General features: G+C 39.6%; 87 protein-coding genes, 1 tRNA gene and 1 pseudogene. 30 read left to right on the forward strand and 59 right to left on the reverse strand.

All coding sequences use genetic code 11. The features are described from left to right. The first annotated feature begins 1029 nt into the window (after positions 1-1029). On the forward strand, positions 1030-2487 hold the full coding sequence (locus CH362_RS17405; RefSeq protein ID WP_100711595.1) for an APC family permease: 1458 nt from the start codon (positions 1030-1032) through the stop codon (positions 2485-2487). Between the two features lie 9 nt (positions 2488-2496). Then, a complete protein-coding gene (locus tag CH362_RS17410; protein WP_100711596.1) occupies positions 2497-2904 on the forward strand; it encodes a hypothetical protein in 408 nt (135 codons plus the stop codon). A 7-nt stretch (positions 2905-2911) separates the two neighbouring features. On the opposite strand, the gene CH362_RS17415 is transcribed toward CH362_RS17410, so the two are convergent. From CH362_RS17415 to CH362_RS17425, 3 genes are all read right to left on the reverse strand, one after another. Then, the gene (locus tag CH362_RS17415; RefSeq protein ID WP_100711597.1) at positions 2912-4189 is read right to left on the reverse strand and encodes a phthiocerol/phthiodiolone dimycocerosyl transferase family protein; all 1278 of its coding nucleotides are present in this window, start codon (positions 4187-4189) and stop codon (positions 2912-2914) included. Between the two features lie 21 nt (positions 4190-4210). Then, a complete protein-coding gene (locus CH362_RS17420; protein WP_208859610.1) occupies positions 4211-5278 on the reverse strand; it encodes a fatty acid desaturase in 1068 nt (355 codons plus the stop codon). A 114-nt stretch (positions 5279-5392) separates the two neighbouring features. After that, on the reverse strand, positions 5393-6529 hold the full coding sequence (locus CH362_RS17425) for a helix-turn-helix domain-containing protein (protein ID WP_100711599.1): 1137 nt from the start codon (positions 6527-6529) through the stop codon (positions 5393-5395). A 177-nt stretch (positions 6530-6706) separates the two neighbouring features. Between CH362_RS17425 and CH362_RS17430 the strand changes: the two genes are divergently transcribed. Both CH362_RS17430 and CH362_RS17435 read left to right on the forward strand, forming a co-directional pair. Continuing rightward, positions 6707-7501, forward strand: coding sequence for a crotonase/enoyl-CoA hydratase family protein (locus CH362_RS17430; RefSeq protein WP_100711600.1), 795 nt, complete (start codon positions 6707-6709; stop codon positions 7499-7501). A 141-nt stretch (positions 7502-7642) separates the two neighbouring features. After that, positions 7643-8815: an acyl-CoA dehydrogenase family protein gene (locus CH362_RS17435; protein WP_100711665.1), complete on the forward strand. Its 1173-nt coding sequence runs from the start codon at positions 7643-7645 to the stop codon at positions 8813-8815. Here the strand turns inward: CH362_RS17435 and CH362_RS17440 are convergent. Continuing rightward, positions 8812-10002, reverse strand: a complete 1191-nt coding sequence (locus tag CH362_RS17440) for a glycosyl hydrolase family 18 protein (protein ID WP_425269080.1) — start codon at positions 10000-10002, stop codon at positions 8812-8814. The genes CH362_RS17435 and CH362_RS17440 overlap by 4 nt on opposite strands. A gap of 148 nt (positions 10003-10150) precedes the next feature. On the opposite strand from CH362_RS17440, the gene CH362_RS17445 reads away from it, so the two are divergent. Then, a complete protein-coding gene (locus CH362_RS17445; RefSeq protein WP_100711601.1) occupies positions 10151-10915 on the forward strand; it encodes a helix-turn-helix domain-containing protein in 765 nt (254 codons plus the stop codon). 68 nt (positions 10916-10983) lie between these two features. Further along, positions 10984-11367: a VOC family protein gene (locus tag CH362_RS17450; RefSeq protein WP_100711602.1), complete on the forward strand. Its 384-nt coding sequence runs from the start codon at positions 10984-10986 to the stop codon at positions 11365-11367. On the opposite strand, the gene CH362_RS17455 is transcribed toward CH362_RS17450, so the two are convergent. Continuing rightward, complete coding sequence (locus CH362_RS17455; protein ID WP_086448499.1) at positions 11364-11738, reverse strand: hypothetical protein; 375 nt, start codon at positions 11736-11738, stop codon at positions 11364-11366. The genes CH362_RS17450 and CH362_RS17455 overlap by 4 nt on opposite strands. Positions 11739-11860: 122 nt before the next feature. On the opposite strand from CH362_RS17455, the gene bcp reads away from it, so the two are divergent. Together bcp and CH362_RS17465 are read left to right on the forward strand one after the other, a co-directional pair. Continuing rightward, positions 11861-12340 carry a thioredoxin-dependent thiol peroxidase gene (gene bcp / locus CH362_RS17460; RefSeq protein ID WP_100711603.1) on the forward strand — a complete coding sequence of 160 codons (480 nt, stop codon included), beginning with the start codon at positions 11861-11863 and terminating at the stop codon, positions 12338-12340. After that, positions 12337-13830: a leucyl aminopeptidase gene (locus CH362_RS17465; RefSeq protein ID WP_100711604.1), complete on the forward strand. Its 1494-nt coding sequence runs from the start codon at positions 12337-12339 to the stop codon at positions 13828-13830. The genes bcp and CH362_RS17465 overlap by 4 nt, the downstream gene beginning before the upstream one ends. Positions 13831-13891: 61 nt before the next feature. On the opposite strand, the gene CH362_RS17470 is transcribed toward CH362_RS17465, so the two are convergent. After that, complete coding sequence (locus CH362_RS17470; protein ID WP_244280634.1) at positions 13892-14623, reverse strand: matrixin family metalloprotease; 732 nt, start codon at positions 14621-14623, stop codon at positions 13892-13894. 607 nt (positions 14624-15230) lie between these two features. On the opposite strand from CH362_RS17470, the gene CH362_RS17475 reads away from it, so the two are divergent. Further along, positions 15231-15860 carry a lytic transglycosylase domain-containing protein gene (locus CH362_RS17475; RefSeq protein ID WP_100711606.1) on the forward strand — a complete coding sequence of 210 codons (630 nt, stop codon included), beginning with the start codon at positions 15231-15233 and terminating at the stop codon, positions 15858-15860. Here CH362_RS17475 and CH362_RS17480 read toward each other — a convergent pair. Both CH362_RS17480 and CH362_RS17485 read right to left on the reverse strand, forming a co-directional pair. Continuing rightward, a complete protein-coding gene (locus CH362_RS17480; protein WP_100711607.1) occupies positions 15857-16723 on the reverse strand; it encodes an MBL fold metallo-hydrolase in 867 nt (288 codons plus the stop codon). The two genes, CH362_RS17475 and CH362_RS17480, sit on opposite strands and share 4 nt — an antisense overlap. Before the next feature lie 16 nt (positions 16724-16739). Next, positions 16740-17579, reverse strand: a complete 840-nt coding sequence (locus CH362_RS17485; protein ID WP_100711608.1) for a substrate-binding periplasmic protein — start codon at positions 17577-17579, stop codon at positions 16740-16742. 158 nt (positions 17580-17737) lie between these two features. Here CH362_RS17485 and CH362_RS17490 point away from each other — a divergent pair, with 158 nt between their 5' ends. The 4 genes from CH362_RS17490 to CH362_RS17505 are packed head-to-tail and all read left to right on the forward strand — an operon-like array spanning position 17738 to position 19926. Next, positions 17738-18472 carry an LIC10920 family plasminogen-binding lipoprotein gene (locus tag CH362_RS17490; protein WP_100711609.1) on the forward strand — a complete coding sequence of 245 codons (735 nt, stop codon included), beginning with the start codon at positions 17738-17740 and terminating at the stop codon, positions 18470-18472. 23 nt (positions 18473-18495) lie between these two features. Then, positions 18496-19059 carry a Spy/CpxP family protein refolding chaperone gene (locus CH362_RS17495; protein WP_100711610.1) on the forward strand — a complete coding sequence of 188 codons (564 nt, stop codon included), beginning with the start codon at positions 18496-18498 and terminating at the stop codon, positions 19057-19059. A gap of 1 nt (position 19060) precedes the next feature. Next, on the forward strand, positions 19061-19594 hold the full coding sequence (locus tag CH362_RS17500; protein WP_100711611.1) for an RNA polymerase sigma factor: 534 nt from the start codon (positions 19061-19063) through the stop codon (positions 19592-19594). Further along, on the forward strand, positions 19591-19926 hold the full coding sequence (locus CH362_RS17505; protein ID WP_100711612.1) for a hypothetical protein: 336 nt from the start codon (positions 19591-19593) through the stop codon (positions 19924-19926). The genes CH362_RS17500 and CH362_RS17505 overlap by 4 nt, the downstream gene beginning before the upstream one ends. A gap of 33 nt (positions 19927-19959) precedes the next feature. On the opposite strand, the gene CH362_RS17510 is transcribed toward CH362_RS17505, so the two are convergent. Further along, positions 19960-21924, reverse strand: coding sequence for an acetoacetate--CoA ligase (locus CH362_RS17510; protein WP_100711613.1), 1965 nt, complete (start codon positions 21922-21924; stop codon positions 19960-19962). Between the two features lie 112 nt (positions 21925-22036). Here CH362_RS17510 and CH362_RS17515 point away from each other — a divergent pair, with 112 nt between their 5' ends. Continuing rightward, a complete protein-coding gene (locus CH362_RS17515) occupies positions 22037-22447 on the forward strand; it encodes a hypothetical protein (RefSeq protein ID WP_100711614.1) in 411 nt (136 codons plus the stop codon). A gap of 95 nt (positions 22448-22542) precedes the next feature. Here CH362_RS17515 and CH362_RS17520 read toward each other — a convergent pair whose 3' ends face one another. Beyond that, a complete protein-coding gene (locus CH362_RS17520) occupies positions 22543-22953 on the reverse strand; it encodes a 6-carboxytetrahydropterin synthase (protein ID WP_100711615.1) in 411 nt (136 codons plus the stop codon). Between the two features lie 66 nt (positions 22954-23019). Here CH362_RS17520 and CH362_RS17525 point away from each other — a divergent pair, with 66 nt between their 5' ends. Further along, positions 23020-23244: a DUF1858 domain-containing protein gene (locus CH362_RS17525; protein ID WP_008593840.1), complete on the forward strand. Its 225-nt coding sequence runs from the start codon at positions 23020-23022 to the stop codon at positions 23242-23244. A 36-nt stretch (positions 23245-23280) separates the two neighbouring features. On the opposite strand, the gene CH362_RS17530 is transcribed toward CH362_RS17525, so the two are convergent. The 8 genes from CH362_RS17530 to CH362_RS17565 all read right to left on the reverse strand — a co-directional run bounded on the left by CH362_RS17530 (position 23281) and on the right by CH362_RS17565 (position 32074). After that, a complete protein-coding gene (locus CH362_RS17530) occupies positions 23281-24366 on the reverse strand; it encodes a hypothetical protein (RefSeq protein ID WP_100711616.1) in 1086 nt (361 codons plus the stop codon). An 80-nt stretch (positions 24367-24446) separates the two neighbouring features. Then, on the reverse strand, positions 24447-25004 hold the full coding sequence (locus CH362_RS17535) for a hypothetical protein (RefSeq protein WP_100711617.1): 558 nt from the start codon (positions 25002-25004) through the stop codon (positions 24447-24449). 76 nt (positions 25005-25080) lie between these two features. Further along, positions 25081-25872, reverse strand: coding sequence for a hypothetical protein (locus CH362_RS17540; protein WP_100711618.1), 792 nt, complete (start codon positions 25870-25872; stop codon positions 25081-25083). A gap of 63 nt (positions 25873-25935) precedes the next feature. Beyond that, positions 25936-27456: a rod shape-determining protein RodA gene (rodA, locus tag CH362_RS17545; RefSeq protein ID WP_100711619.1), complete on the reverse strand. Its 1521-nt coding sequence runs from the start codon at positions 27454-27456 to the stop codon at positions 25936-25938. Further along, positions 27453-29393: a penicillin-binding protein 2 gene (gene mrdA, locus CH362_RS17550; RefSeq protein WP_100711620.1), complete on the reverse strand. Its 1941-nt coding sequence runs from the start codon at positions 29391-29393 to the stop codon at positions 27453-27455. The genes rodA and mrdA overlap by 4 nt, the downstream gene beginning before the upstream one ends. Before the next feature lies 1 nt (position 29394). Continuing rightward, the gene (gene mreD, locus CH362_RS17555) at positions 29395-29898 is read right to left on the reverse strand and encodes a rod shape-determining protein MreD (protein ID WP_100708168.1); all 504 of its coding nucleotides are present in this window, start codon (positions 29896-29898) and stop codon (positions 29395-29397) included. Further along, positions 29898-31001: a rod shape-determining protein MreC gene (gene mreC / locus CH362_RS17560; RefSeq protein WP_100711621.1), complete on the reverse strand. Its 1104-nt coding sequence runs from the start codon at positions 30999-31001 to the stop codon at positions 29898-29900. The genes mreD and mreC overlap by 1 nt, the downstream gene beginning before the upstream one ends. A 50-nt stretch (positions 31002-31051) precedes the next feature. Continuing rightward, entirely contained in the window at positions 31052-32074 is a 1023-nt protein-coding gene (locus CH362_RS17565) for a rod shape-determining protein (protein WP_008595388.1), read from the reverse strand. 188 nt (positions 32075-32262) lie between these two features. Between CH362_RS17565 and CH362_RS17570 the strand changes: the two genes are divergently transcribed. Both CH362_RS17570 and CH362_RS17575 read left to right on the forward strand, forming a co-directional pair. Then, positions 32263-33819, forward strand: a complete 1557-nt coding sequence (locus tag CH362_RS17570) for a Ppx/GppA phosphatase family protein (RefSeq protein WP_100711667.1) — start codon at positions 32263-32265, stop codon at positions 33817-33819. Next, the gene (locus CH362_RS17575) at positions 33816-34490 is read left to right on the forward strand and encodes a hypothetical protein (RefSeq protein ID WP_100711622.1); all 675 of its coding nucleotides are present in this window, start codon (positions 33816-33818) and stop codon (positions 34488-34490) included. The genes CH362_RS17570 and CH362_RS17575 overlap by 4 nt, the downstream gene beginning before the upstream one ends. A gap of 3 nt (positions 34491-34493) precedes the next feature. On the opposite strand, the gene CH362_RS17580 is transcribed toward CH362_RS17575, so the two are convergent. From CH362_RS17580 to CH362_RS17625, 12 genes and pseudogenes are all read right to left on the reverse strand, one after another. Next, a complete protein-coding gene (locus CH362_RS17580; RefSeq protein ID WP_100711623.1) occupies positions 34494-36716 on the reverse strand; it encodes a SpoIIE family protein phosphatase in 2223 nt (740 codons plus the stop codon). 137 nt (positions 36717-36853) lie between these two features. Then, positions 36854-38947, reverse strand: a complete 2094-nt coding sequence (locus CH362_RS17585; protein ID WP_100711624.1) for an ATP-binding response regulator — start codon at positions 38945-38947, stop codon at positions 36854-36856. A 58-nt stretch (positions 38948-39005) separates the two neighbouring features. Next, positions 39006-39383: a response regulator gene (locus CH362_RS17590; protein WP_100711625.1), complete on the reverse strand. Its 378-nt coding sequence runs from the start codon at positions 39381-39383 to the stop codon at positions 39006-39008. Positions 39384-39385: 2 nt separating this feature from the next. Beyond that, positions 39386-39874 carry a sensor histidine kinase gene (locus CH362_RS19430; protein ID WP_244280635.1) on the reverse strand — a complete coding sequence of 163 codons (489 nt, stop codon included), beginning with the start codon at positions 39872-39874 and terminating at the stop codon, positions 39386-39388. A gap of 63 nt (positions 39875-39937) precedes the next feature. Further along, positions 39938-40072: pseudogene (locus CH362_RS19515) on the reverse strand (histidine kinase dimerization/phospho-acceptor domain-containing protein); the annotation flags it as partial. Further along, positions 40045-40992, reverse strand: coding sequence for a PAS domain-containing protein (locus CH362_RS19440; RefSeq protein WP_244280636.1), 948 nt, complete (start codon positions 40990-40992; stop codon positions 40045-40047). The gene CH362_RS19440 and the pseudogene CH362_RS19515, both read right to left, overlap by 28 nt. 99 nt (positions 40993-41091) lie before the next feature. Next, on the reverse strand, positions 41092-41484 hold the full coding sequence (locus tag CH362_RS17600) for a DUF6941 family protein (protein ID WP_100708161.1): 393 nt from the start codon (positions 41482-41484) through the stop codon (positions 41092-41094). Positions 41485-41503: 19 nt separating this feature from the next. Continuing rightward, complete coding sequence (locus CH362_RS17605; protein ID WP_100711626.1) at positions 41504-44281, reverse strand: 2-oxoglutarate dehydrogenase E1 component; 2778 nt, start codon at positions 44279-44281, stop codon at positions 41504-41506. A gap of 13 nt (positions 44282-44294) precedes the next feature. Continuing rightward, positions 44295-45698: a dihydrolipoyl dehydrogenase gene (gene lpdA / locus CH362_RS17610; protein WP_100711627.1), complete on the reverse strand. Its 1404-nt coding sequence runs from the start codon at positions 45696-45698 to the stop codon at positions 44295-44297. A gap of 15 nt (positions 45699-45713) precedes the next feature. Then, on the reverse strand, positions 45714-46964 hold the full coding sequence (gene odhB, locus CH362_RS17615) for a 2-oxoglutarate dehydrogenase complex dihydrolipoyllysine-residue succinyltransferase (protein ID WP_165780290.1): 1251 nt from the start codon (positions 46962-46964) through the stop codon (positions 45714-45716). 141 nt (positions 46965-47105) lie between these two features. Next, positions 47106-49562 carry a penicillin-binding protein 1A gene (locus CH362_RS17620; RefSeq protein ID WP_100711629.1) on the reverse strand — a complete coding sequence of 819 codons (2457 nt, stop codon included), beginning with the start codon at positions 49560-49562 and terminating at the stop codon, positions 47106-47108. Beyond that, entirely contained in the window at positions 49559-50512 is a 954-nt protein-coding gene (locus CH362_RS17625; RefSeq protein ID WP_100711630.1) for an MBL fold metallo-hydrolase, read from the reverse strand. The genes CH362_RS17620 and CH362_RS17625 overlap by 4 nt, the downstream gene beginning before the upstream one ends. Before the next feature lie 97 nt (positions 50513-50609). On the opposite strand from CH362_RS17625, the gene CH362_RS17630 reads away from it, so the two are divergent. Continuing rightward, positions 50610-51449 carry a rhomboid family intramembrane serine protease gene (locus tag CH362_RS17630; protein WP_100711631.1) on the forward strand — a complete coding sequence of 280 codons (840 nt, stop codon included), beginning with the start codon at positions 50610-50612 and terminating at the stop codon, positions 51447-51449. A 12-nt stretch (positions 51450-51461) separates the two neighbouring features. On the opposite strand, the gene CH362_RS17635 is transcribed toward CH362_RS17630, so the two are convergent. Both CH362_RS17635 and CH362_RS17640 read right to left on the reverse strand, forming a co-directional pair. Continuing rightward, on the reverse strand, positions 51462-52256 hold the full coding sequence (locus tag CH362_RS17635; RefSeq protein WP_100711632.1) for a hypothetical protein: 795 nt from the start codon (positions 52254-52256) through the stop codon (positions 51462-51464). Further along, positions 52253-52936: an SGNH/GDSL hydrolase family protein gene (locus CH362_RS17640; RefSeq protein ID WP_100711633.1), complete on the reverse strand. Its 684-nt coding sequence runs from the start codon at positions 52934-52936 to the stop codon at positions 52253-52255. Before CH362_RS17640 ends, CH362_RS17635 begins: the two co-directional genes overlap by 4 nt. Positions 52937-53232: 296 nt before the next feature. On the opposite strand from CH362_RS17640, the gene CH362_RS17645 reads away from it, so the two are divergent. The 4 genes from CH362_RS17645 (at position 53233) to CH362_RS17660 (ending at position 58773) form a co-directional block, all read left to right on the forward strand. Further along, positions 53233-54066, forward strand: a complete 834-nt coding sequence (locus CH362_RS17645; RefSeq protein WP_100711668.1) for a lipoate--protein ligase family protein — start codon at positions 53233-53235, stop codon at positions 54064-54066. A 26-nt stretch (positions 54067-54092) separates the two neighbouring features. Beyond that, the gene (gene glyA / locus CH362_RS17650; RefSeq protein WP_100711669.1) at positions 54093-55340 is read left to right on the forward strand and encodes a serine hydroxymethyltransferase; all 1248 of its coding nucleotides are present in this window, start codon (positions 54093-54095) and stop codon (positions 55338-55340) included. A 127-nt stretch (positions 55341-55467) separates the two neighbouring features. Beyond that, a complete protein-coding gene (locus CH362_RS17655) occupies positions 55468-57438 on the forward strand; it encodes a hypothetical protein (protein WP_100711634.1) in 1971 nt (656 codons plus the stop codon). Between the two features lie 129 nt (positions 57439-57567). Beyond that, positions 57568-58773, forward strand: coding sequence for an acyltransferase family protein (locus CH362_RS17660; protein WP_100711635.1), 1206 nt, complete (start codon positions 57568-57570; stop codon positions 58771-58773). Between the two features lie 21 nt (positions 58774-58794). Here the strand turns inward: CH362_RS17660 and CH362_RS17665 are convergent, their stop codons facing one another. Further along, positions 58795-59319, reverse strand: coding sequence for a Pycsar system effector family protein (locus tag CH362_RS17665; RefSeq protein WP_100711636.1), 525 nt, complete (start codon positions 59317-59319; stop codon positions 58795-58797). A gap of 252 nt (positions 59320-59571) precedes the next feature. On the opposite strand from CH362_RS17665, the gene CH362_RS17670 reads away from it, so the two are divergent. Beyond that, positions 59572-59760, forward strand: coding sequence for a cupin domain-containing protein (locus tag CH362_RS17670; protein WP_100711637.1), 189 nt, complete (start codon positions 59572-59574; stop codon positions 59758-59760). 93 nt (positions 59761-59853) lie between these two features. Here the strand turns inward: CH362_RS17670 and CH362_RS17675 are convergent, their stop codons facing one another. Then, positions 59854-60432, reverse strand: a complete 579-nt coding sequence (locus CH362_RS17675; RefSeq protein WP_125169736.1) for a hypothetical protein — start codon at positions 60430-60432, stop codon at positions 59854-59856. 106 nt (positions 60433-60538) lie between these two features. Between CH362_RS17675 and CH362_RS17680 the strand changes: the two genes are divergently transcribed. Genes CH362_RS17680 through CH362_RS17690 form a run of 3 tightly spaced genes read left to right on the forward strand, consistent with a single transcriptional unit; the run spans position 60539 to position 63733 of the window. After that, on the forward strand, positions 60539-61186 hold the full coding sequence (locus CH362_RS17680; RefSeq protein WP_100711639.1) for a hypothetical protein: 648 nt from the start codon (positions 60539-60541) through the stop codon (positions 61184-61186). Then, complete coding sequence (locus CH362_RS17685) at positions 61179-61439, forward strand: DUF8156 family protein (protein ID WP_100711640.1); 261 nt, start codon at positions 61179-61181, stop codon at positions 61437-61439. The genes CH362_RS17680 and CH362_RS17685 overlap by 8 nt, the downstream gene beginning before the upstream one ends. Further along, positions 61436-63733 carry a DNA polymerase domain-containing protein gene (locus CH362_RS17690; RefSeq protein WP_100711641.1) on the forward strand — a complete coding sequence of 766 codons (2298 nt, stop codon included), beginning with the start codon at positions 61436-61438 and terminating at the stop codon, positions 63731-63733. The genes CH362_RS17685 and CH362_RS17690 overlap by 4 nt, the downstream gene beginning before the upstream one ends. Before the next feature lies 1 nt (position 63734). On the opposite strand, the gene CH362_RS17695 is transcribed toward CH362_RS17690, so the two are convergent. Continuing rightward, a complete protein-coding gene (locus CH362_RS17695; protein ID WP_100711642.1) occupies positions 63735-64880 on the reverse strand; it encodes a DUF1577 domain-containing protein in 1146 nt (381 codons plus the stop codon). A gap of 263 nt (positions 64881-65143) precedes the next feature. Here CH362_RS17695 and CH362_RS17700 point away from each other — a divergent pair, with 263 nt between their 5' ends. After that, complete coding sequence (locus tag CH362_RS17700; RefSeq protein ID WP_100711643.1) at positions 65144-65443, forward strand: hypothetical protein; 300 nt, start codon at positions 65144-65146, stop codon at positions 65441-65443. A 40-nt stretch (positions 65444-65483) separates the two neighbouring features. Here CH362_RS17700 and CH362_RS17705 read toward each other — a convergent pair whose 3' ends face one another. From CH362_RS17705 to CH362_RS17745, 9 genes are all read right to left on the reverse strand, one after another. After that, complete coding sequence (locus CH362_RS17705; RefSeq protein ID WP_100711644.1) at positions 65484-66296, reverse strand: Lp29 family lipoprotein; 813 nt, start codon at positions 66294-66296, stop codon at positions 65484-65486. Positions 66297-66364: 68 nt separating this feature from the next. Next, complete coding sequence (locus tag CH362_RS17710; protein ID WP_100711645.1) at positions 66365-66778, reverse strand: hypothetical protein; 414 nt, start codon at positions 66776-66778, stop codon at positions 66365-66367. 97 nt (positions 66779-66875) lie between these two features. Continuing rightward, entirely contained in the window at positions 66876-67400 is a 525-nt protein-coding gene (locus CH362_RS17715) for an Lsa16 family lipoprotein adhesin (protein ID WP_100711646.1), read from the reverse strand. A gap of 11 nt (positions 67401-67411) precedes the next feature. Then, entirely contained in the window at positions 67412-68635 is a 1224-nt protein-coding gene (locus CH362_RS17720) for a hypothetical protein (RefSeq protein ID WP_100711647.1), read from the reverse strand. Continuing rightward, a complete protein-coding gene (locus CH362_RS17725; RefSeq protein ID WP_100711648.1) occupies positions 68635-69228 on the reverse strand; it encodes a c-type cytochrome in 594 nt (197 codons plus the stop codon). Before CH362_RS17725 ends, CH362_RS17720 begins: the two co-directional genes overlap by 1 nt. Positions 69229-69238: 10 nt before the next feature. Then, the gene (locus CH362_RS17730; RefSeq protein WP_100711649.1) at positions 69239-69790 is read right to left on the reverse strand and encodes a DUF3341 domain-containing protein; all 552 of its coding nucleotides are present in this window, start codon (positions 69788-69790) and stop codon (positions 69239-69241) included. Then, on the reverse strand, positions 69790-71157 hold the full coding sequence (nrfD, locus tag CH362_RS17735; protein ID WP_100711670.1) for an NrfD/PsrC family molybdoenzyme membrane anchor subunit: 1368 nt from the start codon (positions 71155-71157) through the stop codon (positions 69790-69792). Before nrfD ends, CH362_RS17730 begins: the two co-directional genes overlap by 1 nt. A 26-nt stretch (positions 71158-71183) precedes the next feature. Beyond that, the gene (locus CH362_RS17740; RefSeq protein ID WP_100711650.1) at positions 71184-74246 is read right to left on the reverse strand and encodes a TAT-variant-translocated molybdopterin oxidoreductase; all 3063 of its coding nucleotides are present in this window, start codon (positions 74244-74246) and stop codon (positions 71184-71186) included. 19 nt (positions 74247-74265) lie between these two features. Beyond that, entirely contained in the window at positions 74266-74772 is a 507-nt protein-coding gene (locus tag CH362_RS17745; RefSeq protein WP_086448446.1) for a cytochrome c3 family protein, read from the reverse strand. 312 nt (positions 74773-75084) lie between these two features. Here CH362_RS17745 and CH362_RS17750 point away from each other — a divergent pair, with 312 nt between their 5' ends. Then, the gene (locus CH362_RS17750; protein ID WP_244280637.1) at positions 75085-75933 is read left to right on the forward strand and encodes an endonuclease/exonuclease/phosphatase family protein; all 849 of its coding nucleotides are present in this window, start codon (positions 75085-75087) and stop codon (positions 75931-75933) included. A 28-nt stretch (positions 75934-75961) separates the two neighbouring features. Here CH362_RS17750 and CH362_RS17755 read toward each other — a convergent pair whose 3' ends face one another. The 13 genes from CH362_RS17755 to CH362_RS17815 form a co-directional block, all read right to left on the reverse strand. Next, entirely contained in the window at positions 75962-76669 is a 708-nt protein-coding gene (locus tag CH362_RS17755) for an SCO family protein (protein ID WP_100711671.1), read from the reverse strand. Continuing rightward, on the reverse strand, positions 76647-77198 hold the full coding sequence (locus tag CH362_RS17760; RefSeq protein WP_100711652.1) for a toxin-antitoxin system YwqK family antitoxin: 552 nt from the start codon (positions 77196-77198) through the stop codon (positions 76647-76649). The genes CH362_RS17755 and CH362_RS17760 overlap by 23 nt, the downstream gene beginning before the upstream one ends. Positions 77199-77210: 12 nt before the next feature. Further along, positions 77211-78095, reverse strand: a complete 885-nt coding sequence (locus tag CH362_RS17765) for a YHYH protein (protein ID WP_100711653.1) — start codon at positions 78093-78095, stop codon at positions 77211-77213. Between the two features lie 92 nt (positions 78096-78187). Further along, complete coding sequence (locus CH362_RS17770) at positions 78188-79393, reverse strand: helix-turn-helix domain-containing protein (RefSeq protein ID WP_244280638.1); 1206 nt, start codon at positions 79391-79393, stop codon at positions 78188-78190. Continuing rightward, entirely contained in the window at positions 79354-80256 is a 903-nt protein-coding gene (locus CH362_RS17775; RefSeq protein ID WP_100711672.1) for a lysophospholipid acyltransferase family protein, read from the reverse strand. The genes CH362_RS17770 and CH362_RS17775 overlap by 40 nt, the downstream gene beginning before the upstream one ends. Before the next feature lie 67 nt (positions 80257-80323). After that, on the reverse strand, positions 80324-81760 hold the full coding sequence (locus CH362_RS17780) for a M20/M25/M40 family metallo-hydrolase (protein WP_100711655.1): 1437 nt from the start codon (positions 81758-81760) through the stop codon (positions 80324-80326). Positions 81761-81942: 182 nt separating this feature from the next. Then, positions 81943-83667 (reverse strand): ArnT family glycosyltransferase, encoded by a 1725-nt coding sequence (locus CH362_RS17785; RefSeq protein ID WP_100711656.1) that lies wholly within the window; start codon positions 83665-83667, stop codon positions 81943-81945. Between the two features lie 39 nt (positions 83668-83706). Further along, positions 83707-84003 carry a Cys-rich protein gene (locus tag CH362_RS17790; RefSeq protein ID WP_100711657.1) on the reverse strand — a complete coding sequence of 99 codons (297 nt, stop codon included), beginning with the start codon at positions 84001-84003 and terminating at the stop codon, positions 83707-83709. Positions 84004-84034: 31 nt separating this feature from the next. Beyond that, the gene (gene rlmN / locus CH362_RS17795) at positions 84035-85096 is read right to left on the reverse strand and encodes a dual-specificity RNA methyltransferase RlmN (protein ID WP_208859614.1); all 1062 of its coding nucleotides are present in this window, start codon (positions 85094-85096) and stop codon (positions 84035-84037) included. An 8-nt stretch (positions 85097-85104) separates the two neighbouring features. Beyond that, positions 85105-86007, reverse strand: coding sequence for a tetratricopeptide repeat protein (locus CH362_RS17800; RefSeq protein WP_100711659.1), 903 nt, complete (start codon positions 86005-86007; stop codon positions 85105-85107). A gap of 47 nt (positions 86008-86054) precedes the next feature. Beyond that, the gene (sufB, locus tag CH362_RS17805; RefSeq protein ID WP_100711660.1) at positions 86055-87467 is read right to left on the reverse strand and encodes a Fe-S cluster assembly protein SufB; all 1413 of its coding nucleotides are present in this window, start codon (positions 87465-87467) and stop codon (positions 86055-86057) included. Positions 87468-87646: 179 nt separating this feature from the next. Then, positions 87647-88228, reverse strand: a complete 582-nt coding sequence (locus CH362_RS17810; protein WP_100711661.1) for a peroxiredoxin — start codon at positions 88226-88228, stop codon at positions 87647-87649. Positions 88229-88342: 114 nt separating this feature from the next. Beyond that, entirely contained in the window at positions 88343-90352 is a 2010-nt protein-coding gene (locus CH362_RS17815; RefSeq protein WP_100711662.1) for a hypothetical protein, read from the reverse strand. Between the two features lie 110 nt (positions 90353-90462). On the opposite strand from CH362_RS17815, the gene CH362_RS17820 reads away from it, so the two are divergent. After that, positions 90463-90867, forward strand: a complete 405-nt coding sequence (locus tag CH362_RS17820; RefSeq protein ID WP_008595600.1) for a PaaI family thioesterase — start codon at positions 90463-90465, stop codon at positions 90865-90867. A gap of 23 nt (positions 90868-90890) precedes the next feature. Further along, positions 90891-90974: transfer RNA gene (locus tag CH362_RS17825), tRNA-Leu, on the forward strand. Positions 90975-90977: 3 nt separating this feature from the next. Here the strand turns inward: CH362_RS17825 and CH362_RS17830 are convergent. Further along, positions 90978-91733 (reverse strand): hypothetical protein, encoded by a 756-nt coding sequence (locus CH362_RS17830; RefSeq protein ID WP_100711663.1) that lies wholly within the window; start codon positions 91731-91733, stop codon positions 90978-90980. Between the two features lie 163 nt (positions 91734-91896). Continuing rightward, positions 91897-93081 (reverse strand): multiheme c-type cytochrome, encoded by a 1185-nt coding sequence (locus CH362_RS17835; RefSeq protein ID WP_100711664.1) that lies wholly within the window; start codon positions 93079-93081, stop codon positions 91897-91899. Positions 93082-93095 lie beyond the last annotated feature (14 nt).

Genomic DNA, 93095 nt, shown 5'->3' on the forward strand with positions numbered 1-93095 from the left:
CATCACCATGGAACAATCTCAGCTAATAAAAAATTTTAATTTCTCATTCGCAGTTATATTTGTTGTTAAAGAACTTTGTTTCTTCCCTCAACTTACAGTTTGAAAGGCGAATGCCGTCCTACCCGCAAATTTCGGTTACTGACCTAAAAACAGCCAGAAGACCAAAATACAAAAACGACTCGGCCAGTCAAACTGTTTTTATAAAAATTTTGCAAGTCTATCTTTTCTAAATTTCGAAATCGGTAATTCTAATGTGACATAAGTCAAACTCGAATTCAAAGAGATTTCATTACTTCAAAGCCCTTTGAGACATAGATTTAGCTTATTATGATATTTTAATGTAGCTTAAGAAATGAATACAAACTGAAGTTGATCACAGAAGCGCTGGTAATGAAAATTCCGCGCAAAACACGGATACTAATTGAGAAAACGACGGGATGTGATAAAGGCGATGTCAGGCAATCTCTCCCACGGGCCACTCCCCTCCACCCGAACCCGGGCGGGGGCGATCTCCTGAACCTTGTAGGAACTCCAACAAAATCTACATATAGAAGTTTAGGGCGGCCCCCTCGCTTACGCTCAAGGTCGCGCTGCTTCGATTTCGCTATCGCTCATCCGTAACGCTTCGCGTCTCGGACTAAAGATCTGCGCATCGCTGCCGCAGTTATTTATCATATAATAAAGCCCTTCTTACCTATGGGTCGCTGCGGTAAAATGCAGAGTATTGATTATAACTATGTTTTCGGTTCAAACAAATGGTTTTGATTACAACGCTTCTGTCGTTTGGCCTTTGGCCACCGACTCGCTTCGCGGTCGTTGCGGCAGGGATACGAAGGGCTTTAGTCCGGCTTGCCGGATGAGCGCGAATGCGCGAACCCGTAGTAGCCCGGTCTCGCAAAGCGAGAGCCGCCCAACTCATTATAGGAATTCCAACAAGCAGCGTAGGACCTCCTACAATGAGTGATTTAAAGTGGTTTTGAAAATGTCTTGTGAGTGAAAGTAAAGGGGCTATCTTGACCAAAACTCGAAATGAAACTTCGCCGCTCTCTTAATCTTTACGATTCCATTTCTCTCATGTTCAGCTCTATGGTGGGACCGGGGATTTTTATCACTACGGGTTATATACTGACCCAAACTGCCAATCCGAATTGGGCACTTCTTTGTTGGATCTTGGGTGGGCTGTTGGCGATCGCAGGTGCGATGAGTTATGCGAAATCGGCGAGCATTTTTCCGTATGCTGGAGGAGATTACGTTTATTTAAAAGAGGCCTACTCGCCCATCGTTGCGTTTTCGAGCGGATGGCTTTCTTTGTCGGTGAATTTTTCGGCGTCCATCTCTCTTTCTGCAATTGCGTTCTCTAAATCATTTTTAACTTTATTCAATCCTAGTTGGGACATTTATTTCTTAGAATCCAAGTTTCTAGGAATCACATTCTCCTTGGGTGTGGCTCAGATACTAGGGATCTCTACGATCTTATTTTTCACCATTGTGAATTTTTTCGGTATCGGATTCGCCTCTCGTATCCAAAACTTTTTCACTACTTTCAAAATTATAGGTCTGGTTGCGTTTGTTACCCTTGGCTTCGCTATAGGAAATTATAATATTCAAAATTTTGAATCCTTTTCTTTGGTTCCTTCTGATCTGCAAGGATGGAATCTTTTGTTAGCAGGAGCAATTCCGGTCACTTTTTCTTATTTAGGCTGGAATATGATCACTTACGTTGCGGAAGAAGTAAAAGACCCAGAAAAGAATATTTACAAATCCGTAATTGTTTCCTGCGTTTTAGTTACCTTTCTTTATGTTCTGATCAACTTTCTATATTTGAGTTCCGCTCCTATCCAATTTCTGGCTGGAGACGAAAAGATCGGTGTAACTGCTTCCGGATTTTTATTCGGAAACGGTGTGAATATCCTGATCACCGCATTTATTTGCTGGGTATTCCTGGGAGGAATTTCCGCTTATATCATTGGTGGCTCCAGGATCTATTTTGCGATGGCGAGAGACGGATTCTTTTTCCCGAGCATGGCCAAATTACATTCTAAATATCATAGTCCTTACAAATCTTTGGTCTTTCAGTTTTTGTATGCCTGTCTTTTTTGTTTTGTAAAAGAGATCGAATCGCTTTTATATCTGATCACCTGCTCCACCCTACTACTTGCAACAATCACAGCTTACACTCCTGTCATCTTTGAAAAAAGACATTTAAAGAATGAATTCAAGATCCCAGGTTATCCATACTCCACCTATCTATACATACTTTCTAATATTCTAATTATTGGAACATTGTTCTATAATAAAAGCGCAGAAGCTCTCTGGGGTTTTGGATTTACTTTATTTTCTGTTCCATTATATTATTATTTTAAATTTTCTAAAAAATCCCAGCCTATCCTGGTCGATACAACACCCGAACCTGAATTGGAAGCGAATGGTCTAAGTTTACTTCCTGAAAACGAGCCTGTTCCGGTAGGTAGCGGAGATCCCGCTTAAGTTTCTACCTTGGAACTTTCTCCTAAAAACAAACTAAGGCTGCATCGATATTTAGGGATTGTTTCCTTAAGTTTTCTTTTTTCTCGTCCATTTATCATTCTATTTCAATTTCCAAATATTCAAGATTTTGAATACTTCTCCACGTATATCGGAAGAACAGGTGCCATCTTTGGAGTTCTGGCATTTATTAGCGGAGGTGGTTTAGGTAAATATTTAGATGAGAAGAAGTCAAGAGTAGCAGAGATCCACACGATTGTAATGCTCGCAGGTTTAACTATGCAAGTTCCTGTTCTTGCGGAAGTGGAAATTCTTTTGACTCCAAACCTGATTTCTTATTTAGGCTGCGGAATCTTAATCTGGGGATGGATCCTCGGAAGAAGAGTTTTTATAAACAGAAAAAGAATCCTTCCATTTTAAGACAGGCCTACAAATTCGAAAGTATATTCTTTCGGAAAGAATATGCAAACTGAGAGATATCCTCTTCTTTCCAACGATTCTTATCGTAGTTTATATTGATTGCCATTCTATTTTCGTAAGTTGTAACAGTCGTAAAAACTGTTTGGGTTAAGGCAGGATGCACTGTAAAAGAAAGTTCTTTCACTTTTATTTCTTCAGATGCCAAAACAGGAATAATTCCTACATTGCTCAACAAACTAGCTTGAGGATTTCGATTCATCAGCAATTGGAAAAGTTTTAATCCATCTTCTTTTTCTAAAAATTGTTCGGAAGGAGGAAGTAATTCGTAAAATGCTCTGCCTTCCCTTCTTCCAATACGAGCCCTTACATCATTCATGATCGCCTTTGCCTTTATATCAAAAGAATCTCTGATATTTACAGGAGTAGTGAATAGAGAAATATAAAGTCCTAATGCAGAATCAGGCACAGGATGACTCAAATGAGGTCGTAGATCGGCTGGAGTAGAAAGATATAATACTCCTTCTTGGCTTTTATCAAAAAAATCTGCAAGTGCGGTTACTTGAGAAGCGCCCAAGATCCCATGAAAGGAGATCTTCTTTTGTTTAGAAGTTTTTAATAGAGAATTTACATCTTCTTCTTCTAAATAAAAACTAATGATCTCAGGATCTTGTTCTTCCTTTTTGCGAGTGAATTGAGGAATGATCAGAGGTTTTTCCGGTTTTGGTCCTCCTTTATACAATTCTTCTGCGGGATATAATTCCATTAGAGAAGAATATTCTGAATCTTCTTCGATTTCGTCTGCTTCGCCTGTACTTGCTCTGAGTACATCTAAAAGAAATCTACAACCCGATCTTCCATCTCCAATACTATGATGAAAGATAACACCAATCGCAAATTTAGAATTTCCGGAAGTATAAAATATAGTTCTGATTAAAGGAGAATCTCCCAATTCAAAAAGTCGGATAGTTTCCTTGGCTAATTTAGATTTCCAATCCGGAGAATAGAAATCTTTTTGGATCGGGATTTTTTTGTCTGAGGTTGCAAAGTATAAATGAGAATCTTGTCCGGCTTGTTTTAAGATCTGAACCTTAGCTAACGCATGTTTGTTTTGGATAAGGTCCAGAGCTTTGCGTAAATTTTCTTCTGAAAAAGAACCTTCTCCTTCTGCCATTACACAGAAGTTCATAGAGGAGGCGCGGTCATATAACCAGAAATTTGCCTCCGCTTGGTCTAAGGATCGAATGAATTGACCTTGGGGTCTTTCAGATTCTTTTAAATTTTGCATGCCATTTCCGACTTTAAAGTACTAGGCCGGAATCGCAATACCATCCATTTTTTCTTTTTGGTAACGATTCGCCCTTGTCATACTTTCAAAGTCGTTAAAACGAATTCCATATTTTTTTAAGAATGGTTTTACTTTAGGTGCGACTGCTTGTCTTAGATAGAACGGCTGTGTTACCACGAAATGATGGATCCCATGAGTGGCTCCAAAATTAAAACAGAACATATGTAAAGGTAATATCCACCAAGAATCCAACACTTGGGTCTGTTGGTATAAACTCTTAACATCTCCGTAATAATGCATATTAGAGGAAACAATCTGTATCGCAGATTGCCTTAGCCAACATGGGATCAAATACACTACCGCAGCAGTATTTAAGAAATTATGAATATAGGCAGTAGTTCCTGTTTCTTGTATAGGACTTCCTAATGACCAATTGATCAAAGAAATCATTCCCCAGATCAAGAATGAATACCAAAGAAGAAGATACACTAAACGATAAGGCCCCTTGATCGGTTTAGCTTTTATTTTTGCAAGATAACGGATCGCATCTTTTCTGATCTTAGGTCCTTGTAGAACGACTGCCATGATCGGATCTATCATCACGAGTATACGTTTGATACCCCACGGCATTCCGTTACTAATAAATCTTTCTTCTATATCTTCTATGTTTCCTGAAAGTTTATGATGAAGAAGATGGATCTCTTTTCTAAACCAAGGATTAACCGTATTCGCGCGGAATAACCAGACCATCCAAAATAGAAAGTTCTGCATCTTAGGATTTTCTTTAAAATAAATACTATGGATCAGGTCATGTTCCATCTCATGAAGAAAGGATGCCAAGATCCCATTTCCAATAATACAAGCCCAGAAAGGAATGATATCCATTACATACAAACTTCCGAGTAGGATCATTCCTAAAGCGGAACCCATAGTGATCCCGAATCCGATTGCGTCTTGGTATTTTAAAAAGGAGAAACGTTTTCTAAGTTTAGAATCCGAACGGCGGATCCATTTGATGATACGTTTTGTTTTTTCTTTTTCGGGAAATCGATCTGAAATGTTTTTTCGCTCAAGGGTCAGGGAACTCATATCCACTCCGATGTAACTGATGAATGGAATTATATCCAGAATCTCAGATCCGTCGTTCCAATCTATAAACCGAAACCATAGAATCGGTTTCAATTGATAGGATGGGACCGATCTTTAAGAATTTTTCTCCCTATATTCAGATGGAGGAACTCCAACTTCTTTCTGAAACGCTCTATGGAAGGAGGTTTTACTCCTAAATCCAACTTCATAGGCTATATCCAGAACAGAAGTATCCTTGTTTTTGGAAAGTAACTCGCAAGCCTCTCGGATCCTATATTCGTTTACGAATGCCGAAAAATTTTTGCCCATTTCTTGGTTGATCAATTCTGAAAGTTGGTGAGAAGAAAGTCCAAGCTCATCCGCAAGACTTGCCAGACTTAAGTCCTCGTCTTTGTACAATTTTTCGACTTCCATCGCTTTTAGTAAATTTTCCCTGAGTGTAACGAGGTCCATTCCTTGCAATAAGGAGCGGGAATATTTTTGAAAGGTAACTCTTGCAACCTCTTGTAAGTTTTGGAAATAAGCAGGGTATCTTCTACCAATCAAATAAGAAACACAAAGACTTAAGCCCATCATGCAAGCGCTCACCAGTAGAAATAGTGGATTCTTATCTATCAGAAAGAATGCACCTACTGAATGATTGGCGATCGTGGCGAGAATGATATAGAGAAGAACTCTTGCAGTCCATTCTTCTTTTAAAACATTCGGCTTAAATAATATTCTACTCCCTCTCAATAATCCTGCAATATAGGTAGCGAGTATGAGTAGTGGAACTAGAAAAACCAGATCCAATGCACTTCTTGTCAAAGAGAATGTTTGGATACCTTCTCTGACCGCATCCGAATCCGGCACAAAACTTAAAAAATATAAAACCCAGATGATCCCCGGCATAATAGAATGTTTTGGGCTTAGACCCAATGTAGATTTTTCAAATTCTGAATTTTGAATGATCTTGTGAATGCCGTATAGAATGGGACCTATGGAACCTAAAACAGGAATATGAAGAAGTACGATCCTAGGATATGAAGAAGAAAGTCCAAATACATAAAATAAACAGCTGCCTTGTAATAACCCAAGGCATACGAATAATAAAGAAAGCAAACGATTGAGAGCCGTTTTTCTTTCTAGAATATTCTGCCCTATACATAATAAGGCCCCGAGGTAAGTTCCGAAGATCGCGAAAGAAACTAAAATCCAGAAAGCCGGAGATTGAGAGACTTGTTCCGGAAATAGTATCGGAAGATTAGGCATCCAAGGCTTTATCTACTATCCGTACAGGTTGTCAACCTTCTGTAGGACCTTTATTTTAGTCGGGAAACGAAATCAGTTCTTTCTAAAAATCAAAAAAGTTTGACATCAAATTTAGAAAAACAAAAGACATAGGATCGAAAAGGTAGACTATATGGTCTACTCATCCCGGAGGATTTTATGAAATCGTATACTTATATCCAAATCGAAAAGAAAGGTCCTGTATTCTGTATCGCACTCAACCGCCCAGATGCAAGAAACGCGATGAATACACAAATGATTATGGAGTTAAGCGAAGCTCTTACTGTTTACGAAGATGATCCAAGCTCCAGATGTGCAGTTCTATATGCAAATGGTCTTCATTTTACTTTCGGTTTAGAATTGGAAGATGTTGCAAAATCGATCATTGATCAAGGCAGAAACTTTTTCAAAAAGGGGAATATCAATCCTTGGGACACCGGAGGAACAGGCAGAATTCGGAAAAAACCCTTAATCACCGCAGTCCACGGGTTTTGCCTAACTTTAGGAATTGAATTGATGTTAGCTTCCGACATTGCTCTCGCTGCAGAGAAAACAGTATTCGCTCAAATGGAAGTACAAAGAGGGATTTTACCTTTTGGAGGAGCTACGATCCGATTTGTAAGAGCCTCAGGTTGGGGAAATGCAATGAAATATATCTTAACAGGAGATACTTTCGATGCTTCCGAAGGATATCGGATCGGAATTGTACAAGAAGTTCTACCTAAAAAAGAATTATTGGTAAGAGCAATGGAACTTGCAGAAAAAATTTCAGCACAAGCTCCAAAAGCAATAGATGCAGTTCTCGAAAATGCAAGAAAAGCAATCGAAGTCGGTGATCTGGAAGCGATTGATGATCTAGTGCCTTTAGTGACTGATTGTTTAAAATCTGAAGATGGGCAAGAAGGCATCCGCTCCTTATTGGAAAAAAGAACTGCAGTTTTCAAAGGAAAATAGTATTTTAAATTTTTAGAATATACTGCTTTATTTAAAATTCGTATTTAGTTTGCATTCCTAACAAACGATATTCGGATGCTGGGAATTCTACTTGCCTTCGCATATGTTTCTTCGAGTTTAGCAGGATCCGAGGGAATATTAATGGATTTTAGCCTAAGTTCCGATGAACAAGAGTTCACAGAATCATTTCGCAATTTTTGCAAAAAGGAGATCAGCCCATTTGCGGAAGAAGCAGATAAAACAAAGGAACTTCCCAGATCTCATTATCTCAAACTGGGAGAAGCAGGCTATTTAGGCCTCTTACACGAAGAGGAATTTGGCGGACAGGGAGCGGGAGTTTTTTTAAGCACCTTAGCGATGGAGATTATCTCCGAATCCTGTGGTTCTACTTTTTTTAGCGCAGGTGCTTCTGCAGGTTTATTCGGACTTCCTATTAAACATTTCGGAACTCCTGAGCAAAAGAAAAAATATCTGCCTGATATCATCTCTGGTAAAACAATCGGCTCTTTAGGAGTAACAGAACCTGATGGAGGTTCTGATGTTTCAGGACTTTCTTCCCTTGCTAAAAAATCTGGGAAGGATCGTTATCTTCTCTCAGGTCAAAAAACTTATATAACTAACGCGCCTAATGCTGATTATTGTTTGGTTCTTGCAAGAACCCAAGACGAAACGGGAAAAGAAAAAGGACTCACTCATTTTATTGTAAGTCTGAATTCAAAAGGTATCTCTAGGTCTGCCGCAATGGACAAAATGGGACTCAAAGCGTCCCCTACTGGAGCATTATTCTTTGAAGATGTAGAAGTTCCGGAAGAAAATATTTTAGGTAAATTAGGAAAAGGTTTTAGACAAACAATGCAAACCTTTAACGCAGAAAGACTTTCTTTGGCGGCTTATTCCTTAGGAGTCATGAAAGCTTGTCTAGATGAATCTAAATCTTTCTCTGCTTCCCGCAAAAGTTTCGGCAAATCTATTTACCAACACCAAGGTGTTGCATTCATGCTCGCGGAAATTTATTCAAAGTATGAAGCGGCAAAATGGCTTACCTATAATACCGCCTGGGAAATGGAAAAAATTGAATCGGAAGGAAAACCGAGCATGAGTCTTTCCGGAAAATGTGCCGCTTGTAAATTATTCGCAACTACTGCAGCAAGAGAAGTTACAAATCTTGCAGTCCAGATACATGGAGGAGCAGGTTATATGGATGAATACAAAGTTTCTCGCCTATATAGAGACACTCGTTTAGGAGAGATAGGTGGCGGAACAAGCGAGATCCAAAAACTGATCATCTCCGGAAGTATCATGAAGGAATCTTAATGTACTTCCGAAAGTTCAGGTCCTAATTTTTCTTCCAGATATTTATTGATCTCAGGATCGTTATCCTCTATCAATTGCCAGAAAGAAAATCCCCGGATCTTATACTTATCCAATATTTTCATCTTCTTCTCAAATGCGCTTCTATTCATATAGAATGCTACCCTATCGCAACCACCCATTCTATACCAGAGAGAAGGATCTGAATACACATGGCCTTGGTGTCTGTATAAATAAGGCCGGAGATAAGTCCAATCTGCAGCTTTTGGTTGTGTTTTAAAAATTTCTAATACGTCTGTAGGCTCTTCTTTTCTTGGAGCCATTTTGTCTCGGATCCACTTTGCCCTGGAATAATAGACTGATTTTGTTTCAGCCTGGCAATGTAAGGCCCAATCATATCCATAAGTTGGAATTGCCATATACAGTTTTTCATTAGGAATACGAGCTACTGCATATTCTAAAATTTTATCGATCCACCAATCAGGGGCTTGGGGTCCAGGTCCTGGGAAACCTTGTTTACGAGGATGTAGTTCATAGGCCATAATTTTGACCTTATCTGCAACCTTTCCCAAAAACTCATAGTCATGAGTTAATTGCCCTCTATATGCTTCGTAAAAATCTACCTGGATAGGTGACTTCAATCCTTTACAAGGATATACGGAAGGTTTTTCCGCAACAGTTTTAGGATGAATGGCTACTGATAGAATTTTTCCTTTTTTATGTAGCTCGTCTCGCAGAAGTATTAAAAATTCCTGAAATACTTCTTTTTTCTCGCAGGTCATTCCTTCGTAATCTATATCGATTCCATCATATCCGTAAGTATCTATCTCTTTAAGAATATTTTGGATATGAAGATCTCTGACCTTGGTGTTTCCGTTCAGGCCGATTACATCCGAAACTTTTTCGAAATCATTTTCCCATCGAAATATTGTAGGAATGATCAATGTGCGAGGAGACATGAGCCTGAGCCAACGAATCCTTTCGTCTATTTCATCCTTCTTCCAAACGGAAAGTATACGACCTGTATTGTTACGACCACCTTCCAGATTATACAAAAATGGATGGATCTCATCATAAAGATGAATATACTTCATCATTGCATAAAAATCTTGGGACCAGGTAGAAGCAAATAATCTACCTTCTGGAGCAGTAGGAGGTACAACCTTTTGAGACTCTTTTGGCTGTTCCAAAAAACAAGCACCCAAAGTCGCTGAGAATGCTAAAATAAGAATCGAGAAAAATAACTGATTAATAATACGTTTCAATGTTTCCGAGGTTTTTACAAATAGAAACGATGACAAGTCAGAAAACAAATCCAGAGAAACGATAGTTCTAAAGATGGAATACAAAAAAGATTTCAGTCCATTACAGCTCAATCTAGGAATCCAGTATTCTGAGATCGCTCCTTGTACTGAACTCATCTCTTGTATCGCATATTATTGGGAATTTAGTTCCGAATTATCCACACCAAGCCAGTACCAAGTAGTTCCAGATGCCTGCGTAGATCTAATCATGAATATAAACTCGGAGGGCCCTATTTTAATTTCACTCTCCCCTATTTCCTTGGAAAATTTTCCAATCCAGCCAGGAGATCGTTGGTTTGGAATACGATTTTTGCCTTCTGGAATTCGTAAATTTTTTAAGATGGATTTGGGAGAACTAAAAAGCCAAACTTCTATATTTCATGAAATATTTCCGGCAGAGGCCAAAGAGTTAGAAGACAAATTAAGAATTTCTAATTCATTTTTTAATCGTATCAAAACCTGTGATCTTTATTTTTCGGAACTCTTAAAGAAGAAGTCTTTAGGAACTGATCCAAGGATCGAGACTTCTTTGAAAGAAATATATTCGGATTTTCAAAAGCCTACAGAAAAATTAGGACTTCAAATTTCTTCCAGGCATCTCAGAAGATTATTTTCAGAGAATATCGGACTTTCTCCAAAGGAATTCGCAAAAGTTCTCAGATTCCAAGCGGCTCTTAGAAATTGGAAAGAAAACGGCCAGTTAGATATCGGAGAAGGTTTTTATGATCAGTCCCATTTTATCAAGGACTGGAAGAAGTTCACAGGTCTCACACCTTCTTCTTTGCGTAAATTCCGCTAATACTTTGTCCGATTTTTACAATTCAAATCTTTCATTTCAGGTTAAATTCCAAGTCATAGGAGAAACTTATGAAATTAAATCCAGGAATAGTCACGAGTAAACTAAAAGAGACCAAGGAATTTTATGTAGGCAAATTAGGATTCCAGATCGTTTTTGAGAATGATTGGTATATTCTTCTTTCCACCCCAAACGGAAAACATGAAATTTCATTTTTACTTCCGGAACTTCCGAGCCAAAACTCCGCCTTCCAAAAAGAATATTCTGGATTTGGAATGTATCTCACGATTGAAACTGAAGATGTAGATCTTCTTTATTCTGAACTGAAAAAGAAAAACTTATCTATTCTTTTGGATTTAAAAGAAGAAGAATGGGGAGATAGACATTTTGCAATCTCTGATCCGAATGGGATCGGTATAGATTTCGTGAAATATACAGCACCTGTGAGCGCTTAGATAGACATTCCGTTTTTCTTGAGTATGTCCAATGCGGTTTGCCTTAAAATTGGATGAACAACAAAATCTTCCGGATCCGGAGCCTTTCTTTCGGGTTCGGGATTTTTGAACTTATCCGGTCCAATCCATTGGGAGAGGGCCCATAACATTCTTTGGAAAATTTCGTCTATCCTTCTCTGATAACCCGCCTTCTTATAATAACCGTAGGCGAGGATCGGAAGTTTTTTTTCGAACATGAAATGGTCTCCTAAACGAATGAGCCCATCCTTGTATTCTGTTTTCAGAAAACATTCCCTGGCTTTTCGGATATCACCTTCGTTGAAGGCCTGATTTCCCTGACGGATCAGTTCCATTCTTTCTTTAGGATCCATAGTTTTACTATCGTCAGGTTTTTCGATTTCGCAAGGCTTTTTACCTTCTTCTTCCCTTCTGAAAACGGAAACGAAACAAAAAATCTTGTATAGAACCAGAGTTCCCCATCATTTGTCTTTGTATGAGTACTTTAAAAGCGGGGTCTAAGGCCCCTAGTTTTACGACCCTGAACCAAGACGGGGAAAAGGTCTCTCTCAAGGATCTGGCCGGAAAAAAAGGTTTGGTATTATATTTTTATCCTAAGGACCAAACCCCAGGTTGCACTACCGAGGCCTGCGATTTTAGGGATAATTTTGCTAGGCTAAAAAAAGAAGGCTATAATGTAGTCGGGGTCTCCAAAGATTCAGTTAAGTCCCACCAGAAATTTATAGAAAAACAAGAACTCAATTTTACTCTTCTATCTGATGAAGACGGAAGTATCTGCGAGGCTTATGGAGTGTGGCAGTTGAAAAAGTTTATGGGAAGAGAATTTATGGGAATTCTCAGAACCACATTCTTGATCGGAACAGATCTGAAAATTTTGAAAGTTTATCCGAAGGTAAGCGTGAAAGGTCACGTAGATGAGATACTCGGAGATATCAAGGCGTTGGACAAAAAATGAAGATAGAAAGATCAAAAATCAATTTTAGCATCGGGAAGAATACTTCCAAAAATATTTATAAAGTAATCCCAGTTACAAAAGACAATCTGCCTAAAGAATTAGAGACTAAATTTTCCGACCAGATCCGTTCCGGAATATTCACGGCAGAATCCGGACAAAGTTTTATAGATGAGTCTGAAAGAATTATTTACCTGGGTCTTGGGAACTCCAACAAAGTAAGCATTCGTTCCGTAGCTCAGATTTTCTTAAGTATAGGAGAAAAACTTCGCAAATGGGATTCAGTGGGCTTGGAAATCAAACTCACCAGGTTTTTGACCAAAACTCTTTCTCCTTCTTCTTTAGTTTACCAGATCGCAAATTCAATCGATCTAGGCGCATTTCCCATCAATGTTCTTACCAAAGATTTTAAAGACAAAAAACTAAAATTTGGAAACGTAAGTTTTGTATTAGAAGATCCTAATGCAGAAAAATCTGCGAAATCTGGTCTAGATAAATCCAGAGCGGTTAGTAAATATGTGAATGGCGCCAGATATATCGCTCACCTTCCTGCTAATCATTTCACTCCAGAAGAATTTGTTTCTCGTTCCAAAGAGATCGCAAAAGAAGCGGGACTAAAGATCACCGTAATGGACGAACCCCAACTTAAAAAAGAAAAGATGGGTGGAATTCTCGCAGTCTCCCAAGGTTCCGACAAAAAACCTAAGATGATCGTTTTGGAATATAATCCTCCTAAGGCAAAATCCAAAAAGAAATTAGCTCTGATCGGAAAAGGTCTTACATTCGATTCGGGCGGGATAAGTATCAAACCTGCACAAGACATGCATGAAATGAAATATGATATGTGTGGTGCAGCTGCAGTGATCCATGCAATTGGTGCGATTGCAGAATTAGGTATCTCTGTTCCAGTAATTGCAGCTATAGGAGTTGCGGAGAATATGCCGGATGCTGCCGCTTTAAAACCGGGAGACGTTTACACTGCTCATAATGGTCTCACTGTCGAAGTCCAAAACACAGACGCAGAAGGCCGCCTCGTTTTAGGCGATGTTCTTTCTTATATTGGAAAAAAATACAAACCGGACTATATGGTGGATCTTGCCACTTTAACCGGAGCGATCATCATTTCTTTGGGCCATGAAGCTGCTGGAGTTATGAGTAATTCCGACAAACTACGTGGGCTCTTGGATGAGGCTTCGGCTTCTTCCGACGAAAGGACCTGGAATCTGCCTTTATGGGAAGAATATGGCGAAGATCTAAAGAGCGATATAGCAGATTTACGTAATATTGCGGGACGCCCAGGTGGAAGCCTTTCCGCTGCAAAATACCTGGAACGTTTTGTGGATTCAGGAATTGATTGGGCTCACATTGATATCGCAGGAACCGCTTGGAGAAAAAAAGCATCCGGCACCCAAATTGGGAACGGACCAAGTGGATATGGCGTGAGATTGCTTGTAGACTTGGCCGAAAAATTAGAAAAAAACCGGGGAGTTTAATCCCCGGCAATCTTCGATCCACACCATTGGAAGACTGACCGGTTTTACCGTTCTGGGGTTATCAGTCTTCCTTTTCCATATTTATATTTCCGAATACCGCAAACGAAGGTACGGTATATTGTTTTAAGTAAGTAAAGTCTGATTGTTTCGTATAAAGATTAGAATCATCTATGGAACCAGGCGGCAGAGAGGTATCATACAATGCTTGTGCAGCATGCATTTCCGTTCTGCTTGGTTCGAATACATTTCCAGTCAACATAGGGAACATCAGATCTTTAGGATCTTGAGAATGTTGTAATCCAAGGCAATGCCCCACTTCATGGGCGACAGTTGCGATGATATATTCTTTTGCATCGATGGTGCTTCCTTCCATCCTCATTGCATCTGCAGTTGCTTTGATCCTGTCTTTAAAAATAAAAATGACACTGTTTTCTATACTTGTAGTTGCGCTGATAGAACATGCAGCGAGATAAAATGGATTAGAAGAGAATAGTTGGCAGTCTTTTATATTTTTTTGTGAGATACCCTCTACATGACATTTACCCGATTCGGTAAATGCTATAGTGTTTCTCATTCTATCCACTCTAGTTTTGGCTGGATATACATCTATACCGAGGCCCCATTTTTGAGCCGCTGATTTTGTAAGTTGTAATCCGCCTTTCATTTCTTCTCCATAGGCTACCCAGAGAAGTTGTTTTTCTTCCCAAGTAAGATCGCTAGTTGGATTTCCCATTTGGGCACATTGCGAAAATGCAATAAGGCATAGTACGGACAGAGCTAAAGATACCCTCATTATTTTTCCCCAGAAAATATCCGATTTCAGAGTTTTTGTTTTTAGAAATCGAATCCGACGAATACGGATTTAGCTTTTTGTAATGTATCTTTAAATTTTCTCTGTCGCGGGATCGATCATCGCGAGTGAGTTTTTCTTTTTTATTCAGACTTGTTTATTCAACAAATCCCCGGTTCTAAATATTATGACGAAGCAGTTACAAAAATTTGCATCAAAAATTTTATTTTTCATAAATTATATTAAATAAATCGAATGTTATAATTATTTCAGATTGAGAATCGTTTTGAGAAGCGAACGCAAAAATAAATACTCATTTAAGGTTAGTAAATTTATTTCCAAACTCCCTCTAAATGTTCTGATCTATATTTTGAAATTTTTTATACCGAAAGATTTACTCTTCTTTTGGAAATTTATTTCCAAAATGAAAAATGTTTCCGGTGCTCCTTTACTCTTCCTTTTTTAATTTCTTAAGGGCCAGATTCTCCCCCGAAAACCCGACTTTTTTTTCCAAACTTCTAAAACCGGGCTTTTTTTTACTTGGCCCGTAGTGCGCCGCAAAAAGACTGGTCATATATAGTGCAATGCACTATAAGAGGAGGCAAGGAGAATGCTCCAGCCTAAAGTTAGAAAAAGATACATATTCATCGCCTCGTTACCCCTGCTCTACCAATCATTCGTGGCCCCAATCGCGGGTTCCCTGATCGGAAAGAGCACTCCTGGTAGGATCTCCTTACCGGAAAGCGCCCAAATCAAAGAATACATTCGCTCAGAGAGACCAAGCCTTACTGAAACAGAGCTGGAACTTCTCTCCTTAACCGTAGAAAAGGAATCAGAAAGGATCAATAATAGCGCCTGCGGAGTTTATTGCCAAAAAGGAGAGAAGGCAGGGTTACTTCTCGGGATCATCAAAACGGAGTCAGAATTCTACCGAAAAGCAAGATCCAAGAAGAATGCACTTGGGCTCATGCAGATCATGCCCGGGACCGGATCCTGGATCGCATCTTGGGAAGGAAAACATATCAAAAAACAAGACTTACTGGAGCCCGAGACAAATATCCATCTTGGAGTCTCTTATCTGAACCATCTTTTAGAAACACATGAGGGAAATATCCGCATAGCTCTTCTCGCATATAATGCGGGACCGGGAGCGGTTAAAAAATGGGGAGGAGTTCCTGCCTACGCTGAAAGTGTGTTTTCAGGCCAGGAAGAATATTTAGGAAGCAGGGAATCATTCTAACGTTTTTGCATCCATAGAACGCAGGACCTAAGCATCTCACTCATATGCTTCCGATCCGTATGAGTGGGGTGCCCGTGGCCTGGAAGAAGCCACTCAAAATTATAATTTTCCAAGTCCTGCATGGACTTGGTTTGTTCTTCCCAAGAATACCAGCAAGCACCCCTAAAAGCGATCAGCCTTTCTTTTTTAGGATCAAATGCTAGATGGTCTCCAGAAAATAGAAATTTATGTTTATATAATAGAGTAGAATGTCCCTTTGTATGTCCCGGCCCAGGTATTACCAATAGATCCTGCTCAAGTGCGAATGGTTCTTTTCCTCTAATCACTATTTCCGCATTTGGAACTGCAGATAGATCTCCTTCATGAATGATCCTTTGAGTTCCGAAATCATTATGAAATTTTTCGTGATCTGCAACATCATCTCTATGTGTTAGAAAATGATATTTGATCCCGCCTAGGTTTTTTATCTTTTCAGAAAGTGATGGAATATATCTAGGAGAATCCACAAGTACGTTACCTTCTTCCCTTACAATTAAATAGGAGAAGGCGCCGAACGAATCCTTTGAATGGAAACCACAATGATAGACCTCGTCTTGGATCTGTCTTGGAAAAGATAATTTGGCTTCCGTGAGATCAATCCGATCTTCTGTTCCAATAGAAGCTGTAGGGCAAGCAACTAACGCCTGTAAGGCTTGGAATTTTTCGGATTCTGATTCAGGTTGTTTTTTAACGAAGGAACCTGTTTGGTCTTCTCCGAATATATCGGAGGCTAAGATCCTGCAGGTTTCACAATCTATACAACTGGAATCCACATAGATCTGTCCGGGAGAATTTTGGACCTTTCTTTTTGCCAAAGTCGCCATACGGATTAGACTGTTTTTATTTCACCCAGTCGCTTCTGTTAAAATACTTATCCTCTAAACTTTTCAATTCTCCTGTTCGTTTGAATTCCGACAGAAAAAATTCAAAATTACGGGAGAAGTAAATATCACCTTTAGGAAGTAAAGCACTCACATGATTTTCTTGAACTGGCTCCATAAGTGCCCTAAAATTAGATAAAATACTTTTTTGTTTTAGCAGAAGTCCCTTGATATAAAGAGAATCTCCCACAAAACAATTTGCCTGTCCTTCTTTCACAGAATTCCAAGCGCTTTCCATAGAACCGTAAGTGAATATCCTGGAATTCGGAAAAATACTTAAAAGATATTCGTGGCTGGAAGAAAATGCACGAACTGAAAAGCTAAGCCCGCTTACACTTTCCAAGTCCTTTATACTTCTGAAATATACTGTAGAGATAATATTTCCTTCCGGAGGAGGAGGAAGTGCATTCTTATTTACCAAAGCTCCAGGTGTGGAAACCAAATAAGGAGAACTGAAACTTCCTTTTTTAGATCTTTCTAATGTAGAACTCAAGCCCGAAAATGCGATATCCGCTTCTCCGTTCTTGATTGCTTCCGCGTAATCTTCAAATTCTGGACGGTTTGTAAATGTGTATTTTACTCCCAAGAACTCAGCGTATTTTTTTCCAAGTTCAACATCGAATCCGGGAAAACCATCTTTGGGGTCAGATATATAAAATGGGTCGAAGTTGCGATTTCCAGTAACTCTCAATTCACCTCTTTTTTGGATCTCTTCTAAACGAGAACCAGAGATGTTTTGAGAGAATAAAGGAGAAAGTATAAAAAACGAAAATAGAAGTCCGAATATTCGAAACACCATTCTTTTATATTTTCTTAGCCCTTATGGATCAAGGGAAAAAACAAGGATCTCTCATACTAGAGTCGATCAGATAAATATGTTTTTTTAGTAAGAATCAGGGAACGTTTTCCCCTCTCCGGGTTTACCTATATACAAAGAGAGAATCCTGGAATCCTATTTTGTATCCATTCATCCAAACCAATATCCAAAGCCCACAAACCTACTTAGTGTTCTTCTTATTTTGTTTTTTATCCTGCCAAAATCGAGATGCGGATAAGGTAAGCTTAACTGTTTTCGGGGACGGAGTTGCATTCAATATAGATGGAGAATTGGATATGGATAAGACTGCAAGCTGTGGGACAGCTACTCCTTATAGTTCTTCCAGCACGAGCACCACTACTACGACTACAACAAGTACAAGCACCACAAACTTATATACAGTGATCACAAGATTATACTTTAAAACAGGTGAATATCTATATCTCAAGTTTTTATACGATGCTACGCAAAACCAAGGCTCCATTGATTCTACTCAAGGTTTCTCATATTCGGGAGGAATCGGAACATCAGCAGTGGTTTCTAATTACGGTAAAATTTATTGGGGAGGAAGTGGCGTGCCTGTAGATACAAGTGTTTCCAGTTCCCAGGCTCTTTCTTATCTTAATGTGGATTTGGATCTGGTCGGCACCGCAGTTTCAAGTGGAAGTGTCGCACTTTCTCTTACCCAATGTTATACTGTAGATAATATCAATTGTACTTCCGCTACTTCTACAAGTATGTGTTATACCCAAGATGGAGAGACATGTTATAATACGCAGAATGTTTCAGGTCCTTCCGTCAGTATAAAGGGAGAAGTAAATTGTACAAGTAGTACGATTTCTTCCGGAAGTTCTTCTAGCACTAGTACACAATAAAAATAATTCGTCAGAAATAGTAGGTGATCGTTTTGGATTTTAAAAAACTTAAATTACTCGTTCTTCTTTTACTTGTCTTTGGATCAGTAAGTTTCTTATTTGCAGAGCCCCCTCCTCCACCCCCATTTGGCCCGGAACCATTTGATTTTTTTATACCAGGTGGAGGTCCAGGCCCAAGAGAAAGAGAAGATAGAAATTTTGAAAAGTTTTCCAAAGAACTTTCTTTAACTCCTGAGCAAATCGATAAGGCAAAGGCCGCAACCGAAAAAAGACAAAATATTAGTCGGAGTGTAGGGGAGAAGTTACCTTCTCTTCACGAATCCTTACGAAAGCTATTAGAATCTCCGAAAGTAGATCTGGTAGCAGTAAAATCCAAACTGAAAGAGATCAGCGACATACAATTTGAATTAAGATTTCTGCATATAAAAGGAAGATTGGAATTTGAGTCCATTCTGACTCCTGATCAAAAACAAAAGCTAAACCAACTCCATAAGGAAAGACTAAATAGGCTGAAGGAAAGAAGGGATTTTCCTCATCACCATGGTCCGCCTCCCGGCCCTCCTCCAGGAGATAGAGACTGTAGATAGAATGACGGAACCCGAATTAATCCGGATCATAGAATCCAGTAAGGAGACTGTCCTCAAGTCCATCCGTAGGCATATTTTGCCTGGGATGGCTTCTCTAGTTGAGGACCTGGTCCAAGATACATATTTAAGATATTACCTTAAGTTCAAAAACAGACCAAGTTTGGATCCTCAAGATGCAAATCGTTGGTTATATGTTGCTGCCAGAAACGAATGCAGAAGAGCAATCCGAAAATGGAATAGAGAAGGAAGAGCTTATTCAAAACTACAAGCAGAGATAAAAGTTTCCGAAAAGAAAGAACAAGATATAGCAGCGATCGAACCAGACCCGGACAAACGTAAATGGATAGAATCTCAAATTAATCTCTTGCCTTCTCCATATAAAGAAACTATGATTCTTAGGTTGGGTGGCGAGAAGATGGAATCGATTGCTAAAAAATTAGCGATCTCCGAAGGAACTGTTAAGTCCAGGATCTCCAGAGCAAAAGAATGGTTATCCCGGTTTGCATCGAATCAAAAAGGAAGAGAAGAAAAATGAAAGAACCTAATATCGATGCCGATCTAGACCGAAAAATTGGATCCTTACTCAAAGATCCTGATCTTGCTAAAAGGATCGCGGGCAAAGTAATCGCCAAAGCAGAAATACAAGAAGTTTCTAAAAATATATTCGTATGGCAGGCAGCAATAGCCGCAGTTTTACTTTTAGGATTAGCAGGGCTTGCTACTTTTTATGTGCGTAGTTTGAAAGAATCTGAGGATCCTTATTCCAGTTCACAAAACTCTGCAGAATATCTGGCTTCTCCCATCGAAACTGAATATATTTGGGAAAATACTGATCTGATCATAGAGACTTCTTTTTCAGAAAGGTAAACTTTCGAAAACAAAATACTCGCAAAAGCAGATCTAATCTGTTTGAAGCTCCGGGATATTTTTATAATATTCTAATGATTCAGGATTGATGAGAGCGTCTTGATTCGTAACAGCTTCCCCTTGTACTGTTTTTTTAACAGCGATCTCTACCTTCTTCATATTCCGAGTATAAGGAATATCCGCAACTTGAACGATCTTGGACGGAACATGACGAGGAGAAACCTTATCCTTGATCTCCTTTTTAATCTTGGATTCAAATGAAGGATCCAAAATTGCACCTGGGGCCATTTTTAAGAATAAGATCACTCTTACATCGTCCTTCCATTCTTGACCGATCACTACTGAGTCAGCGATTTCTGAAATAGTTTCTAATAAGCTATATAAGTCCGCGGTTCCAATACGAACTCCTCCTGGATTCAAGGTAGCATCTGATCTTCCATATACTACCATCCCTCCATTAGGAAGAATTTCTGCAAAATCACCATGTCTCCATATATTGGAATACGTATCGAAATAAGCGCCTATGTATTTTTTTCCATCAGGATCATTCCAAAATTCTAATGGCATAGAAGGAAACGGTTTTGTACAAACTAGCTCTCCCTTTTGTCCCTGGACTGGTTTTCCGGAATCATCAAAAATTTGGACTGCCATTCCGAGACCTAATGATTGTAATTCCCCGGAATGTACAGGTAAATTAGGATTTCCTAATGCAAAACATCCATTCAGATCGGTTCCTCCCGAAATAGAGGAAAGTCTTAGGTCCTTCTTCCAAGATTCGTATACATAATCGAATCCATATCCTGGCAATGGTGATCCTGTGGACAATACAGCTTTTACAGAAGATAGGTCTACGCTTGGTTTGTATTTTTCCTTCTCCAAACTAAGAATATACTTAGCTCCTACTCCGAATACTTTTACCTTACGATCAGAAACGTAACGGAATAATACTCCAGGATCCGGATAAAATGGATTTCCATCGAATAAATGCACTGTTGCTCCGATAGAAAGGGAACTCACGAGCCAGTTCCACATCATCCACCCGCAGGTAGTATAATAGAAGATCCCATCCCCCTCTCTCAGGTCCGTATGCAGCGCGAGTTCCTTCCAATGATTTAGAAAAACTCCTGAACCTTGGACCATACATTTAGGAAGTCCTGTTGTTCCAGAAGAGTACATGATATAAACAGGATGATCAAAAGATGTTTGGTAAAATTCTGGTTCTTTTCCCAAAAAAGATTTATAAGATTCTTCTAATGGAATTGCGTTATTAGGGAATCCATCCGTGATATTTTTCTGATCGTCTGATCCTAAGCGAGGATATTCAGAAATTAGGATCTTTTTTAGATCCGGAAGTTGAGAAGATATCTCTTGGACAATCGTCGCAAGTGGAAGAGACTTACCTTTAAATTCATACAGATCTGTTGTGATCAGAATTTTAGGTTTGATCTGGCCGAATCGATCTAATACACCCTTAACTCCAAAGTCTGGAGAACATGATGTCCAAACAGCACCTATACTCGTGGCAGCTAACATCGCAAGAACGGTATCCGGAACATTCGGCATAAGTCCTGCGATCCTATCTCCAGGCTCGACACCTTCTGATCTAAAATAGGCAGCGAGTGCTCCTACATTTTTATAAAGTTCAGAATAAGTCAGGCTCTTCTCCGCTCCACTTTCTCCCCTGTAAAAGATTGCGACTGTATCGTCTTTTTTTCGGAGTAAGTTTTGGGCAAAGTTTAGTTTTGCTCCCGGAAAGAATTGAGCTTCTCTAAAAGTTTTTCCAGGTCGGATAATATCTTCGTATGTTTTAGAATGAATGACTGGAGCGAATTCCCAAATCAGTCCCCAAAATTTTTCAGGGAATTCAGCAGACCAGGAATGTAACTCTGCATAGTTTTTGAATTTTTTACCGATCTTTTGTTCGGCAAAATTTTGAAATTCAGTAAGTCTTGAGTTTTGAATGAGTTCGGGACTGGGAGTCCAAAGGGTTTGATTCATGTCCGGCCTGTTATCTTCTTTTTTTTCAATCGAAGGTCAACAGTAAATTAGTTGTGAAGTGAAAGCCTTTCCGTAAGATTTGTGAGTCGATAAGAACTCCGGAGTTTTCCAGTTGTCAGACCTGAACCATCTTAACCTGCCTACGATCCTATTTTTATGCGTAAGTTTGGTCTACGCATTCCACGGTTTTCTACACCAGCTAGTAGTGGGAGGAGCGATCTCGGTCTTCCAACATCCGGACGAAAGACAGTCCAGAATGATCCTAATGGTTTGGATCGCAACTGGTGGGTTCATGAGTTTTCTGGGGTTATTGCCTACGGTCCTTCTTCTTTTATATGGAGCAGACTCTGAACCAGTGAAAGCCGTTTTATGGACAAACACTTTGGCTCTTTGTTTTTTAGCAGTCCACTTTGTTCTATGTGGAGTGATGAGGCTTCCTAGGCCTTTGCGGATCGGTTTTTATTTCACGATCTCTTATGCAGTGGCAAATTTGGTTTTTCTTTTTACGTACGGTAAAATTTGATTTTTATCAAATGTACGTTCGCTGTGATTTGAGTGCAGTTTGTTTATTTAAAATTTGCTTTCACTTCGTTCAAGCACCCTCCGGGCTTCTCGCTTCTAGGGGCGCTCGAAGGGCTCGAAGTAAGCTAAGTTCTCTGGGCCTTCGTGGATCACGATCCGATCTACTTTGCCTTTCGCCTCAGCCACACTATCCTTTAGGCCATAATAAAACCAACGAGCCATATTTTCAGAAGTTGGATTTGTCTTCTTAAAATCAGCATGATCGTTAATCAGAATATGGTCTAACTCTGCCACTAACTCCTTAAGCTTACGTTTAGAGGTCAAAAAGTCGAAACTGATCCCGTCTTCTCCAATATTCTTTTGGCCGGAGAGATAAACTTCTACCTTAAAGGAATGCCCATGGATTGGCTCATCTGAGCCGTCAGGGAAGTATTTATAAAGATAATGAGAAGATTCGAACCTTTCTTCGATACGAATATAGAATTTGCCGGTTTCTTGAAAAAACATGGAATTGACTTTGGCCTAGGGAGTCTATATACTGGAACTTAAACCAGTACTTAGGAGATTTTCCCCATGTCGGAAGCGGTCAAGCCAAGATTTTTTAAAGAAATGACTGTAGGCGAAGCAATTGGTCTTCATCCTGAAGCAGGATTGGTATTTTCAAGCTATCATTTGGGCGGATGCTCTCATTGCTCCATCAACGAACTCGAAACTATCGAGCAAGTTTGTATGGGTTACGGTGTAGAAGTAGATGTTCTACTAGATAGTTTGAACAATCTACTCGAGGACGGAGAGTAATCTCTCCGCCTTCGGGCCTTCTCCTATATTTCAATTTTATAATAGAAAATATTTCCGAATCGTCCCCAGTTCTTCTCCCTTCTCGCATCCAAACCATTTCAATAATTTTAATAATGCCTTCTCTCCTTTTGGGCTGAGCAGAAGTTTATTTAGCGCACTTCTTATTCCAAAATACTTTCTGAGATCAGGTATTTTCGGGGTCGGAAGATTCAAGCTGATATAAGACATTCCAACTTTAGTATCTCCCAACTCTCCAGGCTTTCTCATTTTTTCCAGATCTTGGCTTACGTTATATAATGTTTTCTTAAATTTCGAGATCTGAGATGGATTTTCACTTTCTAAAGCAGTTTGGTATTCACCGATCCATTCTCTGATCTTTTTATATTTTTCCCTGGTTTCAATCGTAGCAGGAATTATTTCGGAAAGAGAAGAAGAAGATTCTAACACCTCAGTCACGAGCGGAGGAAGGATCAGCTGAAAATTATTCATTCTTCCGACTGGAGTAAGGCTTGTGAATACCTTCACTCTCTCTTCATCTATCCATTCTTTGACTTCTGAATTAATATCCGCGCTTGGTTTGAACAAAGGTACCTGTTCCAAAAGAGAAGCACGGATCGGATGAGCAACATAATGCGCTCCTAAAAATGTACTTCTTCCTAAATTACCCGCGGCTCCCCAAACTACTTGGCTGAAATACTCGTGCGGAGATTGTTTATTCTCTCTATAACCTATCAGATTTTCTTCCTGATGTATTTTCATCAGATCAGTGGCGCATAATAGTTTTAAGGCTTCGTTTCTGGAATCTTTTACTTCTGGTTCATCCGTAGGTATATCGACTGAGATGAGAAGACTTCCGTCCAAGGAATCTAGACTTTCGAAGGAATTCCAGCCAGCTGAGAATTTATGATCATAGAATATTTTTTCTCTTAGTACAAGTTCATTTATCAAATGAAATAGACTTTCTATCTGGACACAGGCTGTGCAAACCTCATCCCAATCATAGGAATTTGTCTCTTTATTTATTTTTAATTCTTTAGAATTCGAAAAATCAGGACCTTTCGAATATAGATCGAAAAGACTTTCGAATGTCCAATTGTCCCAGAAAGAGGTATTGTATTGCATCGTAAAGGCCTCGGATTTTCTCCGATATCCTTAAAAATGCAAACCAAATTACGTTGTTATGGCGTTAGGTGAGTTTTTTATTAATTCGCCGGTTTTTCACTAATTGACTTATATATATTTTCAGCGATGATTTCTCCCAACTGATCATACGTTTTAGGTCTATTAAAGAATGGTACAATAACAATTAGCGTAAACCATCCTTCATTAGTAATTTCTAATTTATAAGTAGGATCCTTATCTCGGTTCATAACAACCGTTACCTTGGAAACTGATGTCTCAAATCTAGGCTTCATAGGTGTTAGTACAATACTATAGGGATTTTTCCCTTGCGGCGGACCTAATTCTACATCTAATTTATATTTACCACGAAGCTCATAATAAACCGCATCTCTTATAATCATGTATGATTCAGGAAGAGGGAGTCTAGTAATTCTTTCAATACTTCCTGATTTACTTTTAATCTCTTCAACCTGGCGGCTATATTCGTCAGATACGCTTAAGTATATCTTATTCGTTTTAAAGTCGGATAAATCAGAATACTTTCTAACTGCTTCCTTATATCCGTCACCAATTGTAAAAATACAATTACTTATACAAATAGATAGTAAGAACAATAAACCAGCTCGAGATAACTTCATGATATTCCCATAATCTAAATACAGACTTTTTTGAAGATAAAAGAATTACTTTTATGAATAATCTTTGGAAGATTTTTCACTCCCCTTTTTGGGGAATATAATAATACCGAACTCCCGCCTTGCGGAAATAATAGCGGATCTCGGAGGATTGTTTGTCAGTCGGTTGTAATCTTCTTTTAAAAGTATCTTCAGGGATACGGAATGTATCGCCTAATGCATCACATCTAAAGAATCTATTCCCTTCAGGATAACGTATCATGAGTAATGAACCCGGTTCTGTTTCCCAAGCCCTACCTTCTCCTTCCCAAGAAAAATAAATAGATCTGCTTGGGAAGATGGGATATTTTTTTCCTTCGTATAGGACCTTATCCTTGTTTCTATGCACATTTCTGAATATTTTTTTAGGTCCAGACTTTACTATAAAATGAACTGTGCCGCATCTGAAAGTAAGAAGTAAAGGTATTCCACCCAAAGAGCCAGCCTCTACTCCGGAACCAGATACGTTAGCAGTAACTCTGTTTGTATTCTCTGCAATCCTTCCTAATGTAGAACGCATAGACTCATCTAAAAATTCTACGGTATCGTCTTTACGGATTTTCTCTAATTGTCTGTAGATACGATCGAATTCTTGTTTTTCGTAAGCTTTGTTTCTAACAAAGCCATCTAACTGTCTTTTAAGATTGGAAAGTCTTGCTTTAAAATAAGGAGTATCGTTTCGGGAAGCTACATCGAACATTTCTTCCCAGACTGTTTCTAATTCTCTGACTTCCGAATCTTGGTCATAGGTATTCTTCTCCACCTCTTCCAAGATATAGCGGAATTTTCTTTTCAGATCGAATAGAAATCTGGAGTCTTTTACTCTTTCCATGCCGGCTTTGTTAGAATATCGGCATGCTTTTTTGCAATACCAGCCATTTTACAGATCCAAATTTCAGTTTGCGTGTTTTCTCATCTTGATAGAGAGAATGATCCCGACTGCTGCCATGGACATAAGTAAGTGGGAACCGCCATAACTCATGAAGGAAAGTGGAATCCCTGTCACCGGCAATAATCCGAGAACGATCCCGATATTGATCGCCATATGATAGAATAACATCGCAACGATCCCTGACGCGAGTAAAGATCCGAATCTATCCTTACTTTCGTAACTGATCTGCAATCCTCTAAGTGGAATAGAGAATAAGAAGAAAAGCAAGAACACAGATCCAATGAAACCTGTTTGTTCTGCCCAAGATGCGAATATAAAGTCAGTGCTGGATTCAGGAACATGAGGGATTTTTCCTTCCGTCATCTCCGCATTTAAAAATCCTTTTCCGACTAATTTTCCGGAACCAACTGCAGGTTTGGAAGCTCTTAATTGATATCCTGCATCCTGTTTGAACTCATCAGGATTTAAGAATGCAGTCAATCGGATGACCTGGTTTTCCCGGAAAGGAACAGTTTTCATTACAACTACCGCAGAGATCAAACTTATCCCTAAGATCCCAAGAGGAATATAATAAGAACGTAATGTTTTACTTCCCCGAGCAACCCGAAGTAAGATCATGATGATACTAAATATGATAAGTGTTGCGCCTACTCCGATCAATAATCCCTGATTAGAGAGTAACTTAAATATAAAGCTGCCTTCTAAATCGATTACCTGATCGAATACTTCTCTCAAAGCAGCGATTGTTTTAGGAGTTAGATTTGCCCCAGCCACTTCTTTTCCATCCAAGACCTGCCAGGTTTTTCCACCTAATCTGTTCACTACGGATAGAAGGTCCGTTTTTCCGGTTCTTTGTAAAAATGCGAGAATATCATTTAGCAATGTAAGTTTGGAATATTCCACATACATTGGAAGAACAAGTGAGATCCCTCCGAATGTAATAAAGGAACCGATATGGAAATAGTCAGCTCCACCCAAGAACAACATTGTAAATAAGATCGGTAAGAAGGATACAGCTGTTCCGAAGTCAGGCTGTAAAAGTATCAAAGCCATAGGAAGAAGTACAATCCCGAACGGAATGACTAACACTATCAACTTCTTCATTTCTTTTTCTTTTAATACTAGATATTGACCAAGTAAGATCACCGTGGCAAGTTTTGCAAACTCTGAGGCCTGCAATAAAAACGGCCCTACTTTGATCCAAGATCTTGCTCCTCGACTGGAAGGAAGATAACCGATCCATTTAACGAGAGTCAGTGCCAATAGTAGAATAGCGAATCCGTATACGAATAATGCGTAAGCTCCGATCAATTGGTAATTGATCCTAGATACGAACCACATGATCACGAGCCCGCCGAGGAAGAATAAAAACTGTTTGAACCATTTATGGCTCATGAGTCCAACATTCGGATCATCAAAATTATATTCTTGTGAATATAAAGTAAGAACGCTGCAGATTACAACTATGATAACCGAGCCTACCAAAAAGTAGTCAATCCTATCTATGGAACGATCCGACATCATTGTAAATTCTCCGGTGCTGCAGGAGCGGTCTCAGGTATCTCCGCAGTTCTTTTGAAACTTCCAGGAGGAAAAGCGGCTCTAAACATTTCTCTTGCAACTGGTGCTGCTCCGGCAGCTCCACCCACTCCGTATTCTACGAATACAGCGACCAATACTTGTTCGCTGACAGGTGCATTTGCAGGTGCATATCCTATGAACCAAGCGTGGTTGGATCCGGAAGATCCCCTTCTTCTTGTTTGGGCTGTTCCCGTTTTTCCTGCGATATCAGGAAGACCAGGTTTGTTTAGTACGAATGCTGCAGTTCCATTCTTCACAACCAATCTGAGTCCAGCTTTAATCGCTTCTACTGTAGAAGATTGGATCGGAATATCACTTAATCTCTGGGGATCTGTTCTATTGATAATTGAATTATCCAATGGATCTCTGATCTCGTTGACTATATAAGGTTGATAGATCTGCCCTCTATTTAATAGTCCCGCATAGAACAATGTCATAGAAAGAGGAGTAACGGACATGAATCCTTGTCCGATAGAAAGATTGATCGTATCTCCATCGAACCATCTGGTTCCATAAATTCTTTTTTTCCAAGCAGGAGAAGGAACCTGACCGGAAATCTCTCCCGGAAGATCCACTTTGGATTTTTGGTCCAACAAGAATAAGCGAGAATAGGTCAAGATAGGATCAGAACCAAGTTTGTATCCTAGGTTATAAAAATAAACGGAACATGATTTTTGAAGAGCATGAGCCAGGTCATTCGTACCATGACCACCCTTCTCCCAACAGTAAAAAACTTGGTCGGGAACTCCAGCGAATGTGGATTTTAAAGTATAACTACCATTACATTGGTAACTGGTGTCTGGAGTATAATCCACCTTATGCCCACTTTCCAAAGCAGCAAGTGCAACTAACGTTTTATAAGTAGAAGCCGGCGGAAATTTAGATTGGATCGCAAGATTTAAAAATCCACCGTTTGCATCCACCCTCTTATAATGTGCAGTTCTTTCAGATCTACTCTTTCCAGAGAGAACATTCGGATCATAACTTGGATTAGAAGCCATTGCCAAAATTTCTCCAGTGGAAGGACGCATTGCAATCGCAGTTCCTCTGGCGCCTTTGAGGGCCTTATATGCAGCAAGTTGAATGTCTTTGTCTATAGTTAGGACTAGGTTATTTCCAGGAGTAGAATGTTCTACTACCCTTTCTTCTTCAATATTCCCTTCGGAACTTCTTTTTTGGATCCGAAATCCATCAGTTCCTCTGAGGCGTGAATCGTATTGGAGCTCCAACCCATCTTTTCCAAGCCATTGGTAAGACTTAATCTCACGGGTAAGAAGGTCAGTTTTACTTGGTTTACCTATATAACCAGTAACATGCGCAAGAGCAGGGCCCATCTTATAGATCCTTCTGGGAGAAGGAACCAAGATAACATATTTAGATATATTATCAAAAACTGATATACGTTCCTGCTGAGCCTTAGAGATAGCTTCTAAAAGTACAAAAGGTTTTTTAGTTTTGATTTTTTTGGAGAATTTAGGCTCGAGTAAATCCTCTTCATAATAGGACATCGGGATAGAGAGAGTTCTTGCAAATTCCTGTAGGAAATTTTTAACCCTAACCGGATCGTATTTGAGTATAGAAGTATTTAATACTGCATCCAAACTAGAATAATTAGAAACAAGCGCCATGGATGTTTCAGGAGTGAGAAAGTTTCTATCAAACATTTCTCCCCTGGCGGCAGGAATGGTTTCACTTTTTCGTACGAACTTCTCCGCCTTTAAGGAGTTATCCGTTCCTTGTACAATCTGAAGATTAAATAACTGGATTACGAATGCAATTAAAGCAAACGCAACAAGCCCGGAGAACATGTACAGCCTTAGCCTGAAACTGCGCTCCAGTCTAAACTCTGTGGCTGAAGAAGATCCTCCTCCCCCCAACATTTTAGCCTTCCGCCTGCTCCAATCTGTACAATTTTCCAAGTACCCAGAAGAATATAGGAGCGATTGCTCCGTTAAAAATAGAGGTACTGATGATGGAGTAGTTTAAATTTTCATGAAAGAATAAAGAGAATAGGAAATAAGATGCAATCCTGGAGATCAAAGTCACAACCAAAGAATACAACATTATGGAAATCTGATTTTCATGATAGGCAGGTCTTGCGAACTTTCCTACAATATATCCCATAATACAAAATGTAAGCGAGTGAAGTCCTATTTTATAGGTAACTACGTTTCCTACGATCTCTCCACCTAAACCTGAATCAGAAAGTAATCCGCCAAAAAATCCGATCCAAATCCCAGCCATTGTTCCCCTACGGAGAGCAAAGAATAGAACGAAGATCACCATAAAGTCTGGTTTAAATCCAGAAATTTCAAACAAGTTTGTTCCGTTCAAGAAGTGAGAGATCAAAATCCCGGCACCAATGACTATATATTCTAAAATCATCAGTTTGTTTCCTCGTCAGAGAATCCGGAACCATTACCTTCCGGTTTCTGAGGTTTAGGAGTTTCCGCAGGTTTATTTCCAACAGGAGTTGGGGCCTTAGGCTCTCTGTCTTCTTTAGGATAATTTAATTCACCAAAATAAGGATTTTCGATATTAATGTTCTGTCCTTCCGGCCATGTCTCTGCCCATTTTTCAGGAAGTTTCATTAAGATAGTAACTGACTCCAGCATATCAAAACGAACAAAAGGTTTCAAGAATGCAGTTTTAAAACTTCCGTTGCGCGGACCTTCTTCAGTAATTATACCCACAGGAATTCCTGGAGGGAACATTCCGGAAGAACCAGAACTATATACTGGTTTTCCTATCTTACTTAAAGATTCAGTGTATTGGATCATCTCACTTGGACCCATTGGATAATCTCCGAAAATCCTTGGATCAATGATGATACCACTATCTATATAATTCATCAATGCTTCCATTCCTCTTCCAGAGTTTCCGGATAAAGTAGCCCAAAGATTACTTTCTGGAATGGAAACACCCATATTATAATTGGAATTGATAATAGGTTGGATCACTGCGGATCCTCCGGTGACCGCGATCACCTTTCCGACTAAAGCTTCTATAATTTCACCTTTTTGATTCACAGCTCTTGCAGTGACAGGCATATAAGGTTTGATCCCCGCTTCGGAACCTTTGTCTATAATGATAGTACGATAAATAGAATTCAAACGAACAGAAAGAACTTCTGCTTTGACTGTAGAATATTTTTGTTTAGTATTAAAACGTAATTCTCTTCTGAGACTTTCGTTTTCTCTGCTAACTCTTTCCAGATCTTGGGGAAGAAGTTTATAATCATCTATAGCAGCAACGCAGGCATCTCTTTCCTGACGAACCGCTTCAAAAGATTCTAATTTAGTATAAGCTCCTTTAAAGAAGGACCCAACTCCGTCGATCGAACCGGAAACGGAGTCCCCCACTCTCTGGAAACTTGCAATCCCTCTCACTAAAACATTACTTTTAAAAGTCAGGGATAGAAGAGAGAATACAATACAGAATAAAAGGGAAACGGTTTCCTTACTTTTATTAAATTGAAGCCAAAGCATAAAAAATTCCGTATCGGACTATGGTGATCAACCAGAGACCGAGATCCGAATTAACGGATCCCTGGTTTCAGATACTTAACTTCGTCCAAGAATTTTCCGGTTCCAAGAACCACACAGGTCAGAGGGTTTTCCGCTCTGAATACAGGCACACCGGTTTCTTTAGAAAGATAGGTTTCTAATCCGCGAAGAAGACATCCTCCTCCAGTAAGAACGATCCCTCTTTCTACGATATCCGAAGCAAGTTCAGGAGGAGTTCTTTCTAAAACTCTTTTAATCCCGTCTAAAATTTCGTCGGTTGGTTCTTTAAGAGCCTTACGGATCTCATTAGATTCTAATTCAAGAGTACGAGGTAATCCGGAAATTGCATCTCTACCTTTTACTTCCATGGTCTCGGTTTTCTTTTCAGGGTAAGCATTACCGATAGTAAGTTTAATATCTTCTGCAGTTCTTTCCCCAACAACCAGGTTGTATTGGTTTCTTAAATATTTGATAATTGCATCATCGAACTCATCACCACCAGTTCTGATGGACTCAGCGATAACCATACCACCAAGAGAGATCACAGCAATCTCTGTAGTTCCACCACCGATATCCACGATCATATTACCAGCAGGTTCGTTGATCGGAATGTTTGCACCGATCGCAGCTGCTAATGCTTCGTCGATCAAGAAGATCTCACGAGCGCCCGCTTGTTCTGCAGATTCACGGACCGCACGTCTTTCCACCTCGGTGATCCCGGAAGGAACTCCAATCACGATTCTAGGTTTTACGAAAGTAGTTCTATTATGGACTTTTGCAATGAAGTAGCGGATCATTTTTTCGACTGTTTCAAAGTCCGCGATCACCCCGTCTTTCATAGGACGGATTGCTACGATCTCGCCGGGAGTACGTCCCAACATTCTCTTAGCTTCCTGGCCTACTGCGAGCACTTTGCCCGTAGCTGCGTGGACCGCTACTACGGAAGGCTCGGAAAGAACGATACCTTGCCCTTTTACATGGACGAGAGTGTTTGCGGTTCCGAGGTCGATTCCCATATCGTTGGAAAATAATCCGTATAGCTTATCGAATATCATTTCTATCCTTTGCTGCCAGAAGGCTGGTTGATCTTATTTATTATCTGCAAGATCGGTGAAAATCTCTAGGATTTTACGGGCGCGATCCAATTCAATATTTCTTGCCCGATCCTTACGGGCAATTCCAAAACAAAAAAAACGAAAAACAAATTGGAACCCATTGCTACCTCCATAATATTGGGGAACTTATGGTCCGGGAAAACACCCTAGCTGCCATCGATCTAGGCACAAACTCCTTTCACATGATTATCGTCCGGGTCCGAGAAAACGGGACCTTTGAAGCAATCGCCAGAGAGAAGGAGAACGTTCGTCTCGGAAGCGGTTTGGAAGAAGGAGGAGAGATCGATCCTCCCGCATTTAAGCGTGCAATCGAGTGTTTAAAGCGTTTTAAGATGCTCGCTGATAATTCAAAGGCAGAGATCAGAGCAGTTGCTACATCTGCAATGAGAGAAGCTTCCAATCGTGCCGAATTTCAGGCTGCCGCCTTAAAAGAAGCAGGTATTAAAATAGATGTGATCAGCGGATATGAAGAAGCCCGACTCATCTATTTCGGGGTCCTACAAGGACTACCTGTATTTGATAAAAAGGTCCTACTAGTGGATATAGGTGGAGGAAGCACCGAAGTTTTAGTCGGCTATAGAGGCGATATTCTATTCTCTAAAAGTTTCAAATTGGGAGCGATCCGACTCACCGAAAAATTCCTAAAATCAGAAACTTTGGATTCTTCTCAGATACGAAAATGCAAACTCTATGTAGAAGAGATCATTCTTCCTTTTAGAAAGATTATCCGAGATCTGAAACCAGAAATGATCATTGGTTCATCCGGAACAATCCAGGCGACTGCGGGTATCATTCGAGCATTCGAGGGAGAAGAGACGGAAGAAAGGCCCTTAAATCATTATACATTCCAGTCCTCAGAATTCAAAAGAGCAAGGAATATGATTTTAGAAGCTGATACTTCTAAAAAGAGAAGTAAGCTCCCAGGATTCGATTCCAAACGTTCTGATATCATTGTAGGTGGAATGCTAATCCTGGATGAGTTATTCCAATTGTTGGATCTTCCGGATATGACAGTATCTGAGTTTGCTCTCAGAGAAGGGATCATCTACGATACTATTCGTAAATGGGAACATTTCCAGGACTTTGAACATTCCAAACACCTGGATGATATCCGCCAAAAGTCTATCTTGAACCTTCTCGTTTCCTATACAAGGGACGAAGAATATGCCCGCCATGTAGCCAAACTTTCTCTAGATATATTCGATCAACTACAGTCAGTTCACAGGTTAGGAAAAGAAGAAAGAGAATATCTGGAAGCTTCTTCTTTACTACACGAAGTTGGGCTATTCATTTCTCATTCTGCCTATCACAAACATAGCTATTATCTGATCCGAAATTCAGAGGCGATGCTCGGTTTTACTTGGGGAGAAATAGAGATCATCGCTCTTACTGCTAGATACCATCGCAAAAGTTCTCCCAAGTCTAAACATAGAGAATTCCAAAGAGTCGGTCCAAGAGAACAAGAAATAGTCGAAAAACTTTCTGCAATTTTAAGGATCGCGAGTGCATGCAATCGGAACAGGCAAGGACTGATAGAAACAGTAAAATGCCAGGTCCGAAAAAATCAGGCAATCTTCACCTTGGTCACAAACCAAAACTACGATAAAAGCCTGGAACTTTGGGCCTGCGAAGAACAAGCAGATGCATTCGAGTCCGCTTACGGAATGGTACCTTTATTTCAGTGAATAAATTTCGATCTTTTGGCTATTTTATAGCCTTAGTTTTGGTCCATTCTGCTTTTCTAAACTGTTTTACGGTTTTTCCATATAAACAGGAAACAATCGACTCTCGTTTGTTGGATAAAAAAGAAGAAGAGATCCTTTCCAATAAAGGAAGAATAGACTATGAATTCCAAAACTTCGAATTAGTATTAAGAATAGAAGGCGCAACCTTCCAAGAAACATTAGAAAAAAGGAAAACCTTAGAAACCAAGATCATTCACTACGATTATAAGAAGACAGACGGATACAGACAACTGGACAACGATGATAAACCTTGGAACAGATATATCCTAGGAATGTTTGCAGACATCGGAGCTTTATTCGAATGGACCACAATTCCATTCCGTACAATTTCGAGAAAAAAAGAAGAAGAGAAAATATCTGAGAATATTATAAAATCCGAAAAGATCAAAGTTTTCGAACCGAAAGAACTCGAGCTTATATTAAGAGCAGAAAATACTGAGTTCTTTAACAAAAACCCAAACTCAGATACAATACGCATCCCACTCACTGAGATCCGAAAATTTTTCCCAAAAGCAAATTCAATCGAAGCATTACTCTATTATGGAAAAGAAAGAATAGAATACCAAAACATTCCTGTCGCAGAAGAGATCCGTAAGATGAAACTAAGATAGATTCTATCTCAATATCCTTCTGTCTTCGCTGGACTCAGAGATCTGCCCTGTTTTCTCTATTAGAAATTCTGAAAGTTTTTTAGCTCTTGGATGTTCCGGAGTAATCGCGGTTGCTTCTGCCAAAAGTTGAAAAGATCTTTCTAATCTACTTTTAGAAGCATACATTTCAGCAAGATGAAGAAGATTATCAGAATCGATCGGATTTCTCATCCTATATCTTTCCCCTAAGTCGATGGACAATACGATCTTACCAGATTTGCGAAGAAGTTTACTCACGGTAAAAAGAAATTCGGTGTCAGTGGGCCTTCTTTGCACGTATTTAAGGCCGAGTTCTCCCGCCTTAGTATATTTTTTACCGGAAGAATATTCCAATGCAAGTCTTCTACATTCCTGAACCGAAATCATTTTCTGGATCTCATTTTTCTTTTCAGAATTTGTATCTTTAAGCAGAATTTCAGAAGATGTTAAACTTTTTTTAGGAGCTTCTATCCGAAGAAGAGAAAGATCATCCGTAATTTCTCCTTCTTGCAAGATCAACTCGTAAGTACGATCAAGATCTCCTCTTGCTTTCCCTACAATTTCCAAAAATCTGGAATCATCAGGATCAATTTCAGAATGGATCAAAAGATCATCTCTTCCATCCGATCCAGAGAATAAAACATCTCCAGGCCTCAACTGAAATACTTCTATATGAACATTACGCCCGATGCCCGAATGACCTATCTTAAAATATTTTTCTTTCGGTTCTAAAAAGATCGTAGTTTCGTCTCGATACAAAACAGGAGAAGGATGTTCGCAATTTATATAATATAGAACTCCTCTTGACTCATCTAATAATCCCAAAAATGCGGAAGCCATTAAGGAACCATCGAATGCTTCAAAAACTTTCTGTAATTCTATAAACCAGTTTTTGAGCCATCTCTCAGGCCAAACATTTCGATACAAAGCAGGAGTTCTTTCTATCATAGATCTGGAGATAGATCCTAAAATGATAGCACCTACGGCACCTTGTAAAGATTTACCCATTGCATCTGCATTCACGAATGCAATATAAGGTTTACCTCTCAGCCGAATAGAATGCGCGAGTGAAATGTCACCGCCGATCTGTCTTTCCTTTTGTTTATAATTGAATTTTTTCTTCTGAATAGTCAAAGAACGAAAAGAATATTCAGAATCTTGCAATTGAATAGAATGAAGAGGTTCAGTCAAAAGCGATGTTAAAAAATAATCTCCATCCTGGCTGAGTTTTAGTTTTTGGATCTCTTCCAGACTTTTCCCAAGTTCGTCTGCAGTTTCCTTTAGCTGTTTAGTTCTTTCTTCCACCTTGGATTCCAAACCTTCGTTCAAAGATTGGATCTCCTCATAAAGACCTCTCAATCTTTCTACGACCTTCCCAATCCTTTGTTCTTGTTTACCGAACTCATCCAAGGAAGAGGGAGAAATTTTCAATCCGAAATTACCTTCTCCTACTTCTTCCAAAAAACCTGTCACTGAAGAAAGTCTGGATCGTATCGCTTCAGTCACTATCCATGCAGTAAAGATGAGTGGCACAGAAAATAAGAATGCCATAATCGCCAAATGTAGAAGTGGATTCTCCAAACGGATCCTACCATCCACAGTTGCATACAACATATATCCCAAAAGACTGAATGGCATTGAGATCATCGCCATAACCACCACAAGTAGTCGCTTGGAATAAGGAAAAAATAATCTGGTCTTAGCTTCCACTTCTCTGAATTTATTTTTACTCAAAGCTGGGCGAATAGAATATTCAGTAATAAACAAATAACTAATAAATGAAATTGGAATAATCCCTAAATACAATGCAGGAATTGTAGCAATCAGATTAGGTCGATAGCCCACGATCAAATAGACGATTAGGTGAGCAAGTAGCACTCCGAAAAACCAACGACCAGCAATCACAAATGATTCATAGATAGGTTGAGTTATATAAATTGATTTTGCATAAGAAAGAAGATTCGGATCTACAGAACTTCTATCCTCTAAATAAGATGCCTTCTTTAATCTTATATATCTAAGATAGAAGGCACCTAAAAGCATAGCTGTGGCGGCTATCATCGCGGCGACTCCCATGGAAAGATATTCTTCTAAAGAATATAAAGAACCTGTTACAGCAGAAAAATATACTGCAAATGGCACAGGAACAGTATGAGTAAATAACTCCAGCCTCCAGGTTAGGACTGGCAAAAGACGTGCATGGCTCATTTTCGTTTCTCTTTTTCACTTAAATTAAAACCAACACTGTAGCGATTGCTACATAGATCAATATTTTATTTCTAATATAAGATAAAATTAAGTGAAATGTTCATTTTGAGAAAACGCCTAACAAACCTATATAAACTTTACTTTTGATCTAAGGCAGATCGAATGCAGGAAAGTATCTCAGTACCCAAATATGGCTTTTGAATAAAGTAACTCACACCAAAATCTTTTAAGGAAAGTTTTAATTCAGGTTCCATAAATCCACTTGCAAGAAGGATTTTTACAGAGTTGTGTATCGCTCTTATTCTCTTGATAACTTCTCCTCCTCCAAACTTTGGAAGACCCAAATCAGTCAGCACCAATTGGATTTCAGAATGTTTAAGGAGAAATTGCTCCACACCATCTTCTCCATCCACAGCCAAATGCACTTTGTATCCTTTAGATCCCAAAAGATCTGCTAACATATTCCGCAGAAGTTCTTCATCCTCAATTACAAGTATACTTTCATTACCTCCTAGAGATTCTGATTGAGAATAATTTGGCTTTATATTTAATTCCGATTTTTCTTTAGTTACCGGTAGATATAAGAAGAATGAAGTGCCTTTTCCTAATTCAGAATCTACTTCTATCCAACCTTTGTGGTTATCGATCACACTATATGCCAATGCCAACCCAAGTACCGTCCCCTTTCCTATATCCTTGGTTGTGAAAAATGGTTCAAAAATTCTTTGTTTTGTTTTTTCACTCATTCCACTTCCAGAATCAGAGATCCGAAGGATTATATATTTTTCCGCTAAACTTTTAGAATATCCCTTCTTTAGATTTTCAGAATCAGTGAGAAACGTCTCTATAGTTAAGAGACCTCCGTCTTGCATAGCATCCCGGGCATTCACGCATAGATTTAGCAAAACCTGATGGATCTGATTCGTATCCACCTGGACCAAAGGAAGATTTTCCTGAAAGTCTGTAAGTAGTCTTATACTTTTAGGAAATGTCTGTGAAACTAATTTACTGACTTCTAATATAATATCGTTTATTTGTGCAGGTTCCAGATTAAATTCTGTTTTTCTTGCAAAAGTGAGAAGTTGTTTAACTAAGGAAGCTCCTCTTTGAGTAGCCATATGTAGCGCAGTTATATGTTGAGAAAATTTTTCAGGATTATTCCTGTTAATTTCTATAACAGAAGTGTGACCCATGATGATAGAAAGTATATTATTAAAATCGTGAGCAATACCACTAGCCAAAGTACCTAAACTTTCCAATTTTTGTGCCTGGATAAGTTGTTCCTCTAATTCCGCTCTTTTTTTTTCAACTTCCTTTAATTGAGCTTCTTTTAATTTATGTTCTGTAATATCTTCTGCGACTCCAGCAACCCGGATCGTATCTCCCTTTTCATTCTTAACAGGAAATGCCTTATCTCTGATCCATCTGATCTCTCCGTCAGGACGGACGATCCTATATTCTTCTCTATATTCTCCAGTTACCTGTCTTGTCCTTGCGTTACTCATCACTCTATCTCTATCATCTGGATGGATACATTCCATCCAAGAGATTGGATTTTCCAAAAGACTTTGTCTGGATCTCCCCCAGATCTGTTCATATCCTTGGCTAATATAGACAATCTCGTTTTTAGAGAGACTGGTCATCCAGAACACTTCATGAATCGCATCTGTAAGCTCTTTAAATAGTTCTTCACCTTCTCGATTTAATCTTTCTGCCCTTATTCTTTCTTCTATCTCATAACCTAATTCTTCACTTCTTCTTTGGAGCTCGAAGTTTTTCTCTTCTAACTTTTCCACAAGCCTATGATTATATTGGCGAAGAGGTGCAGAGTCCAAGACCAATCCTTTTACAGTACGTTTAGATCTGGGATTTTGGAGAAGTTTAGTTACTGTTTCATCCAGCAATTTTAAGCCTGCAGGTTTTTTCAAGAATGCATCCGCCCCCAGATCAAAAGAAAGTTTTTCATCAGAATCGGAAGTATAGGTGGCGGTATATATGATAATTGGAATATGTTTGAACTTATCATTTTGTCTTACCTGGGAACAGAATTGATATCCATCCATTTGAGGCATTAGAATATCCGAGATGATCAAATCTACTTCAGTATTTTCCAGGATTTCCAAAGCTTCCAAACCGTTTGAAGCAGTGTAAATTTTCCTAGACCCATTTTCCAACTGAGCAGAAATTAATTTCCTGTTTTGGTAACTGTCGTCTACGACTAGAATGAGCATAAAATTTTAGTCTTAAAAGAGACTACGTATTGATAAGGGACGAAAAAAATCTCTTGGATCATGGGTTTAATCCTTTTATAAAACCGTTTATTTGTTCTGTAAATTTTCTTGTATCGATTGGTTTTGTGATATATCCATCACAGCCGGCTCCATAAGCTTTTTGTGCGTCTCCTTTCATTGCAAAGGCAGTAACAGCAATGATAGGAATATTTTTGGTATCCCCTCTTTCTTTTAACTGTCTAGTGAGCGTAAGTCCGTCTATTCCAGGTAATTCTATATCCATGAGAATGAGATCTAAAGGGAAATTATCAATGATCTGAAGTGCTTCTTCCGCATTTCCTGCTTTTAAAACTTCGTACTCGTCTAACTCCAATAATTCACAAATCAATTTGAGATTTACGATATTATCATCTACTACCAAAACCTTTTGAGGCATCTCTATTTACCGTTTGAGATCTTTATAGGAAGTATTATAGTAAAAACTGATCCTTTTCCCAACTCACTTTCTACGTTTATTGATCCGTTCATCAACTCCACGATCCTTTTGGTTAAAGCAAGCCCGAGCCCAGTTCCTTGAAATTGTCTATTCGCTCCACTATCTATCTGTTGGAATTCCTCAAAAATCCTTGCAAGGTCCTTTTCATCTATACCTATCCCTTCATCCTCAAATTTCATCCGGATAAAACCTTCGCCTTCCCCCTCCATACTCACTCTGATATTGCCGCCTTCATGACTGAACTTGACAGCATTAGATAATAGATTATACAATATTTGTTTTATCTTTTGCGGATCTAATGTCACTAAATCTACAGATTCATTCACTTTTACTAAAAAATTAATTCCCTTCTTTCTTAATAATGGACGAAGAATAGAAGAAACTTCTTTGATCGCGTTGGATAAGGAGAATGTTTCCAAAAACAATTCCATCTTTCCGGATTCCACTTTTGCAAGATCCAGAACATCATTTATCAATTTTAAAAGATGATTCGCACTATTTAAGATATCCGTTAAGTATTCTTTTTGTTTTCCGTTTAAAGGCCCAGGCCGCTCATCAGAAAGTAATTCTGAAAAACCTATAATACCATTTAGCGGCGTCCTTAACTCATGGACATGTTTGCCAAAAATTCACTTTTTAATCTAGCTGTCTCCTTCATCCTTTCATTCTGTTCTTCTAATGCTGCTCTCCTGAATTCCTCTTGTAACTTCCTTTCTGTGATATCGCGAATAGAACTGGAAACTAACATACCTTCTTCCGTTTCCAATGGACTTAAGCTGATCTCTACTGGAAATTCTAATCCATTCTTCTTAAGTCCGTATAGTTCCAACCCACTTCCCATCCCTCTGACTTTTGGATCGTTGAAAAAGCCTATTCTGTTTTTTGGGTGATTTGCTCTAAATCTTTCAGGCACTAATACTTCTACAGGTTTGTGCAATAATTCTTCTCTGGGATATCCGAATAACTTTTCTGCTTGGGAATTGATTAGAACTATATCTCCTCCTCGATTAACGATTATGACTGCATCCGGTGCAGATTCTAAAAGTCCTCTGAACTTTGCTTCTGCTTTGATCCTTTCTCTAATGTCGCGGATGGCACTTAATACTAATGTTGTTTCTTCTGTTCGATAAGGACTTAAGCTGATCTCCACTGGAAACTCAGTTCCATTGGATTTCCTACCAAATAATTCCGAACCGGCTCCCATGGATCTTGTCCTGGGTTGTGTGAAATAATGATCACGATGAGAAATATGGTTCTTTCTGAATCTATCAGGAAGAAGAATCTCTACAGGATGTCCCAAAAGTTCATCTATTTTGTAATCGAACATTTTAAGGCCCTGTTCGTTAACAAATACGATACTTCCAGAATCGTTTACCATTACAATGGAATCGGGCAAAGACTCAAGAAGTCCCTTAAATTTAGCCTCGATCAACTTTGCATCCTTCAAGGCTTTTTCGAATGTATTATCTTTTTCAGAAGGAGTCGCCATAATATTAGAAATTCGTATATTAGAGACAGGTAGAATACTTGGAAAAATTTTCCAAATCAAGCGGATTTCAAAAGATTAATATTGGAAAAAAATTATTATCCACTCGTACAAGAAAACGAAGGTACTCGTAAACGATTTAGGATATTCTAAAGGATCAGATTAAGCGGGGTTTAATTTATCCACCCAAAGAGGACGGCTTCCTACAATTTCGGCGCCTACTTTAAAAAGTAGAATATATCTTCCTTCTTTTGGAAAAACCGCATGGGGAATTGGGATCCCAATTTCAACAGGTTCGGAGCCGTTATTAACTCGGATATTTCCTCCGACTCCTATTACTTTTTCGCCAGAATCTGCATGTTCTAACTCTAGAGAAAATTCATGGTCTCCTGGGGAAAGATTTGTGACACATACGTATATTCCCCAGGGAGGAAAAACTACGGGAAATTGTCCGGTAAAGAACTTAGTAAAAGTCCCTATAATACCTTTTTTCCCGTTGTCCTCCGAGATTACCCGATCCGCAAACACTAATGCTAATAGGACGGGCTCTCCCACGTTATTCGACACCTAAGATTCAGACCGAGTATGCGTCTGAAACTAGTTGTTCCTGTTCTTTAGTATGGACTTTCATATGTCCTGCAGCAGGGCTTGCAGATTCTTTTCTTCCAGCGTAGATGAGTTTTGTTCCGTTAGGAAGCAGGTCCTCGAATCTATCTCTTACAAATGTCCAAGCACCTTGGTTTTTAGGCTCTTCTTGGCACCAAACAAAAGTTTTAGCGTTTTTGTAAGTTTTAAGTACTTCTTGGATCTCTTTCGCAGGGAAAGGATAAACCTGTTCAACTCGGATCAGCGCAGTGCTTTGCACCTTATTCTCTTCCCTATATTTTAGAAGATCATAATATACTTTTCCGAAACTGAAAACTACCTTCTCCACTTTATCTGCTTTGATCTCAGCTTGGTCAGGAAGAACTTCTCTAAACGCACCTTTTAATAGATCGTCTATAGGAGAAAGTGCTCCTGGGAAACGTAATAAAGATTTTGGAGTGAAGATAATCAGAGGTTTGCGGAAATTACGCAGTATCTGTCTACGAAGTAAATGGAAATACTGAGCGGCATTCGTACAGTTTGCTACTTGCATATTATTGTCCGCACATAGCTGTAAGAATCTTTCGATCCTACCAGAACTATGCTCTGGTCCCTGTCCTTCGTATCCATGAGGAAGAAGTATCACAAGACCGGACATCCTCTGCCATTTCACTTCTGAGCTAGAAAGGAATTGGTCAAAGATCACCTGAGTATTATTTGCAAAATCACCGAACTGAGCTTCCCAAAGAACTAATGCACTTGGATCAGAAAGAGAATAACCGTATTCAAAACCTAAAACAGAAAACTCAGATAAGGAAGAGTTAACAACTTCTGCCCTAGCTTGTTTTTCTGATATATGATTTAGACCTACGTATTTTGCTCCTGAGTTGATATCCACAAGAACTGCATGTCTATGAGAGAATGTTCCGCGTTGGCTGTCCTGACCTGAAAGACGAACTCTAAATCCGTTTTCCAAGATCGAACCGAATGAAAGAGCCTCTGCCATTCCATAATCCAAAGAAGCTTTTCCTTCTGCCATTTCCTTGCGGCTTTGCAGAAGTTTTACTAATTTAGGATTTGGAGTGAAACCATCCGGAACTGTGGTGATCGCTTTTACAATACGATCAATTTGTTCCGCTAGTAGAGAAGTCGCAGTACCACTATCCAGAGGTTCTTTGGAATATTTCGCCCAAACACCTTGCATAGTATCAACTTTCATCTTGATATCTTGTTCTTTTGCCCTTTGGAAAGAATCCTCTAAACCTTGAGCAGAACCATTCTTAATGAAGTCCAACTCTTCTCCGGTAATGTCACCGTCGTTTATCAGTTTTTTCTCATATAGCTGAGCAGTAGGAGGATGATTTTTGATGATGGAATACATCTTAGGCTGAGTGAATGCAGGTTCGTCTGTCTCGTTATGGCCTAATCTACGGTAACAGATCAAATCTATGATAAAGTCTTTTTTGAACTTTTGGCGATATTCCATTCCGAGTTTAGTCACTCGGTATACTGCTTCCGGATCGTCTCCGTTTACGTGAACGATTGGAATTTGATAACCTTTAGCGAGATCAGTTGCGTATAACGTGGATCTGGATTCGTTAGGTAAAGTAGTAAATCCGATCTGGTTATTGATCACTATATGGAAAGTTCCACCAGTTGTATAACCGTCCAGGTTCATTAAGTTGATGGTTTCTGCCACCACACCCTGACCAGCAAACGCAGCATCTCCGTGAATAGTGATCGGCATAAATTTAGAACGATCAGCATCACCATATTGTTCTTGGCGAGCGCGAACAGATCCAGTAACAACTGGGTTCACCGCTTCCAAGTGACTTGGGTTGAACGCAAGAGAAAGTTTAACTTCTTTCCCGCTTGAAGTCATTTTGCTATTCGAATATCCTAAGTGATACTTAACGTCCGCATAACTTCCAGCGCTCTTGTCTGCCTTCTCTTCGAATTCTGCGAATACTAAAGAAGCAGGTTTTTCGATCACGTTTACGAGTACGTTTAAACGTCCTCTATGCGCCATACCGATCACGAGTCCGTCCATTTTGAAACGTCCGGCTTCTTCTACGATCGTATCGAGCATAGGGATCATACTTTCTCCTCCTTCTAAGGAGAAACGTTTTTTACCTACATATTTCTTTGCGAGGAATGTTTCCAAATGATCCGCTTGGAATAATTTTTCGAAAAGTCTCAGACGTATACTTTTAGGAAGAGGTGCATGATATTCAGCAGACTCGATCTGATGTTGGAGCCATTCTCTTTCTTCGTCGTTTACTAGATAATATTGCTCATAACCTACAGTGCTGCAATATGCTTTTTCAAACCAGGCTACAACATCTTTCAGTTTTGCACGACCCAGAGAAGGATTCTGTGTGTCGACTACCGTATCCAGATCCGCAGCAGTTAGATTTCCTAACTTAGATTCGATGAACTTGCGGTTCGGTTGAGAGATCCCAAGAGGATCTACATTCGCAGCTAAGTGTCCCTGTCTACGATACGCATTCAACAGGTTGATAATCCCCATCTCTCGGATGGATCCCGCCTGAGCGTCCGTAAAAGAAGTGGAAACGGCAGATTTTCCGTTACCATTCCCGTTTCCGTTGGATCCGTTCTGAGAATATACTCCGTTAGTCTCTACTTCTTGGAAGAACAGAGACCATTCTTTGTCCAAAGAGTTCGGGTCCTTCTTAAACTTTTCATAAAGTTCTTCGAGTAATGCCCCGTTCTCTCCGTATAATGCCATCAATTGTTCGATTTTCATGATCGGATCTCCCCTAAGCGTGAATTGCCCACTTGTCTACGGCCATTGCGGCCTCTTTTACGACTTCGGACAATGTAGGATGTGCGTGGAAAGAACGTGCTATATCTTCTGAAGAAGCACCGAACTCTACTGCAACCGCAAGTTCAGCGATCATATCCGAAGCTCTAGGTCCGAACACAAACGCTCCTAATACCTTATCCGTTTTTTTATCTGCTAAAATTTTGACTTGGCCTTCCGCTTCGTTCATAGCCTTAGCTCTTGCATTAGGCTTGAATAATGACTTACCAACTTTGTATTCTACACCGGCAGCTTTTAGTTCTTCTTCACCTTTTCCAACCCAAGCCATTTCAGGCCAGGTATAGATAATGCTTGGAACCGCAGCGTAATTAACATGTCCGGATTGACCTGCGAGTAATTCAGCAAGTGCAACACCTTCTTCTTCCGCCTTATGAGCAAGCATAGGTCCGTCGATTACGTCCCCGATTGCGTAGATACCAGCCGCGCTAGTTTGGAAATGAGAATCTACTTTGATCCTTTTTCTTTCTGTTAATTGGACCCCGGCAGCTTCTAATCCGATCCCATCGATAAATGGTTTACGGCCGACTGCCACAAGCACAACGTCCGCATCCAGTTCGGATTCTTTTCCATCAGGTGCAGCAATCTTTACTTTAGCACCTGATTTAGAAGCAGTCGCCCCTAATACTTTATGTTCGAATAAGAAATTAAAACCTTGGGACTCTAAACTTCTTTGCAGCAAGCTACCAAAAGATCTGTCTACTGTAGGAAGAAGCCCTGGTAGTAGTTCCACCACTGTGACTTCTGCCCCGAGTCTTCCCCAAACGGAACCTAACTCCAAGCCGATGACCCCAGCACCGATCACTACCAGTTTTTTAGGAACTGATCTTAAATCGATTGCATGGTCAGAAGTGATGATCGTTTTTCCATCCACAGGTAAACCTGGGATATCTATTGGAACAGATCCTGTTGCCAAAACGATATGTTTTGCACTAAGAACTTCTTTTTTGCCGTCAGCGAGAGCAACTTCTACCTGGCCGCCTCCGAGCAATTTCCCAAAACCCTCATAACGAGTGATCTTGTTCTTTTTCATCAAGTAGTCTACACCGTCTGTGACTTCCTTAACGATAGTGTTCTTACGTTCCATGAGTTTGTTTAAGTCCAGAGTAACTTTGCCAACTCCGATCCCATGGATATCAGTCTTATGTAAAACTTTATGATATTCTTCAGAAGAATCCAAAAGCGCCTTGGAAGGAATACAACCTACGTTCAAGCAGGTTCCCCCCAAGGTTTTTCTTTTTTCGATGATCCCGGTTTTAAGCCCTAGTTGGGCCGCTCGGATCGCCCCCACATAACCTCCGGGTCCCGATCCGATCACTAATACGTCGTATTGTTCCGCCATACTTATTAGACTTCCTTAAACTTCCAAAAGAAGGCGGGTCGGATCTTCGATCGCTTCTTTTACTTTTACGAGGAAGGTAACTGCTTCTTTTCCATCCACAACTCTATGGTCATAAGAAAGAGCAACATACATCATAGGTCGGATCACGATTTGATCGTTCACTACTACTGCACGTTTTACAATATTATGAAGTCCTAAAATTCCACTCTGAGGTGGGTTCAGGATAGGAGTGGACATCATGGAACCGTAAATCCCTCCGTTGGAGATGGTGAATGTTCCACCTTCCATATCGGAAAGATCTATTTTTCCATCTTTCACCTTATTGGCGAGGCGAGCAATTTCGGATTCTACTTGAGCGAAGCTTAAAAGATCTGCATCACGAACAATCGGAACTACGAGTCCTTTTGGACCTCCAACAGCCACACCGATATCGAAATAGTTTTTATAAACTAGATCAGTACCGCGAATTTCTGCGTTGATTGCAGGAACAAATTTTAAAGCTCCAATTACCGCCTTAGTAAAGAAGCTCATAAATCCTAAATTGATATTATGCGCGTCTTTGAACTTGTCCTTATACTTAGCGCGAAGATCCATCACAGCACTCATATCCACTTCGTTAAAAGTAGTGAGAAGAGCTGCATTATGTTGAGCCGCAACTAAACGATTCGCAATTGTTTGGCGAAGTTTAGTCATCGGAACTACGTTTTCTCTCGGAAGATTACTACGAGAAGCAGCAGGAACCGCTTTAGGAATTTCAGGAGAAGGTGCAGACTTAGCCGCTGCAGGAGCCGCGGAAACTGCGGCCGCAGGTGCTGACTGTTTATTTGAAATTGCGTTTAACACATCTTCTTTAGTGATCTGTCCGTTCTTACCGGAGCCAGAGATAGAAGCAGGATTTAATCCGTTATCATCTATTAGTTTACGAACAGCAGGAGGAAGTGTATCGTTCTGCGTTGCGTTAGTCGTGTTAGTTGGTGCTGTATTTGTTGTGGAAGGAGTGCTTGGAGTAGGAGTGCTTTTTGCGGAGGCAGAAGGGTCTATGATTCCTATCACTTCTTTGATCTTGACCGTCTCCCCCGATTTCTTGTTAATCTTTTGGAGAACTCCCGCCGAGGGGGCTGGTATCTCCATGGTCACCTTGTCGGTTTCCAATTCTACCAGGACCTCGTCCTGTTCTACTCGTTCGCCTTCTTTTTTTACCCAGTTTGCTATTGTTGCTTCCGTAATGGATTCACCCATTTCGGGAACCTTGATCTCTATCGACATCTTGATCCTACGGAGGTCGGTGTATACGTCCCATTCCGGGACCGCCTCCATTTCACTTTCGGAAAGCTGAAAAATTCTGTAAAGTCGTTCTTGTCAAATCGGTGTTTTGGATGAATTTTCCCGAAATCACGCTAAGGTTTTTTAGTCCGCTTGCGGTTTAAATTTACGTTCCGTTTTTCCGATCTCTTCGTCGCTGATCTGGTATTCCAATTGCAGGAATTCTCTAAAATCTATTGACTTATGATGGTCCCGATCTCCGTCGCATTGGCGATTCGGTTGGACCGATTTTGTCACACCAGCCACTGTAATCGGCTTTAAAGTCAAGTTCTGGGTAACAGGACATACTCCCGGTTTAGGAGACAATCCATTATACGCACAGGTTCCTCCACCTTGCACTTCTTCAGGCTGCGGATCCAGACCATGCTCATCCTCGAAAGTAGGATAATTTTCACCGTTATAAAAACGACGGTACATTTTTCCCCAAATAGGAACCGCAAGAACTCCTGCAGCCTGACCTCTTCCGAGTGAGATAGAACTCTTATCAAATCCAAGCCAAATGACAGTGGTTAATTTTGGATCGAATCCGCAGTACCATGCATTTGTAAAAGAAGAAGTGGATCCTGTTTTTCCAGCAGCAATTCCTTTGTAATTTCCTTGGTCAGGAGAATGGAGTCCGTTTGCGGCAGTCCCTCCCATAGCAACCATGGTTAACATTTTACGAAGAATATAGGCTGTTCCTTCGCTGATGATTTGGATAGAACCGTCTTCTGCTTCTTTATCTAATTCTTCTCGAACTTTTAGTTCTTCGTTATAAATTACATTTCCTGACTGATCGATCACATATCGAACAGAAAGTGGGATCACATTTCTTCCCTTATTTGCGATAATAGAATATCCCACTGCCATTTCGTAAGGAGAAAGTTCAGCAATTCCTAAAGCAAGTGCAGGGCTTGGCATAAATCTGCTCTTATCAGCTTTTGTTAAGCGAGAAGCAAAATCTATAACAGCATCGGCTCCGGTTCTCAAAAGAACCTGAACGGAAACGATATTTAAGGACATGGAAAGAGCTCTAGAAAGAGGAACCATCCCTTGGAAATCTCCGTCGAAATCCTGAGGAGACCAACCTTCTCCTTCTTCCGTTAAGGTAGTGAGTGGGGCATCCATGATCCCTGTTCCGGACCCGACGACTCTTTCCGCAATCGCAGCACCATACACGAAAGGTTTGAAAGAAGATCCAGTCTGTCTTCTCGCTTGGACTGCGCGGTTAAATTGGTTTTTAGGAGTGAATTCATAACCTCCGACCATAGTTTCTATATAGCCATTGGTATGATCTATTGTGATAGCAGCACCTTCTACGTGAAGGTTTTTACCGAATACCGCCGATCTTTTCTGGAATTCAGTGAATGCAGCAGATTCATTATCTGCAGGAAGAAGTAAACTGAGAACATCTGCTGAATCGATAAGTTCTTTTTCGAGTGCAACTCTGAAGTTGGCCTTATCATCCAAACGGCTTACAAAAGTAGGAGCCACAGGGAATAAGGAACCAATAAAATTATAAAGTCCGACAAGTCCTCGATCCGCACCACCAGCATAATTTACTGTTACACCTGAAACCAGGTCATCGTGTTTTTTGAGAGCCTTACGAAGTTCGTCTTGAGCGATTTCCTGTTTACGGATATCCAGAGTGGTGTAAATTTTAAGACCACCACTATAAATCCGATCTTCTCCCAATTCCTTTAATAATCTCTGTCTTACAAATTCAGTAAAATGGGGAGCCCTGTTCAGCTTGGTACCCCAAGTAGATTGAGAAGGAGATTGAGTAATTACGATCGGCCAGTATTTTTCCCAGAATTCATCATGGATGCTTTGGACCTTATCACTCGGAACAAATCCCTGAGAAGCCATAAGTTTAAGAACTTCTATATGAGCTCTTTTAGAAGCCGCCGGATTTTTATAAGGAGAATAATCTACAGGAGCCTTAGGGAGTCTTGCAAGAAGTGCAGCCTCTGCCACATCTAAGTCAGAAACATCCTTATGAAAATACACATCTGCTGCAGAAGCAAGACCTGTCGTTCCATGTCCTAGGTATATTAAGTTAAAATAAATTTCTAATATTTCTTCTTTAGAATATTCTTGTTCGATCTGAAGAGTAAACAGAGCTTCTACGAATTTACGAATAAAAGATTTTTTCCGGTTATTTAAAACAGTTTTGGCTAACTGTTGAGTAAGAGTGGATCCACCCTGTTTGATCCTTCCTGAGATCACATTGACTGCTGCCGCGCGAAGGATTGCAGAGAAATCTATCCCAAAGTGATTGAAAAAATTATTATCTTCTACCGAAAGGAATGCTTGTATCACATGAGGAGGAATATCTTGGTATTTTAGAAGTTGTTGTTTATGGCGATACAACTCTGCATACACCACACCATTGATATCATATAAACGAGTTGGAGTAGTTGGCTGGTAGGAAGCAAGAATTGCAAGCTCCCCTCCCTCATCCACTTCTGCGATAATGTATCCGAAAAATAGACCGCCTAGTAAGGCTAATACCAAAAGTGTTTTTGTAGCTCTGTGAATTCCTTCGCTAAATAGATTCATACGAGTTTGAATTTCATTCCTTCTCTAGCCAGTACAATGGATAGGTCCTTAGCTCCAAGATTTTCAGCATGGGTTCTGGCGTCATCCAAGATGATGGCTAAAATTTCGTCAGAATAGGCAGGTTCATGGTGGGTCAAAGCCAGTTTTTTGACCTCCCAAGAAGAAGCACAATTAACCGCCATTGTATAAGAAGTATGGCCCCAATCGAATTTTTGAAAGGATTCGTCCAAAGTGTACTGAGCGTCCAAAATCAAAAGATCTGCACCTTTAAAGAATGGTTTTTGCTCTTGGATTAAAGGAAAATCCTCACCATTATACTCAGCGTCAGTGGCAAAAATAAAACTTTTCCCATTTTCGGTGAATTTGTAAGCGATGGAGCCTCCGGGATGTTTAAGAGCGATCCATTCTATCTTAACTCCGCCGATTTCCAGGACTTCTCCCTTTTCTAGCCTATGAAAATTTCTTTCTGAACCAAAATGATCGAAATGGATTGGGAAAAATCTTGGCTCTTGTTGGTATTTTAATCTTTCGGGAAGATCTTCTAAGGGAGAATAGAAGGTAAACTTATTTCCAGGAATGTATAACGGTTTGAAAAACGGGATCCCATGGATATGATCCCAGTGGGTATGAGTGAAAAATACGGAAGCTTCTCCCTTTCCTTGCCCGAATTTTTCTCGGACTAAATCCTCTCCCAGGACTCTTGCACCTGTTCCGAGATCTACAACCAGCTCCACCCCGGAAGAACCAATGATCCGAACGCAGGTAGTATTTCCGCCGACCACATAATTCAAAGGCTCAGGCAACCCGTCGAACCATTCTTCGGGAGAAGAGAAAGCTTTTCCCTCCGACTTGGCGACAAGTCTCAATATGGAAATTACTTTCTCCCTGTATTCCTCGTTTGATAAGGGGGCAGGAATAGAGCCCCGGACTCCGTACAAGAAGATTTCCATCTTAGGAACATTTACTATATTTCGCCCAAACTGTCAAAGGAAACAAAATTCGGATTTAGGTTGTCGTTCGAAAGGAAAAAAGAAAACTAGGAAGGCAATGGCGTCTTTCTCTAGCGGATTCGGTGTCTCAACCTCTCCCCTCGTTCGTAAACTTTTGATCTTAAATATAGCGATTTTCGGGATAGAGTTTCTTCTAAGCCTGATCGCCCCTTCTGTTCTTTTGGCCATCCTAGGGCTATTCGGACTGACTCCAGGACTCGTCCTAGAAAAGTTTTTCGGCTGGCAGTTACTGACTTACAGCTTCTTCCATTCCCCAAATATGTTAATCGGATTCTTATTCGAGATGTTCGCATTTTGGATGTTCGGCTCAGCACTTGAATCTCATTGGGGAGCCAGAAATTTTTTACGTTATTTTATGTTCTGTATCTTCGGAGGTGGGGTCGCAACGATACTCGCCTCTTTATTCGGATTCCAACAAGGGACAGTGCTTGGGATTTCCGCAGTTCTATACGGACTTATCACGGCTTACGCATTGATTTGGCCGAATAGAGAACTTTTGTTTTGGGGAATTTTCCCGATCAAAGCAAAATATCTGGCAGTTTTAATATTACTCGTCCTAGTACTTTTAGGACTACAATCAGGAACTCCAATTGCAAACGGAATAGGCGGCTTCGCTGCTGGAGCAATTTACTTTCTATATTATACTAAAGTAAAGTATAGATTCGGGATCAAATTCCCAAGCTTCTCTTTTTCCAGATGGAGACAAAAAAGAAAGATGGTTCGCTGGCAAGAAGAGATGAAAACCAGAGAAGAAGCAAAGGAAGAAGTTGATCGTCTTTTAGAAAAAATTTCTAAAGAAGGAATGAATTCTCTTAACAAAAAAGAGAAAAAATTCCTGAAAGAAGCTTCGAGTAAATATTACGAAGCGAAAGATTAAATTTGGCACCTTTCACTCGAAAGAAAACAACTGCTGATACCCCATCTTAAATCCTTGGTCGTAAGTATTATCCTTTCTCATTCCGTATAAACCGCTAAAGAAAACTCTTCCTCCATCTCCGATCTTGTATTGAACTCCTGGATGAAGATTGAATGAATCAGAACGAGGAGTTGCAATCGTATCCTCTACTGCCATACGATAGGTAGTCTCCAGAAGGAGGATCCAGTTCGAATTTGTTTCGTAAGACAAAGTTGCTCCCGCTTCCATATACCGATAATATTTATCTTGGACAGGATCTCTAAATCTGGAATCAGTTTCTCTTTCGTATAAACCGAATGCTTGGAACTTAGTTCTACCAAAATCTAAGACAAAACCAAGATGAGGGCGAACCAACATTAGATCAGGATTCCTTTCTCCGATCCAAGGTTCAGATGTAGAAGGTCCGTAAACGTTTACACCTCCTCCTATTGAAAATATCCCGAAAGTGAAAAATGTTTTTAAGCCAGCCTTCCATCTATCCCAGCCACTCCATGGCGTAGCTTGGGTAGCATATTGATCTACATATCCGTAACCCGCAGAAACAGAAAAATGATCCCCTAATTTCAATTCCCCATCCAGAGAAATATTTCTATTCCGGTCATAATCCTTAGAATTCCTGTATTCTTTCGCGTCTGCACTGATTACAAAAATATTATATACCCCAACAGACTGACCCCATACAGGATAAGGGATCACGGTTTTATCGGACCCTAAAATTTCCGCGAGAGGGTTTAGGAATATTAGAAGGAACAAGAATCGATACTTCATAGATATTGTAACCAGAATTCAGGTAAACTAGCTCTTAAATATTCTCTCACTCTTTGGGAAAGAACCCCGTATCCTTCGTCTGTGAGGTGACCACCGTCCAATAACATCTCACTATGGATTAGATCCTCAGGATCGATCCTAGGTAAGAAGGTGACCTTCTTCTTCATTTCCAAGTTGATCATAGACGCAGCCTTCACGGGCCAAGGAACTTGCACGGTCCACACATTCAGAACGATAATATAGTCACAATGGTCGTTTAATATTTCCAATGTCTGAAGTTGACGTTGAACTGTCGCATCGACCTCTTCCCAACTAGGTTCTGGCTGATTGAGGAAATCATTTACTCCGCCGTTCAACATACAGGATCTGTATCTTCCTGTTTCATTTTTAGCGGCCTCTTGGATCTCGTAGGTCCTTCTACCCGGAAACGCTTTCTTATAAGTCTCGAATTCAGGGAACTGTTCTTCGACAGGCCAAAAAGCAGAGATACTATCCCCGAAAAGAGCAAAGCTAGGTTTGTATAATTTGGATCTTTTGGACTGAGTATCTTGATCTATGACACACGCCCCTAATAAAAGAGACATGGCCAAAACAAAAACTGAAAACCGATTAAAAACTCCCCCGGCTTTCGAGAGGAAAGAAAGAAGTCCTAACTTCTTTTGTAAATAAATTATATTCATTTTTCATAATGCTCTATAAATTAGGACAAGGGAAGAAAGAAGAATGTTCCAATTTTCCTAAAAATCGCGTAACGGTGACCGAAGTTCAACTAAACTTAAAGTGCACTTTAATATTATATTTTTATAATATAAATGGAACGCGGTTCATTTGTTTTAATACAAGGTGTTAAAAATTATTCCCTGAGTGAGAAAATAGAAATAGGTTTAAGACTGGTGTTCACATAGATCGATTAAGACCACAGTCCGTAGTAAAACCCATGGACGAAAACTACAGCCCAATAGACTCTGGTCTTGAAGTGTATACTTTTATAATAGATCAAAAATCTATCAGGACACCTTATTATAATCTAGCTTTGGAAGAAGCTTTCGCAGTCCAATTAGTATCTGGAGGATATTCTGGAGGGGTTCGCTTTTGGGAAGGCCCCAGGTCCATCATAATGGGTCTCTCTGAAAAACCGGAACTAAGTGCAGGAAAAGAAAATATAGAAAACTTCCTGACAACATTCCGAAAAAGACAAGCTCCTAAAAAACCCTCTACAACAGATCCAGTGTATTTGGCCAGAAGAGCAAGCGGTGGCGGAACTGTTGTCCATGAGCCTGGATGGAATCTGAACTTCAGTCTTTTTGTTTCTTTGGAAACAAAACCTGAGCTATATCCTGTCTCTAACTCTTATAATATATTCTTAGGTCTGATATCTTCTGCTTTGAATAAACAAGGTCTCAAAACAAAATGTAAGGGTAAGTCGGACCTTGCCTTGGAGCTTTCTCCAGATGTTTGGAAAAAAATTTCGGGAAATGCTCAGTTCAGAAAGAAGAACTGCATCGTACAACATGGGACCTTGATTCTGGACTCCAGACTGATCCCCTTAGTGTCGGACCTCCTACCCCATCCTCCGGAAGAGCCCGAGTATAGAAAAGGTAGAGCTCATGAGGAATTTGTGACCTCCTTACCTGCCTCCTTTTCGCCAGGAAAATTCAAACAAGACCTTTCCCTTTTATTTGCGGATTATCTGGGGGTTGAAATCCTAGGTACCGAAGCAGATCCTTCCTTCTTTCGAAACGTTCGCAAAGTGGCAGATCGGCTGTTCCAGGAAAAATATTCAGATCTAGGCTATATTCTGGGAGAATGATTCTCGCAGAGACTACAGAGGAAAAAATGAAATACCTTCCCCAACAAGACCCCGAAATTTTCAAAGCATTACAAGCAGAAGACCAAAGACAGGAACAAAACCTGGAAATGATCGCTTCCGAAAACTTCGTGTCCAGACCAGTTCTGGAAGCTTATACTTCTACACTTACCAATAAATATGCGGAAGGATATCCTGGAAAAAGATATTATAATGGATGTGTAAACGCTGACGCAGTGGAGTCCCTGGCAATCGAGAGAGCCAAAAAGATCTTCAAAGCAGAATATGCAAACGTTCAGCCTCACTCCGGAGCTCAGGCAAATATGGCAGTCTTCTTAGCTACCATGGAACCTGGAGATTCTTTCTTAGGAATGAATCTGGCTCATGGAGGACATTTAACTCATGGTTCTCCTGTAAACATCAGTGGAAAATATTATAAACCAATCCCTTACGGCGTAGATCCTAAAACAGAAACAATCGATTATGATGCTCTTGCATCTCTTGCAAAAGAACATAAGCCTAAATTGATCGTGGCTGGTGCTTCTGCATATTCCAGAACAATCGATTTTGATAAGTTCGCAGAGATCGCAAAATCAGTAGGCGCAAAACTGATGGCAGATATCGCGCATATCTCCGGATTAGTCGCTACAGGTTATCATCCTTCTCCAATCGATAGCTTTGATTATGTTACTACTACCACTCATAAAACCCTTAGAGGACCAAGAGGAGGATTAATTCTTTCTAAATTAGAAAATGAGAAAGTATTAAACTCCAGAGTATTCCCTGGGATCCAAGGTGGGCCTTTAATGCATGTGATCGCTGCAAAAGCGGTAGCATTCGGAGAAGCTTTAACTCCTGATTATAAAAAATACATTGAAACAGTACTCGCAAACGCAAAAGTTTTGGCAGAAGTTTTTGTAAAGAGAGGGTTCAGAGTAGTTAGTGGCGGAACTGACAACCACTTAGTCCTACTTGATGTTTCCGTAAAAGGCCTAACCGGGGCAAAAGCAGCAGACGGATTGGACGAAGTTGGGGTCACAGTGAACAAAAACGCAATCCCATTTGACAAAAATCCTCCAGCTGTTGCTTCCGGAATTCGTTTAGGAACTCCTGCGCTCACTACTAGAGGCCTTAAACCTGCTGATATTGAAAAAGTAGGAAATCTAATCTGCGATTTCTTGGACAATCCGGACGACGAAAAAACCAAGGAAAAAGTTAGACAAGGTGTGAAAGAGATCACCCAACAATTCCCAATGACCAATTTTAGATTGGATTAAAACTTTCAGAACTTCTCCGGGATTTTTTCCGGAGAAGTCAACGCTCCTTCTTAGAATTCCTCCTCTTCTCCCCTTCTAAACCAAGTAAACATCTTGACTAGTTTATAATTCTATTTAATATTTTTGCATGTTCATATTAGGTCAGGATTCCGGAAACCCTATCCTGATTTGGCCAGAGTTCTCTTGGACTCCAATTATCAGCGGAGCGATCTTTTTAGCGCTTCTATTCACCGTAATCTATCTATTACAACGTTATCTGCGCAGACAAAATAATCTCGCGTTAGAACATAGAGCTAAAATAGTCTCAAAACTACAGCTCCATCATTTTAATTCCAAAGATACAAACCTATTCCACACTTTCTTGGATCAGGTTGATAATTCAGATCTAAAACGATTGGCAGAAGACCCTTCCTGGTATCGAAAATATTTTCTTCCTGAGTTTTTACAGTTTCTTGCAGAACAAAGTAATCTTCCCGCATGGAAAGATATATTGATCGTACATACTTTAGATCATTTGATAGAAGATCATAAGACCACTGCTAAAAACTTTATCACTGCAATTTTAGAAACAGATTCCGAGGAAAGATTTCCCGCTTTATTAGGGATCCAAGAGCTGGATGAGAATTCCTTAAACAGAGCAATACGAGCCAGGATCTATACCAAAAAAGTAGGAGCCACATTCTCTCTCACAAGATACGAAAGAATGCAGATATTAGTTCCAGACGAGAACAAAAAATGGCTCAAGTCCGAAGCAATACTCATCTCACAAGAAGGTACAAATCTTACCTTACAAATCAAAACGGCTCCAGAAATTGATGAGAAAAAAAATGAAGAATGGATCGAAACTCCCAAAACAAGTCCGGTTGGACCGGCTCATCCTGGCGCTGTACCAGATGAATATCTAAACAGTCTTACTCAAATATTAGAATATTCCGGACTGAATCCGGGTGTTTGCGAAGAGATCACTCGACTTGTAACCGCATACAAAGAACATCCTGGGCTAATAAGAAGAAGGCATAGACAAGAAGATTATAAAATATTAATACGATTATACAAAGTTTGTTTTATAAAATTCCGTTCTCAAACCGCAAATATCCCTAAACCAGTATTACTATTGATACACTTCTTCTTTTTGGACGAAGGGTTAGTATCTGCAAAAAGATTGCAAGATCTGGAACTTGCGATCACTACATTAAAATCCTCGGTCAATGATCGCCAATACCAGGAAGTAAAACTTTCCATTCACCTTCTTCCTGATTGGTTAAATTTGATCCTGGCTGGCAAAAAAAATCCTTCTCAAAATCATTTGGGCCAAACTTACGATCAGGTCCAAAAATCAAATCTACGCTGGAACCAAGAAGCAGAAGAAAAGAATATAATGCATAAAGAATATCTTTTGCATATTCTGGACTGGGAATTAGAAAATATCCTTTATATGGGACTTTTAGGAATTTCTTTAAATCCAAATTTCGCATATCCAATCCTATCCGAAGATCAATTCTACGGAGCAACAGAATCTAATCTCACTTTTCCAAGTAAGGTTCTATCAAATGCAGAAAGGGTTTCAAAAATAGATACAAGCATCTTCCATAGAGAAGTAAGTGTAGTCTCCAGCACAGACCCAAGCAAGACAGATCAGTATAGAAAAGAATTTTTTGCGGATTGTATCCTTCTACCTTATAGCGGAAACAGAGGAGTTCTCTGGCAGGAAACAAGTGTAGGTAACCAAGATTATAGCAGATTATTATTTCCGGTAGTCATGACTGAGAATGCTACGTTAGTAGTTACAAAAACTTTGGGTGAATTCCGCTGGGAAACAGAAAGAACCGTAAGAGGCAGAAAGTGGAAAGACCCAATCCCTGCTTCCCTAACATCAGAATATTATTCTTATTTGGAAAATTTCCAAAAGAACCCAAACCTAACTGTGGAAGCCAAAAAGAGAATAGAACAACAATGGGTAAAGGTCGGAAAGAATATCAAAGATATGTTTAGTATTGACTATGCTTATTGGATCCTTCTCGAAGCAGAAGGAAAACCCAGACTCAACCGAGTAGTAAGGGAAATTTTGAACCGATTTGTTCCAATCCAAATCAAGTAGCGATTATTCTTTCACTCTTAAGACCAGACTCCTTAAAAGAATCCTGAAATCTGCTAGGAAAATAGTTTCCACAATACCAAATTACTTTTTCCTATGATTTTAGATTAAATCGATCCAAGGAAATCTCCGTTGAAATTTTTATTCTCCAAAAACGAATCAGAAATACCTGCATTAAACGGTCTTAGATCCATTTCTATATTCTTAGTGATCATTTTTCATTTTTGGCAAGGAGCTGAAAAATTCCATCTACTTAACTATCCAAGCCAGTTCATCTATCAATTTCTTTCCAGCTGCAGAAGTGGAGTGGATCTTTTCTTTATCCTGAGCGGCTTTTTGATCTATGGAGGTCTATTAAATGAGAACAAAAAATCAGGCACAATAGATCTAAAACTTTTTTATATAAAAAGAACCCTAAGAATTATGCCTGGGTATTATATTTTTTTATTGTTCTCATTATTTTACGCAAAAGCTCATCTGAATCTTTATAGCCATGTGCCCAATCCTACGGAAGAACAACTAGCTGTGATGAGCCGGCTTTCGAATGATATTGCTGGCTCCTGGACTGATGCCTTATACATCTCCAATTTTTTTTATCATAGATTATTTCAGCATGGCTGGTCTCTATCTGTCGAAGAACAATTTTATTTAGTAATTCCTAGCTTATGTTTACTTTTACTTTTCAAACTAAAAGATAATATTCGCAGGCTTGCCGTATTAGGAATATTTGCAATTCCATTTTTATTAAGAATTTCTTATGTACTATTCGGAATAGACGATAGATCAATTGGACTTCATACTGAAACTAGATTCGATACGATAGTAAGCGGAATGTTAATCGCAGAATTAGTATCCTGGAAACCTGAATTTTTCAAAATAGAAAATCGAAAAGTTTCTCTTTCCTACCTGATTGGTTTCATTTCCATAATTTTTCTAAGTTTAGGATTTCTTACAGATAGGACCGGAATTGGAGCGATATTAAATTTTACTTATTTCCATATTGGATATTCTGCTTTATTTATATTATGTTTATTTGAAAAAAGTTTAGCTAATCAATTCTTCAGCCTCTCTATTTTCAGGCCTTCCGCAAGGATAAGTTATACTATGTATTTATGGCATGGCCTAGGTATTCAAATCGCAACAGGGATTATGTTTGGAGGAAAAACAACTCCATATAGCTGGATAAATTTCCTTTTAGCGGAAAGTTTCACTATTTTAGTGTGTTTTCTAATTTGCATCCCTATCTTCTACATAACCGAAAGACCTTTCTTAGCTCTTAGAGATTATATAGTCAAAAGAATGAAAAAAAAGAAAAACGAGGCAATGGTCCCTAACTAAGGGACCTACCCTTAAAAAAGTTTATTGGATAATTCCTTTAATTTCCAGGAATATTAATATCATAGAAGAAGTAACACCCACTAAAAGGCAGCGATAACTCCATCTTAAATATCTATATTTTGTAAAGTAGAGAGATTTTCCCAACTGATATAGATCTCGAGTCAGAGCTTCATACAAAGAAGAATCTTCGGAAGCAATCCCTTCCATCTTAGTCATAAATTCTTTTTCGCTTAAAGGAGCGAAATGTCCGAAAAACAAAGGATTATCTTTGCCATTCTTCTTCTGTTTGAATGTAGGCATCACTGCAAGTATAGCCAAGCTTGCCGCAATTACAATAAATACCATCAGGGTCAGTAGACCTGTTCTGTAAGTAGGTCTCTGGACATAACCTAAGGAAAGCGAAAGTATTACAAAGGATGCAGCGATCAGAATATTCGCCTTTTGGTCGGCCATCTGGCTGAGTTGAGAATGATGTTGGTGAACGGTCCTAAAAAGATAATCTACCGCAGAGCGTGCGCGGACCGTTTTGAAATGATCTGATTCCATATACTTCCATGGATTTTGGGAAATTTTTTAAGACAAACATAAATTCTAAATTCGGCTTTTCAATTTTGGATCTTAACGCCGGTAATCTTGTTTGACCCGTTTAAACTGTGTCCAAGCCATCACTCCATATAGCATACATTATACATGTAATAGCAGACAAATTCTTTTCTTCCTAAACTTATACCGGAATACGGAAATCAAATCCCTTTCTTTAAAATATACAAAGAAGAGGAGTTTGAATCTTAGTAGAAGGTGAAAATCTATGTCCAATCAGGTAAATTACATGTGGTAATGGACGATGGAAGTGAAGATGAATTTGGTCCGAATGATATAATGTTACTTCCTCCCGGACATGATGCTTGGTCTGTGGGCGACGAGGCCTGTGTGTTCATAGAATTCTCCGCAGGTGGAGATATTTACGAACACAACCATGCACATTAAATTCTAAAAGTCTGATTCTGGCTGGGCCCACAACTCAGCCTTCGTATTAAATTATATTTTCATAATACAATAGAATACGAAGGAAATATTATTTTACGGAGTAGGATTAAAGGAAAATGAAAAATCATTTGTGGCATGGATTATCAAACAGCGAAAATTCCCTGCAGACGTTGGAAGTGTGGCGACTACATCATCTCCAGAATCTTCATCATATTTCACTGCTGCAATACTATCCCGGTAATTATTCAAATCCAATATTACATTTTGGTTCCCGACATATAATTCCCCTGGATCCCCTGAAAACGAGGGTTGCAAAGTCACTTCCATATTGGCAGAAGCCATCGGACCTGCAGTGAATCTAAAAAAATAGAATGGTTTTACAACAGAAGATCCATAGATCGGAGAACTAATATCAGAAAGCTCCGGGACGCTCGGCTGAGCGCATGAATTTGTAGGACCTACAAGCCATAATAATACTGGATCAACAGAATCAGAACCCCCATTAGAACAACGTAATATGGAAAATAAAGAAAATAGGATAACGCATATAGAAGTGAGATAACGATTCAGAAATGGCCTCTTTTGTTTGGTAAGAATATATAATCCATATCCAAAAGAATACAATTCCGGACAAACAGTAATCTGAAAAATGAAATATAATCGCTCTCTCATTTCTGTCTTATTTCCATGTTGGAATTCCGACATAATTCTATAAAAAAGATTCTTTCAGCATCTCAAATCACTTTACATTTTTTAACATATCATTTATATAGTATATATGTATTTAGGTCCCCTGGAGGGTTTCCAAGACCAGTTGTTTCGACCTGTTCTAGGCTGGAGCAGGGACAATGTCGGACTCTTAACAGGAAGACAGGGAATCTATAAATTGGCGCTTTTATGGCAATATGCATTTGCAGTATCCGGATTCCAAGTTTTCAATTTGGACTGCGCAATTCGTTTTGATGTATTCACGATTACAGAAGAGACCAGAAAAAGAAGAGTATCTCCCGAAGCTCTTTTAGAAAAGATATTAGTCCAAAGAGCATTCACTCCTTATCAAATCTTAGATTCCGTTCGAGAGATCTATTCTTCTGCAAAAGAAAATACGATCTATTTTATTTTGGCTCCCTGCAAACAATTCTTTGATGGAGATGTTCAGGACGACGAGGGCCTTTTCCTTTTAGAAAAATTAGTATTATTATTAGAACGTATGCGTGCGAAACAGATCCCGATCGTGCTTGTAGAATCGACAAAATACACTCATCCAACCTTTCAAAAAATTTTTCCAAAGTTAGTAGAGCTCTCTGAAGATCTTTGGGAATTGAATGTGGTAGAAGGTCATTCTTATCTAAAGATCAGAAAAGCGAAATCTATGCATGAGATCGGAACGGATCCGAATTCCAAACAGGAGTTTATTTATGGGTAGGACAGTTATTCCATATTCCAGACAGATGCAGTATATTGAATCCAGTCTTGGGCAATACAGAAGAGGACTTCGTAAACCAGACCAAGAAATTTTTGATGAATTGATCCGAACTGCAAAACTACAAGTGCAAGCAGGAGTGATGGCCTCTTCTCCTTATCCGATAGATATCATGCTTCTTACGATGATGATCGATCTAAAAAAAGAAATCCTCAGATTAAAAAAAGAAACGGAAACTCTTCGGAACCAAGAATGAACCTCCAAACTGCCAAGGGATATTTGTTCGACGTTTATCATGCGGAGGACATGGTATATCTTTGGCTAAAAAATGAAGAAGGTGAATCCCTTCTCTTCTTGGATAAATTTAATCCGATCATTTACGCAAGAGGAGAATCTGATCTACTTAAAAAATTAGTAAAACGTCTTTTCGAGTTAGATGCAATTGTTGATATTCCTGTTTACGAAAACAGAAATCTATTCTATGAAAATAAAACTGTCCCAGTATTAAAAATCATAATCACCAGACCTTCTATCCTACCTAAGATCAGCCGTAAATTATTCGCTCTATATGGAAAATTCGAGATCTATCATTCTGATCTGGATCTTCCTACTAGTTATATGTTCCAGAAAGGCCTATTTCCATTATGTAAAATGGAGATTGATTATACAGAGGATCCAGGAGCAAAAAGGATCGTAAATGTTAGAACCAAAGATTCTCCAAAGGAAATGGATTATGAGGTTCCCAAATTCAAGATCATGTATTTGGATCTTCAAAAAAGCCATAGGATCAATATAGAAAATAATCCTTTAATAGTTCGAACAGACACTGATTACCATGAACTATCTGGAACAAATCCCAGAAGATTATTAGAAAAACTAGATATACTTTTAAGAGAAGAAGATCCAGACATTCTTCTCACAAGATATGGAGATCAGGTCATTCTACCCTATCTATTTTACCAATCTCAAAGACATGGATTTTTACCTGCGTTAGACAGGGACAGGACTACTCCGATCCGAAGGAATATCAGCACAAAGGGAACCAGCTACTTTACTTATGGAAATATTGTATTTCGTGCACCTTCATATCCTTTATTTGGAAGATGGCATATAGATTCTAAAAACAGTTTCGTATATAAGGAAGCGGATCTAATGGGAGTCTTGGAACTCGCAAGACTCTCCAGACTTCCTATGCAGAAGATGGCAAGAGCATCCACAGGAAAGGCACTCACTTATATAGAAACTGACGTTGCATTAAGAAGAGGTTACTTAGTTCCTTGGCAAAAAAGCGCGGTAGAAGCCCCTAAAACAGCTCTCCAATTACTTGAGGCAGACAAAGGAGGTTTAGTTTTCCAACCAGATGTTAGCCATGGAAAAACAGCGGAGAATGTCGCACAATTGGATTTTGCTCAGATGTATCCCAGCATCATGGCAATGCATAATATTTCTCCTGAATGCGTGAACTGCCTATGCTGTGTAAACGACGATACAGTTCCAAAAGCTCCAGATATAGGATATCGTATATGCGATAAACGTAAAGGAGTCGTTTCAGAAGCTTTAGAACATGTGTTGGAAAGAAGGGCTTACTATAAACAACAATCCAAAATTGTATCCGGAAAACTCTTGGAAGACTACCAAGCAAAACAAGCTAGTTTAAAATGGATGTTAGTTACTTCTTTTGGATATTTGGGTTATAGAAATGCAAAATTCGGAAGATTAGAAAGCCACGAAAGTGTAAACGCATTCGGAAGACAAAAACTTCTAATCGCAAAAGAAACTGCGGAAGAATTCGGTTATGAATTCGTTCATGCAATCACTGACAGTATATTTATCAAACACGATGACTCTTCTCCACTAAGCGAATCCGAATTGGATTCTTTATGTTTAGAAATACAAAAGCGGACCGGCATTAAAATGGAAGTAGATGGAGTTTACACTTGGTTACTTTTTCCTCCTTCCAGCCAAGATTCCGAAATGCCTGTTGCAAATAGATACATGGGAAGATTCCAATCTGGAAAATTAAAGTGCAGAGGGATAGGAGCCAGAAGAAAGGACCTACCCAATTTTATCACAAGTGCTCAACATGAAATGTTGGAATGGATGAAAACCAAGGTCACTATCCAAGATCTAAAAAACTCTGAATCCGAAATTTTATCCATCTATCATAAATACGATTCTATCATCCGACAAAATCATATTCCCCCTGAAGATCTTCTACTTCTCAAATCCAGTTCCAAAGAATTGGAAGAATATGAAGTAATGGGAGCTACAGCACTTTCTATGATGAAACTTAAGGATTTTGGAATGGATGTGCAGGCAGGAGAAAAAATAAAATATCTAGTATTAAATCAAAAGTCAAAATCGAAAGACAGAAGATACATGCCGGAGGAAGAACTACAACTCCATCCGAACAAGATCAAAAGAACAAGTTTCGACAAAGAATATTATAGAAAAATGTTAGTTGGGGTTTTTAGAGAAGTTTGGGCAGAATTTGCATCCTTCAAGGATTTTGATTCTCTTATAGATCCTCAGGGAAGGTTCGATTTTTAGATTAAAGTGCACCCTTTTGCATCAATTCTAAATTTTTAATATATCTGTCTCTTTCTCCAGGATGATCTGATTTACTCTTAAATTCCAAACCTAAAATCAAATTTCCATCCTCGTCCTTTCCCCACCAACGGATCGCAGCAGACACAGTCAATGGAGCCTGCATTTTGAATAAAACATCTAATATAAAGCCCTCTTGTTTAGGCAAAGAATCAATAAGATTTGGATCATGTATCTTCACCTTAATTCCTCTGGGAGAAGCATCTAAGATCGTAAATTTTTCAGTAGTCTTTATAGTGTTCGATTCTTTGATCCGGCCCACAACTTCATCTGAAAGTCTTCCTAATTCAGCCAAATAATCTGGACTGAGTTTTTTATCCCTACTTTGTATCCAGATATAACCAATGGGAATCGGTTGATCAGAATGATTTTTGTAAATAATAGGACGAATAAGCTCAGAAACTATTTTTTGGTCCTTAAATTTTCGGATTATCGCTGCTATATCATCGTCAATATCTTTGGAATAATCCAAACGATCCGGTCCAGATTCAGAATAAGAATTAACGTTTTGTGTATCTTCCAACAACAAAGACTTACGAGAACGTTTTACAATCTCGAACTTTCTATCTAGTCCAGGTTTGAATGTCTCTATTACTATACTGTCTGCACTATTCTTTTTCAGGCGATTTTTATAATCTTCTAAATTTACCTTTATCAAAGTCGGAATATTGAACATATTCGCTTCGATCACTGTTTTTGGTGTAATTAGATTGGTAGCGACTGCTTTGCCGTTTAAAACAGGAACCCTAGCGCCTTCTCGATTCAATTTTGCAATAGCAAGCCTTTCTACTTTCAATAAGTAAAGGTCCTTCTCCGCCTTTTGAAGGAATTGACAGTCAATTTCTATATACTTAGCAAGGATCTTGAATAAGGAGACCTTCTTCTCTCCGGTTTCTCCCCAACCCTCTGGCATACGGATCAGGACTTTTTCATCCTCTTCTAAATACTTTTTGATAACAGCCTTTTGATCAAAAGGATAGATCTTGAGAGATAGTTCCTGGTCTAGAAGATACTTCAGAATGACGTGCTTTTTCTGGTCCTTGGAAACTATATAATCTAAGGCTCTGGAATTCTTTTCAAAATATTGCATAATCCGACTAGACTTCTTTTAATAAGCGAATTGATTCTTTTGAATTAACCGACTCACAATTTATTCTTGGAATGTCTTTCGTTTTCGATTTTTTTCGGGGAAAATCGACATCTTTTGGAAAAAATTTGTTACCGAATCTTATCCATTAGGGAACACGGGTCGACTAACGCATCCCTAGATTTAGGGAGTTCTTAAAATTAATCAGTTGACTAGTTTGAAATTTGGAAATAAATTATTAATTAGATTTTGGTTCTGGGAAATATATGAAAAAATTACTTATCATCCAACTTTTTCTTCTGATTCTCTCTGCACATTCTAAGTTAGGTCTTTCCGCAGACGGATGTTATATCTGTGGCTCAGGGTCTAGTTCGAATTGTCGGGACTATTGTAGTTATTCAGGTTCCGATACTTCTGAAAGCCGCAAAAAATGTGAGAAGTCAGGATGTAAGATCGGAGGAACAGCAAGTTGTCCTTCTGCTGTTAATTATAAAGTTTGTTCTGCTTCTATTTTCGATTCGACTCTCGATAAGAAAAATGCCCTCGCATCCCTTCTCGCTAAATAGCTTCTATTCCCGGGGACCATCCATCCCCGGGTACCTTTTCTTACTTTAAAGTATTTATATAATCACTTAAATCAGCGCTGACCTTAGGAGAATTTACTTCAAATACCATTGGAGGATTTGTTCCCAATGTAGGACTAAACATTCCAAGACAACTTAAACTTCCGATCCCACATTCTTTAGGATTCGGAGAGATCCATAATGCTCTCCAAACTGAATAACTATTGTCGTATTCTAATTCTTTAATCAAATTTAAGTTTTTATCATATACTAAAACTTTTGTATTTGCGGTATACGCCTCATAAGAAGGCAAGATCCCTAAAGTGGCTACACTGAACAAACTGGAGAATATGGTCACAAAGTTCAGGCCTACGTTCCTTGTTTTTTCAAAAACTGGATAATGTAATCCCACAATATAATAATCATAAGGGAGGTTTTTGAACGAATATGTATAATTCTCTCCTGTTTTCGAGATCTCTAAAAACTTTTCTAATTCCCTGATCCCTGTAGGACCTGTTACCTCTAAGAAAGATTTTACGAATTTAGAAACCTTCTCCGTAGCTAAATCTTTCCTAATTCCGTTCGGCTTATTCTCTCCAGGAATAGGAAAACTTCCTCCAATAGGTTCTTTGATCGTGCGAGAATATGGATCTGAAAGAGCTTCAAAATCAACTGTTCCATCTGGGTTTTTTAATTTAGTGGATTTAAAAGTGTTAAATCCTAAATAAGCGATCCTAAATTTTTTGGTAGGTTGTTTTGTAGGAGCTCCGACATCGCCGGTTTGTGTAAGGGAATATCTGGAAGCACAGGCGTTGGATAAAAATAAAAAGCAGATAGAAAGAACCAGTAAACGCATTTGGAAACCCTAAAGGAGTTTTTGGTAAGATTCCAGTAAAAAATTTACTTAGTTTAGGGATTAAATTCTCAAACTTCTTCTTTAAAAGGGATCAATACCAAAACCAAACAGCATAGAGCGATCACTAAAGTAACTGGAGTGAACACTAAAGTTTCATTGGAATTCAGAGAGAGTAGATTTCCTAAAGTATTCAAAGAAAAGACCGCGATCATGATCCAAATTGCGATCCGAACAACCCGCCTAGGAAGTGGAAGTTTGATATAATTGGAATCGAGTGCGATCACAATTAAAAAGAGTGAATTTAGAAGAATGGAAATAGATTCAAATAGGATCATCTGTTCCCAGGTTTCTAATCTTCCTCCCCATACAATGGAAAAAGGAACTGCACCTGATATGATGATCGTATGAAAAATGATGGAGCAGGAAAAAAATAGAAGCAATATAACTGCGGCGAACTTTCTGATCAGTATCTTTTTATTCATAAATTTCCCTTCTCATTTTGCAAAAAAAATCCCCCAACGAATATTTATTCGGAGGGGGCTTTGTGAATTTTGAAACGGATAAAAGAACGTTTTTCTTTTACTTTTTCAGCTCAGGTGCTAGATCCGCCAGAGGAACCTTATCTTTTGGAAGGTTTCTGTAGATATCATATTCGAACCCGTCCGCAGATCTTCCTTTTGAATCAGGTGCTGCATTAGGATCATTTTTATGATTATATCTGTCTCTGTCCTCTCTGTCTAAGAAAGGTTTATAATCGGAACGATATCCCCATTTGAAAACTGAATCGTCAGGATTCTGAGCGACTACCAAACAAGATGGATCCACCCATCCTTCGTTTTTCTCAGTTTTGATACGTACCAATTTTTTCGCGATGTAGTAATGATTTCTATAATCATAAACCTTTACTACAGTTCCAATAGGAAGGAATTCCACAGGAACAGGATTAGACTGGTCGTCAGAAAGAATTCCGACTTTAGGATCCAATTTACCTTTTTCTAATGTAGGGCAATTGATATTCCCTACAACTTGAGCGGTATTGGAGCAAGCTCCCAATGCGAGAGCTGCAATTCCGAGGATCGTAATATTTAATGCTAATTTTTTCATGATCCTTTTCCTTATTGGTGATGGTGTAAAGATTCTTCCAATCTCGGATCTCCCACCGGGATCAAAGGAGCTTTTTCCAATCTTTTAAGAACTACCAGACCGAATATTCCGATCACACCTACTACTGATCCCAAAGATACTATGTATCCACCGAAAGAGAAATCCACGAAATTAGCAGGATAAACCAGCCAGAAAATTTCAGTAGCTTGAGTGAAGATAACCCAAAGAGCAACTTTCACTAAGAAATCGATGTTTCTTTTGTTCGGGCGGTTTAACAAGAGCATGAAAGGAACTGCAAACTTAATTGCAGGCAATGCTAATGTAAGATATTCCCATCCGCCAGTTAGTCTTTGCTCGTAGAAGAAGGTTTCTTCCGGAATGGAAGCATACCAGATCAACATGAACTGAGAGAAACCAACATAAGCCCAGAATACTGTGAAACCGAGCAAGAATTTTCCTAAGTCGTGGATATGGTTTTCGTTTACCAGGTTTCCTAAAAATCCTTTTTTCTTCAAATAATACGCCATGATTATGAAAGAAGAAAGTCCTGCCTGATAAGCTCCTGCGAAGCAATAAACTCCGAACATAGTGGAGAACCAGTGTGGAGTAAGAGACATTACCAACATGATAGAAACTAAGGAGAAGGAAAGTGCGAAGAATATAATATATCCTCCGGCTAACTTCGCGCTAAACTGAGTATGTTTAACATCTTTGTCGCTATCTTGAGTAACGGATCTTTTATAGAAAAGATATCCGAATGTAGACCAAGCTGCTCCTAAAACAATCACCATCACGGAGAAAAATCCGATGTTTAAGAGTGGTTTTTTGTGTTTAAGAAGTTTATCAGCTTCTACCGCTTCTGCGTGAGTCCACTCATATAGATCATGAGCTCCCAAAATCAGAACAAGAAGAAGTACCGCTGCAACTGGAACAAATAGTCCGTATGTTTCGGAAATTCTACGAAGAGTTACCGGCCAATGAGCGCCAGTGATATGTGCCAAAGAGGTAAAGAAGATACCTGCAAGTGTAATTCCCAAAATGAAGAATACACCAACCAAGTATGCAGACCAAGCCGGGTTAGAATGTCCACCTTCATGACGAAGTTCAGGATGTCCAAGACCGAAAGCTGCAAGACCAATGCTTGCTAAACCTACTAGAATCATTCCGACCAGGGCGTTTCTGGTTTTGGAATCCAACTTGAAGTTGATTAAGTTTTGTTCTACTTTAACTTCCATTATTTACCAGCCGTTCTGTCGTATTCTTGTAATTTACGAACATATAATATGATTTTCCAACGATCCTCAGGAAGAACTTGAGAAGCATAACTTTTCATAGCTCCTTTTCCTTCGGTGATGATATGATAGATCTGTCCGTCGGAATAACCTTTAGCGCTTGCAGATGTAAGTGCAGCCATTGGGCTTCCGTCAGCCTGAGCCATATTCAAACGTGGAGCAGGACCTACTACAGTCCCGTTTCCTTGTCCTCTAACACCGTGGCAAGGGCTACAATACGTTTGGTATTTGATCTCCCCTTTTTGAAGAGTAGCAAGATCACCTTTGATAGGATTCGCAAGTCCCTTGTTTGGTAGAGCATCCAGAGATTGTGTCCAACCTGCATACTCGTAAGGGAAATATCCCTGAGGAACTGCTCCTACAGGAGGAAGACGTAAGGAAGTATTGTTCGGAAAATTAGAGTCCGCTTCCTGAGCCTCTCTTGCTGGAGAGTCAGCCATATCCGGCATGTACTCCATAGGAGGAGTCTTAGACTCGCAGTTCCAAAGTAGGATACCTGCGAGAGAAAGAGCAAAAATTCTTTGCAGTGAAATCATCAAAATTCTCCTATTTCACCGTCTCGACATGTTTAGAGCCGAGGCCTTTGATAAAGTCAGTCACTGAACCTTCTGAATAATTTGCAGAGTTGGAAGGGATCCAAAGCGCGAATTTGTCGGTAGTGATGTCCGGATGTAAAACCTTACGACCGGTTCTTGGAAGTTTAGCCAGGAAGAACAAAGCTGCAGCTGTGGAAAGTCCAGCCATGAACACTGTAAACTCGAATGTGATCGGAATATAAGCAAACCAAGCGTTGAAACTTTTTCCGGAGATATTGATCGGCCAATCGTATTTATGAGTTAAATACTGCATGGAGAAACCAACAGTGCATCCAAAAATTCCCATGAAGAAGGTTACCCAAGGAAGTCCGGAACGTGGAAGACCCATTGCGTCATCCAGTCCGTGAACAGGATACGGAGTAAAACAATCGAAGTTGGTATAACCCTTATCTTTTGTTTTTTGAGCCGCGTCTATGATCTGAGCAGGAGTATCGAATAATCCGAAAACTCCATGCTCTGTTTCTTCGAAAGTATGGAATTGTTCTTTCTTAGGAGTATACATTAATGATGACCTCCATCTTTATGAGGCATTACTGTTTTCACTTCCGCGATTGCGATTACTGGAAGTAATCTACAGAAGAGAAGGAACATAGTGAAGAAGATACCGAAGGTTCCGAGTAACATCATGAAGTCGTAAACTGTTGGAATGTATTTATCCCAGCTGGAAGGTAAGAAGTCCGCGTGTAATGTCATTACGATCACGAAACGTTCGAACCACATTCCGATGTTTACGATGATGGAAACGATGAACATCACAGGAATGCTGTTTCTAAGTTTTTTAGACCAGAATACCTGAGGAGCGAACACGTTACAGCTGAACATGATGAAGTATGCCCATCCGTAAGGTCCGAATGCTCTGTTTACGAAGGTAAATCCTTCGTATTCGTTTCCGGAATACCAGGCCATGAAGAACTCAGTGGAGTAAGCAAGACCCACGATCAAACCTGTAACCATGATCACTTTGTTCATGTTTTCCAAGTGTTTCATGGTGATATAATCTTTCAGTTGGAAGACTTCCCTTGCGATTACCATCAGAGTAACCACCATCGCGAATCCGGAGAAAATCGCACCGGCAACGAAGTAAGGAGGGAAGATCGTAGTGTGCCATCCAGGAACGATGGAAACCGCGAAGTCGAAGGATACGATCGTGTGCACCGAAAGAACCAGAGGTGTAGACAATGCAGCGAGGATCATCGCAACAGTCTCTAAGTGAGACCATGCTTTGTTAGATCCAACCCATCCGAAGGAAAGAATATCATAAACTTTTCTACGAAGAGGTGTAGTAGCCCTGTCTCTCACGGCCGCGATATCCGGGATCAAACCGATATACCAGAAAACAAGTGAGATACTCAAGTAAGTGGAAACCGCGAAAGTATCCCAGATCAGAGGAGATCTGAAGTTCACCCAAAGAGGTCCTCTTTCATTCGGATACGGGAATAACCAGAACCCCATCCAAGGACGTCCAATGTGGATGATCAAAGTAGATGCAGCAGTTAATACCGCGAAGATGGTCATCGCTTCTGCAGCACGGTTAATACCAGTTCTCCACTCTTGGCGGAACAGATAAAGAACCGCAGAGATCAGAGTTCCAGCGTGACCGATACCGATCCAGAATACGAAGTTTACGATGAAAAATCCCCAACCTACAGGATTGTTAATCCCGAGGATATAAAGACCTTCGTATACCAAGTATCCGATGATACCTAAATCGATTACGGTAATGGTAAGAGCCAGAAGGAAAGCCTTCCACCACAGAGAAGTGGGGAAAGCTTCGACCGGCTTTAGGATATCCTCGGTAACGTCACGGACGGACTTGCCGCCAGTGACTAAGGGTTGGATATCCAGGGCTTCTTTGATTGCGTTAGGTATAGACATAGCGCTTTAATTACTCCGGATTAAGCTCTTACCCTGGTCAGATATGCGACCTGGGGACCGACATTTAAATACTCGAGAACTCGGAAAGATCTAGGATCCGCACTGAGTTTGGAAACCTTAGAAGTTTTATCGTTGGTATTACCGAAGCTGATCGCATCTGCTGCACAGCTTTGCTCGCAAGCACAACGAACTTCTCCGTCTTTAAGAGTTCTGCCTTCGTTCTTGGCATGGATTTTAGCCTCTGCGATTTTGTGAGCGCAGAAGTTACATTTTTCCATAACCCCTCTACCACGAACCGTAACTTCAGGATTGAGTCCGAGATATCTCGGAGTTCTGGATCCTTTTTCGGCTCCGGTATCGTTATACCAGTGTTGAGCCCAGTTATAACGGCGAACTTTGTAAGGACAGTTGTTAGAGCAGTAACGAGTTCCAACGCAACGGTTATAAACCATGTCGTTGATCCCTTCAGAACTATGAACAGTTGCCATAACTGGACAAACAGTCTCACAAGGAGCGTTATCGCACTGTTGGCACATCATAGGTTGGTGAGCGATCTGTAGATCTTCCGGTTTTTCAGGATCACCGATATAGTAACGGTCAATACGAAGCCAATGCATCTCGCGACCCACTCTAACTTCGTCTCTTCCTACTACCGGAATATTGTTCTCTACTTGGCAAGCGATGACGCAAGAACCGCAACCGGTACAAGCAGTCAAATCGATAGCCATACCCCATTTATAACCAGGGTATTCATGCACCGGATTTGCTCCGGTCGCGTAGACCATCTTACCGTCTTTTTTGATTTTAGGAATTTCGGATTCTTTAACTCCGGAAGCTGGATTCTTTTTCCATTCTTCCAAAGAAGTAGATTGAACCAAAGGACGATCTTCGTATCCGAAACCTGGAGATAAAACGTGGTGATGCTGGGTACAAGCAAGCTTGTAGGTTTTTCCAGTCTTCTCTAGAGATATTACAGAAATTCCGGAGAACACTCCGTCTTCTGCCAGAACGTATGCGTTCTTACCTACTTCGTTACCTACTTTACCAGCTGCAGTTCTACCGTAACCAACCGCAATCCCGATCGTATCCTTATGCACTCCAGGTTGAACCTGAGCAGGAAGTTCGATAGAACCTTTGGTAGTTTTAACGGAAACTACATCGTTGGATTGGATCCCTTTCTCTTTTGCTAACGCAGGAGAAATAACAACGTAGTTGTCCCAAGTAACCTTGGTAACAGGATCCGGAAGTTCTTGTAATAGAGAGTTATTGGCTGCTCTACCATCTCCGATGGAGCTTGTCTCATAAAGAGCTAAACGGATTCCAGCTGGATAACCTGCAGGCTTTTTCAGGGCTGCTTTGTTGAAGCCGCGAGTAGCACTTGCAGTTTTTCTGCGGTCCTTAGCTTTTACAGTAGTTCCAACTCTGAGAAGATCTTCCCATTTTTGTTTGGAACCAAGTTTTTTGGTCCAAGAGTTCTTTACGAATTCGTAAAATGATTTTTCTCCACCAAGAGATCCACCTGCGAAAGCGATCAAACTGTCCTCGAAAGAACGAGTGTTGAATAAAGGACGGATCGCAGGTTGTTGGATAGAGAATATTCCCTTAGTTCCTTCTGAATCTCCCCAAGACTCTAAGAAATGAGTAGTGGAAGCCAGATAGTTAGAAGCAAGTGCAGTCTCATCTGCTCTGTCTGCAAGACTTACAGTCAATGCAGCTCTATGAAGAAGGTCCTTCCAAGAATCACCAGCTTGGTAAACCAAGTTAGTATCGTAGAGGAATAGAACTCCTACTTTAGTTTGTTTTAATGCTTCAGTAAGTTTGTTTAAATTACCTGAATAATCAGCTAAACCTTCTTTTTTAGGAGAAGCGTAATCAACAGTCTTACCGTCGTTGTCTAAGGTAGAGTTTAAGAAGTTCACAATGATCTGAAGATCAACAGCTTCTTTGGTAGAAGCAGAAAGACCACCCGCAACAACGAGAGATCTACCTTTGTTTGCCCAAAGAGCTTTTGCTGTTTTACGGATACCTTCTGCACTAACTCCAAGATCTCCCGCGAGGCTTTCTACAGTAGAAGCTCCGGTAACATCTTTGGTGTTTGCCCCTAATTCGCCAAGACCTGCAGCAATTGCAAGAGCCAGTTTGGTCTGGTCGCCAGGACGAATAGGAAGTCTAAGATCTGCGTTAGATCCAGACATAGTAGGAATGGATTCAGCAGCGATGAAGTAATTAAGATCTTTTGCTCCATCTCTTAGGTTTCTGCGTTTAGCAAAATCCTTTTGGTGTTCTTCAGGAGACAACCATCCACCCATAAAATCGCAATCGATGGACAGAATAGTGTTCGCCAATTCGAAATTATAGTTAGGAACAAGTGCCTTTCCATAAGAAGCAGCCTGAGCTTTGGAGATCGCATCTTCTGGAGAAGTGATAGATATCTCTAAATGTTGTCCCCCACCTACTGCTTTTAAGAAGTCAGCGATGATCGCCTTGGTGGAAGGAGAATCAAGAGGTCTTGTTACAATTACAGTGTTACCTTTGTTCTTAGAAAGAGCTTCCTGAACTTTGGAATCCAAAGCGGCCCATTGGATATTCTCCACTTTTCCGCCGGAAACTGCCGCAGGACCTTGTGCTCTATCTGGATCATATAGATCAAAAATAGCAGCTTGTCCGGAAGCGCCAAGAGCACCTTGAGATACAGGGTGATCTTCGTTTCCTTCTAATTTTAGAGGACGGCCATCTTTAGATCTTACTAAGTAACCGGTTCCGTTGAATGCGGTAGCGTAGTAGTATGCTTGTCCGTGTTTTACGAAATCGAAAGTACCTTCGTCAGTTTTCAGATCCACATAAGGAACGATTTTTTCGACAGGCTTGCGTACACAATTTAAGGAAGTCATTGCGACTCCCGCACCCATCAATTTAAGGAAGGTCTTACGATCAAATTCCCCTGACTTAATCCTTGCGATGACTGGATCCGGAGAAGTGAAAAATTCAGAGCGCGCTAGATCCTTCGTTTCTTTTTCGTTATCTTTCAGTTCGAGGGAGAGCCAGTGAGCTTTCTTTTCTTTCTGGAAATTCTTTTTATCCATCTGTTATGCTATCTCCTGATTATCTGTGACAGGTGGAACAGTCGGTAGGAGCGTTATTCTCCCGGTGGCAGTTGATACAGTATCCCATGTTAAGGGATGCTACCTGCTTGACCTTGACCATTTCAGCTACATTGCCGTGGCATTGCGAACAATCCACGCCTCTTGAGATATGGCGAGAGTGATTGAACTGAACATGATCCGGAAGGTCATGGATTTTCACCCACTCGATCGGTTTCTTGTTCGTGTAACTTTCGCTCAAAAATTTTATATCTGGGCTGTTCTTTGCAACAAGCGAGTGACAGTTCATACAAGTTGAAGTATTAGGAACCGTTGCGTGCGCGCTTGTTTCTACACCAGTGTGACAATAACGACAATCTATCTTATTATCACCTGCGTGAATCTTGTGGTTAAAAGGTATAGGCTGATCCGGAGAGTAGCCTACATATTTGGAGGGAGAAAAAATCAGGTAAGCCACTGCTGCAATAGCAATAAGCGGAACCGAAAGTTTCAAAGCTTTCTTATTCATTCGTGAGAAGTCCCGTGGGTTCCAAAATAAGGTTTGGGAACAAGGATTTTGGCTTCGGTTAAAATTGCAAGTAAACGCGTAAAAACGCGATTGGTTTGGCGATTTCTTGCATTTTTATATGAGACTTAGTATCAATTAAATGGATACTATTTTTACTTAATAAGGTCTATTTTAGAAGATAAAAGATCTCGAATACAAAACTAAGTTTATGATAGATATGATCAGAACGATCGTTCTTAACGATAATAAAATTCCTGGCTTTTACTTTCTCATATCATTAAAATATGAATTCAAAAATCTAATTTGGAAAGAATGATGCACCGCGCACTGATCTTATTTCTGGGAATTCCCTTCGCTTTCCTAATAACAATCTCCACTATCGCGAAAGGCCAGACAAAAAAACTTAAAGTAACAAGCTTCAATTCATACTTTTTATATGATGAGATAGGAGACTCACATAAATTCCCTAAAGATAGAAAACATAGAACAGAAGAAGATTTTAATAAGATCAAAAAGATAATTCTCTCAAATCATCCAGACATAATTGGATTCCAAGAAATAGAAAATGAAACCGCACTTCATCATATTACAATAAATGAATATGAATGCACAGCTACAGTTACTCCAGGTTACTCTCAAGAATTAGGGCTTTGTTGGAAGAAGGAACTGGGCAAACCGGTTATTAGTGAATTGGAACAACTTTCTATTCGTCCAGGCCTCAGAAAAGGGTTACTCGCAGAATTCACGATCGATGGCAAAAAAATTTCGGTTGTAGTAGTTCATTTAAAAGCGGGCCATTCTCCAAAAGATAAGAAGGAAAGAAAGGAGCAGATACTTGCACTTAAGGATATCCTACCCTCTTTAGGTAAATTTGTTCTATTAGGAGATTTTAATGAGGTTTTGGAAAGAAGAGTAGATCTTTTGAAAATCCTGCAGAGAAATCTAAAACTTAAGGTAGCGAATTATAAACAAAGATCAGACTGCTGGCAACATACTGATGGTTTTATAGATTATCTGATCACGAATATGGATTGGCAGCAAGGAAGTTTTGTCCAAACCAAGTTTGAATCTGATGATGGTAATTTCGATGGGAATCCAAGCGCAGAAAAAGGTCTTTCCGATCATTGCCCAGTGAGTGCGGAACTGTTGCTGGATAGATAGGGATCTCAAAACCTTCTCAGTAGCAGAATCAAAGTTCCCTTTTCAAAACTTCTATATCTGAATTCAATTCTTGTATAGAAGACTTCATCTTTCCGTTATAAATTCCACGCAATCTAAGCTGAGGATCTAAAAGATATACATGGTCCGAGTGAAGAAAATCATTTTCTGTTAACTTCTTCTTAGCGTCCTCTTTTGGGATGGCTGTGTCCGCATTAAATGAATCTCTTGCCAAAGCATAAATTTCTTTTTGGTTTCCAGTCAGAAGTTTCCATTTTTCGTAGCGGATCTTTCGTTTAGTTCCGTATTCTTTTAGGACATGAGGAGAATCCAGATCAGGCGTAGCGGAAAAGGACAAAATTTGAATAGTTGAATCTGATTCGAATTCCTTCTGTACCAAACTTAAATTGTTTGTGATTGTGGGACAGATCCCTGCACATTTAGTAAAGAAGAAGGAAACCACAGTAATTTTTCCCTTACAGGAACCTTCGGAGACATTTTGATTCTCCTGATCCTTCATTATAAATTTGGAAATCTCTCTTGGCTTAGAAGTTTCTTTATTTTCCCAGACGGGCTGTAGATCTTTTCCAAAATACAGAGGAAGTTTGTCCTTTTGAGGAATGGAGAAGTCCGTAATCTCTTCTGAATATTCTTCTTTTGGATCTTTAGCACAAGCAGCGAAAAGAGAAATGATAACTAAGCTGCAGAATAAAATTTTAGAATAAGATCGTATTTCCATCTTCATTTCCTCGGATTTGGCTGCATAATTTTCCGCCAGTCATTCCGTAAGCTCTTCCCTGGTAGATCACAAAGTTCATGTAGATCTGTCCGTTCTCTCTCCACATCTTTTTCCCGATCACTTTTCCATGATCGAATTTGGCATATGAATATAATGAACCTGAGTTTCTCCATTCCCATTGAGGACCGTGAAACTGACCTTCTGAGTATTCATTATGAAAACGTTTTTTACCATCAGGGAACCAGCCAAGATGAGTTCCGATCTTTTTCCCTGCAGAAAATTCTCTTTCTGCTAAAACTTGGCCGTTAGAATGTACATCTTTTTCAATCCCATCCGGCAAACCATTCTTATAGGAAGTCACACGGACGATTCTCAATTCTTCTGCTTTTGATTCCAAAAGTCCGTAAAACTTTTCTCCTCTATAAAAAACAATCCTTCCATTTCGAGTGATAGAAGGATCAGTGCTTGCGACCCGGGCAGGATCGCAAGCGATTAGAAGAAAACAAATCGAGAGTAAATAGAACTTCAATCTGACCTCTGATTAGTCTACGGAACCTGGAGTTCCCTTGAAGTAACTTCCAATAATATATCCGTTCAAACCTGTATTGTTCTCTACGTGATAGCAGTATGTTGCATCTACAAATTCGGTAGTAGTACAAGAAGTTGTATGAGTGGTAGAATCCAATGTAGGATAAGAACCAGATTGGTTTTTCTTTCCATAAATTGGGAAACCATCCAGCATGATGCCTACCAAATTATCATCATCATTTGTGATTTTATAGGGTTCCGTATGATAATGATATTTTCCAGTATTCTGTGGGTGGCCTTGAGAAGGATCCATTGTGTAATATTCAGTTGCAAAAGAATCTCCAGGAGCTGCCTGGTTATTGAAGATTACGACTCCCAATGTTGTAATTCCAACAGAATCAGTTCCTGCATTGGACTGAGTACAATCAGTGACAGTTGGGGTAGTCGGGATCGTCATAGTAATATTCTGAGAAATAATGGTATTTGGATTCGTATGGAAGCCGCCCGCACTGTCTATCGCCTCGTTATAGCCAGAAGCCACTGAATAATAAGAACTTTTATGTGGAGGTTTATCGTTGGTTGTGATCACATAATTGGAACCAGAGACCGTCACTGTAACACAATGAAAATTGGTTTTCATCCAGCATGGCGCCTCCGCAGCGATACTAGTAACGCAGGTAGGACCTCCAAAACCCAGATCATCCGTTGCATCATTCACTGCCCCAGGACAGGAAGAATTGTCCGTAAGAGTTGTAGGCATTGTAGTGGTAGATGTAGGCGTACATTGAGAAGCGGATAATAAAACCGCAGCGGAAGAAAGATCAGTTCCTCCGGAGCTATCGCAGTTCCAAACAAAAGCCGTAACAGCAATCAATAGAATAGATCGTAAACGAAGCATAATTACTCCAAACTTATTAGTTTAGAATAATTTACGAAATCTTTTGGATGAATTCGACCGCCCCAATCGGCTCGAACCATATTTTTAAGAATTTAGGCAGAACCTACTTTGGAAATTTCTTCCAGATACTGGGTTGGTGTCTTTCCTGTGACTTTTTTAAAGGAAGTATTAAAAGTTGATTTGGAATTGAACCCATACTCAAGGGCTAATCTCAAAAAATTAGCACGTTCTTCTGAAATATTTTCCAAAGCAGAGATGATATCTTTGATCCTATACTCATTTACAAAATTATAGAAATTTGTTTCCAACGTTTCGCTTAATATTTGTGTTATATAGAACCTAGGAATATCCGTATTTTCGGAAAGTAGATCGATAGAAAACTCTGAATCTTTATATGGTTTTTCAGATTCCATATAATTTCGGATCTTAGAAAGATATTCAGGGATCATATCTTCTCTCAGTCCAGACTTTTCATATTTTTTACGATCTTCTTCTATATCCTCTACTTCTTTTGAAGTTTTTTCCTTAAATGCATGCAACTCTCTATGAGTATAAACTACAGTTTGCCTAACACCAAACCAACAAAAGAACACAGAAAATACCAGAACTGCGGCTCCTCTGATTAACCTAGGTTCGTAAGCCTCAGGAGGAAGATCCGTTAACAGTAAACCTTCTAATAAAAAATGAACTCCTGTGGATATTACAAATAGTATGAGACTCCAATACATCCATCGTAAATCCTTAATACTGTCTATATTAGAAAAATGATTTACCATATTTTTCCTATGTCTGTTTAAAAGTAGAAATACCCAAACAGAATACACAAGCATAGAAGTGACGAGCAGCCCGCCATTAGGATGAAATCCTCTACTTGGTCTATGCCAATCATGAGGATAAAACTCTTCTTCCGGAGGTTGAAAGAAGAATAATCTGGCTAAAAGTATACATTGTAAGATTAAAAAAGGAACAAAATGAAGAAGGTCCGTTTTTATGAAACTTCTGCCTTCTGTTGTTAGATTTTGAATATAAAGTAATAATAATGGACCATAGGTATAAGGAAAGAGGATAGAAAAATCTAAAAATTCAGGGCCCCAGTCAAATCTATGGACAAGCAAATGTCCAAGATGAGGAGCCGAAAGAAAGATTATGAATACAGAATAAATAGAATCAAAAGAATATCTAGGTCTTTTGGTAAAGATCAGAAATGCTGAAAAAACGCAGATCGTAAATGAGATAATCGGGATCGCAGGAACCATGACTAAATTTGACCCGGAAAATCCCCCGGTTTGGTTCTCCATCTTCTATGTACCCAAAAATATTGTTCAGGATACAACTTCACTTCTTCTTCTAATGCTTTAGTCCAAACTTCAGTGTAATGGCGGATTGCAGCTTCTCTATCAGAGAACGCAGACTTATCTACAAAGCCAAGGTCCTTGACTCGGACCATAACCTTTCCACCTTCTCCGCATAAAACTGAATATAATAACATTTTTGCGCCAGTCAGATACGCCATCAACGCAGGACCTTGGTATGTAGAAGCTTTTCGATTGAAGAAGTCCACAAAGATCCCGACCTTACCTGCATTCTGGTCAGAACCAAATCCTACCCAATATCCTTGTTTTAACATTTTAGTAACTTGGCTAGATTCTTCTGTGGAAACTAATTTGATCCCATTCTTACTTCTTAATTTATGAATGAGTCTATTCACATAAGGGTTTCGGACTTTTTTATAGATCCCTCCTCCCTTCATTCTGATTCCCATGAATTGTACAAGAATTTCCCAGGTACCAAAATGCCCCGAGATCAGAACAACTCCTACTCCATCTTGGATCGTTTTTTGTTCGATAGCCAAAGACTCTGCATCATAAACAAGATACTTATCCATCCATTTACGACTTAAACGAGGAGCAAATAAGGTACCTGCGAGAAGATCACCTATATGAAGAAAACTTTTCCATACGAGTTCCTTCTTCTTTTCTTCCGAATAATCAGGAAACGCATATGAAATATTATCGTAAGCGATCTTACGATGTTTTTTAGCGATTGGATAAAGAAGACGTACCAAAAATCTTCCGTAAACTAAACAGGCTCGATAAGGAAGAATTCTAAACGGTAGATAAAATAAGTATAAAAAGATATAGGGAATAATATAGCGAACCAAGGTAGATCCAATTCTTGTTTTTCGAACATAAGGACTCGGTCCTTGTTCTTTGACAAGCAAAAAGACCTCAGTTCATTTGGTATAGAATCTCGAATATAATCTGTGTTCCCAATTTTAAATTCTCCAAACTAATACTTTCATTTTTAGCATGAAGCATAGTAAGTTCTTTTTCATTCAGAAGAACTGGAATTAACCCGTAACATTCCATACCAATCTGACGAAAATATGCATTATCCGTTTTACCTGGAGAAATAAAAGGAGCAGCAACACTCCCAGGAATTTTATGAGTCGCGACAGCAGCAATCGTTTGGAAAAGAATAGAATCCAATTTAGATTTATCAGAACTAACTGTAGATGCCGGTTCCACTTCCACTTCATATTTTTCTGCGATCTTTTGGATCTCTTTCAAATATTCTAAAGGATCGAATCCAGGAAGAAGTCTCACATCTAGTTTCGCTTCTGCCAAGGAAGAAAGTACATTATGACCCTTACCCTCTTCCGTTTTTAGACCTGAAACTGCCTTTGTATTTTTAGTAATGGCACTCAATTGTCTACTGCCTCGAATTGGACCGTATAATAATCTTCTTAAAACCGGAATATTTGAATTTTTTAATATAAATGATTTAGGAAAGGAACTAATATTCCCTAATTGATAAAAAAATCCTTGGGTTTCCTCAGAGATACGAATATCCGTATCGTATTCCAAAACTTCTGTTAAAAATTTTAAAAGCCTGAGACTAGGATAATTTTGGCTAGGAGTACTACCGTGCCCTTGGTCTCCTTTGGCTCTTACATTCAACCAAAGATTTCCTTTTTCTGAATATTGTATATTGAAGATGGTACTTCCAGGAATGGCAACATCCTTGGTACCAAAACTTCCTTCGTTCAACATATATCCATAACCTTTGAACAATTCCGGATGAGATTTTAGTAAAAATCTGGCTCCCCTTTCACTTCCGGATTCTTCATCCGCCATACTTAAGAACATTATTTTTCTTTTAAGTGGGACCACAGATCTTTTGAGCTCCAAAAAGGAAACGATCTGCATTGCAATGAGACCCTTACAATCCAAGGCTCCTCGTCCGTGGATCCTACCTTCTTTGATATTCCCCGCAAAAGGATCTTCCACCCATTCTTTAGGGTCCGCTTCTACTACATCCAAATGATTCCCTAGAATTAAACCTTTTTCGGAACTAGGAACACTCGGCTCAAGCTCAGCAATCAGATTCACTCTATCTGGAAATCCTGGCTCGGAGATAAGTTTAGTCTTAATACCTTCTCTTTCGAAAATGGATCTAATATATTCTGCGACTTGTTTTTCGTTTCCTCGAACAGATTTGATCCGGATCAGATCTGTGAGAATTTTAATCGCCTCTGTTTCTCTCTTATCCCAAGAAAGGATATGATTCTCTTCTTTAAGAGGAGTGTTTTTTATAGGAGATGTTACGCATTGAAATAAGAATAAGACCGAACAAAGGAATAGAAATGTGCGAGAAACAAACATTCGCCATTTCTAAAGTATAAGCGAAGAATCGTCCAGAAATTTAGAAGAAAAGGGAAAAGTAGCCCCAGGAGGACCCTGGGACCAAAACCAAACCAGGCTCATAACAAAGCCTACTTAAGAATTCGGTGGGTTTACAAAATTTCCCTTAAACTTTTTTAATATTTTTTAAAAAAATCAGCAGGTTATTTTCCTGAAATTTCTTTTCCAGGTTTAAATCTGATCTTTCCTAAATACACCTTGGTAGTTAAAGAATCTCTTTTAGATTTTAAGAAAAAACCAAACTCAGGAGTGGCCACCTTATAACTCTGATACTCCGCGAAAATGTCCAAATCCACTCGATTCGCAGTGAACTCATCAAAATGAGGCAGATATTTTTCAGAGATAAGTATCATTCTTTCTCCATCCTTCTGTAAAGCCTCAAAGAGGACTTCAGGATCGAATAAAGTTCTAGTGATACGTTTAGAATAAAACGCATAAGATCTTTTAGAAGCAGGAACACCGAACATCAAAAACTTTTCTTTTCCAGGTTCTGCTTCTTGGATAATCTCCCCTACTTCTTTGGATGGTTGGTAAGAAACTAGCAATGGATAAGCATACAAACTTACCAAAGTAAAGAAGAAGGAGACAGATACAACCAAGGTCCCAAGTACCGCGTCTATTTTGAAATACAACAGAACGATCGCTGCAATTCCTAAATAAATCGCCACCCAAACATAATAGGAAACTGGAACATCCATAACCAGGATCGGAAATAAGATCGCAGCAAATACGAATCCCAAACTAGTCAGATAAACTAAAATTCTACCTATAAAAGAAAGAGATCCTTCTGGACTTTCAATAAGCTTTAGTAAAAATCCTGAGCCCACAACTGCTCCCGCAGGTAAGCACCAGTAAATATACTGAGGCAATTGGTATTTGGAAAAACTGATCAGGAATAAAAATAAAAATAACCAGAAAGCAGGTACAAAATCCCCGTCTTTCCATTCATTTTTTCGAATATTCGAAAATAAACTTTTACCCTTCTCTTTTATAAATCCAACCAAATTGGATCCTATCCAAGCAAGGAAAGGCAATATGAATATTCCAAATGCCCAAGAGAAGTTCGAGTAGAAAAATAGAGGATTGAATTTTTGGTCGTACATCTTGATGTAAAAACGACCAAAAGATTGGACCCAAAGAAAGAAATAAGGCCCGTAAGTATTAAATTCTAAATACAAAGGAATGGACCATAAGAATGGAGGAAGTAATGCTAAAATTCCTCCTGGAAAAAGTTTCATTCCTAAAAGCCTTTTCCAATCCCTTCTAAAAAGAATATCTCCGCCAATTCCAATACCAGGGATTACAACCGCGATCGGCCCTTTAGTTACAAAGCCAAGCCCCATAGCGAGGTACATCGCGTAATAATAGGCGGGATTTTTTTTAGTTCCCAAATAATAAAATGCGAATACTAAAATGATATAAGGAGTTACATATACATCTATTTTAGGATCCACCACCATCGCATATAATCCAGGAGACAAAGCGTATAAAAATACAGAGATCCAGGCACGTTTTACATTTCCTGAATATAATTTGGTGATAGTAAACACTCCCCAAAGAGATAGAAGTGTCATCAGGATTGCAGGCAAACGGAATGCGTAATTATTCTGGCCGAAAATCGTAAAAGAAGAACTGATCTTCCAGAAAGTGAGGATCGGTTTATCCAGGTATCTTCTTCCATTGTCTCTGATAAAAAACCAATTTCCGCTATCCGTCATTTCTCTTCCGATCTCAGCATATTGGGAAGAATCTATATCAATTACATCTAAAGGAAACGTCAGAAATAATGGCAGAACAGCTACTACTAAAAGAAACAGAGTAGACCATTTCAAAAATGGAATGTTTTTCCTATCTTGAACGAAATTCATATTTTTATAATACTCCAAACTTAATAGAAAAACGAAGGATCAATCCATGAGTCCGGATTCCATGAGGCATCTGGTAAATCCGGTACATGTTTTTTCGGACTCGTAACAAGGCATTGCGTATCCTTGTTCTCTTAAACATCCGGATTCACATTCAATCTGCATGAAACTTTTCTGAGATGCTTCCATAGGTCCCTTGGATTGGAATTGTTTCTCCACACAAGAGGTGAAAAATCCGCAGATCTCTTGGCATTTTTGCTGGTAGGGATCTTTACAATCGGTGATCCCGATCGTAATAAAAGAAAATAAGAATAAGGTCGAAAAAAGGGACAGCCTCATTCCAGCTAGGTTATTCGATACGGATCTAAGGTCAACTTTTTGCGGCGAGCATTCCGCATGCCCCGTTGATGTCTTTTCCAGGGGATCTTCTGTTCAAGATAGGAACTCCAGCAGGTTCTAAATGGCGTAAAAACTCATCTATCTCCTGATCGGTGGGTCTTCTCCAGCCGAAGAACTCAGTGTTCAAAGGGATTACGTTTATTTTACAATCCAGTCTTCTTGCGATCTTCACTAATTTTTTAGCGTCTTCGGCACTCATGTTCACACCAGGGATCATCACATATTCGAATGTGATCCTACGCTTTAGAACTTTGGTATACTCTAGGGCAGCATCTATAAGTTCAGGAAGTGCAAACTTCTCTTCTATATCCATGATCTCTTTTCTTCCATTCGGATCAGGATGATTGAGAGAGATCGCAAGATTATAAGGTTCTTTATTTTCTATAAATCTGCGAATACCATTCACTACCCCAGAAGTGGAGATAGTAATTCTTTTGGCGCCCATTCCCAAGGCTTCCCCATCATGAAGAAGTTTTGCTGCACGCATTACATTAAAGTAATTATGCATAGGCTCGCCCATTCCCATGAACACTATGTTCGTTGCCCTGTCGCCTACGATCTTTTCTACCTGAAGGATCTGGTCTATGATCTCTCCCGCTTTTAAATTTCCCATATAAGGAAGTTTAGCAGTGGCACAGAATTTACAATTTAAGGTACAACCTATTTGAGAAGAAATACAGATCGTCTTTCTTCCACCGTCGCCGGATGGGATCCATACTGATTCGAATTCTTTCCCACTTCCAGGAACAGATTCGAATGTGAATTTTTGAGTTCCATCCACTGATTTTAAATGTTTAGCAACACTGATAGAGGATAAGCTAAACTTCTCTTTTAATTTTTCCTTTAAATCCTTACCGATCGTGGAAAATTCTTCCCAGGACTCGTAACGATTCGCGTATAATCCATTATAAATTTGTTTAGCTCTAAAAGGTTTTTCACCCAGTTCCGAAATGATCTGAGTAAGTTCTTCCAAGGTATGACCCTTAACAGGGATTTTTCCATCCCCATTCTCCTGGATCTCAGTATTCGGAATGGTTTCGTTCACTTGCAGGAATCCTTATATTCTTTTTCTGCATCCGCATACCCTAGATCCCAGGCCTTTTTGTAATCCTTGCAGGACTCGGCCTTTCTTTTCAGAGCGGCATATCCCAAACCACGATTAAAATAAGAAACTGAATCTTCTGGCAGAGTTTCCAAAACCTTAGAATAAGAAGCCACGCTCTCTTTGTATCTTCCAGATGCGTAATTTGCAAAAGCTAAAGCAAAAACAGCTCTCATATATTTAGGAGCCAAATCCACGGATTTTTTAGCGTCCACCAGACCTTCTTTCGGTTTTCCTAATATACTCAACTGGATCGCTCTTTCTGCAAATGCATAAGATTTGTTCAGGCCAGAATCTATGGCGAGGTTCATATCTTCTAAACCTTCTTCCTTTCTTTCCAAACCAAAACGGCTCAATCCTCTGTAAAATAATGCATCTAAATTGGTTTCGTCCAGAGAATATGCAGAATCAAAATCCGTCTCTGACTCAGCGTATCTATTCAGATAATATTTGCTCAAAGCCCGATTATAAAATGCGGAAGAATTTTTAGGATTCACTGCAAGATAACGATCATATTGGGAAATTGCATTATCATACTCAGCAGCATTATAAGAATCTAAACCTTGTTGGAATAATTCCTTCAATTCTTGGTCAGTAAGAGTTTCAGTAGGAGAATTACGACTTGCTGATTCCTTCTCCAATTGGTCCAGAAAAGAACTGATAGTAGCTGTGATCCAAAAAAACACCGCATTAGGAGTTTCAGTTTTTACTTCCTGTTCTTCTGGTTTTACAGTAGAACTTGTTTTTTCAGGTTCTTCAGAAGAAACAGTCTCTGGAGAAAAGATCTGAAATCCAGCCAGAATCAAACCAACGACCAGGAAAATACCCAATACTTTCTGCATATGATTTGTATGACCGGATTTTAAAAGGAATACCAGCTTTTTTCCGGTTAGGAAACAGCAGAATCCGAATGTTCGGAAATAACTTTCCCGTCTTCCAAGATCATTCTGATCAGTCTAGTCATCTCCACAGAATATTCCACGTTTAAGTGTTTAGTCACACCCTCACAGAAACCATTTATGATCAGAAGTTTTGCATCGTCCTCTGAAAGTCCTCTGGATTGAAGATAGAATAATTGCTCCTCATCTATACGAGAAACAGTCGCCTCGTAGTTCAAGGTTCCATTCTGCCCACTCACATCATTATAAGGATAAGCATGTGACTGAGAACGATCATCCATCATAAGACCATCACATTTTACATGGCTATATGCGTTAGAAGAACCTGTGGTGAATTTTACCAAACCTCTATAAGAGTTGATCCCACCATCTAAAGAAACACCTTTTGCAAGAATATTACTACGAGTGTTTTTACCTACATGGATGATCCTTGCACCTGTATCTTGGATCTGACTAGAGCCAGCAAAAGCCAAGGATAGAATATCACCTGTAGAATTATCACCTTGTAAAACGATACCAGGATACTTGATAGTGTTAGCGCCAATATTCACATCTGTCCAAGTGATATGAGCGGCTTCATGACAAAGACCACGTTTGACGGTCCAGTTATACATATTCTTTTTCCAGTTCTGGATAGTAGTGTAGAATATTTTAGAATTCTTATGAGCGATCAGCTCCACCACTGCAGTATGGAAATTTGTGCCCTTGTCTTGCACAGAAGAACATCCTTCCGAATATTCTAACTCTGCTCCATCTTCTGCGATCAAAAGAGTTCTTTCATATTGGCCAGAAGAAGCAGCGCTTACTTTAAAATAAGCCTGCAAAGGCATAGGAGTTTTAACACCTTTCGGAACGTAAGCGAAAGATCCTCCCGAAAATACTGCAGAGTTTAATGCGGAAAATTTATTGTCCCCGATAGAAACAACAGATCCGATATATTTGCGAACGATATCTGGATATTCACGGATCGCAGTATCGATATCACAGAAAATAATTCCTAGATCAGTAAGTTCTTTTTTAACGTTAGCGTAAACAGTTTCAGAATCTTCCATAGCTTCGATCCCAGCCAGGTATTTTCTTTCGTGTTCAGGGATCCCAAGTCTTTCAAAACTTTTTAATACTTCAGGATCTACTTCGTCCCAGGATTTTTTCTTTTTATGATTCGCGCCTATATAATGCACATACTCGTCTATATCCACGTTGAAGTTAGGAAAAAATCCCCAACTAGGCATAGGTTTACTTTCATAAACTTTAAATGCCTCTAGACGGAATTCAGTCAGCCAAGCTGGCTCATTTTTAATGTGGGAGATGGACTCTACTACTTTGCGTGTAAGTCCTTTGGGAAAATTATCCGCACGATAATATCTATCTTCGTCGGAAATGATCTCAAGTGCTTGTGCCATAATATTCTTCTCCCATATCTTAGACTTTTAAAAGAAAAGATGCAATACTTTCCGAAGTCTTAAGTGCGAGTTTTGCCCGAATCAGGGCCATATAACAAGATTTTAGGGGTACCGGTAGGTGACCAGGAGAAATTAGAAAGGAGAATCCGGCCCTAAGACCGGATTTCCGTAAGAATGGATTAGTTTACCGCAGAGAAGTATTCTTTGGATTTTTCTGGATCCGCTTTCATTGTTTTCTTTCCTTCGTCCCAGTTTGCAGGGCAAACTTCGCCGTGTTTTTCAACGTATTGGAAAGCTTTTACCAAACGGATTGCTTCATCAATGTTTCTTCCTACAGGAAGATCGTTGATGGTAGACTGACGGATTACTCCAGCTGGATCGATGATGAAGGTTCCTCTCAAAGCCATTCCGCCTTCTAAAAGAACTCCGTAATCTCTTGCGATTGACTTTGTTATGTCAGCAACTAGAGGATACTTGATATCTCCTAATCCGCCTTGTTTACGAGGAGTGTTCTTCCATGCAAGGTGAGTAAAAGCGCTGTCTACGGAAACTCCCAGAACTTCCGCTCCGATTTTTTTGAAGTCGTCTAGTTTTGCATCATACTCGATGATTTCAGTAGGACAAACGAAAGTGAAGTCGAGGGGCCAGAAGAATAGAACAACCCACTTTCCTTTATAGTCGGAAAGTTTGATTTCCTTGATTTGCTGGCCAATAACGGCTTCTGCTTTAAAGTCCGGTGCGAGTGAAGTAACTTGAGGCATTTTGCTCTCTCCTATTTAGAATCATTCTAAATTTAGACAGCCAGGATGGAAAGCAGTTTTTCTTTTTTAGGAAATAAGAGAATTTTTTTCCAGAGAAACTTCTCTGCCAAATTTTCAGCCTTTGGCCATTAAGTATTTCTCCATAAACTCAGTGATATCCTTGATGTTCCGATTGATCATCTTTCTGAGTTCAGGAGGAATATTTTGCGATTTGATCACGCGATAATAGTTCAAAGCATTCTTCAACATTTTGCGGCGGGCAAATTCCTGTGCCTTGATCAGCATTGGTTTATACTTATAATATGAGTATTCCATAATACTGTAATTCTTAGAAAGTTTGAATGAGTGGGGTATCTTTCCAAAATCATAGGTCAAGGTTAAGAAGGGAGCATCATCCACTTCCGGAGGTTTTAACTCCAGAATACCATGGATCATTTTAGGCTCGTCGTCCCCGCCTCCGCTCTGGCTTTCCGGCCTATCTTGGTCTAGAGGTTCGAGACCTCCATCCAGTACTTCTATTTCAGGAGCTTCTTCAGCATTTGGAACAGGAGAAGGTGCTGATCCAGCAGGCGCCGGCGCGGCACCCGGTCCTGCAAGTGGAGGAATATCAGGTGTGAATTCTTCGTGTTTAGTTTCATCAACAGGATCAGGAAGATCGATCTTAGGTAATTCAATCGGACCTGGCGCAGGAGCAGCTTCTCCACTTGGAGCTGGAGCTTGAGGAGTTCCTTCAGGTTCACCTCGGAGAACTTTATCTTCCGGATCAGGTAAACGGATCGGAACTAAATCTAATTGAGGAAGAACAGGTGCAGCATAACCTGGGATCTGATCTGAAAGAGGGTATTCAGGTCTTGGCCAATCCTGAGGTAAAGGTTCTTCTAATCCTTGCTCTTCTCTTTCTTGGCGTTTTTCTTCCGCCTTCTTCTTTAGATAATCATCTCTCTCTTGGAAAAGATCTTCTTTTCTTCTATCGTCTTCTCCCCTTCTATCTTTGCGAGAGCCGTCTCCTTCTCTTCTCTCTCCTTGAGAGCGACGATCTTCTCCTGTCCTTCTATCAACAAGAGGAAGGTCTTTAAATTTATCCCATTCATCCGAGAAGAATGTATCTTCAGGAAGATCCATCTCATTCGGATCAAGGTGTTCTGGGTCCTTGGGCTTCGGAGAAGGTTCCGAAGGTGCAAAATCTTGCGGACCTACAGGGCCTGCTCCATCACTTGGAGGAGAAGCTCCTGGACCAGGAGGAAATCCCCCTGGAGATGAAGGAGCTCCTGCAGAATAAGAAATAGGAGCTCCAGGTGGTGGCGGTGGCATCGGCCCTGAAGAAGGAGCATAAGAAATAATTTGATAAGATACCGGCCCTGGTGGTAATTCAGCAGGAAGTTTTGGCGCCTCTGTTCCTGGAGGAGCCTGGATCTGGATAGGATTTGCAAATCCTTGGGAGAGACTGCCACCTAAAGCCTGGCTAATATCCTTGATCGCTTTAACAAGATCTCCCATCGGAATAGGAGGTCCTGAATAATTAGGATCATCAGGAGTATAGGTCTCTTCCTCTGGAGGAGTGTTGATATGATCTTCTATTGCTTGGATATTATTATCAATTTTTTCATTAATATCCGAATCAGGAATTCTAGCGTTAGTCCTCTTTAAGATCTCCAACGCACCTAAGAAATTTTCTTTATCTACTAATGCTTCTGAATGTAAAAGTGGTCTTCTATGATGTGCATACCGAGAGTTATTCCGAATGATATCATCGGTTGCATGAGGAAGTTGTAATTTATCCTTCTTCTTTAGTCCTGGATAATTAGGTTTTTCTCCACCAGCTGGAGGAGGACTCCATTCTTGGTCTGGCTTCTGGGCTTCAGGTTGCCCGCTGCCTCTTTGTTGCGGAGAAGAAGAGGAAGAAGGACCAGAATCTTGGTCACCTACGTTGACTAATTTTCCTCTGTCGGCGGGAGAAGGACCTCCTCCACCGGAGCCGCCCGACCCAGGACCGCCGCCTCCACCTGAACTTCCACCACCCGGAGAAGGCGCAGAACTTCCGGAAGATCTATTCGGATCTCTGAATAAAGTGTATGCTCCTGCTCCCGCAGAAAGAAGTCCTAATAATAAAAGAAGTGCAGTCATCTAGAAGATTCTTATCTATTATTTTCGACAGAGTATTACGTCGTTCTTAAACAGCAATCAGTAGCTTTTTCGGATTGACACCATGAATGTTAAGTAATAACTTGACATATATGAAATCAACGGTTCGGGAAAACCTGAGCTTCGGGTCCAGTCCTGACAATCCGGACGGTCTTCAATTAAAGATCACCTTTGATGAGGACACAAAAACCGCTTACGGTGACTATACGGTTCCTGAAAAGTTCCAAGGGTCTCCAGACGTGATCCATCCCGGAATCATCGCTACTATTTTGGACGAAATCATGGCCAAAATCAATGAGGCGATGAATTTTAAAACAACAACTGGCGAGTTAACGATCCGTTTCTTACAACCAGCGCAAGTAAATCAACCTTTGCATTTACGTGGCTGGTTCGTCAAAAAGAACAAAAAAGTGATCGAAAACAGAGCCGAAATTGAGAACGAGATCGGTAAAATCGTTGCCCGCGGTAAGGGCAAATACATCGAACTCGATTCCTGATCCAATACGGAATTATAAAACCCGCCGATGTGGTGGAATTGGTAGACGCACTGGATTCAAAATCCAGCGAGGGCAACCTCGTGTCGGTTCGACTCCGACCGTCGGCAGGGTTATTTACCTACAGAAGCAATCGCTTCTTCAAACGTATCCTTCTCTACTTGATCAATTGCTTCTAAGATCAAATTCATTTCTTCTCTAGTCATTCCAGAAAACAGTTCTTCTCCTTTCGTGAGAATACCTGCACCGAGCATAATACCTTCTACTTCTTCCTGAGTATAAGTTTTTGGCTTGGACTTCATTGTTTTAACAACAGCGTCCATGAGTTGTTTGATCTTAGAAAGAAGTTCCTTATCCGAAAGTGTTGTGAATAATTTTAAGATGTCTTCTCTGAATTCGTCCGCATCTTTTTTAGAAACGGAAGCAAGCACTTGATTGAAGATAGATTTGTTTTGTAGGTCCTTCCCTTCTTTTAATAATTCTTTTGCTTTGGAAAACATGATCTCTTCGAATCTATGAGCAGTTACATAAGAATGTAACGCTGCAAATCCTGCTTGGAATGCTGATCTTAAATGGCGGCCCAGTTTGAATACTGCCATACTCAATGATCCCAAAAGACCAAATACTTTTGGAGGAGAATGAACAAATCCAGCCAGGGATTCAAATGCACCGTCTAATTTTTTTCTGCCCTCGTATTCCGGATATAATAGTTCCAGAAAGTAATGTACAAGAAGTTCTACCTTTTCCTCTGGAATAGATTCAAACTTTGGATACCTTGAAAGATTGTTTTTAGAATATCTTCTTTGGATGGCTTCTCTATAAGCGCTTATCAATTTAGGAAATTCCGGTTCTTCTAATAGCGATCCCATACTCGGATAATTATTAAGAAGGTCCGCTTATTCGGAAATTGTTTTTTTCGCACAGAGGCACAGAGTTTAAAAGAGACACAGGGATGTTTTCACACAGAGACACAAAGCCACGGAGGATGTATGAACTCCAACAGAATCTAAAAACCCTTTGTGTCTTTTGTGCCTACCTTCTCCATTCTAAACGGACCAGCTCATACTTCGCGGAATTTGCCTCTGCGAGAGCCGCTTTAAGATAAGGCAAAACCCAAGGTTTTGTATCCTCTAGGAAAGTGTCTTTATAATTCCAATTGTCTTGGAACATTCTTTTATAATATTCCTTTGGATCTACTGTTACTATAAACTCGACTCGTTTGAGTTTTGAAAATTCTTCTTTGGATAAACTTTCACGAAGAAGGACAGATTCTCCAGGAGAAAGTCTTGTATCAAAGATTTCTTTCTGTAATTCCAGGTCCAACATCCAACCTAAAGTTTTTTCCGAGATCTTCTTTCTTTCTCCAGTAACAAACTCAGTCCAAACTTCTAAGTATACTTTTGGAACAGAATAACTTGGGAATAGATGTCCTACTCCAGAGTTTTTGAGTTCAGAAATAATTTCGGCTCCTTCTTCTTTTGCTAAAACTTGCAAAGAAGTTTGGACTCCTTGTTTTACCATTTCTGGGTCAGAGATACCTTTCCATTCATGTTTTCTATCAGGCATATGACAGTTCTGGCATTGAACATTTGATTTTGCAAATTCGGACCTTCTCCATTGTCCGTATGTATCCATCAGAAATTTTCCGTTTACCTGTTTTGCAGTCTCCGGAGATTGATGGCAATTTTTACAAAATTCTGATTCTTCGAATTCTTTTTGCGGGATAAAACCCTCGTGTGGAATATTCGAATTTTGAAATATTCTATTTTTATTACCGTCCTTTGGAAATGGTCCGTATACTTTCCCTTTTCTAAGATGGCAACTTGCACATTGGACTCCATTTTCTTCAGAGCCTGATTTCCAAGCGGAGTCGGAGACTTCTCCCCAACCTAAACGTGTGAGTAATAAATTTTTGGTTTCTGGGTTTGGACTATGGCAGTTCATACAATTTTCGGATCCATGTTTTCCAATCCGAGGTAATTGCCAAAGAAAGCCCGGGCCAATGGCCCGGGAGTGAAGAGTCGACTTCCAGGAACCGAACTGTTGTAAATGGCAACTCCCGCAAGAGGCCGGGTTCGGATCAACTGTAAGCGAGCCTTGGGATTCGAGGGGGAATGCCCAATGCCGTTGGTGAAACCCTTCTTCCTTACAAAATAATAAGAAGAAGGCAGCCGCAAAAATTACGGCAGAAAGGATAAAGGGAATTATCCTCCGCAAGGATTTCCCCCACC

The sequence above is a fragment of the Leptospira saintgironsiae genome (assembly GCF_002811765.1).
Lineage (GTDB): Bacteria > Spirochaetota > Leptospiria > Leptospirales > Leptospiraceae > Leptospira_B > Leptospira_B saintgironsiae.

Bases quoted from the DNA above. Each gene is read 5' to 3' on its own strand.
- CH362_RS17695 (WP_100711642.1), bottom strand. From the start codon at position 64,880: ATGCAATATTTTGAAAAGAATTCCAGAGCCTTAGATTATATAGTTTCC.
- CH362_RS17430 (WP_100711600.1), top strand. From the start codon at position 6,707: ATGAAATCGTATACTTATATCCAAATCGAAAAGAAAGGTCCTGTATTC.
- CH362_RS17420 (WP_208859610.1), bottom strand. From the start codon at position 5,278: ATGAGTTCCCTGACCCTTGAGCGAAAAAACATTTCAGATCGATTTCCC.
- CH362_RS17525 (WP_008593840.1), top strand. From the start codon at position 23,020: ATGTCGGAAGCGGTCAAGCCAAGATTTTTTAAAGAAATGACTGTAGGC.
- CH362_RS17535 (WP_100711617.1), bottom strand. From the start codon at position 25,004: ATGAAGTTATCTCGAGCTGGTTTATTGTTCTTACTATCTATTTGTATA.
- CH362_RS17705 (WP_100711644.1), bottom strand. From the start codon at position 66,296: ATGCGTTTACTGGTTCTTTCTATCTGCTTTTTATTTTTATCCAACGCC.
- CH362_RS17510 (WP_100711613.1), bottom strand. From the start codon at position 21,924: ATGAATCAAACCCTTTGGACTCCCAGTCCCGAACTCATTCAAAACTCA.
- CH362_RS17470 (WP_244280634.1), bottom strand. From the start codon at position 14,623: ATGAGGGTATCTTTAGCTCTGTCCGTACTATGCCTTATTGCATTTTCG.
- lpdA (WP_100711627.1), bottom strand. From the start codon at position 45,698: ATGGCGGAACAATACGACGTATTAGTGATCGGATCGGGACCCGGAGGT.
- CH362_RS17715 (WP_100711646.1), bottom strand. From the start codon at position 67,400: ATGAAAAAATTAGCATTAAATATTACGATCCTCGGAATTGCAGCTCTC.
- CH362_RS17425 (WP_100711599.1), bottom strand. From the start codon at position 6,529: ATGCCTAATCTTCCGATACTATTTCCGGAACAAGTCTCTCAATCTCCG.
- CH362_RS17580 (WP_100711623.1), bottom strand. From the start codon at position 36,716: ATGAGCCATGCACGTCTTTTGCCAGTCCTAACCTGGAGGCTGGAGTTA.
- CH362_RS17465 (WP_100711604.1), top strand. From the start codon at position 12,337: ATGAAGATAGAAAGATCAAAAATCAATTTTAGCATCGGGAAGAATACT.
- CH362_RS17620 (WP_100711629.1), bottom strand. From the start codon at position 49,562: ATGAATCTATTTAGCGAAGGAATTCACAGAGCTACAAAAACACTTTTG.
- CH362_RS17520 (WP_100711615.1), bottom strand. From the start codon at position 22,953: ATGTTTTTTCAAGAAACCGGCAAATTCTATATTCGTATCGAAGAAAGG.
- CH362_RS17505 (WP_100711612.1), top strand. From the start codon at position 19,591: ATGAAAGAACCTAATATCGATGCCGATCTAGACCGAAAAATTGGATCC.
- CH362_RS17675 (WP_125169736.1), bottom strand. From the start codon at position 60,432: ATGAGAGAGCGATTATATTTCATTTTTCAGATTACTGTTTGTCCGGAA.
- CH362_RS17685 (WP_100711640.1), top strand. From the start codon at position 61,179: ATGGGTAGGACAGTTATTCCATATTCCAGACAGATGCAGTATATTGAA.
- CH362_RS17655 (WP_100711634.1), top strand. From the start codon at position 55,468: ATGTTCATATTAGGTCAGGATTCCGGAAACCCTATCCTGATTTGGCCA.
- CH362_RS17690 (WP_100711641.1), top strand. From the start codon at position 61,436: ATGAACCTCCAAACTGCCAAGGGATATTTGTTCGACGTTTATCATGCG.
- CH362_RS17605 (WP_100711626.1), bottom strand. From the start codon at position 44,281: ATGAAAATCGAACAATTGATGGCATTATACGGAGAGAACGGGGCATTA.
- CH362_RS17665 (WP_100711636.1), bottom strand. From the start codon at position 59,319: ATGGAATCAGATCATTTCAAAACGGTCCGCGCACGCTCTGCGGTAGAT.
- CH362_RS17415 (WP_100711597.1), bottom strand. From the start codon at position 4,189: ATGCAAAATTTAAAAGAATCTGAAAGACCCCAAGGTCAATTCATTCGA.
- CH362_RS17450 (WP_100711602.1), top strand. From the start codon at position 10,984: ATGAAATTAAATCCAGGAATAGTCACGAGTAAACTAAAAGAGACCAAG.
- mreC (WP_100711621.1), bottom strand. From the start codon at position 31,001: ATGCTTTGGCTTCAATTTAATAAAAGTAAGGAAACCGTTTCCCTTTTA.
- mrdA (WP_100711620.1), bottom strand. From the start codon at position 29,393: ATGTTGGGGGGAGGAGGATCTTCTTCAGCCACAGAGTTTAGACTGGAG.
- mreD (WP_100708168.1), bottom strand. From the start codon at position 29,898: ATGATTTTAGAATATATAGTCATTGGTGCCGGGATTTTGATCTCTCAC.
- CH362_RS17445 (WP_100711601.1), top strand. From the start codon at position 10,151: ATGGAATACAAAAAAGATTTCAGTCCATTACAGCTCAATCTAGGAATC.
- CH362_RS17700 (WP_100711643.1), top strand. From the start codon at position 65,144: ATGAAAAAATTACTTATCATCCAACTTTTTCTTCTGATTCTCTCTGCA.
- CH362_RS17800 (WP_100711659.1), bottom strand. From the start codon at position 86,007: ATGCAGAAAGTATTGGGTATTTTCCTGGTCGTTGGTTTGATTCTGGCT.
- CH362_RS17530 (WP_100711616.1), bottom strand. From the start codon at position 24,366: ATGCAATACAATACCTCTTTCTGGGACAATTGGACATTCGAAAGTCTT.
- CH362_RS17625 (WP_100711630.1), bottom strand. From the start codon at position 50,512: ATGGAAATCTTCTTGTACGGAGTCCGGGGCTCTATTCCTGCCCCCTTA.
- CH362_RS17755 (WP_100711671.1), bottom strand. From the start codon at position 76,669: ATGGAAATACGATCTTATTCTAAAATTTTATTCTGCAGCTTAGTTATC.
- CH362_RS17790 (WP_100711657.1), bottom strand. From the start codon at position 84,003: ATGAGGCTGTCCCTTTTTTCGACCTTATTCTTATTTTCTTTTATTACG.
- CH362_RS17540 (WP_100711618.1), bottom strand. From the start codon at position 25,872: ATGGAAAGAGTAAAAGACTCCAGATTTCTATTCGATCTGAAAAGAAAA.
- CH362_RS17815 (WP_100711662.1), bottom strand. From the start codon at position 90,352: ATGACTGCACTTCTTTTATTATTAGGACTTCTTTCTGCGGGAGCAGGA.
- bcp (WP_100711603.1), top strand. From the start codon at position 11,861: ATGAGTACTTTAAAAGCGGGGTCTAAGGCCCCTAGTTTTACGACCCTG.
- glyA (WP_100711669.1), top strand. From the start codon at position 54,093: ATGAAATACCTTCCCCAACAAGACCCCGAAATTTTCAAAGCATTACAA.
- CH362_RS17455 (WP_086448499.1), bottom strand. From the start codon at position 11,738: ATGGATCCTAAAGAAAGAATGGAACTGATCCGTCAGGGAAATCAGGCC.
- CH362_RS17785 (WP_100711656.1), bottom strand. From the start codon at position 83,667: ATGAATTTCGTTCAAGATAGGAAAAACATTCCATTTTTGAAATGGTCT.
- CH362_RS17730 (WP_100711649.1), bottom strand. From the start codon at position 69,790: ATGTATACTCCTAAGAAAGAACAATTCCATACTTTCGAAGAAACAGAG.
- CH362_RS17710 (WP_100711645.1), bottom strand. From the start codon at position 66,778: ATGAATAAAAAGATACTGATCAGAAAGTTCGCCGCAGTTATATTGCTT.
- CH362_RS17725 (WP_100711648.1), bottom strand. From the start codon at position 69,228: ATGATTTCACTGCAAAGAATTTTTGCTCTTTCTCTCGCAGGTATCCTA.
- rodA (WP_100711619.1), bottom strand. From the start codon at position 27,456: ATGATGTCGGATCGTTCCATAGATAGGATTGACTACTTTTTGGTAGGC.
- CH362_RS17475 (WP_100711606.1), top strand. From the start codon at position 15,231: ATGCTCCAGCCTAAAGTTAGAAAAAGATACATATTCATCGCCTCGTTA.
- CH362_RS17635 (WP_100711632.1), bottom strand. From the start codon at position 52,256: ATGAAGTATCGATTCTTGTTCCTTCTAATATTCCTAAACCCTCTCGCG.
- CH362_RS17630 (WP_100711631.1), top strand. From the start codon at position 50,610: ATGGCGTCTTTCTCTAGCGGATTCGGTGTCTCAACCTCTCCCCTCGTT.
- odhB (WP_165780290.1), bottom strand. From the start codon at position 46,964: ATGTCGATAGAGATCAAGGTTCCCGAAATGGGTGAATCCATTACGGAA.
- CH362_RS19430 (WP_244280635.1), bottom strand. From the start codon at position 39,874: ATGGAATTGTTTTTGGAAACATTCTCCTTATCCAACGCGATCAAAGAA.
- CH362_RS17640 (WP_100711633.1), bottom strand. From the start codon at position 52,936: ATGAATATAATTTATTTACAAAAGAAGTTAGGACTTCTTTCTTTCCTC.
- CH362_RS17405 (WP_100711595.1), top strand. From the start codon at position 1,030: ATGAAACTTCGCCGCTCTCTTAATCTTTACGATTCCATTTCTCTCATG.
- CH362_RS17585 (WP_100711624.1), bottom strand. From the start codon at position 38,947: ATGCTCATTCTAGTCGTAGACGACAGTTACCAAAACAGGAAATTAATT.
- CH362_RS17565 (WP_008595388.1), bottom strand. From the start codon at position 32,074: ATGATATTCGATAAGCTATACGGATTATTTTCCAACGATATGGGAATC.
- CH362_RS17820 (WP_008595600.1), top strand. From the start codon at position 90,463: ATGAAATCAACGGTTCGGGAAAACCTGAGCTTCGGGTCCAGTCCTGAC.
- CH362_RS17745 (WP_086448446.1), bottom strand. From the start codon at position 74,772: ATGAATAAGAAAGCTTTGAAACTTTCGGTTCCGCTTATTGCTATTGCA.
- CH362_RS17720 (WP_100711647.1), bottom strand. From the start codon at position 68,635: ATGGAAGTTAAAGTAGAACAAAACTTAATCAACTTCAAGTTGGATTCC.
- CH362_RS17765 (WP_100711653.1), bottom strand. From the start codon at position 78,095: ATGCTTCGTTTACGATCTATTCTATTGATTGCTGTTACGGCTTTTGTT.
- CH362_RS17435 (WP_100711665.1), top strand. From the start codon at position 7,643: ATGGATTTTAGCCTAAGTTCCGATGAACAAGAGTTCACAGAATCATTT.
- CH362_RS17485 (WP_100711608.1), bottom strand. From the start codon at position 17,579: ATGGTGTTTCGAATATTCGGACTTCTATTTTCGTTTTTTATACTTTCT.
- CH362_RS17810 (WP_100711661.1), bottom strand. From the start codon at position 88,228: ATGCCTCAAGTTACTTCACTCGCACCGGACTTTAAAGCAGAAGCCGTT.
- CH362_RS17750 (WP_244280637.1), top strand. From the start codon at position 75,085: ATGATGCACCGCGCACTGATCTTATTTCTGGGAATTCCCTTCGCTTTC.
- CH362_RS17590 (WP_100711625.1), bottom strand. From the start codon at position 39,383: ATGCCTCAAAAGGTTTTGGTAGTAGATGATAATATCGTAAATCTCAAA.
- CH362_RS17740 (WP_100711650.1), bottom strand. From the start codon at position 74,246: ATGGATAAAAAGAATTTCCAGAAAGAAAAGAAAGCTCACTGGCTCTCC.
- CH362_RS17500 (WP_100711611.1), top strand. From the start codon at position 19,061: ATGACGGAACCCGAATTAATCCGGATCATAGAATCCAGTAAGGAGACT.
- CH362_RS17780 (WP_100711655.1), bottom strand. From the start codon at position 81,760: ATGTTTGTTTCTCGCACATTTCTATTCCTTTGTTCGGTCTTATTCTTA.
- CH362_RS17770 (WP_244280638.1), bottom strand. From the start codon at position 79,393: ATGGAGAACCAAACCGGGGGATTTTCCGGGTCAAATTTAGTCATGGTT.
- sufB (WP_100711660.1), bottom strand. From the start codon at position 87,467: ATGGCACAAGCACTTGAGATCATTTCCGACGAAGATAGATATTATCGT.
- CH362_RS17830 (WP_100711663.1), bottom strand. From the start codon at position 91,733: ATGGGATCGCTATTAGAAGAACCGGAATTTCCTAAATTGATAAGCGCT.
- CH362_RS17480 (WP_100711607.1), bottom strand. From the start codon at position 16,723: ATGGCGACTTTGGCAAAAAGAAAGGTCCAAAATTCTCCCGGACAGATC.
- CH362_RS17680 (WP_100711639.1), top strand. From the start codon at position 60,539: ATGTATTTAGGTCCCCTGGAGGGTTTCCAAGACCAGTTGTTTCGACCT.
- CH362_RS17570 (WP_100711667.1), top strand. From the start codon at position 32,263: ATGGTCCGGGAAAACACCCTAGCTGCCATCGATCTAGGCACAAACTCC.